The following is a 113,832-nucleotide window of genomic DNA, read 5'->3' as shown; positions in this document are numbered from 1 at the left end:
ATGTCATGGCGATGCAGTCTGCGGACTGCATCGGTTTTTTTGACTGCCCGTCGGGCGCGGATCGCATGTCATGTCGCACGAACGGAAGCCGATGTCGGTTGGTCGCCTGATAGACCGGCATAGGATCGCTTAGGGTTCGTTCCTATATTAGGAACGATCGACGCCGTCCCAGAAGCAAACCGGTCGGCTCGGTTCCATCATCGACGCAGGCGTGAAGGTGCTCGGCATCGGCTCCTCGTCAGATTCTAGGCAGGCAGTTCATGTTTCTTTCCGTCTTCGACGTATTCAAGATCGGTATCGGCCCGTCGAGCTCACATACGATGGGGCCGATGTCGGCGGCGAACAGGTTTCTCGATCTTATTCTTTCGGACGAATGGCCGCGGCCCTCCAACGCAGCTGTTGCCGCTATCCAGGTCAGCCTTCATGGTTCGCTGGCGCATACGGGAATCGGCCATGGATCGGGCAGGGCGGTTATTCTCGGCCTGATGGGCGAACGCCCCGATCTCGTGGATCCGGACAAGATGGACGAGGTAATCGAGGAGGTGGAGCGCACAGGGCGTATCACGCCGCCTGGACATCCTTCCTATGCATTCCAGCCTAAGGCGGATCTGGTTTTCGATAAGAAGATGGCGCTGCCTGGCCATGCCAACGGCATGTCCTTCTCCGCCTTCGACCGCGACGGCCGGCTGCTTCTGAAACGCATCTACTATTCGATCGGTGGCGGCTTCGTCGTTACTGATACGGAGCTCGGCGCGATGAGAGCTCAGAAGAACAAGACGGCCGGCGTCAAAGTGCCGTATCCCTTTGCCACCGCACAGCAGATGCTCGACATGGCCGCCCGTTCCGGAATGAGCATCGCTCAGATGAAACGGGCCAACGAAGAATGCAGCATGTCGAGGCAGGAGCTCGACAACGGGCTCGACCGCATTTGGGCGGCAATGAACAGTTGCATCGACCGCGGGCTCAGCCAGGACGGCATCATGCCGGGCGGGCTAAAGGTTCGCCGCCGCGCCAGGGCAATCCACGACAAGCTCCAGGAGGAGTGGCGTTCCAACAAGGTTAATCCTCTACTCGCCAACGATTGGCTGAGCGTCTATGCGATGGCGGTCAACGAGGAGAATGCCGCCGGTGGCCGGGTGGTGACGTCGCCTACGAACGGGGCGGCAGGTGTCGTCCCGGCGACGATCCGCTACTATCTTCATTTTCACGAGGATGCCGACCAGGACGGTATCCGCGACTATCTGCTGACTGCCGCGGCGGTTGGCGGTATCATAAAGCACAACGCCTCTATTTCCGGGGCGGAGGTCGGCTGTCAGGGCGAAGTTGGATCCGCGTCGGCGATGGCCGCCGCGGGCCTTGCAGCGGTGATGGGCGGAACGCCGGAGCAGATCGAGAATGCGGCCGAAATCGCCCTCGAACACCACCTTGGAATGACCTGCGATCCGGTCGCAGGCCTCGTCCAGGTGCCTTGCATCGAGCGTAACGCCCTTGGTGCCGTCAAGGCGGTCACGGCCGCCTCGCTCGCCCTTAAGGGCGATGGCAAGCATTTCGTGCCGCTCGATGCCTGTATCGAGACGATGCGCCAAACCGGCGTGGACATGAACGAAAAGTACAAGGAAACATCGACGGGCGGTCTCGCGGTCAACGTCGTGGAGTGTTAACGCGAATGCGGACCGAGAGCCGCGTAATTGTTTTCCTCCTCGCGCTGCTAATCCGGAGCCGGCGGGCTGTGGACGAAGCTGTCGGGGGCTTGACCGATACCGCTCGCCGGGTGTTCAGGATGTCCCATGGCTTTGAATCTCGTAAAGCTCTGTGTCGGCGCCGACTCGATCGAGGACCTGCGCGAATGGGTGGCTCGCAAGGCCCTGGCGGCGATCGCTGCCGGGCAGCAACCCCATTCCTTTCACACGACCCGAATGGTTCCGAAGCGCACGGAAGAGCTTCTCGCCGACGGCTCTCTTTATTGGGTGATCAAGGGCTACGTACAGGCCCGCCAGCCGCTGATAGGCGTCGAGACGTTCACTGATGGCGGCGGCATCGGCCGCTGCAATCTTATTCTAGGTCCGGAAGTCGTGGAGACGGAGCTGCAGCCGCGCCGGGCGTTTCAGGGCTGGCGTTATCTCGACGCGAAGGAAGCCCCTCGCGATCTTACCGCGCTCGCCGCCGATGGCAGCGAAATGCCCCTCGAACTGCGGCGCGAGCTTGCTGAACTCGGTCTGCTATAGCCGCGAAGACCTCCGCCCTTCCATGAAATCCTTACGCATTTACCGGAATGGGATCGGATCAGTGCAGGCGAATTCTCAAGGGGTGGCTGCGGCCGAGTGCTGTAACGTGCAGGTGGATGTCTGCCCGAGGCTGGGTCGAACGCCAGGCGCGTGCGCCGTGCGTGAGTAGCATTCCGACAAGGTCTCGTGTCTTTGCCTTGGACCGGTTCAGGCCGATGTCTGCGATGCGCATGGCTGCCTCGTGCAATGGATGCAGCCGAACTCGCGCGGGGTTTGCCTTCCTGTCCGGCACCATGGTGTCACCGGGGACGTTCTCGTTCACTGCCATGCTGACCTCGTTACGCTGTACAAATCCGAGGAGAGCAGCCGGAAAACACGCCGGCCGCCGTTAAAGTGCAGCGCGTCTTATCCGACGCGCTAAAGTGGCTGCTGCACGTTTGCCCTTTAACCGAGTTCGATAACGGAGAACATGCAGGATGGGTCCCTTACTGCTGGCTTGCCCAGCAGGCGAAGCCTTTCTTCTTCAATGCCTTGCATGCGTTGACAGCCTTGTCCTGATCATCGAATCCGCCGAAACGGGCGCGGTAGAGCTGAGCGCCGCCACTGCTGAACGCGACCGTGAAGGGGGTGGCGTTACGCAGCGCCTTTCCACCCTTTTCCTTGGCATTGTCGAGCAGCGTCATGGCCTGCGTCTTGTCAGGCGTGGCGCCGATCTGGATCACCCAGCCTTGCAGTTCGATATTCGCTTCGGTGTGGGCTTCAGCCATGGCCGGTGCCGTTTCCGCCGTTGCGACCGAGTTGGTGATCTGCGAGTCGACGCCGCCGGATTCCGGTTCCCGGCCGAGTCTGGCGCTCTGCGCGTCGAGCGTGTTCGGTGCGAGCACGGGATTGTCCGAAGCGCGCTTCGTCGATGCATAGGCCATTTCAACTCCGCCTGCGCTTTCGCTATCGTACCGGAAATCCGGGACAGGGCCCTTATTCGGCAGGGCGGCGGCGGCCGAAGCAACAGCCGTCGTGGCCGGCCGCACGTCCGCTTCGGCGACCACTGCTACAGGCTCGGCGGGAGCCTGGGCGATAAGGTTGCCGCCGCCGCGGCGCGATGCGGCGGGCATGTACTTGGCTACCAGCTTGCGCATCTGGGCGTCGCGCGAACCGCCGGAGGTGCCGCCCATGACAACCGCGACGATGCTGCGTCCGCCGAGTTGGGCGGAGGTCACCAGATTGAACCCGGAAGCGCGCGTATACCCGGTCTTGATGCCGTCCACTCCCCGGACATTACCAAGGAGCCGGTTATGATTGCCGATCGTCTGCTTGCCGAAACGGAAGCTTCGCGTCGAGAAATAATCGTAATACTGCGGGAAGTGCTGCCGCAATGCGATGCCGAGGCGGGCCTGGTCGCGTGCAGTCGTGCGCTGTTCGGAATTGGGCAGGCCGTGGGCGTTGCGATAAGTCGTGCGCGTCATTCCCAACGCGCGGGCCTTGTTGGTCATCATCCGGGCGAAGCGCTGTTCCGAGCCGCCGAGGAGTTCAGCAAGGGCAGTTGCCGAATCGTTGGCCGAGCGCGTCACCAGAGAGAGAATAGCCTGTTCGACGGTGATCGACCGGCCGGCGCGTACCCCGAGCTTCGACGGCGGCTCCGCCGAAGCTTTCTTTGAAAATGGTACGGGCGTGCTCTTGTTGATCCGACCCGCTTCAAGCGCCTCGAATGTCAGATACAGCGTCATCATCTTCGTAAGCGAGGCGGGGTAGCGCAATTGATCCGCGTCTTCGCCGTAGAGAACCTTGCCGGTCTTCGCGTCAACTACGATGCCGGCATATTTCGAATTGGCGAGAGCGGGCGCTGAAAGGGTCAGCACGACAATCAGGCCGGCGAGGAAAATCCGCCCGACAACTTCTGAAATGGCGCCATACGGGCGTTTCGCGAGACTGGGAATAACGGATTGAGACACTGTATTGCTCTTCATTGTCATAATCAGGGGTGTCGTCCGGACGCCGTCTCCGGATACGACTTGTCCCGAGACAGTATCGGGATAGCGTTACCAATCGGTTTATGATGAATGATTGGTTTTCTCGCACGGGTCGTTTTGTTCAGGATCGGCACCTGCAGCCCATCAGATCAAGATGATTGCGGCAGCCTCGGCCTGAACCCGTGCATACTCCCCCTCATCCCGCTCTAGCCGGCGCATTGGCTGCATCATGACTCTTCGTCAAAATCACGGCAGCAGATGCGCGGTGATGTAGGATTCTATCGAATTTTCGATGGCATGCCATTGCGGCAGCAACCTGCTGGAGAAACGATAGAGAACGGTGAGATCCTTGCCCAGATGCACGTCGCGCTGACAATCCGCACTGGTCGAAGCAGCAGGGAGTTCGGGCAGGACGCAGCGCAGCACATAGGGACGGCGTCCGGCCCTTTCGGCCGTGAAGAAGACTTCGCCGGCATAGCTGGAATCTGGTTTTGCTTCGTATTTGGTCAGACCCCCGGAGGCTGCGACCGGCGTGTCCTGCAGGATATGGCGATAGACGGGGTCGAAGCGCCCTGACATGTCGCGCGACATGGTACTCTGTGCGATCTGCAGAAAGATCAGGCTTTCCGGCCTGCTGACATCGTCGAACAATGATCGGGTTTCTTTGCTGTAGCCCTCGAGACCTGGCCAGGTCAGATAAAGATCCACGCGCTCGGCGATGCGGGTGGTGCGCTGGCTTTCGAGCCTAATGACGTTTGCCGGCAGGCGGAGATGGTCCTGACCGATGAAGATGTCGTAGATCTCGCGGCTTGACGTGTGACCGGCCTGAGCAAGGTATCGGCCGAACCAGCGCCCCGAGAGTGAAAGCGTTCAGTGCGGCGAAGATCGCGACCACCGCAACCGCTTTATAGGCGAAACGGGAGGGCAGGAGCGGCAGGAGTTCCGGCTCGGGATTGCAGGGGCGGTTCATGACAGCGCCGTCATCTGATACCTGAAGAGGGGCGCGCTCTCTTCGGCAGAGCCAGTTTGCTCGATGATCCGCCCCGGGGAGTTCACTTCGTCCCGAGTCTCGCTCAACTTGGTTAACATCGTGTGAAGCATGGCGGTGTTCGCCGCCCGATCATGCGGGCCGAAGATCAGACGCGCACCATGGCCGCCGCTGCGCGGGCGTTAATTTGCGCTGACACTACCAACCGCGATAGCGCGTCCGTCTTGCAGCTTGACCCAGCGGCCGGCATGCTCCGAGGACTGCCGTTTGAGGTAGGTATATTCCGTATCCGACCACAGCAAAACCTTGCTACGCATGTTGTCGAGAATGAAATCCCCGCGGTCGGTCCGGACCGTCAGGACCGCGTGGCCATCGCCATTCGGCTGCAGGACGACGGTGATCAGGAGATCGGCAGGCGAGAAGCCGCTTTCGATCAGCTTGCGGCGTTTCAAGAGGACGTAATCCTCGCAGTCGCCCACGGCATCCGGATAGGACCAGATTTCCTCGACGCCGTGAAGTTCCATATCGGTCATCGGAACGACGGCCTGGTTCACCTCGTAATTGACTTCGAGGATCTTTCTCCAGCCTTCGCGCGTCAGCACGGCCGGACCGTGATCGGCGCCGATGGCCGCGCATTCGGAAGGAGCGGTCTTGCAGAATTCGTAATGCCCAATTGGCGGGTTGGTCGCGCCGCTGACCGTCATGTTCACCGGTACCGCGAAGGCCGGCGCGGCCATAAGGCCGGTGGCGATGGCTGCGGCGGCGATTGCCATGGTGATGATTGTGCGCATGTTTGTCTCCCCGTTCTGGTTCGACATTGGCACAGAGTTTTTTACCGGCGGCGAAGATCGGAAGTAAAATCAAGAACAAACTTGAATAAGATAAGAATAAAACTCGATGATAAATGTAATAAAATTCGACTCAAATTTTATCGAATGTTGTGGGCCCACGCCGTCGATGGGCACTAGCGCCAGGTAAGCCACTGAAAATGTTTGGTGAAAACGGAGATTTTACGCCCGCTGCAACCGCGAGGACGCCCGCCTCCATGAAGATGCGGTAAATTCAGGATCTGATCTCGCGTCGAGGGGGATTAATACTGTGCGGCTGGAAGCGTAACGTCCGGTTTACCAGAATGCACATCGGCGGCGGGCAGAAGATTATCGGCCCCGTCGCGGGCTCAGAAGCGCGAGGGTGACTTGCGCAAACTGTTACGCATGTTCCTGACAGTGGTAACGGTCTTGACCCGGAACCCTCGCGGCATTCGAGCAAATTTCCGTGGAGCGTTTCACAAGAACTCGGTCAGTGCCTCGCGGGACTGTATCCCGGAAAACTCGATGGCAACGCCTTCCTGGAAATGCCGGACGATCCTGCCCTTCATATTGCCGAGCTTGACCGGCGCTCCGATGGCAGGCCGGATGTCGACGTCGACCGCCGCACCGGAGAGCGAGAGGTCGATGATCCGACAGCTGTACCTCTCGCCGCTATCGACAGAGAGTTCCGTCAAGACCTTGCGTGGCGCGAGCCGATCATGGCGCCGGTCCTCCGGCAGGCCGAGTTCGTGCTTGTTGGCGATCCAGGTAAGCTGTGCTGCAAGCTTTTCGCGTTTGCGCTCCGTGGCGTTGAGCTGGATCACGAACGCATCGTCCGAAACGCGTGAGACCGTGCCTTCGAGGCGGCCCACATGATCGACATAGGCGATGATGCGCTCCCCGCCGCGCGGGCGCGCGGGGGAGGTGAAGAGAACGTCGCCCGGCGACATCTCCACGGCGGTGCAGGCGTATTCCTCATGGCTGGCAAGCATCAGTCGCCCCGAAAGATTGACCGCGACGCGCTGAAACGCGCTTTCCTGATATGCTTTCTGGGCGCTGCTTTGCGCATGCTGGGAGGAGAACATGGCCACTCTGCGATGGATATATTTTTGTAGGCGAAAGTATAGAACGTGGCGGTTAATAGAACGTTGGCCATTCACTGCACCAGCGACGGCTCAATTCCGTCTTCCGCCCTCGAATACCGGAAGGTGTTGCGCCCTACGGATCGGAGAACGGTGTGTGTCAAGGCGGATCACTGTGTTACCCGCTCGGGTGAGCATTTCCGGCACTTCGGAGTTTTCCTGAACTTGCTCCAGCATGAGGTGCTGCAATGGCATCATGTGCAGCCACATCGGACCGGACAGCGGCGACAGCGCGCCGAGTACACGGTCGCCCTTGCCGTCGCGAGAGGCGAGGGGCGTCATCAGTATTTCCAGGTCCAGCCAATCCCCGGCTGCGGTGGCGCCGGACGCGGCGAGGACTATCGGAGTGCAGGATTCGATGGCCTGCCGGGCGATCCGGCCAATGTCTTCCTGTTGATCGCCGCGCCACAAGGAGGAGAATTGCCGATGGCGAAGTTCATTGCCAAACAGACTGCAGATGTTGGTGCCCGCGAGGCGAAAATAAATGCCGCCGGCCGGCTCTGTCTGCAGGATGAAGACGTTCGGCAGAAGGGACCGTATATCCCCCGGCTGTATCTCATCACGGCGCGGGAGATCGCGGTTGCCCCGGACGTCGTTCCAATATTGGAACAGCTCCACTGTCGTTCTGCTGCGCATGTTTCCGTTCGTCCCTGTTGCCGTCCGGCCGTGCCAAATCGGGACGGCTGGCGATCTCTCGCGTGATCCTGGAGGGTATGGAGCGAATTCCGTGCCAGGGCAGAATTAAGGTTAATGGCTGCTTTCGATTGCCTTCGCGGGCGGCGGCTGCCATTCATAAGTCAGCACTTCATGAAGATTGTCTTCAGCACATCGACTGACGCGTCGCGGAACGGCGCGCGACGCCGTTCAGTTTTCGCTGGACGGCCTTTTTCTGTTTGCTTATCCCTTGGCGCGCTAGAGCGGGAAGAAGGAAACGGTACGCGTTATCCGACCGCGCCCGCCCAAGCAATCAGAATCGGTCACGCTCATGAGTCAGGTCGTCCCGATCTAGAATCATCGTGAACCATGCGGGCGTTCGCTGCCGCCTCAGAACACCCACAGCGACCGGAGCGAAGAGGGCAGCCATGCAACAGGATCAGGCGGCAACATCACCGGATACCGATGGCGAAGGTGCTGCAAGCCGCGGCCGCGAACCCGCCTTCAATCTCCCGCGGGGACTGACAGCTATCCTCTTGTTTCTGGCCTTGGTTCACTTTTTGAGAACCTATGTTCTGCCGGCCGAACTCGACCGCGAGGTGATTCTCAATTTCGCCTTCTTACCGGTGCGCTACACGCTTCCGCTCGGCGAGCAGGGACTGGTTTGGCTGTGGACGCCAGTGAGCTATTCCTTTCTGCACGGCAGTTGGGAGCATCTGATCTTCAATATATTCTGGATGATCGCGTTCGGCGCGCCGGTGGTGAGGCGGATAGGCATTGGCCGACTGGCTGTGTTCTGGTGCCTGTCGGCAGCCGCCGCCGTCGGATTGCACGTTATATTCCACTGGGGAGAGATGGCCGTGGTGATCGGGGCTTCGGGAGTCGTTTCGGGTCTGATGGGGGCGGCGGCGCGATTTGTATTTTCTCCGAGCGGTCGCATCAGCCGCCAGTTTGCCCATCTCAATAGGCGGCTTTCGTTTGCCGAGACGCTCACCAACCGGTCCGCGCTCGTCTTCACCGGCATCTGGTTCCTGACCAACTTTCTGGTGGGTTTTGGCATCTTGTCGATCGGAGGTGCGGGAAGCGTAGCCTGGGAGGCGCATATTGGCGGGTTTCTTTTCGGTTTCCTGCTGTTCGCCTTCTTCGATCCGCGCGGCTAAAGCCTCTCCCGTCTAAATGGCCCTCTGCAGAAGCCTTGATTTCCTGAGGTCGCTGGAGCACCATTCATAACGGCCGCCGAATAAGAGGCGGCCGCGGAAAGGGCCGGGTGCCGGCGTAGCTTTGTGCTGAGGAGCGCGGAAGGCTGCGTTGGCGCCGGACTGGACAGGGTTTCCTGCGGCCATCTGCACTGTCACGCGGTCTTCCTTCCACCGGGGAAAGTGCAGCGACCGACATGGCCGGACCCTCGTCCCGTCGGTCCGATTTAGTCGCAACGGGAGATGTGCGCATGTCAGTGAAAGCGATTCTCAACGAAAAAGGTCACGACGTCATCACGGTTACGGAACAGGTGACGGTTCAACAGGCCGCGACTTTGCTGCATGAAAATCATATTGGTGCCGTTGTCGTCGTCGATCCCGAGGACCAGATCGTCGGCATCATGACGGAGCGCGATATCGTTGCCTCGATTGCCAGATATGGCGCGAGCTGTCTCGATAAGCCGGTTTCGTCCGTCATGTGGCAGAACGTCTATTGCTGCCGCGAGGAGATGTCGGTCGACACCCTGATGGAGATGATGAGCAAACTTCGTGCGCGTCATCTTCCTGTGGAGCGGGAGGGCCGCTTGGCAGGCATTATCTCGATCGGAGACGTGGTCAAGTATCACATACGGGCGATCGAGAACGAGGCCGAACAGATCAAGGCCTATATCTCCGGTTGAGCCGAATTTGGGGCCAGCGCTTTTTGGAATGTTGGCCTCGACCCCCTCAACGCAGCAGCGTTTCCTGCATGCGCCTGATCTCGGAGAGTTTGACCTTGGCTTCCTGATAACCTCGATCGATCGCTTCGCCTGCGCGATGGAATTCGGAAAGTCCGATATCGTTGAGCTTCGGGTGGAGAGACAGATCCGGCGGATCACCTGCCAGCCGGGCGCGCGAAATACGATCCTGAATGATGTTGAAGGCTTGGACCATGACGCTGGTCATGCCGAGCCGTGCTGAAAAGCGGTTAACCTCCGTCGCGGGCACGTCCGGCGATTCGACACCGGCGTTGTGCTTGACCACGGCGGAGCGCCCGTAAACGTCATAGTTCAGATTGACGGCAACGACGTGCAATTGCTCATGCGCGCGGCAGACTGAAACGGGAACGGGATTGACGAGAGCGCCGTCGATTAGGGTTCGGCCGTTGGCTTTGACGGGTTCGAAAATCCCGGGCAATGCGTAGGATGCCCTGATGGCCGTGATGAGGGAGCCTTTCTCGATCCACACCTCATGGCCGCTGTAAACTTCAGTGGCGACGGCGACGAAGGGCCGATCGAGATCCTCGATGTTGAGGTTCTGCAGATGCTCCTGCATGCGCTTGGTAAGCCGCAGGCCACCGAACAGGCCACCGCCGCCGATGGCGAAATCGAGCAAGCCGGCAATGCGGCGCACGGTAAGGGAGCGGGCGAACATTTCCAATTCATCGAGCTTGCCCGCCAGATAGCAGCCGCCGACGAGCGCACCGATTGAGGTGCCGGCAATCATTCCGACTTCGATGCCCTCTTCGTCGAGGGCCTTCAGTACGCCGATATGGGCCCACCCCCGCGCAGCGCCGCCACCGAGTGCCAGAGCAATTTTAGGCTTTACGGACTGGGAAATCGGTGGTGCTGGAGGAGTGGTCGTGACCGACGAGCCGTTTGCGCCGGAAAGATCGGCAATCTGACTGTTACGCGTAAATGTCCAGTTCAGCATCCGGCACCTCCGACACCGCCGAATAGTTCAATTTCTACATGCGCCCAGCAGAAAGGCTCTGCCAAGTCCGGCTGACGCATGATCCCCCAACCGACCCGATTCGGCCACCGAAACATGCCGGTGCCGCCCTTGCGAACGGCCGTTGAAAGACTGGCACCGCGATCGAGATATAACACCGAACCGGTCGCGAATGCGGCCGGTCCGATAAACATTGGATACAGCCTGCAACACATTTTGGCTTCCCGCCGTTCCCGCGGGAACCACTTACATGATTAATGATTAGGCGCCTTTTTGGTTGCCAAAAGATGAATATATCACGCGGGCGAACCAGGAAAACGCAGATGCTCAGCTTTCGGCGTAGACCTGCTTCAGATCGAAGTGTCTTTCGTCGTCGGTGATCACCAATTTTGCCTGCCCTTCGTCGACGCCGACCGTTCGGTAAAAACAGGAGCGGCGTCCCGTATGGCAGGTGGCATCGTGGCCGGCGACCGAGACCTTCAGCCAGATGGCATCCTGATCGCAATCGGTTCGAATCTCACGGACGGCCTGCACGTTGCCCGAGCTCTCGCCCTTTTTCCATAGCCGGCGGCGTGAGCGACTGTAGTAATGCGCCACTCCGGTCTCGAGCGTCAGGGCCAGAGCCTCCGCATTCATGTGCGCGACCATCAGCAACGCGCCATCGCCTGCATCGGTCACGACGGCCGTGATAAGGCCCTTCTCGTCGAAACGCGGGGTGAAGGCCGGACCGGTTTCCAGGTCGGACTTGTTCTGCGGGGGGGAAGCGAAAGTGAGGGTCATCATCTAAGCTCCGCTAGGGCGCGTCGCACTTCTTGATCGGATGTGCAACGGCGCCGTAGCACCTGTGTGGCTGCGTGCGTTCCAAGCTGGGGAACATGCGTTGACGGCGCTTATTTGAAACCCCGAAGCATCGTCATGAAACGGACCTGTTCAGCCGGTTCGCTCTTGAACTCACCAGTGAAGGTCGTCGTCATCGTCGTGGCGCCCTGCTTCTTGATGCCGCGCATGGCCATGCACAAATGCTCGGCTTCGATCATCACCGCCACGCCCCGGGGCACGAGGGTCTCATCGATGGCCCTGGCGATCTGCGCCGTCATTGCCTCCTGCGTCTGCAGGCGGCGGGCGTAAATATCGACGACACGGGCGATTTTGGAAAGGCCGAGCACGCGACCGTTCGGCAGGTAGGCGATATGGGCCTTGCCGATAATCGGCACCATATGGTGCTCGCAATGCGAATAGAACGGGATGTCCTTTTCGAGCACGATATCATCGTAGCCGGAGACTTCCTCGAAGGTTCGGCCGAGCACGTCTTCCGCCGCGAGATCGTAGCCGCCGAAAATTTCCCGATATGCCTTGGCGACACGCGCGGGCGTGTCCTTCAAGCCTTCTCGTGCCGGATCTTCGCCCGCCCAGCGCAACAATACACGAACGGCTTCTTCGGCTTCCTTTTGCGTCGGACGACCGCTTGTATCGTCGAGCACAGGAAAATTCTTTACTATGGCGTCCATATGGCCCCTTTAAGCAATACGAAATTGCTGACGTTTTATCTTTCGGACAACTCGCCATTGGCCATACGCCTAACCCTGCAGGCTTGGGTTCCGTTGGCGGGTTCCGGGGCTTTCGGGTCTTGGCTTAGCAGTGCACTGGACCGTCCGGCACGGTTTCCCAAACAACAGGCGACACTTGATCCCCTTGCGGAACTGTCACCCCAACACGACATAGCATATAGTATGGGGCCATATGGATAAAAGAGCTCGAATGCGCCACGCCGTGCTTTTTTCCCGCCCCCTGGAGAAAATCATGCGCAGAATGGCCAAAACCACGAAAAATCAACCGGATTCCTAAATGATCGACGACATTTACAACAGCAGGATCCTCGAATTCGCAGGCAACGTCCCGCGCATCGGAATGTTGCCGGAGGCCGACGCCGAAGCAGCGGCGCACTCCAAGCTTTGCGGCTCTAAGGTGAGGATATGGCTGAAGATGGATGGCGACGTCGTCACCGATTTCGCCCATGACGTCAAGGCTTGCGCGCTCGGTCAAGCATCGTCTTCCATTATGGCCCGGCATGTCGTCGGCGCCCGTGCGGACGAGATTCGCAAGGCCCGCGAGGACATGCTTGCCATGCTGAAGGCCGACGGGGAAGGTCCCTCAGGCCGTTTCGAGGACATGCGTTTCTTGATGCCGGTCAAGGACTATAAGGCACGCCATGCCTCAACGATGCTGACTTTCGATGCCGTCGTCGATGCCATCTGCCAGATCGAGGCAAAGCGCCTCGCTAGCGCCGTCTGAGCCATGTGTCCGCGATCCGATCATGCTGTGACCCGTCGCGAAATGCGCACCGCACAGAGCCGGAACTGGTCCGGACCGTTCCGCAAGACGCCAGGGCGGCTCGTGGGCATGGCCCTGATTCGCGCCTATCAACTCACGCTGTCGAGTTTGATCGGCAATTCCTGCCGGCATCTGCCGACCTGTTCCGAATACGGCTTCGAGGCAATCGCCCGATATGGCCTCTGGGCCGGTGGATGGCTGACGTTGTTCCGGGCGGTCCGTTGCGGACCCGGCGGAACGCATGGGTTCGATCCGGTGCCGGAAACGCTCGCGGCTCGCCAGCACTGGTTTACGCCCTGGCGCTACTGGCAACCGCGCAGAAAGGACGCGTGAGCCCGTGACCATTCCGATGGAGTACCGGCAGGCATCTGCGGATTTCGACCGCTTCATGCTGAATGCGCGCGACATTGCGGCCCTTCAAACAACCAACCAGGCCTATACGATGGTGCAGGCGGTGTTTTACGCTTTCCGGTGCCGCCTGGAGGTTACAGACGCCCTGCTTTTCGCCGAGGTGCTGCCGCCGGTCCTTCGCGCGATCTTCGTTGCCGAATGGAACCTGCAGGAACCGGCGGCACCTTTCGCCGAGCGCCGCGCTATGACCCGGGAGGTACAGGCTTTCCGCGGCGATCATAACGTCTCCCCTGACACGGCGATCACGGATGTGGCCGCCGCGCTACGACGCAATGTCGACGAAGCAATGCTGGACCGTGTCCTGGCGCGGCTACCCGCAGGTGCAGTCGATTTCTGGCGGGCTTGAAGCGCATGCGGACCTACATTGCCTTGCTTCACAGCATCGTTCTTGGCGAGGGCCGTCGCGTTGTGATGTCCGACTTGAAGGAGGTGGCCGAAGGCCTCGGCTACAAAAGGCCGCGCACGCTTGTTGCCACGGGCAATCTCCTGTTCGAAGCTCCCGTCAAACCGCTGGTCGAGATCGAAACCGAACTCGAGAGGGCTTTTGAAAAGGCCTTCGGTCGTCACGTCGACATCATCCTCCGTTTCGCCGAGGATTGGGTGAGGCTTGCGGATGGCAACCCGTTTCTTCCGGAAAGCGAAAAGGACCCGTCAAACGTGCATGTGCGGGTCATGCGCTCTCCTCTCGAAATCGAGGTGCAGGGAAAACTGGTCGGCTATTGCTCCAGAGGCGAGCGCGTGGCAATCGTCGGCGGCGATCTCTGGATCGATTTTGCGGGCAGGGCGAGCGGCTCGAAATTGCTCGGTGCGCTGACGACCAGACGGCTGGGCATCGGGACGTTGCGCAACTGGAATACGGTCAGAGGCCTGCGCAGAATGGCCGGCGGCTGAGCGGCCTGCGCCTTTACTCCAACGTGAAAAACCTTTATCAGGCCCGCGTCAATTCACCGGCCAGCATCCGGCAAACCATACCACCCGCATTCGTTGGCGGGACTGGATAGGAGATCATGATGTCGCATTCCGTTTCCCTTACATTCCCCGATGGCTCCGTGCGAGAATTCGCCCCCGGCACGACCGGCCGCGATGTTGCGGAATCGATCTCGAAGTCGCTCGCCAAAAAGTCCGTCGCGATCGCCATCGACGGCGAGCTGCGTGACCTCTCGGATCCCGTGACGGAAGGCAGGATTGAGATCGTGACGCGCGAGGACAAGCGCGCGCTAGAGCTCATCCGCCACGACGCGGCCCATGTCATGGCGGAAGCCGTCCAGGAGTTGTGGCCGGGAACGCAGGTGACCATTGGCCCGGTCATCGACAATGGTTTCTATTACGACTTCGCAAAGAACGAGCCCTTCACGCCCGACGACCTGCCGGTCATCGAGAAGAGGATGAGGGAGATCATCGCGCGCAACAAGCCTTTCACCAAGGAAGTCTGGTCGCGCGACAAGGCCAAGGAGGTCTTTGCCGTCAAGGGCGAGAGTTACAAGGTTGAACTCGTCGACGCTATCCCCGAAGGCCAGGACCTGAAGATTTATTACCAGGGCGACTGGTTCGATCTCTGCCGGGGGCCACATATGGCTTCGACGGGCCAGATCGGCACCGCCTTCAAATTGATGAAGGTCGCCGGCGCCTACTGGCGTGGCGACAGCAACAATCCGATGCTGACGCGCATCTACGGCACCGCCTGGCACACGCAGGAGGAGCTCGATCAGTATCTGCACGTGCTGGCCGAGGCCGAAAAGCGCGACCATCGCCGGCTCGGCCGCGAGATGGACCTGTTCCATTTCCAGGAGGAAGGACCGGGCGTGGTCTTCTGGCACGGAAAGGGCTGGCGCATCTTCCAGAGCCTCGTCGCCTATATGCGCCGCCGCCTCGAAGGCGATTATCAGGAGGTCAACGCTCCGCAGGTGCTCGACAAGTCTCTCTGGGAGACCTCCGGCCACTGGGGATGGTATCGTGACAACATGTTCAAGGTGACTGTCGCCGGGGACGATACGGATGACGATCGCGTCTTCGCGCTGAAGCCGATGAATTGCCCCGGGCACATCCAGATCTTCAAGCATGGCTTGAAGTCTTACCGGGAACTACCTGTAAGGCTGGCAGAATTCGGTGCCGTCCATCGCTACGAGTCATCAGGTGCGCTGCACGGCCTGATGCGCGTGCGCGGCTTCACCCAGGACGACGCGCACATCTTCTGCACCGATGAGCAGATGGCGGCCGAATGCCTGAAGATCAACGATCTTATCCTCTCCGTCTATGAGGACTTCGGCTTCAAGGAGATCGTCGTGAAGCTGTCGACGCGGCCGGAAAAGCGTGTGGGCTCCGATGAACTGTGGGACCGCGCCGAGGCGGTGATGACGGAGGTCTTGAAGACGATCGAGGCGCAGTCCGAGGGCCGCATCAAGACCGGCATCCTGCCGGGCGAGGGTGCGTTCTACGGTCCGAAATTCGAATATACGCTGAAGGACGCAATCGGCCGCGAATGGCAGTGCGGAACGACGCAGGTCGATTTCAATCTGCCGGAGCGCTTCGGCGCCTTCTACATCGACAGCGAATCCGAGAAGCGTCAGCCGGTCATGATCCATCGCGCCATTTGCGGGTCGATGGAGCGTTTCCTCGGCATCCTGCTCGAGAATTTTGCGGGCCATATGCCGCTGTGGATCTCGCCTCTGCAGGTGGTGGTCGCAACGATCACCTCGGAAGCGGATGATTATGGCCGCGAAGTGGCCGAACGCTTGCGGGACGCCGGCCTGACGGTCGAGACCGATTTCCGAAACGAGAAGATCAACTACAAGGTCCGCGAACACTCGGTAACAAAGGTTCCGGTGATCGTCGTCTGCGGCAAGCGGGAAGCAGAGGAACGTTCCGTCAACATCCGTCGCCTGGGCTCCCAGGCGCAGACGGCTATGTCGCTCGACGAGGCAGTTGCTTCGCTCTCCGCCGAAGCCACGGCGCCGGACCTCAAGCGCAAGGCGGAGCGGACCGCCCGCGCCTGACGCGCTTGCCTCTACGCCTGCCAGTCCATTCTCCCGCGTGCGGAGAGAAGGGCCTGGCAGGCGTTCACTCGATCGCCTTCTCAGGCAATGGCTGCATCAGAAGCGTGCGGCAGTTTCCGTCAGTCCTGTGCGTTGGCGGCGTGATCGGCTTCGCCGCTGCCGTCGAGCAGCACTTCGACATCCGTGTTGACGCCAGCCTGCACTGCAAAATCGCGCTGGTAGATCTTGTCCTTGTTGCGGGCAACCGCGGTATAACCGCCCTCGGCCAGGACAAGCGTCGGGAAGGCACCGACACTCTCGCTGACGACGTCGCCCGAGGAGGTCAGGATTGACCAGGCAGTGTCCGCAATGGCTTCGCCGCCGGCTTCCGAAACGAGCTTCAGGGTCAGCTTCGCGGCGCGGTGCTGGATCGTCGCTTCGGTCAGTTTGCCGGCTTCGATCTGGATATCGGCACGGATGACGGCATTCACCGCGCCGTAATTCGACACGACGTGATAGGTGCCGGCATTGAGACGGACCAGGGTACCGGGCTTCACGTCGGCGACCACAAGGCCGCGTTCGCCATCCTCCTTCACGTCGGAGGAGAAGATCGAAAAACTGAGTTCGTTCGGCGGGATACGAACGTCGCTGCCGGAGACGGCGTTCAGCATGACTCCCCCGGCATCGAGGACGAGGACCTGCTTGTCAGCCGGGCCATCTTCCGGCACACGGATCTTGCGGGTCGCCCCAGCCCTGCCAAAGGCGACATTGACGAAATATTCGCCGGGCACGAGATTGAAGGCGGTTGAACCGCCTTCGGATGTGGCGAGCAGCGGCAGCTTGCCGTCGCTGCCGGGAATGGGGCTGAAAACGCGCCAGGTGAGACCCGACTGAACCGGCTCTCCCTGATCCGTCAGAAGCGCCTCGAGTTTTACGTCCTTCAGTTCGCCGCCCTGTATCGGATCTGTGATGAGCGGACTGAAACCGGTGAGCTTCGGCATCTTGTGCGTGCCGGAGACGGATGGGAAGCTCTTGAAGGCGTCAGTCGGGTCCTCGGCAAGCGCGCGCCCCGCACCCACCCCGGCGAGAGAGATCGCCAGAACGGTCTTCAGGAAAATACGCGGGCGGAGATGCATGAGAGCAGTTGACTTCTTGACTGTGCGACTCCACTTGGGACGCCGGTATGGCATTTTCGTGGCCGTCGGTCCGGCCGCAAATTAGTGGAATTCGCTCAACATGAAAACCGAAATAAAGCTTGTCGATTATCTTGCATGCCGCAGATCCATTCCAGCCTTCCAGATGGGCGAGCCGGGACCGGGCAGGGCAGAGGTCGAGGAGATGCTGAAGCTGGCGTCACGCGTCCCCGATCACGGCAAACTGGCTCCGTGGCGCTTCATCGTCTATCGGGGCGAGGAAAGGGCGCGCATCAGCGCCGAACTGAAGAAAATGGCCCTTGCCGCCAAGCCGGACATGCCGGACGAGATGATCAAGGTCGAGGAGACCCGGCTTACGCGCGCACCCGTCGTCGTCGCCGTGGTCAGCAAGGCGGCGCCGCATTTCAAGATCCCCGAATGGGAGCAGCAGATGTCGGCCGGAGCCGTTTGCCTCAATCTGCTGATGGCCGCGAATGCCCTTGGCTTTGCTTCGAACTGGCTGACGGAATGGTATGCCTTCGATGAGCGGGCCTACCCGCTTCTCGGCGTGGCACCGGGGGAGAGGATCGCAGGCTTCATTCACATCGGTACGGCCATGGTACCGCCGACGGAGCGGCCCCGGCCCGAACTCGAGGAAATCGTCACCTGGGTCGGAAAGGGGGATGATTGATGTTCTATGATACGGCCGGTAACGGGCACGGCCTGCCGCACGATCCCTTCAAGGCGATCGTGTCGCCGAGACCTATCGGCTGGATCGGCACGCGCAGGGCAGACGGGGCGCTGAACCTTGCTCCCTATTCCTTCTTCAACGCCATCAGCGACCGGCCGAAGCTGGTGATGTTCGCCTCGAGCGGCTACAAGGACTCGGTTCGAAACATCGAGGCGACAGGGGAATTCACCGCGAGCTTCGCGAGCCGAAACCTGAGTGAGGCGGTCAATCTCACCTCGGTTGCTGCCCCGCACGGTGAAAGCGAGTTCGAGATCGCAGGACTGACGCCGGTCGACGGAACGCTCGTCAAGGCACCCTATGTGGGCGAGGCATTCGCCGCACTCGAATGCCGGATGACAGACATCTTCCGCCCCAAAGGCGTCGATGGCCTCGTGTCCGACAGCTATGTCGTCATCGGCGCGGTCGTCGGCATTCATATCCGGGAGGAGGCCATTCGTGACGGGCGATTTGATATGGCGGCCGTCAAGCCGCTCGCCCGTCTTGGCTATATGGACTATTGCGACGGCGGCGACGTCTTCGAAATGATGCGTCCGGTTCGCTGACCCTAAAGAAGTTCGATCTGCTGCGGCGACTGGAGGGCTATGCTCGAGAAGCCGTTGTCCACGCTGTTTTGCCAAAGTCGGCGCAAAGCGGCCTCGTCGGCGTCGGCGGCCAGCATATCGTAAGCCGCAAGGCCGGCCTCTCGAGCCCTTAAAACCGCAGCAGCACGACCGGCTCGAACGACGGCGGGCACATCGCCCGTTGCGGTCACGGGCCTGCAGCCGCAAGCTTCGGCGAGGACCGTTGCATCGAACACCAATGCCGAAAGGCGCGGCGAAACACCTGCCAGAGAATGCGGCGACAAGACGCTTTCCGGCGTCGTCGCGTATTCGGCAAGAATCACCGTACGTCCATGAGGCTTTCCTGTCGCCGCCTCCGCGACCTTGAGCAATACGTCGAGCTTCTCAACGTCTGCCGGCCCGCGGCATCCGGCCCGGACGACACCGTCGAAGCCGTTGCCGATCAAGGTTACAAGGTCGTCTTCACCGGGCTCGCTCTCCATTCCTACTCGGGCGAGCAACAGGCAGCGCGTATCGGTTCGAGGCAGATCCGAACGCGTCAGATGCGTTGTGCTGCCGTCCATCTCCGCTACGACCGCTTCAACGGAGCCCAGGATTTCCGACGAAGGCAAGGGTTGGCCAGCCTTCAGATAGAGGAGAGGCAGGGTGGTTTGTGAGTCGTTAACAGGCATGGTGAACCAATCTTAAACCTTTGACCGATAGTCTCGGAACAACGGGGCTGTTCGGTGACGAGTGGGGCATAGGTGATCATACAAGCATTTCTTTGCTGGGTGGAGACGGCAAAAGCCGGGGATCGCGCCAGCGCTGCCAGTGCGCTTGGCCGCGCCTATGCCAAGGCCGGGACGAACGGCGTCGATCCACAGGCAGTCGAGATGGCGATGACCTTTCTCCTCGACGACCCTTCCCCCAAAGTACGCCTTTCTCTGGTCGAGGCGCTGGCCGATTGCCCAACCGCACCGCGCGCGATCATCAAGGCGCTTGCGCAGGACCAGCCGGAAATCGCCTACATCGCCATTTCGCGTTCCCCTGTTCTGAATGACGACGATCTTGTCTACATGTCGGCGAACGGCGACGCGGAGATGCGGGCGCTGATCGCGTCCCGCGCCACGGTCTCGCGCGCGCTTGCGGCGGCAATCGCTGAAATCGGCGGCGAGGAAGAGGTGCTTATTCTGCTGGAAAATCCAGGTGCCGGGCTTTCGCCCGGGTCGCTGCGGAGAATTGCGGACCGTCTCGGGGATTGCGTGGTCACTCGTGGCCTGTTGCTCGAACGCGATGACCTGCCGAGTGACGTTCGCCAAAGCCTTGCGGAGAAAGTAGCCACTGCGCTTGCGGCTTCGGGCTTGGTGCGATCCGCTATCGGCCAGGAACGGGCGCGGCGTGTAGCGCAGGAATCTTGCGACGCGGCGGCGCTGGCGCTTTCTTCGGATGCGTCGAAGGAGGAACTGCAGCGGCTGGTTGCCCGTCTCCGCAACGCCGGCCGGTTGACGCCGGCCTTGCTGCTGACGGCGCTCTGCAGCGGCCGGACGGAGCTCTTTTCTGCGGCAATCGTCGACCTGTCAGGAGTCCCGGAAAAGCGCGTTCGGGCGATCCTTTCGGGCGGGCGGTTCCATTCAGTCAGGGCCCTTCTTGAAAGTGCGGGATTGGGCCGTGACGTGAGCGGCGTCTTTTCGGAGGCCGTGTTGTTCTGTCAAAGCGAGGCAGATCCGGACCGTGACGGGGTTTCCCCCTCAGTCGCAGCGAGACTTTCCGATCGCCTTCGCGATTGCAGCCTCGATGCATTGCACGCCGTTGCCGAACTTGCAGAGCGGCTGGCTTTCGCCGAGCAGCGGCAGAGGGCGCGCAACTATGCATCGCGGTTCTCCCGCCAGGCCGCCTGATGGCCTGGACCGGCTCAGTTGCCGAACCGGCGCGCGACCCAGGAATAGCCGTTCTCCACATAGTGGACCGGCGCGGTAACGATCGCCTTCAGTTTTTCCCGGTCAGGAACTGCGCCTGATATCAACGCCAGAGCGCGGCGCGGCAAGGTTGGCTCTTCGCCCTGCGTCGGCGTTATGTTTTGCGGCATATCCGGCTGCATGGGAAGCGTGGCATTCACTTCCGGCACCGGCTCCGTTGCTGCGGTCACGGCCGGGCCTGAGCTTTCGCAGACGGCCACCACGACCGGGTAGTTCCTCTCGGAAAACCGCGGCAGTTCTCTCTGCGATTCCGTATCGCACTGCGCAATCGACGGCCAGTCGCCGTTCACGGTGGCGATGTAATGGCATTGGCTGACGTCGTCGTCGCAGCCGAGAATGGTCATGACGATCAAGGCGGCTTTCATGGTCGAGTCGTCCGTTCAAATGTCGCTGGGTTCTTTATGGCCGCCCGATTCGGTTCGATGAAGGCCAAATGCCGCGACGCGCCAAACAAATTGTTTCTCCTGGTTAAGGCGCTTGATTGCGGCACGTTCGATGCACTGCGCATTTTGACGTATTGGTCCGGGAAATATTCGGCTTTAGTTTGCGGACGTAACGCACGGAGAGATTGAATGCCGACCGTAACAATTGCAGAGGAGCCGCCGCGCCAGCTGGCCGTTCTCCGCCTGCTTGAAATGTCCGATGCCTATGCGTCATCGCTCTATCCCGCCGAAAGCAACCACCTGGTCGATCTCTCTCAACTGGAACTGTCGACCGTATCTTTTTTCGTTGCCCGGCGTGACGACCACATCGTCGGCTGCTGCGCCCTCGTCGAAGCTGGCGACGGCACGGCGGAAATCAAGCGGATGTTCGTGGACCCGGAGGCGAGGGGATTGAAAGCCGGCAGGCTGCTTCTCTCCGCGCTGGAGGGGAAGGCGGAAAAGCTTGGCCTCACGGCGATCCGCCTCGAGACCGGCATCTACCAGCCGGAGGCGATCGGTTTGTACAAGGCATCCGGATATGTCGAGAGGGCGCCGTTCGGCAGCTATCAACCGGACCCGCTCAGTCTGTTCATGGAGAAGCGGGTGGCGCAGACGGTTCGAAGTTGATTCGGCAGGTTGCCCCTCATCCGCCCTGCCGCGGGCCTTCTTCCGGCAAGCGGGGCGAAGGGAGTTCCGGCGCGATATCAGGTTCCCTCGCGCGTGCGGGGAGAGCGGCCGTCATAGGGTCTCAAATATCGAGATTTTCCGCGAAGACGGCACGCTCCTGGATGAAACGGAAGCGGGCCTCGGCTTTCGTTCCCATCAGGCTGTCGACCGCATCACGGGTGCCCTCGAAATCCACATCATCGATTTCGACCTTGAGGAGCGTCCGCTTGGCCGGATCCATGGTGGTTTCCTTGAGCTGCGCGGGCAGCATCTCGCCGAGACCTTTGAATCGTCCGATTTCGACCTTGCCGCGGCCGCTGAACTCCGTCTGCATCAGCTCTTCGCGATGCGCGTCGTCGCGGGCATAGAGCGTCTTCGAGCCCTGGCTCAGCCGGTAGAGCGGCGGCACGGCGAGAAAGAGATGGCCGCCGCGGATGAGCTCCGGCATTTCCTGGTAGAAGAAGGTGATCAGGAGCGAAGCGATATGCGCGCCGTCGACATCGGCGTCTGTCATGATGACGATGCGCTCGTAGCGCAGGTCCTCTTCGCGATATTTCGAACGGGTCCCGCAGCCGAGGGCCTGGATGAGATCGCCGATCTGCTGGTTCGCACCGAGCTTCTCGCGGCCGGCACTGGCGACGTTGAGGATCTTGCCGCGCAGCGGCAGGATCGCCTGGTTGGCGCGGTTGCGAGCCTGTTTGGCCGAGCCGCCGGCCGAGTCGCCTTCGACGATGAAGAGTTCGGCGCCCTCCGCCGTGTTCTGCGCACAATCGGCGAGCTTGCCCGGCAGACGCAGCTTGCGCACGGCCGTCTTGCGGCTGACTTCTTTTTCCTTGCGCCGGCGAACGCGCTCCTCGGCTCGCTCCACCACCCAGTCGAGAAGTTTTGCCGCTTCCGCCGGGTTGTCAGCGAGATAGTGGTCGAAGGGGTCGCGAAGCGCGTTTTCGACTATGCGCTGCGCTTCCACCGTCGCAAGCCTGTCTTTCGTCTGACCGACGAATTCCGGTTCGCGAATGAAGACGGAGAGCATGCCCGCCGCGGAAATCATCACGTCGTCGGTGGTGACGATCGCAGCGCGCTTGTTCTGCGTGAGCTCGGCATAGTTCTTGAGCCCCTTCGTCAGCGCGATGCGAAGACCCGCTTCGTGCGTCCCTCCTTCGGGCGTCGGGATCGTATTGCAGTAGGAATGGATCTGCTGGTCGCCGCCATACCAGGTGACGGCCCATTCGAGCGAGCCGTGGCCGTTGGATTTTTCCGACTTGCCCGCGAAAATCTCGCGCGTAACCGTGAATTCCTTTCCGAGCGTAGCGGCGAGATAATCCTTGAGGCCGCCGGGGAAGTGGAAAACGGCCCTGTCCGGAATCTCTGAACCCTCCGGCAGGAGCGACGGGTCGCAGGACCAGCGGATTTCGACGCCGCCGAAGAGATAGGCCTTCGACCGGGCCATACGGAAAAGCCGAGCCGGCTCGAAGCGGGCATGCGGACCGAAGATCTGCGGATCCGGGTGGAAGCGGACCCTGGTGCCGCGGCGATTGTGCACGTCGCCGAGGTCTTCGAGACCTCCTTGCGCGACGCCTCGGGAGAAGCGTTGGCGATAAAGACGCCGATTGCGTGCGACCTCGACTTCGAGGTCATCGGACAATGCGTTGACGACCGAAACACCGACACCGTGCAGTCCACCGGAGGTCTCGTAGGCCTTACCGTCGAACTTGCCGCCGGCATGCAGCACCGTCATCACTACTTCGAGCGTGGACTTGCCGGGAAATTTGGGGTGGTTTTCGACCGGTATGCCGCGGCCGTTATCGGTGACCGTCAGGAAACCGTCCGCATCCAGGTTCACGTCGATGAAGTTCGCATGTCCCGCGACCGCCTCGTCCATCGAGTTGTCGATGACCTCGGCAAACAGGTGATGCAGGGCCTTTTCGTCCGTTCCGCCGATATACATGCCCGGACGCCGCCGTACCGGCTCCAGTCCTTCCAGCACCTCGATCGCCGAGGCGTCGTAGTCGCTGCCGTCGCTTGTCCTCGGGGCAGGGCGCGGCGCCTCGTTACCGGCGGCTGCGGCCGCGGGTTTGCGTGGCGCGGCATCCGCCGGCTTCGGCTGTTGGGGCATGGCGGAAAATAGGTCGCTGCTGTCGTCCATGAAGCGTTCAGATCGTTCCTGTCCAAATATCGGCTAGGCCATAGCAAGACCGCGGCGCGGCCGCCATCCTTTGTCATGCGAATCACCGGAATTTTGCCAGAGTCTCGCTCCAAGAGCGAACAAAAGGTGAATTAAGATGCCCGCGAGGTAGAAATACCCTTTGATGAGCCGGATTTTCCACGTCAGTGTTGCTTGGCAGAGGTGCCGGTGGCAAGGCATGCGCCGAACGAGGGAGCCGATCGGGTGATTATGTCCACAATTCATTTCGCAATCCGGGGTCTGATCGGAGCGTTTGTCCTGGCGGGTATGGTCGCTTCGGCGAGAGCCGAGCCTCTCAAACCCTACAAGGATGCACTGTTCGGTCATGCCAGACTGCTTCAGGAGGCGGACGGCGGTGATTTTCGCGTTGTCGACTATCAGGAGCTACGCGATATCAACCAACGCGACCAGATAGCCGAGCGGCGGGTAAAGCGCGCCTATTTGTCGCTCGGCGTCAGGAGCGTTCAGGTGAACGAGACGCTCGATCTCGGCGGGCGCAGGCTGGACGTCGCCCGCGTCGGCCCCGATCGCGGCGCTGCCTTCACCGTGCTTTTCATTCATGGACGCGGCGGCGACCGTCGCCTTGGCGCCAACGACTTCTCCTTCGGCGGAAATTTCAATCGGCTCAAAAATCTTGCCGTCGCCAATGGCGGCACCTACTACGCGCCGAGCATCCGATCGTTCGACGCTGCGGGCGTCGCGGATATTTCGGCACTGATCCGTTTCGCCGCCGAGCGCTCCGGCGGGCGGCCGGTGGTGCTTTCCTGTGCCTCCATGGGAAGCTTCATCTGTTGGGGGATCGCGCGCGAAGAGGCCGCCGTCTTGAACCTCGACGGGATGATGGTCATGGGCGGTCCCGCCGATCCCGGCTTCAACAAGAGCGCCGCCTACCGCGCGCGGCTGCCGATGTTCTTCAGCCATGGGAGCCGCGACAGCGTCTATCCGGCCAAGTCACAGATTGCCTTTTACCGCAGCCTCAGATCGAAGGACTATCCCACCCGTTTCGTTCTGTTCGAAACAGGTTCGCATGGAACTCCGATCAGAATGACGGATTGGCGAGAGGCACTGAATTGGTTCCTTGACCGCTGACGGCGCGGTCGATGGAGGAGTTGAGGCGGCAATGAGAATGGACGACTTCGAAAGCGCGGCGCGTTCTGGAAGGCGGCCTCGGCCGTCCATTTCCCCCGATGATTACGAGGACGCGACAGGCTCCGTCGCACCCATGGCCTTTCTTCCCGTCGGCAATGGGTTGAGCCTTGGCGACGTTTGCCGCAACGAAGGCGGGACGCCTATCGATAGCAGAAAGCTCAACCGGACCCTGACTTTCGATTCGGGGAGCGGCGCCATCCGCTGCGAGGCCGGCGTCAGTCTTGCCGAGCTTCTCGCCCGCGCAGCCCCGCATCGCTTCTTTCTCCCCGTGACGCCCGCAACCGGCCTCGTCACCGTCGGCGGCGCCGTGGCCAACGACATACACGGTGGCAATCATCATGCGCGCGGCTCCTTCGGCAATCACGTCCGGCGCCTGACCTTGCTCCGGTCGAGCGGTGAGCGGCTGGTCTGTACGCCGGAGGAGAACGCAGAACTCTTCGCCGCCACGATCGGCGGATTGGGATTGACCGGGTTGATCCTCGATGTCGAGCTCCGGTTGATGAAAGTGCCTTCGCCGCATGTCCAGCGGCATGTGCTTCGCTTCGACAGCCTCGAGCAATATTTCGCTCTGGCGGAGCGGGCCGCGGAAGAGCACGAATATTGCGTAGCCTGGCTCGATCAGCTGGCGACGGGCCGGCGCGCGGGCAGGGGCGTGCTTTTCGCGGCTGATCACGCCGACGGCGCTTGTGAGCTTCCTGACGTTTTGAAAAGGCCGAAGCTCGCCGTTCCCGTTTCACCACCCTTCAGCCTATTCAACAGGCTGACGCTCAGAGCCTTGAACGAATACCGCTTCCGCAAAGCGGGCACTGGCGAGACCGTTTCGACCGAGGACTGGCCGTCCTATTTCCATCGCCTCGATGCGGTTGGCGGGTGGGGCCGGCTCTACGGCCGGCGTGGCTTTTGCCAGCATCACAGCGTTTATCCCGCCGCGACGGCGCCGGAGACCACGGCGCGATTGTTGGAAGCAGCACGGCGGGCCGGTCATGCTTCCGTGCGCACAACGCTGCAGCGTTTCGGAGACATCGCCTCCCGTGGGCTTCTTTCATTTGCGCGGCCGGGCTTCACCCTGATTCTGGATTTCGCGAACCAGGGAAGAGCGACCGTCAAGCTGCTCGACACTCTCGATGAGATCGTCATTTCGGCCGGTGGCGCCGTGAATCCGTGCCAGGATTTCCGCATGAGCCGAGCCGTCTTCGAAGCGTCCTTCCCCTCTTGGAAAAGACTGGAGGCGCTGCGCGATCCGGCGATCGTCTCGGACTTCTGGCGACGCACCGCACTCGCCACCGGAACGACCTGATCTTGCGCCCGCATCCCGGAAAGCTGCGCGCGATCTACCGTTTCTGCCCCCTAATGTTCATGTTGAATTCCACGACGTTGGAGTAAATCGGCGTCCCGACCGTCATGCCGTAGGGCGAGCGGCGAACGCTTCCGCGGATGGTGAAGGAAATCGAGCGCCTGTTCCAATCGGTGAGCGCCACGGCAAAGCGCTCCTTGCGGCTCTTGCCCCGGACGGTGAGGGTGCCTTCGATCGTTGCGGTATCCGGGCCCGTCTGACTGACGGCGGTGGAGCGGAAGGTCACGGTCCTGTAATTGACCGCATCGAACACGGCGCTGGAGCGCAGGAAGTCTTCGATGCGACCCTCGGTGGAATTCACGCTCTCAGGATAGAGCGTGAATTCCACGGAGGATTCGCCGATATCGTCGCCATCGATCCGGAACGTTCCCGAGAATTTGGTGAAACTGCCGGCGATGCCGCCGCTGCCACCCACTTGTCCGACGCTGAACCGGACAGTGGAAGAACTGGCGATGCGGTAGGTTCCGGCAGCATCCACGAGCGCCGGTGCTTTCGCGCCGAGGGCCGGCGTTCCCGCAAGAGCGAAGAGCGCGACGAGCGCGCGCGGCAATGCCGCTCCCATGGGCCTGCGTAAGGAAGTCATCTTCGTTTCCTCTCGACAAGGGTGTCGTCCTTTTCGGGTGCGCTGATCGTGCTGTCAGGGCGTGGCGCGGAACCGGAGCGAAGCATACGGACCAGCACTTCGTCGCGCCCTAGGAAATGGTGGTAGATGGCCGCCGCCGCGTGAACAGCGACGAGGGCAAGGGTCGCATAGGCAAGCGTGGCGTGGGCCAGGGCGAAAAATGCCTCCGAAGTCTCCGATCTCGGAAGCGGCAGATGCGGAATTACGATCAGGTTGAAAAAGAAGCTCGGGATTGCCAGCGTGGAGGCGGATGCGACTGCCCAGCCGGCAAGCGGCACGAGAAGTGCGAGCGCGATGAGCGACAGATGCGCTGCCCGGGACGCCATCTGCTCCATCGGACCGAGGGTCGGCGGGGGCGCCGGACTCCGCTCCACGAGCCACCGGAGGGCCTGAAGTGCAGCCAGCCCCAAAGCAATGAAACCGAAGGATTTGTGCCATTGATAGAGGGAAAACTGCAAAGCCGGGTCGATCTCGGTGCGCCGCATGACCAACCCCGTGAGGAGGAGGCCAAGGATCAGAACCGCAATCGTCCAGTGAAGGACGATCGTCACGGTTCCAAACCGATCCTTGCTGTTGCGCAGCATGGCAGACTCCGGCGCCCCGGCGCATTCATCAACTTCTCGGTTGACGTTCTCCGGATAAGACGCCGGCAGCTGCGGTTTTATTCGCTTCCATCCGACGATTTCGTCGCTGCACGCCTAGCGCTGCGCCGCCGAGGCCGGAATAATCCGATCAGGTGCTTTTTTTTACGCGAGCGATTTGCTACGCCGCTTGCCAAGACGAAGTGACCTGATCTGGAGGAGTTCTCATGACGCCCGATATCCGCCCGCTCGTCGCCGGCAATTGGAAGATGAATGGAACGCGTGCGTCCCTGGACCAGATCAAGGCAATCGCCGAGGGCGTGAAAGGCGGTCTTTCCGCGAGGGTGGACGCCCTTATCTGCCCGCCGGCAACCTTGCTCTACGTCGCGACGGCGCTTTGCGACGACAGCCCGTTGTTGATCGGCGCGCAGGACTGCCATCAGAAACCGTCGGGAGCCCATACCGGCGAAGTCTCTGCCGAAATGATCGCGGATTGCTTCGGGACCCACGTGATCGTCGGCCATTCAGAGCGGCGCAGCGATCATGGGGAGGGAGACGCCCTGGTTTGCGCCAAGACCGAAGCCGCGCACGGCGCCGGTCTGGTCGCCATCGTATGCATCGGCGAGACGGAAGGGGAGCGCAAGGAGGGCCGGACGCTCGATATTCTGAAGCGCCAGCTCGCCGGAAGCCTCCCGGATCAGGCGACGGCCGAAAACACGGTAATCGCATATGAGCCCGTCTGGGCGATCGGCACCGGTCTCACGCCCACTGCATCCGACGTCGAGGAGGCCCATGCCTTCATGCGCCGCGAACTCGTGGCGCGCTTCGGCGCGGAAGGCAGCAAGATGCGGATTCTCTATGGAGGGTCCGTCAAACCCTCGAATGCCAGGGAACTCATGGGGGTCACCAATGTCGACGGCGCCCTGATCGGCGGCGCGAGCTTGAAAGCGGATGATTTCCTCGCCATCTACAGGGCCTATGAAGAATTGACCGCCTGATTGCCGCGGGACTTGGAATAGCTGGCGGCTTGGTATAAAGAGGCGCCAAATTTGACGCGGCTCCACGATGAGGCCGGCGTCGTTCGATTCGTATGCCCCGCAGAGGGCAGGACTGGAAGCTGATGCAGACCATACTACTCGTCATCTATCTCATGGTGGTCGTCGCCCTGATCGGCGTCGTTCTGATTCAGCGTTCCGAAGGCGGCGGTCTCGGGATCGGCGGCGGCTCGGGGTTCATGTCCGCGCGCGGCACGGCCAACGCGCTCACCCGAACGACGGCGGTTCTGGCGTTCCTTTTCTTCGCCCTGGCGCTCGCGATGGGCATTCTGTCCCGCTACGAGCCGCAGGCCACCGATATTCTCGACCGGATTCCGGGGACGAGTTCGAGCGGCGGCGTCTTGGACTCGCTCGGTGGCGGTCAGCCGGCGCCGGCCGGCGGAAATACCGAGGCTCCGGGTCCCGCAAACGGGGCCAACAACGCCGCTCCGGCAGGTGGTGCTCCGGCGCCCCAGGCACCGGCAGGTGCCGCGCCGGCAGCCCCGGCCAGCGGCACCAACGGCAATACGGGATCGCAAGTCCCGAGCGGCCAGTAACGCTGCAAACGAAAAGATCTCCCGGCGGATGGCTTCATCCGCCGGTTTTATTTTGTGTGAAATCTGCCATTCCGCACGGAAAATTCTAAAAAAGGAATTTTTCGGTGGCGGAATCGTTTGTGAAAAGGTATCCGGTGACTCCCATGGCGCGATATGTATTCATCACTGGCGGCGTGGTCTCCTCCCTCGGAAAAGGCATCGCTGCGGCTGCTCTCGGAGCATTGCTGCAGGCGCGTGGCTACCGCGTGAGGCTGCGCAAACTCGATCCCTATCTGAACGTCGATCCGGGTACTATGAGCCCGACCCAGCACGGGGAGGTGTTCGTCACCGACGACGGGGCGGAAACGGACCTGGATCTCGGGCATTACGAGCGCTTCACGGGCCGCTCGGCGACGAAGACCGACAACATCACCACGGGCCGGATCTATAAGAACATCATCGACAAGGAGCGGCGCGGCGACTATCTGGGCGCGACGGTCCAGGTGATTCCGCACGTCACGAACGAAATCAAGAACTTCGTCACCGAAGGCAATGAGGATTACGACTTCGTCATTTGCGAGATCGGCGGCACCGTCGGCGACATCGAGGCGATGCCGTTCATGGAAGCGATCCGCCAGCTCGGTAACGACCTGCCGCGCGGCACCGCCGTTTATGTGCACCTGACGCTGATGCCTTATATCCCGGCGGCGGGCGAACTGAAGACCAAGCCGACCCAGCATTCGGTCAAGGAACTGCAGGCGCTCGGTATTCACCCGGATATCCTGCTCGTGCGGGCCGACCGAGAAATCCCGGAAGCGGAGCGCCGCAAGCTGTCGCTCTTCTGCAATGTCCGCCAGTCCGCCGTCATCCAGGCGCTCGACGTCGCTTCTATCTACGACGTGCCGATCGCCTATCACAAGGAAGGGCTCGACAACGAGGTGCTTGCCGCTTTCGGCATCGAGCCGGCGCCGAAGCCGCGCATGGAGGCGTGGGAAGATGTTGCACATCGTATCCGCACGCCGGAAGGCGAGGTCACGATTGCAATCGTCGGCAAGTATACCGGTCTCAAGGACGCCTATAAATCGCTGATCGAGGCGCTTTACCATGGCGGCATCGCCAACCGGGTCAAGGTCAAGCTCGAGTGGATCGAGTCGGAGGTCTTCGAAAAGGAGGACCCGGCACCCTATCTGGAAAAAGTCCACGGCATTCTCGTTCCCGGCGGGTTCGGCGAACGCGGTTCGGAGGGCAAGATCAATGCGGCGCGTTTCGCCCGCGAGCGCAAGGTGCCCTATTTCGGCATCTGCTTCGGCATGCAGATGGCGGTCGTCGAAGCGGCGCGCAACCTCGCCGGTATCGAAAAGGCATCTTCTACGGAATTCGGCCCGACCAAGGAACCGGTCGTCGGCCTGATGACCGAGTGGGTGAAGGGCAATGAACTCGAGAAGCGTTCCGCCGCGGGCGATCTCGGCGGCACGATGCGCCTCGGCGCCTATCGAGCGGCCCTGAAGCCTGAAACCAAGATCGCCGGTATCTATGGCTCGCCGGATATTTCCGAGCGTCACCGCCACCGCTACGAAGTGAATGTCGATTACAAGGACCGGCTGGAATCCTGCGGCCTCGTCTTTTCGGGCATGTCGCCGGACGGCGTTCTGCCGGAGACGGTCGAGTATCCCGACCATCCCTGGTTCATCGGCGTCCAGTACCATCCGGAACTGAAGTCGCGCCCGCTCGATCCCCACCCGCTCTTTGCGAGTTTCATCGAGGCAGCACTCGAACAGTCGCGGCTCGTTTAGAGCTGCCGTCGACGGCGGGGCGGGGCGGGCTCCCTGCCACGACGACGGCCGGCGACGCCCATCGGCCGGAGCCCGCTTGCAATCGGCGGGCAAAAGTTGCAAACAGCGGCAAATCGGTCATCAGGGAAACCGCCATGAGCCAAACCAAGCGAACCGCCCGCCCGCTCGATCATCTCGTGCTGCCGGTGGGCGATCTCGCGCGGACAAGGCAGCGTCTTGCGGATCTCGGCTTCATCGTTGCCGATGAAGCGCGCCATCCCTTCGGCACGGCAAATGCCTGCGTCTTCTTCTCGGACGGTACCTATCTGGAGCCGCTCGCCGTCGCTTTGCGGGAGGAATGCGAGGCAGCGGCGCTCGACGGCAACACTTTCGTCGCACGTGACCAGGCGTTCCGGTTCCGGCGCGGGCAGGAGGGTCTGTCCGCCGTGGTGCTCGGGACTCCGGACGCGGCCGAAGATCACATCCGTTTCCGCGCTCGCGGTATCTCCGGCGGTGAAATGCTTGAATTCTCCCGGCCAATGCGCCTGCCGGACGGGCGCGAAGCGCTCGGTTCCTTCAGGCTTGCTTTTGCAGCGGACCTGCGCTCCCCGGATCTTTTTCTTTTTACTTGCCAGCGCCTGCGTGCTCTGCCGGTCGACAGCAGCGCGCTTCACCACCACGAGAACGGCGTGCTGGGCATCGCCGAGGTCGTTCTTTCGGAACAGAACCCGACGGATTTCCAGTATCTGCTGCAGGAAGCGGTGGACGAGCGCGAGGTGTCGGCCCATTCATTCGGCATGGACATTCAGGCAGGCAGCGCCAAGATTACAGTATTGACGCCGGCAGGTGTCGAGGCATTCTTCGGTCACGCGGTCGAGGGTGCGGAACGGGGCTTGCGCGGGCGTGCCGTGGTTTTCCGTGTGGGCGATCTGGAAGCCACACGCGCGCTTTTCGCGCAGAATGATATCGAATTCGCAGAGATGGGCGGACGCCTCATCGTTCCGGAAGCGCCGGGGCAGGGTGTAACTTTCGCCTTTGGAGTATGAAGATGGAAACCAATTCGAGAGTGGTCGTCGGCGAAGGTGCCGGCCAGGTGGTGTTCTCGCAGAAGGAGCGGCTGACGCTTATCGCCGGACCCTGCCAGATGGAAAGCCGCGAACACGCCTTCACGATTGCGGGAAAGCTTGTCGAGCTCTGTAGATCGCTCGGGATCGGCCTCGTCTACAAGTCCTCTTTCGACAAGGCGAACCGCACGTCCCTCTCCGGAAAGCGCGGCATCGGGCTCGACAATGCGATGGAAGTCTTTGCCGACCTCAAGCGTGAATTCGGCTTCCCGGTCCTGACCGATATCCATACGGAAGAGCAATGCGCGCTGGTCGCCGAGACGGTGGACATCCTGCAGATCCCCGCCTTTCTGTCGCGCCAGACTGACCTTCTCGTCGCTGCCGCGAAGACGGGGCGCGCGATCAACGTCAAGAAGGGCCAGTTTCTCGCCCCCTGGGACATGAAGAACGTGCTCGCCAAATTTACGCAGAGTGGCAATCCCAATGTGCTCCTCTGCGAACGCGGCGCCTCCTTCGGCTATAATACGCTGGTCTCCGACATGCGCTCGCTGCCGATCATGGCGGCACTCGGCGCTCCCGTGGTCTTCGATGCGACGCATTCCGTGCAGCAGCCAGGCGGCCAGGGCGGTTCTTCCGGTGGCCAGCGCGAGTTCGTCGAAACGCTGGCGCGTGCGGCGGTGGCCGTCGGCGTCGCCGGGGTCTTCGTTGAGACCCACGAGGATCCCGACAACGCTCCCTCGGACGGTCCGAACATGGTGCCGCTGAAGGACATGCCGCGGCTGCTGGAGAAACTGCTTGCCTTTGACGCGATCGCCAAAGGGTGAGCGCGGACCGCGCCGCGTGTGAATTTTTCATGATGCGGGCCGGCGCCATTGTAATTTCGAGGCCGTGAATTAAGACAGGCCGACCATCATCATCGTCCACAAGGAAGAGATCATGACTGCAATCATCGACATCATCGGCCGAGAGATCCTCGACAGCCGCGGCAACCCGACCGTCGAGGTCGATGTCCATCTCGAGGACGGCAGTTTCGGTCGCGCGGCGGTTCCCTCGGGCGCCTCGACCGGTGCTCATGAAGCGGTCGAACTGCGCGATGGCGGCACGCGCTATCTCGGCAAGGGCGTAGAGCGCGCCGTCGATGCGGTGAACGGCGAGATCTTCGAAGCGATCGGCGGCCTCGACGCTGAAAACCAGATCCAGATCGACAGAACCATGTTCGAGCTCGACGGCACCCCGAACAAGTCGCGCCTTGGCGCCAACGCCATTCTGGGCGTTTCCCTCGCCGTGGCGAAGGCCGCTGCGGAAGCCGCCGGGCTGCCGCTCTACCGCTATGTCGGCGGACCGAACGCGCATCTGCTTCCGGTGCCGATGATGAACATCATCAATGGCGGTGCGCATGCCGACAATCCGATCGACTTTCAGGAATTCATGATCATGCCGGTCGGAGCCGAAACCCTGAAGGACGCCGTCCGCATGGGATCGGAAGTCTTCCACACGCTGAAGAAGCAGCTTGCGGCGGATGGCCACAACACCAATGTCGGTGACGAAGGCGGCTTCGCGCCCGGCCTCGCCTCAGCGCCGGCGGCTCTCGACTTCATCATGAAGTCGATCGAGAAGGCCGGCTACAGGCCCGGCGAAGACATGTATGTCGCTCTCGACTGCGCTTCGACGGAATTCTTCAAGGACGGCAAATACGTCCTCGAGGGTGAAGGCCGCACGCTGGAGCCGGGCGCCATGGCCGAATACCTGGCGGAGCTTGCCGGCAAATATCCGATCGTCTCGATCGAAGACGGCATGGCCGAAGATGATTGGGACGGCTGGAAAGCCCTGACGGACCTCATCGGCAACAAGTGCCAGCTCGTCGGCGACGACCTGTTCGTGACCAATTCCGCGCGTCTGCGCGACGGCATCAAGATGGGCGTTGCCAACTCGATCCTCGTCAAGGTCAATCAGATCGGTTCGCTTTCGGAAACGCTCGACGCGGTCGAGACCGCGCACAAGGCGCGCTATACGGCCGTCATGTCGCACCGCTCCGGCGAAACCGAGGATTCGACGATTGCCGATCTCGCGGTCGCGACCAATTGCGGCCAGATCAAAACCGGTTCGCTCGCTCGCTCCGACCGGCTTGCCAAGTACAACCAGCTGATCCGTATCGAAGAGCAGCTCGGCCCGCAGGCGCAATATGCCGGCCGGTCGATCCTGCGCGGCTGATCGTTTAACAGGCGGGGGGCGAAATCGCCCCTCGTCCGCCTCGCAACATCTGTTCCCCGCAAGCGCAGGGGGCAAGCGACGCTTCGGCATCGGCTCCGCCGTTTTGCCAGCACCGTGCCAGACAAAGCTCGATCGAGCAATTTTGAATGAACGGGGCAGGTTCTCCGGTCCCCGAATAGCGGACGTATAATCAGCGTTTCATGCAACTGTCCAGCAGGCAGCGATCTGGAGGGTGCATGCATGGATGTTCGGAAGTTTATTGGGCTATAATTGGTGGCCGTTGTGAGTGGCTGCGGTACCTCTGAAATGGTGATCTCGAGGTCTTGCGTGATTTCGAGGAGTACAGTCGTGCAGACTGTTGCCGTTCGCGGCAATGATGAGTGTGGGGCGCCCGAGACTTCCGGCTCAACGCGGAGGCAGGCGCGGATTGCCAAAACCTCGAATTCCGATCACAGGACGGATGTGGCTGCCTCTACGGATCATGATGGCCGCAACGGCACGAGAACCAGTAGCAGCACCCAATCCGACACCGACGGTTTCTCGCAGACGGACACCGGCAACTCCTCGCCGACGAACACGAACACGAACAACAACGACCACTCCGAAACCTCTACCGAAGCACCCCCACAGCCCCCACCGGCCTAACGGCACGCGACCGCCGGCTGAAGCGGGACATCGCGCGGCTTGCGGAACTGGCGAACGGCCTCGGGGTCTATCGTTTCCGCTATCTGTGGAGCGACGACGTCTTTGTCGGTGTCGTAGTTCAGGAAGCGCTTGGGGTGAGGCCCGAGGCCGTCGTGACAGGGCAGGACGGCTTTATACGCGTGATCTATAGGAGACCGGCAGCGAAATGCTGTCCCCGGGACAGTGGTTCTCACGTCTTGCGACTGGTGCTTCGTCAACGCATGCGTTGCGCCCGGACGGTAGATCGCTTGCGGTTGGCCATCGCTTGACCGCTCGTTCGAGCACACGGGCATAGGACAGTTCTACGAAAAAATGCGCAGGAACTATGCGGGCAGCCGGTGTTCGTAGGCGTTCACTTGAGCCACTTCACTATCGGAGCACGGATCACCAATGCGCCTAGCGGTTCTCTCGGCCGTAAGGCGAAGCGTGTCACCCGTAGGCAGGAGCTTATTCTCGTATAAGCAGTGACTTGTGCAACCTCCACAAGTCGATTCGCGGGAATCTCACGCACGATTGGAGAATGCATGCATATTGGGAAATACTTCGGCCTTTCGGCCGCTTTCATAGTGGGTGGCTGTGCAACGTCGGAAACCATGGTCCTGAAGCCGTACAGGCTGGAAAATGGTGTGGTTCTGCAGGACGTGGTCACTGTCGGTGGCAACGGCAAGGGTACGGCGCCGGTGGTGACGGCGGTGAAGACCTTTGAGCTTGCTGGAAATAAGACCCGGCTGGTTCATAGCGCCTCGGGCTCCGAAGGCAGCATGGGATCTGCGGTCGCGCGCGCAGTTGCTAGCGGTGTTGCTGCCGGCGTGCCTGCGGCGGTTGCTCAGGTCATCGCGAACCGGGCGGACGGGGAGAGGATTACGGTCAGCAACAGCAACAGCAGCAGCCCGGTCAATACCAATACGAACACTCCGACCAACACCAACAACCCGACCAACACCAACACCAACAACCCGACCAACACCAACACTAATAATCCGACCAACACCAACACCAATACCAGCATGCCCACCAACACGAACACGAACACGAACACCAACGACAACGCCCCGGAACCTGACGCTAACGAGGCAAGCGACCGCCGGCTGAAGCGGGACATCGCGCGGCTTGCGGAACTGGCGAACGGCCTCGGCGTCTATCGTTTCCGCTATCTGTGGAGCGACGAGGTCTTTGTCGGTGTCATGGCTCAGGAAGTGCTCGAGGTGATGCCTGAAGCTGTCGTGATCGGATCGGACGGCTATATGCGTGTGAACTATACGAAGCTCGGCATCGAAATGCTGTCCCTGGAGCAATGGACGTCACGGCTGGTGGCCGGTGTTCCATCCAGCCGTGCATTGCGTATGGACCATCGGTCGCTTGCACTTGCCTCTCGGTAACGATTGCCATGACCGGGCAAAGTGCACGTGCCTTGTCTGATCCGAAAGTCATCCTCCGGCTCGGACGGCCCCATGCCGAGGATGACGAGTGGAAGAGTGCGCCGCGCCGCTCGCTTAGAGAATTTCCGCCTTTCTCCGAACCACGGAAACTCTCTAATCCTTTGTCTTGCCGCAATTCCGGACAGAAAACCGGTGCGCACTTTTCCCGGATTTGCTCTAAGCGCCTCTCCATGGCCCCGCATCTTCTCTGCGGAGGCTTCCGCATTTCTCGAGACGCATGGTCAACGGTCGGTTAATCAATCGACTGTAACCTCGGCCTTCGTACAGCGTATGGGGCGGATGCGGGAAAGCATGTACGGAGTCTTCCCGCGTCCCCTTCGAGAGGGAAATTCGGCCACGCTCAGGATCCAGGCGCTCATGCCCTGCATCCCGTGTGGTCCAGGGCATGAGCGATGTGGACACGGCATCACAAGAAGCGAAGACTCGGGCGATTGGTGGTGCCGTTGCTGGCGGTCGCTTTCCTTTCCTATTTCGGTTATCATTCGATCCATGGCGGCTACGGTCTGGAGGCTACGAAGGAATTCGATCGTCAAATCGCCGGGCGCCAGGCGCGACTGGAGGATCTCACACAGCAGCGAAAGACTCTCGAAAAGGAAGTGGAGCTTATGAGCGACGGTTCGTTGGAGAGAGACATGCTCGATGAGAAGGCACGGCTCGCGCTCAACATGTCGCGCAGCGACGAGATCGTCATCTTCCACCATCCTGCGCATTAACCGGAAATAGGTTAAACTAAAAAACAATAATCGTTTCAGTGGCTTGGTGCGAATAATAGCCATGCAAATATGGCATTGCTGCCGCGCTTTTCTTTCCCTATGGTAGCGATCAAAGGCTAACCATTGGGAGGAACGAATGGCTCCGCGAAAAACCGCGTCCGTTTCCAGCCGCAAAACCGCTGCCAAGCCGGTCAAGAAAGATTTTGCCGGCGGCACGATCGCCGAGTTCTCCAAGGAAGACGATCTCAAGGCTTACCGCGAAATGCTGTTGATCCGGCGTTTCGAGGAAAAGGCCGGCCAGCTTTATGGCATGGGGTTCATCGGCGGTTTCTGTCACCTCTATATCGGCCAGGAAGCCGTCGTCGTCGGCATGCAGCTTGCCTTGAAAGAGGGCGATCAGGTCATCACCGGCTATCGTGACCACGGCCACATGCTCGCCTGCGGCATGAGTGCGCGCGGCGTGATGGCGGAGCTCACCGGTCGCCGTGGCGGCCTTTCCAAGGGGAAGGGCGGCTCGATGCATATGTTCTCCAAGGAAAAACACTTCTATGGCGGTCACGGCATCGTCGGTGCGCAGGTTTCGCTCGGCACCGGCCTTGCCTTCGCCAACAGATATCGCGGCAACGACAATGTCAGCCTCGCCTATTTCGGCGACGGTGCGGCCAATCAGGGCCAGGTCTATGAGAGCTTCAACATGGCCGCTCTCTGGAAATTGCCGGTGATCTACATCGTCGAAAACAACCGCTATGCCATGGGTACCTCCGTGTCGCGTGCCTCGGCGCAGACCGACTTCTCCCAGCGCGGCGCATCCTTCGGCATTCCGGGCTATCAGGTGGACGGCATGGATGTCCGCGCCGTCAAGGCCGCAGCCGACGAGGCGGTGGAGCATTGCCGTTCCGGCAAGGGGCCGATCATCCTTGAGATGCTGACCTACCGCTACCGCGGCCATTCGATGTCCGATCCGGCGAAGTATCGCTCGAAGGACGAAGTACAGAAGATGCGTTCGGAGCATGATCCGATCGAGCAGGTGAAGGCCCGCCTCATGGATAAAGGCTGGGCCACCGAGGATGAGCTGAAGCAGATCGACAAGGAGGTTCGCGACATCGTCGCGGACAGTGCCGATTTCGCCCAGTCTGATCCGGAGCCGGATGTTTCCGAGCTCTACACCGATATCCTGCTTTGATCCGGGGAGGGATAAATATGCCTGTAGAAATCCTGATGCCTGCCCTTTCCCCGACCATGGAGGAAGGCACGCTCTCCAAGTGGCTGAAGAATGAGGGAGACAAGGTCTCCTCCGGCGACGTCATCGCCGAAATCGAAACCGACAAGGCGACCATGGAAGTGGAAGCCGTTGACGAGGGGACGATCGGCAAACTGCTGATCGCGGCCGGCACCGAAGGCGTGAAGGTGAACACGCCGATCGCCGTATTGCTGCAGGACGGCGAAGCCGCAAGCGACATCGATACCGCGAAGGCCGAGGCGCCGAAAGCGGAAGCTCCGAAAGCCGAAGCGCCGAAGCAGGGCGATCCTGAAGCGCCTGCCGCTTCTGCAGCGCCCGTTGCGGCGCAGCCCAGGGCGGACGTTCCTTCCGATCCGGCAATTCCGGCCGGAACCGAGATGGTGACGATGACCGTCCGCGAAGCGCTTCGCGATGCGATGGCCGAAGAAATGCGCGCCAATGACGATGTCTTCGTCATGGGCGAAGAGGTCGCCGAATACCAGGGCGCCTACAAGATCACGCAGGGCCTTTTGCAGGAATTCGGAGCCCGCCGCGTCGTCGACACGCCGATTACGGAACATGGCTTTGCCGGCGTCGGCGTCGGTGCTGCGATGACGGGTCTGCGCCCGATCGTCGAATTCATGACCTTCAACTTCGCCATGCAGGCGATTGATCAGATCATCAATTCGGCCGCAAAGACGCTGTATATGTCCGGCGGCCAGATGGGTGCACCGATCGTCTTCCGCGGCCCGAGCGGCGCTGCCGCGCGCGTCGCCGCGCAGCACTCGCAGTGCTACGCCGCCTGGTATAGCCATATTCCGGGGCTGAAGGTGGTGATGCCCTATACGGCCGCGGATGCCAAGGGCCTGCTCAAGGCCGCGATCCGGGATCCGAATCCGATTATCTTCCTCGAAAACGAAATCCTTTACGGTCAGTCCTTCGATGTTCCGAAGCTCGACGATTTCGTGCTGCCGATCGGCAAGGCCCGCATCCATCGCGCCGGCAAGGACGCGACGCTCGTCTCCTTCGGCATCGGCATGACCTATGCGATCAAGGCCGCGGCGGAACTGGAGGCGCAGGGGATCGATGTGGAGATCATCGATCTTCGCACCATCCGTCCGATGGACCTGCCGACCGTCATCGAATCGGTCAAGAAGACCGGCCGCCTCGTCACGGTCGAAGAGGGCTATCCGCAGTCTTCCGTCGGCACCGAAATCGCAACCCGGGTGATGCAGCAGGCCTTCGACTATCTCGACGCACCGGTGCTGACGATCGCCGGCAAGGACGTGCCGATGCCCTATGCGGCCAATCTTGAAAAGCTCGCATTGCCGAGCGTCGCCGAAGTCGTCGAGGCGGTGAAAGCCGTCTGCTACAAATAAAAGGGGGCCGTTCGATGCCAATCAACATCACCATGCCGGCCCTCTCTCCGACGATGGAAGAAGGCAATCTCGCCAAGTGGCTGGTCAAGGAAGGCGATAAGGTCAAATCCGGCGACGTGATCGCCGAGATCGAGACCGACAAGGCGACGATGGAAGTGGAAGCCGTCGATGAGGGCACGGTCGCCAAAATCGTCGTTCCCGCCGGAACCGAAGGCGTCAAGGTCAATGCGTTGATCGCGGTTCTCGCCGCTGATGGCGAGGACGTTGCCACCGCTGCCAAGGGTGGCAACGGGGCGGCGGGAGAAGCCGCCGCAACGAAGCCGCAGGAAACGGCGGAAGCAGCACCCGCCGCGGCAAAGGCGCCCGCGGAAGCAAAGGCACCCGCCGAAGCGAACGCCCCGCAGGCGGACGCACCGGCACCGCAAGCAGCCTCGCCCACACCGGCCGCAGGCGACGGGAAGCGGATCTTTTCTTCGCCGCTGGCGCGCCGCCTCGCCAGGGAGGCGGGTATCGACCTGTCGGCAATCGCCGGGTCCGGGCCGCATGGCCGCGTCATCAAGAAGGATGTCGAGGCCGCCGCTTCCGGCGGTGCCGCCAAGACCGCCGCTGCTCCGGCAGCAGCTCCGGCCCCGTCGGCGCCTGCCAAGGGCATGTCGGAAGATGCGGTGTTGAAGCTCTTCGAGCCAGGCTCCTACGAGCTCGTGCCGCATGACGGCATGCGCAAGACGATCGCCAAGCGCCTCGTCGAATCGAAGCAGACGATCCCGCATTTCTACGTCTCGGTCGATTGTGAACTCGACGCGTTGCTGGCACTGCGCGCCCAGCTGAATTCCGCAGCACCTGAAAAAGACGGTAAGTCGGTCTACAAGCTTTCCGTCAACGACATGGTGATCAAGGCGTTGGCCCTGGCGCTGCGTGACGTCCCGGATGCGAATGTCTCCTGGACGGATCAGAACATGGTCAAGCACAAGCACGCGGATGTCGGCGTTGCCGTCTCCATTCCCGGCGGCCTGATCACCCCCATCATCCGCCAGGCGGAATTGAAAAGCCTCTCGGCGATTTCCAACGAGATGAAGGACCTCGGCAAGCGGGCGAAAGAGCGCAAGCTCAAGCCGGAAGAATATCAGGGCGGCACCACGGCCGTCTCCAATATGGGCATGATGGGCGTCAAGAACTTCGCAGCAGTCGTCAATCCGCCGCACGCGACGATCCTCGCGGTCGGTGCCGGCGAGGAACGCGTCGTCGTCAAGAACAAGGAGACGGTCATCGCCAATGTGATGACCGTGACGCTTTCGACGGATCATCGCTGCGTGGACGGGGCATTGGGCGCCGAACTGCTCGCCGCCTTCAAGCGCTACATCGAAAGCCCGATGGGCATGCTCGTCTGATGCGATCCGGACCGGCCACGCGCCGGTCCGCCCTTTCTCCGACGGTACGGGTGGGCAGATGAAGACAGTCCTTTGCTACGGCGACAGTCTGACCTGGGGTTTTGATGCTGTTGGCTCCGGCCGGCACGCTCTGGAGGATCGCTGGCCGAGCGTCCTGCAGAAGGGGCTCGGTTCGGGTACTCATGTCATCGCCGAAGGGCTGAACGGGCGAACGACTGCCTATGACGACCATCTTGCCGATTGCGACCGGAACGGAGCGCGCGTCCTGCCGACAGTGCTGCACACGCACGCCCCGCTCGATCTGATCGTGATTATGCTCGGTTCGAACGACATGAAGCCGATCATCCACGGCACTGCCTTCGGCGCGGTGAAGGGCATCGAGCGGCTCGTCAATCTGGTCCGCAGGCACGACTGGCCGACGCCGGGTGAAGACGGGCCGGATATTCTCATCGTTTCGCCACCTCCGCTCTGCGAAACGGCCAACAGCGCATTCGCCGCCATGTTCGCCGGCGGGGTCGAGCAATCCGCAATGCTGGCGCCGCTCTATCGCGATCTCGCCGACGAGCTCGACTGCGGCTTTTTCGATGGCGGTTCGGTGGCCCGGACGTCGCCGATCGATGGTGTCCACCTCGACGCGGAAAACACGCGGGCGATCGGCCGGGGGTTGGAACCCGTCGTGCGGATGATGCTCGGGCTCTGACGATGACGGCTGGCGCGACCCTCAGGCCTGCGAAACGAAGCGAAGCGGCGGAACTTGCGATTCTCATCGATATCGCCTCGCATGGCTTTGCCTCGTGGCTCTGGTACGGCGGCGTCTTGAACAAATCCGCGGAAACCGCTTTGGAGCATGGCCGCAATCTTTTGCGTCGCGATGACGAGCCCGGTGCGTGGCAGGATGCGGTGGTGGCCGAAATCGGCGGGGAGATCGCCGGCCTGTCCGTATCCTACGGCATCGATGCATCGATCCTGACCCTCGAGCCGAAGCATCCGGTTCTTGCGCCATTGATCCACCTGCAGAGGCAGGTTGTCGGCCATTGGTTCATCGACAGCCTCGGCGTCTACCGCCACCATCGCGGCAAAGGCATGGGCCGGGCGCTGCTGCAGAACGAGATTTCCCGCGCTGGACAGGCGCCGGTGAGCCTGATCACCGAAAGCCACAATGAAACGGCACAGGCACTCTACAGGATGAACGGCTTCGAGGAAGTGGCGCGCGCCGCTGCGGTTCCACTCTTCGAAGACAGCAGGAAACACGACTGGGTGCTTTTCACCCGCAACGTCGCTTGACGCAAAGGTAGGAAAAACATGGCTGAGAATTACGACGTGATCGTTGTCGGTTCGGGTCCGGGCGGCTACGTTACCGCCATCCGCTCGGCACAACTTGGCTTGAAGACGGCGATCGTCGAGCGCGAACATCTCGGCGGCATCTGCCTCAATTGGGGCTGCATTCCGACCAAGGCGCTTCTACGTTCCGCCGAAATCCTCGACCATGCCAATCATGCCAAGAACTACGGCCTGACGCTCGAAGGCAAGATCACCGCCAACGTCAAGGATGTCGTCGCCCGGTCGCGGGCGGTCTCGGCACGCTTGAACGGCGGCGTCGCCTTCCTGATGAAGAAGAACAAGGTCGACGTGATCTGGGGCGAGGCGAAGCTGACGAAGCCCGGCGAAATCGTCGTAGGCAGCCCGTCCAGGCCGGCTGTCCAGCCGCAGAATCCGGTACCGAAGGGCGTCAAGGGCGAGGGCACCTATACCGCTAAACACATCATCCTCGCCACCGGCGCCCGCCCGCGGGCACTTCCCGGCATCGAGCCGGATGGGAAGCTGATCTGGACCTATTTCGAGGCGATGAAGCCGGCGGAATTTCCGAAATCGCTGCTCGTGATGGGCTCCGGTGCGATCGGGATCGAATTCGCGAGCTTCTACCGCTCGATGGGCGTCGACGTGACAGTGATCGAACTGCTGCCGCAGATCATGCCGGTCGAGGATGCGGAGATCTCAGCCTTCGCTCGCAAGCAGCTCGAAAAACGCGGCCTGAAGATCATCACCGACGCCAAGGTGACAAAGGTCGAGAAGGGCGCCAACGACGTTACCGCGCATGTCGAGACGAAGGACGGTAAGGTTACGCCGATGAAGGCCGAGCGCCTGATCTCCGCGGTAGGGGTGCAGGGCAACATCGAGAACCTCGGCCTCGAGGCTCTTGGCATCAAGACCGACCGGGGCTGCATCGTTACCGATGGCTACGGCAAAACCAATGTGCCCGGCATCTATGCGATCGGCGACGTTGCCGGCCCGCCGATGCTGGCGCACAAGGCAGAACACGAGGGCGTGATCTGCGTCGAGAAGATTGCAGGGGTCCCCGGCGTGCACGCACTCGACAAGGGCAAGATTCCGGGCTGCACCTATTGCGACCCCCAGGTCGCCTCCGTCGGCCTCACGGAGGCCAGGGCCAAGGAACTCGGCCGCGACGTTCGCGTCGGCCGCTACAGCTTCAACGCGAACGGCAAAGCGATCGCGCTCGGCGAGGACCAGGGCCTGATCAAGACGATCTTCGACAAGATGACCGGAGAATTGCTCGGCGCCCATATGGTGGGCGCCGAAGTCACCGAACTCATTCAGGGCTTCGTCGTCGCCATGAACCTGGAGACGACGGAAGAGGAGCTGATGCACACGGTGTTCCCGCACCCGACGCTTTCGGAGATGATGAAGGAAAGCGTGCTCGACGCCTACGGTCGGGTATTGAACGCCTGATGCCGTCGGCCGCCCGGAACATTTTGCGCTTTTCACGCATTGATTGTAGGATGCAGTTTCCACAAAGGGGAGAATCGAATGAGCTTGAATGGCGTGGGTATCCTGGCGGCGATCATTATCGGCGGGTTGGCCGGTTGGTTGGCGGAAAGATTTATGAAAAGCCAGATGGGGCTCTTCGCGAATATTATTCTCGGCATTATCGGTGCTGTAGTGCTGAATTTCATTCTGGCGGCTCTCGGCATGGCGTATACCGGCTGGATCGCCTATCTGATCATCGGGTTCATCGGCGCCTGCCTGCTGATCGCCGTGGCGCGGGCCGTTCGAAGGTAGGCACTGCCGGGAAAGCGTGCAGCGTTTTTCCATCCGAACGTGTGCAACAGAGACTTGTTTCCATTCGCTTACGGTCAGGCTGCCATGCAAATGGTGGCCTGACTTTTCATGTACGGCTGTTTATATAAGACGTTAGGTGTGGCTGGCCTGCGGCCTTGCCCGTCACGATGAAGGAATTCACATGGTAACGGTTTTCGACGCCGTCGCGGATCGGGCGCAGCGTGTCCGCCACCCGGAAAAGGCCCACCGGCCCGATACCGAAGTCCTGCGCAAGCCGGACTGGATCCGGGTGAAGGCTCCAACCTCTAAAGGGTATCAGGAGACCCGTTCGATCGTGAAGAGCCATAACCTCGTCACGGTCTGCGAGGAGGCCGGCTGCCCGAACATTGGCGAGTGCTGGGACAAGAAGCACGCGACCTTCATGATCATGGGCGAGATCTGCACGCGCGCCTGTGCCTTCTGCAACGTCGCGACCGGCAGGCCCAATGCCCTCGATCTGGACGAGCCCGTGAATGTCGCCAAGGCCGTCAAGCAGATGGGTCTTTCCCATGTCGTCATCACCTCCGTCGATCGAGACGATCTGGAGGATGGCGGCGCAGAGCATTTCGAGAGGGTCATCTTCGCAATCCGGGAAGCTTCGCCGCAGACCACGATCGAAATACTGACGCCGGATTTCCTGCGCAAGCCGGGCGCACTGGAGCGCGTCGTGGCCGCCAAGCCGGATGTATTCAATCACAACCTGGAGACGGTGCCCTCCAACTACCTGACCGTCAGGCCGGGCGCGCGGTATTTCCACTCAATCCGGCTGCTGCAGCGCGTCAAGGAGCTCGACCCGACCATGTTCACCAAGTCTGGCATCATGGTCGGCCTGGGCGAGGAACGCAACGAAGTGCTGCAGTTGATGGACGACCTGCGCACGGCGGACGTCGACTTCCTGACGATCGGCCAGTACCTGCAGCCGACCCGCAAGCACCACAAGGTCGAGAAATTCGTGACACCGGATGAGTTCAAGTCCTACGAAACGGTGGCCTACACCAAAGGCTTCCTGATGGTCTCCTCGAGCCCGCTGACCCGCTCGTCGCATCACGCCGGCGACGACTTCGCGCGGCTGAAGGCGGCACGGGAGAAGAAGCTGCTTGCTGCGGCGGAGTAGCTGGTTCCGCCCTCATGCGCCTGGCGGCACCTGCTCCCTGCAAGAGCGGGGCGTGGGGATTTGCAGCAACGCTCCACACTCCTTTGTTCGACAAGGTTCGCGACGACGCGTCACGCTCTGAAACGAAATGGCAACCTATCTGTCCAATATAGGCGAAACGTCGAGGATACTTTCCCGCGCCCGGCGTGTCCTCGTCATCGGCTGCTCGGGTAGCGGCAAGACGACCCTCGCACGCTGGCTTTCGGCACGATACGATCTGCCGTTCGTTTCTATGGATCAAGCATTCTTCTGGCTGCCCGGTTGGATTTCAAGGCCACGCGAAGAGCAGAGGGCTCTGATTGCAGAAAAACAGTAGAGCCGGAATGGATCATGGACGGAACCAATCCGTCGAGCTTCGACCTGCGGGTACCGCGCGCGGACCTGTTCATTTGGGTGCGCATGCCGCGCCATCTCTGCCTGTGGGGCGTGATGCGCCGGTGGATGAAGTGGCGCGGACAAGCCAGGCCGGAAATGACCGAGGGTTGCCCGGAGCGCGTGAGCTGGGAATTCTTCCGTTACATATGGACGTTCGAACGCAGGTTCGCGCCCAAAATAGCATCGGAGCTGCGGCGGTATCCCGTCCCGGTCCTTGAAATAACAAGCCGGGCACAAATGCGCCGCCTTCTTGATCTTCTTGCGCAGCAGCCTTAACTCAAAACCATGCCGCACTTCGAAACCAACCACGTCGTCAAGCACTCGGCCGAGCAGATGTTCAAACTCGTCGCCGATATCGAGCGCTATCCGGAATTCCTGCCGCTCTGCGAAGCGCTCAGCGTGCGGTCCCGCAAGGAGCGCGACGGCAAGGTGCTGCTGCTTGCGGATATGACCGTGGGCTACAAGGCGATCCGCGAAACATTCACGACGCAGGTACTCCTCAAAAGCGCCGAGCGAATAATCGACGTCAATTATATCGAAGGACCGTTCAAGTACCTCGATAACGTCTGGCGCTTCGAGCCCGTGAGTGAAAGCCAGTCGATCGTACATTTTTGCATCGATTACGAGTTCAAGAGCCGTCTGCTGGGCGCGCTCATGGGTTCGATGTTCGACCGCGCATTCCGGATGTTTTCTGAAGCATTCGAAAAGCGGGCGGACGTGATCTACGGCGCGTGAGCCAATTCAGCGACCAGATCAAGCGCCGTCCGCACGGTGGCAAGCCGAATTGCCTCCCGTCCAAGATCGCCATAGCGCATTTCTCGATGTCGCATCGCGCCGTCGCGGCCGGCCGCTGCGAGGTGAACGAGGCCGACCGGCTTTTCAGCGGAACCGCCGCTTGGCCCCGCGATACCCGTGACGGCAACAGCGAAATCGGCGGCGGAATTCGTCACCGTCCCGAGGGCCATCTCCACTGCCGTCTCGCGTGAGACGGCTCCGTGCGCGGCAAGAGTTTCGCCGGCCACCCCGAGCATTTCGATCTTCGCTTCGTTGGAATAGGTGACGAAGCCGCGGTCGATCACCGAGGACGAGCCTGCGACTTCGGTCAATGCACCGACAATCAACCCGCCGGTACAGGACTCCGCCGTGGCCAGCTTGAGCCCGCGGGCGGTGAAATCCCTGATGATGTGGCGCGCCTTCTGCTCGATGTCGGCCGGCCACATCACGCATCACCCCCTGATGCATACACGACCGTCGCCGTGGCGATTGCCGCAATGCCTTCGTTGCGGCCGACGAAGCCGAGTTTCTCGTTGGTGGTCGCCTTGACGGAGCAACGGTCGATCGCAATCGCGAGCATGGCCGACAGGCTTTCCCGCATCTGCTGACGGTGCGGACCGACCTTGGGCGCCTCGGCGATCAGCGATATATCCGCATGGGTGATAGTGCCGCCACGCTCGCGGACGATCCGTGCGGCATGTTCGAGGAAAATGTGCGAAGGCGCGCCCTTCCACCGCGGATCGGACGGCGGGAAGTGGTCGCCGATGTCGCCGGCGCCGCAGGTGGCAAGCAGGGCGTCCGTCAAGGCATGGAGCGCTACATCCGCGTCGGAATGACCCGAGAGCTTGCGATCATGGGGAATGAACACGCCGCAGAGCGTGACGCCGTCACCCTCGACGAGTTGATGCACGTCATATCCGTTTCCGGTACGCACATCAGGGATTGCCATGCGCGTCAGTTTCTCATCTGCCATCGACAGGTCCCTCCGGAGCGTCAACTTGAAGTTGTCCGGCGAGCCTTCCACCAGATGGACCGGAATACCGGCCCATTCGGCGATTGAGGCGTCGTCGGTAAAATCCGCTTGGCCGCTTGCCGCCGCTTGCCGGTGAGCGGAGAGGATCGCCTCGAGGCGGAAGCACTGCGGCGTCTGGGCGGCATGGAGATCGGTTCTCGGTACGGTTTCGGCGACGAGGCCGCCGGCTTGCGCGCGTTTCAGGGTGTCGGCGACCGCAACGGCCGGCAGGACCGCCCCCGCGCCGTTCCGCAGCGCCGCCCGACAGCGATCGAGAAGGGCATGGTCGAAGAACGGGCGCACTGCGTCGTGGATCATGACATGTTTTACCCCGGCGCCGGCGATCGCTTGCAGTCCGGCCAGAACCGACAGCTGGCGAGTCGCCCCGCCATGTACCACCGTAAGGTCCAGCATATGGCCCATCCGCTTGCGGGCAGACGCGAAGAGCTCTTCATCCTCGGGGTGAATCACGACGACGACAGGTCCCGTTCCGTCCCATGTCGCAAAAACGTCAAGCGTATGAGTGATAACCGGGCGATCGCCGACCGTGCGATATTGCTTCGGCCCCTCGCTCGACTGACCGGCGCGCTCGCCGCGGCCGGCCGCGACGACAATGACACCGCAGGAGAACTGTTCTTCGGCTTGCATCTTCTGTATGGAGTCCCGCTTCGCCAATAATCGCCGTCATGTACCGCGAAGGTCCCGCTATTGCCAGACATCAATGTATGTCGTGCAAAACTGAGTGGCCGACTGCATGGAAGCAGGATTAGAGGCGAACCGACGCGCCAAAAGGAATTTTGTCCCGCATGCCGAAAAAGCTTGGCAAGCGGAAGAACAATGTCTAAAAATAGTGCACGATTTCAAGGTGCCTGAAAGATATGCATTTGCCATCCACGGCTCTTTCATCTTCGTTTCTGATCGGGAATGTCCAAATCCGTAATCGCGTAGCGCTTGCGCCCATGTCCGGCGTGACGGATCTGCCCTTTCGCATGCTTGCCTGGCGCTTCGGCGCGGGCTTTGTCGTGACCGAGATGGTGGCGAGTCGCGAGCTGGTTGGCAATGCCGCCGAATCCTGGGCGCGGCTGAAGAATTCCGGCATCGATCCGCATATTGTCCAACTTGCCGGGCGTGAGGCGCATTGGATGGCCGAGGCGGCGAGGATCGTTGAGGCCAATGGTGCCGATATCATCGATATCAACATGGGCTGTCCCGCCAAGAAGGTTACCGGTGGCTATTCCGGATCTGCACTCATGCGCGACCCGGATCACGCGCTGTCTCTGATCGAGGCGACGGTGAAAGCAGCGACGGTTCCGGTAACGCTCAAGATGCGACTCGGTTGGGATGAGAATTCGATCAATGCGCCGCTGATTGCCCGCAGAGCCGAGGAAGCCGGCGTGAAGGCGATCACCATTCACGGGCGCACGCGCATGCAGTTCTACAACGGCAAGGCCGATTGGGATGCGATCCGCTCGGTCCGCGAGGTGACTTCGGTCCCGCTGATCGCCAATGGCGATGTTGATTCCGTTGCGGATGCGCATGAAATCCTGCGCCGCTCGGGTGCCGACGCCGTCATGGTCGGTCGATCTTGCCAGGGTCGGCCGTGGCATGCGGGCGTGCTCGCCGGCACGGCTGCCCATCCGGATGCGGCGGGCGTCGCACGCATATTTGCGGAGCATTACGAGACGCTCCTTGAATTCTACGGCGTGGAGGTCGGCCTTCGCACTGCCCGAAAGCATGCCGGCTGGTATCTCGATCGTTTCGCAACCGAGCTCCCCGTCTCGCAGAAGGCTGCGATCCTCACATCGACGGACACGGTTTTCGTGCGCGACGGCGTTGCGGCCGCCATTGCCCGCTCCGGCGATGTGGCGGCGAGGGAGGAGATTGCGGCATGACAGAGAAGGCACCGGCTGACGGCGCAAACGATCTTTCCATGGCCGTGCTGAACGCGATTCAGAATCCGGTCATCCTGGTGGATGAGAACGGCTTTGTCGCCTTTGCGAACTGGGAGGCGGAATCCTTCTTCGGTGCCAGCGCCAACCATCTTGCGCGGCATGACATCAGCGCGTTCATTCCCTTCGGCAGCCCGCTCCTGACGCTGATCGATCAGGTTCGCGAGCGGCGCGCTGCGGTGAACGAGTACCGGGTAGACCTCAGCTCTCCGCGCCTCGGGGCCGACAAGCTCGTCGATCTCTACGTGGCCCCGGTACTCTCGCAACCCGGATCGGTGGTGGTCGTCTTTCAAGAGCGGTCGATGGCGGACAAGATCGATCGCCAGCTGACACATCGGACGGCGGCGCGATCCGTCACGGGGCTTGCTTCGATGCTGGCGCACGAAATCAAAAACCCTCTTTCCGGCATTCGCGGCGCCGCGCAGCTCCTCGAAACCTCCGTCAACGACGAAGACAGGGCGCTCACAAGATTGATCTGTGACGAGACCGACCGCATCGTCTCGCTCGTGGACCGGATGGAGGTCTTCTCCGACGAGCGTCCCGTCGACCGCGTGCCCCTTAACATTCATGCGATACTCGACCACGTCAAGGCAATCGCGAAGGCCGGCTTTGCCCGGCGGATCAAGATCTCCGAACATTATGACCCGTCGCTTCCGCCCGTTTTCGCAAATCGCGACCAGCTGGTTCAGGTGTTCCTCAATCTGGTAAAGAATGCGGCCGAGGCGATCGGCGACAGGGCGGACGGCGAAATTCTGCTGACGACGGCCTATAGGCCGGGCATTCGCCTCTCGGTCGCCGGTACGCGCGAAAAAATCTCGCTCCCGCTGGAATTCTGCGTGCATGACAACGGGCCGGGTGTACCCGCCGATCTTCTGCCGCATCTTTTCGACCCTTTCATCACCACCAAGACGAACGGGTCCGGCCTCGGTCTCGCGCTTGTGGCGAAGATCATCGGCGGCCATGGCGGCATCGTCGAATGCGACAGCCAGCATAGCCGCACGATATTCCGCGTTCTGATGCCGGCGTCCAAGGGCCCAGCGGCAGATGACGAAACTCCGATGACAAAAGGAACCAATGGATGACGGGTGCAACGATCCTTGTCGCGGATGACGATGCAGCCATTCGCACCGTTCTGAATCAGGCGCTCAGCCGTGCCGGATACGATGTGCGCATCACCTCCAATGCCGCCACACTATGGCGCTGGATAGCCGCCGGCGACGGCGATCTGGTCGTGACCGATGTCGTGATGCCGGATGAGAACGCCTTCGATCTCCTGCCGCGGATCAAGAAAGCTCGGCCGGATCTGCCGGTGCTTGTGATGAGCGCTCAAAACACCTTCATGACGGCCATCAAGGCTTCGGAAAAGGGCGCCTATGACTATCTGCCGAAGCCGTTCGATCTGACGGAGCTGATCGGCATTATCGGCCGGGCGCTCGCCGAACCGAAGCGGCGGCCGTCGAAACTCGACGACGATTCCCAGGACGGCATGCCTCTCGTCGGACGCTCCGCCGCGATGCAGGAAATCTACCGCGTGCTTGCCCGGTTGATGCAGACGGACCTGACGCTGATGATCACCGGCGAGTCGGGAACCGGCAAGGAACTGGTTGCGCGGGCATTGCACGATTATGGCAAGCGGAGAAACGGTCCCTTCGTCGCCATCAATATGGCGGCGATTCCGCGCGATCTCATCGAGTCGGAACTGTTCGGTCACGAAAAGGGGGCTTTCACCGGCGCTCAAACCCGCTCCACCGGTCGTTTCGAGCAGGCCGAAGGGGGAACGCTCTTCCTCGATGAGATCGGCGACATGCCCATGGATGCGCAGACGCGTCTCCTGCGTGTGCTGCAGCAGGGCGAATACACGACCGTCGGCGGACGCACGCCGATTAGATCGGACGTCCGCATCGTCGCGGCAACCAACAAGGACCTGAAACAATCGATCAATCAGGGTCTTTTCCGCGAGGACCTCTACTATCGTCTGAACGTCGTGCCGCTTCGCCTGCCGCCGCTTCGGGACCGGGCCGAGGATATTCCGGATCTCGTCCGCCACTTCGTCCAGCAAGCCGAAAAAGAGGGCCTGGACGTCAAGCGCTTCGATCAGGAGGCGCTGGAGCTGATGAAAGCACATCCCTGGCCGGGCAATGTGCGCGAACTCGAAAACCTCATTCGCCGTTTGACGGCACTTTATCCACAGGACGTCATCACGCGCGAAATCATCGAAAACGAGCTGCGTTCGGAGATCCCGGACAGTCCGATCGAGAAAACCGCAGCCCGCTCCGGCTCGCTGTCGATCTCGCAGGCCGTGGAGGAGAACATGAGGCAGTATTTCGCGAGCTTTGGCGATGGTTTACCGCCCTCTGGTCTTTATGACCGCGTCCTCGCGGAGATGGAATATCCTCTGATTCTCGCGGCCTTGACGGCTACCCGCGGCAACCAGATCAAGGCGGCCGACCTGCTGGGTCTCAACCGCAATACGCTGCGCAAGAAGATCCGTGAACTCGGTGTCTCTGTCTATCGCAGCTCGCGTAGCGCTTGACTGAGATGCAACACCGTTGCATTTTCGCCACAATGCGTTGCTTGAACCGCGCATAGCGCCGATTCGCCGGCGGTCGGTCGCAGCCGATCGTGCGGAAACCGGCGCGGCGGGCGTTTCCGCATCCGATGGGGTGCGGCGCCGCAGGTTCGATATCTCGGTCCGGAACGCAGGCATGTGCCGGTGTCGTCGGTACGCCGGTTTGGGGAAGCACTTTTCATGGTGGATGGAATGGCCTTGCCATTGGGCACGGAGGACGGAGTCACTGCTGCCCAGGACAGGCGAGCCTCATTCGCCTTGCCGGGGCTCATGCTTGCCACCGGTGCCCTGGTCTGCGCCACCTTGTCGCTGCTCGTTCTTCTTGGCCTGACCCCGGTCCGGCCTGAGAGAAACATCGTTATCGCCTGTGCCGGCGTCAACGGCCTGTTCGTCGTGGGGCTGATCTATCTCATCGCCCGCGAGATATTCAGGCTGCTCAGGGCACGCAGCAAAGGCAGGGCCGCCGCGCGCCTGCATGTCCGCATCGTCGCACTCTTTTCGATCGTCGCGATCACGCCGGCCATCCTCGTCGCCATCTTCGCCAGCATCACTCTCGATGTGGGCCTCGACCGCTGGTTCTCGCTGCGTACGCAGGCGATCGTCCGTTCCTCGCTGAACGTCGCCCAGGCCTATGTCCTTGAGAATGCCAGTTACCTGCAGGGCCAGACGGTCTCGATGGCCAACGATCTGGAGCGCAATCGTCAGCTCTACAGCCTCGACCGCACAGGCTTCGTCGAGCTGATGACGCGGCAGGCGAGGGGCAGAGGCATGCTTGGCGCTTTCCTCGTGCGCGCTGACGGCAGCGCCATACTTCAGGCCAATATCTCGACCGACCGTCCGCTGCCTGCGATCCCGCAGGACGCGCTGAAAAGCACTGTCTCGGGTCAACCGACCCTCATTCCTCCCGGCGTGACCAATCTGGTGGGAGCGGTCATTCCGCTGGAGAACATCCCCGGTACCTATCTCTACACCGTCCGCAACGTCGATCCCGAAGTCATGCGGTCGATGCGGCTGATGGAAGAGAACACTGCGGAATACAAGACCTTGGAGGCCGGGCGCACTTCCCTTCAGATCGCCTTCGGCGTCCTTTACATCGGCTTCGCCCTGATCGTGCTGCTGGCGGCGATCTGGACCGCCATCGCGGTCGCCGACCGCATCGTGCGTCCGATCCGCCAGTTGATCGGCGCGGCTGACAGCGTCGCTTCCGGCAATCTCGACGTCGTCGTACCCGTGCGCGCGGTCGACGGCGACGTCGGCAATCTGTCGCGCACGTTCAACAAGATGGTGAGCGAAATCCGGACGCAGCAGGATCAAATTCTCGTAGCGAAGGACGAGGTCGACCAGCGCCGCCGGTTTATCGAGGCCGTGCTTTCCGGCGTGACGGCGGCAGTCATCGGCGTCGGCAGGGATCGTCGCATCACCATTTTCAATCCGTCTTCGGAAGGGGTGCTCAGGAAAGCGGCGCCGGGGCTGATCGGCGCGCGGCTAAGTGATGTGGCCCCGGAAATCGAAGCGGTGCTCGTGGAGGCGGAGAGCCGCTACCGCAACGACTACCGCAAGCAGATCAACATCATGCGCGGCGGGACCGAGCGTACGATGAATGTTCAGGTGACGCAGGAAGAAGGTGATGAGTCGCATGGTTCCTATGTGATCACCATCGACGACATCACCGATCTGGTCATTGCGCAGCGCTCCACCGCCTGGGCGGATGTCGCTCGCCGCATCGCGCACGAGATCAAGAACCCCCTGACGCCGATTCAGCTTTCCGCCGAGCGGCTGAAGCGCCGCTACGGCAAACAGATCAATCAGGACGACAGAGCGGTTTTCGACCAGTGTACCGAAACGATCGTGCGCCAGGTCGAGGATATCGGCCGGATGGTCGATGAGTTCTCCGCCTTTGCGCGCATGCCCAAGCCGACGAAGGAAGAGTCCGATCTGCGGGCCATCCTCAAGGACGCCGTATTCCTGCGCGAGATGGGCAACAATCACATCGCCTTCATCCGGGATTTCGGCGACGAACCGCTCGAGGGCCAGTTCGACGGCCGCATGCTGGGCCAGGCATTTGGTAACCTGGTCAAGAACGCCGTGGAATCGATCGAAGCCGTCCCCGCGGGGTCGTCGCGAGGTGCGCCGACGGTGGTCATTCGATCCCGTCGCGATGATGCGACCGGCCGTTTCGTGGTCGACGTCGTCGACAACGGCAAGGGGCTTCCGACCGAGAACCGGCACCGGATTCTCGAGCCTTACATGACCATGCGGGAGAAGGGCACCGGTCTCGGCCTCGCTATCGTCAAGAAAATCATCGAGGACCACGGCGGGCAACTGGAGCTGCACGACGCACCGTCGGATTTCGACGGCGGCGCCGGGGCGATGATCCGGGTGATCCTGCCGCCTGCCGGCGAGACCGGCGGTGAACATAATTTGAAGGATAAGGGTAATTTCAATGGCGGCTGATATTCTGGTTGTAGATGACGAGGAGGACATTCGCGAGATCGTCTCGGGAATCCTCTCTGACGAAGGCCATGAGACGCGCACCGCCTTCGACAGCGAGAGTGCGCTTGCGGCGATCAACGACCGCCTGCCGCGTCTGATCTTCCTCGACATCTGGATGCAGGGGAGCAAGCTCGACGGACTGGCGCTCCTGGACGAGATCAAGAGCCGCCACCCCGATTTGCCGGTGGTGATGATTTCAGGCCACGGCAACATCGAAACGGCCGTTTCGGCGATCAAGCGCGGCGCCTATGACTTCATCGAGAAACCGTTCAAGGCCGACCGGCTGATCCTTATCGCCGAGCGCGCGCTCGAAAATTCCAAGCTCAAGCGCGAAAACTTCGAATTGAAGAGGAAGTCGGGCGATCCGGTGGAACTCATCGGAACCTCCGTCGCGGTCTCGCAGCTGCGCCAGATGATCGAGAAGGTGGCGCCGACCAATAGCCGCATCATGATTCAGGGACCGTCCGGCTCCGGCAAGGAACTCGTTGCGCGGATGATTCATCGCAAATCCGCACGCGCCAACGGTCCTTTTGTCGCCCTCAATGCGGCTGCGATCACGCCGGACAAAATGGAGATCGCGCTGTTCGGCACCGAGGGTACGACCGGACAACCGCGCCGGACCGGAGCGCTCGAGGAAGCTCATGGCGGTATTCTTTACCTCGATGAAGTCGGCGAAATGCCACGCGAGACGCAGAACAAGATCCTGCGCGTCCTCGTCGATCAGCAGTTCGAGCGGGTAGGCGGGTCCAAGCGCGTCAAGGTCGATGTCCGCATCATCTCCTCGACCGCCTACAATCTCGAGAACATGATCGCCGAGGGCCTGTTCCGCGAGGATCTCTACCACCGGCTCGCCGTTATTCCGGTGCGCGTTCCTGCTCTTGCGGAGCGCCGCGAGGATATTCCTTTCCTGGTCGACATGTTCATGCGCCAGGTCAGCGAGCAGGCCGGCATCCGACCCCGCAAGATAGGCGAGGATGCGCTCGCCGTACTGCAGGCGCATGACTGGCCCGGCAATATCCGGCAGTTGCGCAACAATATCGAGCGCCTGATGATCCTGGCGCGTAGCGACGGTCCGGACACGCCGATCACCGCCGACATGCTGCCGAACGAGGTTGGAGACACCCTGCCGAAGATTTCGGCGCAAAGCGATCAGCACATCATGACCCTGCCGCTGAGGGAGGCGCGCGAGATGTTCGAGCGCGACTATCTGATCGCCCAGATCAACCGCTTCGGCGGCAACATCTCGCGCACAGCCGAATTCGTCGGCATGGAACGCTCCGCTCTTCATCGCAAGCTGAAGTCGCTCGGCGTGTGATTATCCCGGTCGTGAATTCAATTTTCGGGCCAGCCGCAGAACCGGCCAGACATAAGGAACAGCCATGAAGGTGATCATATGCGGGGCAGGTCAGGTCGGCTACGGGATCGCCGAGCGGCTGTCGCGCGAGAATAACGACGTTTCGGTGATCGATACGTCCGCCGCGCTGATTGCCTCTATAACCGAGGCGCTGGACGTGCGCGGTTACGTCGGTCACGGGGCACATCCGGACGTGTTGGCAAAGGCTGGGGCCGACCAGGCCGATATGTTGATCGCTGTGACACTTTATGACGAAGTCAACATCGTCGCATGCGAAGTGGCGCATGCGATCTTCAACGTTCCGACCAAGGTCGCCCGCATCCGCGCGCAGAGCTATCTTGCGCCGGAATATTCCGATCTCTTTTCGCGCGAGAACGTTCCGATCGACGTCACGATCTCTCCGGAGATAGAGGTAGGGCGGCTTGTGCTTCGCCGCATTTCCTTTCCGGGCGCGACCGACGTGGTGCGCTTCGCGGATGACCGGATCGCGATGGTTGCGATCGAGTGCATGGAAGATTGCCCCGTCGTCGACACGCCTTTGCAGCAGCTCAGCGAGCTCTTCCCCGATCTCCACGCGACGGTCACCGGTATCTTCCGGGACGGCGAACTGATCGTCCCGCATTCGTCCGACCAGTTGAAGACCGGCGATCTGGCCTATGTCGTCTGCGACCGGGACCATGCCCGTCGCACGCTGGCGCTCTTCGGGCACGAAGAACAGGAGGCGCGGCGCATCATCATCCTGGGCGCCGGTAACATCGGCTATTTCGTCGCCCGGATGATCGAAGAGCAGCAGCCGCGCATGCGGGTGAAGCTCATCGAGAACGATCGCGATCGCGCGGTGCTTGTCGCCGACAAGCTCAACAACACGGTCGTCCTCCACGGCTCGGCGATGGACCAGCGGATTCTGGCGCAAGCGGATGTCCAGGAGGCGGATCTGGTCGTCGCGCTGACGAACAACGACCAGATCAACATCCTCGGCAGCATGCTTGCAAGGAAGCAGGGTGCGAAATCGGCCCTGGTGCTGATCAATGAGCCGGCCTATCAGGACTTCGCCGGCGCCGCCGGCGTCGACGCGTATATCAATCCGCGCGCAGTCACCATATCGCGCGTGTTGCAGCATGTCCGAAAGGGTCGTATCCGGTCGGTCTACGCGGTTCAGAACGGTATGGCGGAGGTCATCGAGGCCGAAGCGCTCGAAACCTCTCCCTTGGTCGGCAAGGCGCTGCGCGAACTCGAATTGCCCGACGGTATACGCATCGGCGCGCTTTATCGCGACAAGGCCTATGTTCGTCCCGATGGCGACACGCGGATCAAGGCCAAGGATCGCGTGGTACTGCTGGCGGCCGCCGAGACCGTCCGTCATGTCGAACAGCTCTTCCGCGTCAGCATTCAATATTTCTGAGGGACTCAGCCATGCCGAGAATCGCCTATGTCAACGGCACTTATGTCCGGCACGCCGAGGCCGCCATTCACGTCGAGGATCGGGGCTATCAGTTTGCCGACGGTGTCTACGAGGTCTGCGAGGTCCGGCACCGGTTCATCATCGACTTGAATCGGCATCTCGATCGCCTCGGGCGATCGCTGCATGAGCTTGCGATAGGCTGGCCGATGAGTCGCGCGGCGCTGGTTCATGTCATAAGGGAGGTGCTGCGCCGAAACAGGGTCCGCAACGGTCTCTTCTATCTCCAGGTGACCCGCGGCGTCGCGCGACGGGACCATGTGTTCCCCGCGGCCGACACCCCGCCGTCGATCGTCGTAACCGCCAAGCGAACGGATCCGGGGGCGATCGCCCGCAAAAACACCGAGGGCATATCGGCGATAACCGTGCCGGAGAACCGGTGGGACCGGGTCGATATCAAGAGCATCGGCCTCCTGCCGAATGTGCTTGCCCGCCAGCAGGCGAAGGAAGCGGGCGCGCAGGAGGCGATCTTCGTCGACGCGGACGGCATGGTCAAAGAGGGCGCGGCCACGAACGTATGGATCGTGGATCGTGAAGGGACACTGCGTACGCGTCCGGCGGAAAGCGGCATTTTGCGCGGCATTACCCGTACCACGCTCATGGACGTCGCCGGGCCGCTGGGTCTGACGGTGGAGGAGAGCGCTTTCTCCGTGGAGGAAATGCTCGCGGCGCGGGAGGTCTTCATCACCGCCGCTACCAGCATCTGCTTTCCTGTCATTTCCGTCGACGGAAAGACGATCGGGAACGGTCATCCAGGAAGCATAGCACAGAATATTCGCGAGGCCTTTTTCGACATTGCGGAAAAGACGTCGATTTGATACCAAACCTCTCGGAGGTGTCGGGGTTCGTTCGTGGCACCTTAAAAAATTGACAAAATGCACCGGTGAAAGAACGCCGGCAAATAAGAAAGAAGCGGCGCGATGGCGGAACGTTCTCAAAACTTGCAGGATCTATTTCTCAACACGGTCCGCAAGCAAAAGATTTCTTTGACCATTTTCCTCATCAATGGCGTGAAGCTGACGGGTGTCGTAACATCGTTTGACAATTTCTGTGTACTGCTTCGCCGCGACGGCCATTCTCAGCTCGTCTACAAGCACGCCATCTCGACGATCATGCCGGGCCAGCCGCTGCAGATGTTCGAGAATGAGGAAGCTGCCTCCTGACGGGACGTGAGGAACATTACCAAGCGTGATTCAAAATCGTCGTCGATTATCCCGGAGCTTGAGCGGCTCCGTGATGACTCGCGTGCCGTGGTCGTCGTCCCGGTCCTGAAAAAGGCCGGGAGGGTCTCTGCCGACATAGTGGCGCAGAGCGCCACGCGGTCGGATCAAAGCCGCCTGGAGGAGGCGACCGGCCTGGCACTCGCCATCGATCTCGAAGTGGTTCACGGCATGGTCGTGCCCGTCGCCCAGCCGAAGCCCGGCACTCTGCTCGGAACGGGCAAGATCGAGGAGATCGGTCACGTTCTGAGCGACAAGGATGCGGGGCTCGTGATCGTCGATCACCCGTTGACGCCAGTCCAGCAGCGCAATCTCGAGAAGGAGTGGAACGCCAAGGTCATCGACCGGACCGGCCTCATTCTTGAAATCTTCGGTCGCCGCGCCTCCACCAGGGAAGGCACGCTGCAGGTGGATCTCGCCCATCTCAACTACCAGAAGGGCCGCCTCGTTCGCAGCTGGACGCACCTTGAGCGGCAGCGCGGCGGTGCGGGATTCATGGGCGGTCCCGGTGAAACGCAGATCGAGGCCGACCGCCGCCTGCTGCAAGAGAGGATCGTCAAGCTCGAACGCGAGTTGGAGCAGGTGCGGCGCACGCGTCAGCTTCACCGCTCGAAGCGCAAGAAGGTGCCGCATCCGATCGTCGCGCTCGTCGGCTATACGAATGCTGGAAAATCCACGCTCTTCAACCGGATGACCGGCGCCGGCGTTCTTGCCGAGGATATGCTCTTCGCAACGCTGGATCCGACGCTCAGGCGGCTGAAGCTGCCGCATGGGCGCATGGTCATCCTTTCCGATACCGTCGGCTTCATTTCCGACCTGCCGACGCACCTGGTTGCCGCTTTCCGGGCGACATTGGAAGAGGTGCTCGAGGCCGACCTGATACTGCATGTACGCGACCTGTCCGATCCCGATAATCAGGCACAGGCGAGCGACGTGCTGCGCATCCTCTCCGATCTCGGCATCGACGAGAAGGAGGGCGCCGAGCGCATTGTCGAGGTCTGGAACAAGATCGACAAGGTTGAGCCGGAGGTGCGCGAGGTTCTGGTGAAGAAGGCGGCAAGCGTCGACAACACAGTCGCCGTTTCCGCCATGACCGGCGAAGGTGTCGGGGAGCTTCTCACCGAAATCGGTCGACGCCTGTCAGGAGTCATGACCGAATGCACCATCGTTCTTGGGCTCGACCAGCTGCAGTTTCTGCCTTGGGTCTACCAGCACGCTATCGTCGATGCACGCGAAGATCTCGAGGATGGACGTGTGAGTCTGGACCTGCGCCTGACCGAAGGCGAGGCGGTCGAACTCGAACGCCGGCTGGGCAACGGCCCGAAGGCTGTCGAAGAGGACTGGTAGCGGGTAAGAGCGCGCCGCGTTCCTCTTGTTCGACGCAGAAGAGTCTTTCAACCCAAGAACTTGCGCCGCGGTGGGAGCAGCGGAGAACGCGGCTCGCTTACCTCAGCTGCCTTTCGATAGCCTTCGCCGCCTGCCAGAGTTCTTCCATACGCTCCAGCGATGCGGCGTCGAGCGTTTCGCCTCCGGCTTCCAGCTCCTTCTCTATATGGCCGAAGCGTCGCCGGAATTTGGTATTCGTCCCGCGCAGCGCCATTTCAGGGTCGGTGCCTACATGGCGGCCGATATTGACGAGCGCGAAAATCAGATCGCCGAGTTCGTCCGCGACCTTGCCCTGATCGCCGGATTTCAACGCCTGCCGCAGTTCGGCTATTTCCTCTTCGACCTTGTCGAGGATCGGCTCGGGCTCGGACCAGTCGAAGCCGACTTTTGCCGCCCTCTCCTGAAGCTTCAGCGCCTCCACCAGAGCCGGAAAGCTGCGTTGGATCGATCCGAGATGACCCGCCTGTTCTTCCTCTTGCGGCAAGCCGCGCCGTAACCGGCGCTGCCGGCGGTCGGCCTTTTCGGCCTGCTTGATCTCTTCCCATTGCAGCTTTACCGCCTCGGCGGTGTCCGCATAGGAGCGGGCGAAAACATGCGGATGGCGGCGGATCATCTTGCGCGTTATGGCCTCGACCACGTCTCCAAAGGAAAATTCTCCGGCCTCTTCGGCCATGCGCGCGTGAAAGACCACCTGCAGTAAGAGGTCGCCGAGCTCATCGCAGAGGTCGTCCATATCGTGACGCTCGATCGCGTCCGCGACCTCATAGGCCTCTTCGATCGTATAAGGCCGGATCGTCTCGAATGTCTGGACAATGTCCCAGGGGCAACCTTTCTCCGGGTGGCGGAGGGCGGCCATGATGTCGAGCAGGCTTTGAATGTCTCGGGAGGCTTCCATGGTTCAATTCAGCGGTATCGCGTTGCGGTCTTTGCTCGCCTGATAGCTATCCGAAAGGCGATCATAACGCGCCCGGATCCGGGCGTCCTGTTCGGTGAGCCGCTTGCGCATTTCGGGATCCGCCTCCTGCATCAGTGCCGCGATTGAGGCCGATTTCCAAAATGCATTCTCCTGAGCGTAGCCACCGGGCTCAAGGCGGAAGACCTCCTTCAAAATCTTCAGATCATGCGGGATTGCAAAGCTGTCGCGCGAATCCTCGTGGCTGAAGAAATAGTAGAAATTGTCGAACCCGGCCCAGGTGATCGCCGAGAGACACATGGAGCAGGGTTCATGCGTCGACAGAAAGATCAGCTCGCGCGTGTCGGGCCTCTCCGCCATCTCATAGAAGCGCTTCAGCGTGTGCACCTCGCCATGCCAGAGCGGATTCTCAGTCTCATTGTTCGTCTCCGCCAGCACCAGCGAAAGATCCGACTTGCGCAAGATCGCCGCTCCGAACACCTTGTTGCCGCCGGCCACGCCCTTTTCGGTGAGCTGTAAAATATCCTGCTCGATGACGGTCAGGAGGCGTTCTGCCAGGTCGTACTGTTTCATGTCTCGGTCTCCCGCTTCGAGCGGGCATTTAACGGAGGTCGGCCGGTTGGCGCAATGCCCGAAACGGCGGCGGTTCAGGCCCCCGGAGATATTTGCTCAAAAAGAATGGCTGTCGAGCAAAACAATACGTGGGCGGAAAAGCATTGAAATTTCTGTTCCTTCATTTGTTGCCGGCCATAGGGGATATTCGCCGCAGCCTGCAAAAGGAGCCGACCCTTCGTTATGCCGCAGAAACTATCCGTCTTTCCGGCCTTCTTTCGCGTCGCGCAGAAAAGCGTGGCGGTGTTCGGCAATGGGGACGAGGCCTTCGCCAAGGTGCGGCTGCTGCTGAGTACCGAGGCGCGCATCGTCGCCTATGCGGATCAGCCCGAGGCGGCTTTCGAAGCGTTCCTGAATGCCAACGGTATCGATACCATCCGCAAGCCTTTTGATGCTCGCCAGGTCGAGGGCGCCGTTCTCGTCTTCGCGGCAACGGGCGATGCGGCTTTCGACAGGATCATCGTGGCCGCGGCGCGGGAACGGAAAATCCCCGCAAATGCCGTCGACCAGCCGGACTACTGCGATTTTCTGACGCCCGCACTCGTCAACCGCGCGCCTGTGGCCGTTGCGATCGGCACGGAAGGGGCGGGGCCGGTTCTGGCGCAGATGATTCGCGCGCAGATCGATCAGTTGCTCTCGCCGTCGCTGGGCATCGTTGCTTCATTGGCGGCAAGCTATCGCGACGCCGTCGATCGCCTCGTTCCGCGCGGTGTCGCACGCCGAGTCTTCTGGCGGCGCTTCTTCTCCGGTCCGGTGGCCGATCACGTCGCACTTGGCGATCTTGCATCCGCACGCCGCGAGGCCTCGAAGCTTCTGGATGCGGCCGGTGGCGTACGCGGTCATGTCTGGCTCGTCGGCGCCGGTCCCGGTGCGGAAGACCTACTGACGCTCAGAGCCCAGCGCGTTATGATGGAAGCGGACGCGATCGTCTATGATGCGCTGGTGCCGCAGGCGATCGTCGACATGGGCCGCCGCGACGCCGAGCGGCTGTCGGTCGGCAAGCGCAAGGGCTGCCACACCAAGTCGCAGGATGAGATCAATCATTTGCTGGTGAGGCTCGCCGGCGAGGGCAAGCGTGTCGTTCGGCTGAAATCGGGGGATCCTCTCGTTTACGGTCGGGCCGGTGAGGAAATGGCGGCGATGCGCGAGGCGGGCATCAGCTACGAGGTGGTGCCGGGGATCACGTCCGCCTTTGCTGCGGCCGCCGATTTCGAGTTGCCGCTGACACTGCGCGGCGTGGCGTCGTCACTGGTTTTCACGACCGGGCACGACTTGACCGGCAGCGTCCTTCCCGATTGGGCGCGGCTGGCGGTTTCCGGCGCGACGATCGCGGTCTATATGGGGCGCACTGTTGCGGCGTCCGTCGCTTCGCGACTCATGCAGGCGGGCCTGCCGCAGGACACGACCGTCGCGGTCATCGAAAATGCGAGCCGCGCCGAGCGACGCCTACTTCACGGAACCTTGCGTGATCTCCCTGACCTCGAGACCCGCACGGAACTGGACGGGCCGGTCATGGTGATCATCGGCGAAGCGGTCGCGGGCGCGAATTTCGAACGGTCCGAGCCGCTGGCGGCGGCCCGGGGCAATGGCAGCGGTGCCGTCGAGGCTTCGGCGAAACGCGAAACGATTTGGAATTGAGGACGAAGCGATGGTGGAAAAGGTTCTGACGGCAAATCGTCTGGCGGATGGCATATCCGTCTGGCTTGACGCCTCCGGCAATTGGGTGGAGTCGCTTCAGGATGCCTTCGTCGCTCGGCACGCCGAGGCGGTTGCTGCGCTTGAAGCGACAGGCAAGCGCTCTTTCGATGAAAACAAGGTCGTGGATGTCAATGTAATCGACGTCGAGGAAGTGGACGGGACGCTACGGCCGCTGCGCATGCGCGAACGCATACGCGCCGAGGGACCATCGATTCCCTACGCTCCGGGATATAATGGGCTTGCGGGCCCGAAAAACGTTGCTGCCTGAGGACCTGAGAAGCCATGTATCGTTACGACGAATTCGACCACACCTTCGTTTCCGCACGCGTCGAGCAGTTTCGCGACCAGGTCCAGCGGCGGCTGTCCGGCGAACTCGCTGAGGATGCGTTCAAGCCGCTGCGCCTGATGAACGGCGTCTATCTGCAGCTCCATGCCTACATGCTCCGCGTCGCAATTCCCTATGGGACCTTGTCGAGCCGACAGATGCGGATGCTCGCCCATATCGCCCGCAAATATGACCGCGGCTACGGACATTTCACCACCCGGCAGAACATTCAGTACAACTGGCCGCGCCTTTCGGATACGCCTGATATCCTCCAGGAACTGGCAAGCGTCGAAATGCATGCGCTGCAGACATCCGGCAATTGCATTCGCAACGTCACGGCGGACCATTTCGCCGGTGCGGCCGCCGACGAAGTTGCCGACCCGCGTCCCTATGCGGAAATCCTCAGGCAGTGGTCGAGCGTCCATCCGGAATTCTCCTTCCTGCCGCGCAAGTTCAAGATCGCGGTCACGGGCGCCGAGCGCGACCGTGCCGCCATCCAGGTGCATGACATCGGCCTTCACCTGAAAAAGGATGAGAACGGCAGGCTCGGTTTCGTCGTCTATGTCGGCGGCGGGCAGGGCCGCACTCCGATGATCGCCAAGAAGATCCGCGACTTCCTTCCGGAAGAGGACCTGCTATCCTACACGACCGCGATCATGCGCGTTTACAATCTCCATGGCCGCCGTGACAACAAGTACAAGGCGCGCATCAAGATTCTGGTTCATGAAACGGGTGCCGAGGAACTGGCGCGCCAGGTGGAGGCAGAGTTCGCCAATCTGAAGGACACGGAACTGAAGCTGCCGGATTCGGATATCCAGGCGATTGCCGCCTATTTCGCCCCTGCAACGTTGCCGAACCGGCCGGAAGGCTGGGGCAACCTCGCCCGCTGGAAGAAGGCCGATCCGGAGTTTGCCCGTTGGGTGCACCAGAACGTCCAGCCGCACAAGCATCCCGATTACGGCATGGTGACGATCTCGCTGAAGCCGATCGGCGGCATTCCGGGGGACGCCAGCGACGAGCAGATGGATATTGTCGCAGAAATCGCCGAGGAATATGCGTTCGACGAGATCCGCGTCAGCCATGAGCAGAATCTGATCCTTCCGCATGTGGCGCTTGCCGATCTGGAGCCGGTCTACAGAGCCCTGGTCGCTGCCGGCCTCGCCACCGCCAATGCAGGTCTGATAACCGATATCATTGCCTGTCCCGGGCTCGATTATTGCGCGCTCGCCAATGCGCGTTCGATTCCGGTCGCGCAGGAGATTTCGAACCGTTTCGGTTCGGCGGAGCGGCAGGCTGAAATCGGCGAACTGAAGATCAAGATTTCCGGCTGCATCAATGCCTGCGGGCATCATCACGTCGGCCATATCGGTCTTCTGGGTGTGGAGAAGAAGGGCGAGGAGCTTTACCAGATCACGCTCGGCGGTTCCGGCGACGAACACACCTCGATCGGCGAGATCATCGGTCGCGGCTTCGAGCCGGAAAAGGTCACCGACGCGGTCGAGAGGATCGTCGACACCTATCTCGGGCTGCGCCGGGACAAGTCGGAAACGTTTCTCGAAGCCTACCGTCGTGTGGGGCCGCAGCCATTCAAGGATGCGCTCTATGGCGGCGGTGCCCAGGCAGCCGCGTGACTTAAGGATAACAAGAGATGACGAAAATCTGGAATGAAGCCGGCTTCGTGAGCGACGATCCCTGGGTCATCGAGAGCGAAGACACCAAGGCCGGATCGAACGAGAAGGCGATCCTGAGCCTCGATGGCTTCCTGTCAGCAATTTCTGAAAGCGATGCCTCGGACCTTGGCGTTCTGATCAATCCCGCTGATGATGTGATGCGGCTTGGCCCTTGCCTGGATCGGATCGCCCTGGTGGCCGTGGCATTTCCCGCTTTCAGTGACGGGCGTTCCTTCAGCCACGCTTCGCTGCTGCGCTCGCGCCTTGGCTACGAAGGTGAGCTTCGCGCAGTCGGCGATGTGCTGATCGATCAGATCCCGCTGATGCTGCGCTGCGGCGTCGACAGTTTCGCCGTAACCAACGCCACGGCGATCAAGCGGCTTTCGGAGGGGCGGCTGCCGGGGATCTCCACCCACTACCAGCCGGCCGCGAAGCCCTCCGCCAACATCAATTCCTACAGCTGGCGCCGCGTCTCCTGAAGATGTGGGCCGCGACAGTGTGAAGCAAGCCGAAATCCTCGAAAGCGGGTATATTTGGAAGGCAATTCCTTCCAATCGGGCGTGGGTTGGAATATCCGCTTGTAGTTGATAGACAGCGTCACCATTTACAGGACTGTGGTCACGATGAATGCTCCGGCAAAAAAAGAAGATTTCGCGGTACAGGCTCCGGCAGGTGTCTTCGTTGAAACGGTGACGAGCGTCGAACATTACACCGACCGGCTCTTCCGCTTCCGCATGACACGCCCGAAGGAGTTCCGTTTCCGTTCGGGCGAATTTGCGATGATCGGCCTGATGGTTGGCGACAAGCCGATTTATCGTGCCTACTCGATCGCGAGCCCGGCTTGGGACGAGGAATTGGAGTTCTTCTCGATCAAGGTGCCCGATGGGCCGCTGACGTCGCATCTGCAGGGAATCAAGCCCGGCGACCAGGTGCTGATGCGCAAGAAGCCGACGGGCACACTGGTGCTGGACGCGCTCGTGCCCGGACGCAGGCTCTATATGTTCTCGACCGGCACAGGTATTGCGCCCTTTGCGAGCCTGATCCGCGACCCGGAAACTTTCGAGAAGTTCGAAGAGGTCATCCTCACCCATACGTGCCGCGACGTGGCGGAGCTGAAATACGGCTTCGATCTTGTCGACGAAATCCGCAATCACGAGTTCCTGAACGAGGTCGTCGGCAATAAGCTCCGGCACTATGCGACGGTGACGCGTGAGGATTATTCTTACAAAGGCCGGATTACCGACCTGATGAACAACGGCAAGTTCTTCGCCGACCTCGGCCTGCAGCCGCTCGATCCCGTGATCGACCGCGGCATGATCTGCGGTTCGACGGCCATGCTGAAGGACACCAAGGAGATCCTCGAAGCCGCTGGCCTGACGGAAGGTGCCAACAACAAGCCGGCCGAGTTCGTCATCGAACGCGCATTCGTTGGCTGATCCTCGGGGCGCCGAGGCGATAGGTCCATCTAGAAGTATCTCACGCCGATTTGCGGCCGCCCCTCAGCACCTTCTCCCCGTTCTGACGGGAAGAAGGTGTTGAGGGGCGCCGCTTTCGAGACGTCACAGGATCAAACGTGATCAGTGCAGTATTTGGCTGAGGAACAGCTTGGTCCGCTCATGCTGCGGATTGTCGAAGAACTCAGCCGGCGAGTTCTGCTCGACGATCTGGCCCTGGTCCATGAAGATCACGCGGTTGGCGACCTGTCGCGCGAAGCCCATTTCATGTGTCACGCAGATCATGGTCATGCCTTCTTCGGCGAGGCTGACCATGGTGTCGAGCACTTCCTTGACCATTTCAGGGTCGAGTGCAGAGGTCGGCTCGTCGAAAAGAAGGATTTTCGGTCGCATGCAAAGTGAGCGGGCAATGGCGACTCGCTGCTGCTGGCCGCCCGAAAGCTGACCCGGATATTTTTTGGCCTGCTCCGGAATCTTTACGCGCTCCAGGAAGTGCATCGCGACTTCCTCGGCTTCCTTCTTCGGCATCTTGCGCACCCAGATCGGCGCCAGTGTGCAGTTTTCCAGGATCGTGAGATGCGGGAAGAGGTTGAAGTGCTGGAAGACCATGCCGACTTCCCGGCGCACTTCGTCGATCTTCTTCAGGTCGTTGGTGAGTTCGATCCCGTCGACGACGATTTTACCCTTCTGATGCTCTTCGAGCCGGTTGATGCAACGAATCATCGTCGACTTTCCGGATCCGGAAGGGCCGGCGACAACGATGCGCTCGCCGCTCATGACCCTGAGATTGATGTCGCGAAGCACATGGAAATCACCGTACCATTTGTTCATGTTGGTAATTTCGATCGCGACATCCGTCGCCGATGGAGCCATTTTCGTTGTAGTGGCGGTATTTGCCATTTTCTTGTTCCCCTTTTTACCGCTGGCTTCTGTCGAGCAGGCGTTCCATGAAGCCTGAATAGCGCGACATGCCGAAGCAGAAAAGCCAAAAGACGAAGCCCGCGAAGATCAGGCCGGTCAGCGGCGTGACGGCGCTTGCCCAGTTGGTGTCGCTGAAGTTCAGGCGAACGATGCCGAGCAGGTCGAACATGCCGATAATCGATACGAGCGATGTGTCTTTGAAGAGGCCTATGAACGTATTGACGATGCCGGGGATAACCAGCTTGAGTGCCTGCGGCAGGACGATGAAGCCCATTTTCTGCCAATAGCTGAGGCCCAGTGAATCGGCGCCTTCATACTGGCCTTTCGGGATGGCCTGCAAGCCACCGCGCACCACTTCCGCCATATAGGCGGAGGCGAAGAGCGACACGCCTATCAGGGCCCGCAGGAACTTGTCGAAGGTGACGCCCTGCGGCAGGAAAAGCGGCAGCATCACGCTTGCCATGAAAAGCACGGTGATCAGCGGAACGCCGCGGATGACCTCGATGAAGGCCGTGCAGAGCATTTTTATGACCGGCATGTTCGACCGGCGTCCGAGCGCCAGCAGAATGCCGAGCGGCAGCGAAACGGCTATTCCGACGAAGGACAGTACCAGGGTGACCATCAGGCCGCCCCAGAGCGGCGTTTCGACATAGGTAAGGCCGAACCAGCCGCCGGGGAGCAGGATCGCCGCGAGGACGGGCAGGGCGCCCAGCAGTAGAAGCGCGTTCAGTCCCTTGTATGGGATCCTGGGTATCAGCATAGGCACGAGGAGCAGGACGAAAAGAATGCCGACCAGCGCAGGACGCCAGCGCTCGTCGAGCGGATAGCGGCCGAAAAGGAACTGGGCGAATTTCGCATTGACGAACGCCCAGCATGCGCCGCTCCAGCCTTCCGGCTGCGAACCGCCCTGCGACAGCGTTGCGCAAACGCCCCGGCCACCGCCGCTCCAGGCGGCATCGATGAAGAGCCATTGGATTGCGGGGGGCACCAGCCACGCCAGGATAAGCAGGCTGATGATCGTCAGAACGCTGTCCTTCGGCGTGGCGAAGAGATTTCGCCGCAGCCAGGAGGCAGCACCTCTTTCAAGCGAAGGGGCTGGCGAGGCTTCGATCATCGAAGCACGAACGAAAGTTGCTTGTTGCGTGCTCATGATATCACCTCTCCACCAGCGCCATGCGGGCGTTGTACCAGTTCATGAACAGCGACGTCGCGAGGCTCAGGCTGAGATAGACGATGAGCCAGATGCTTACGACCTCGATCGATTGTCCGGTCTGGTTGAGAATGGTGCCGCCGACGGCCACGAGGTCGGCATAGCCGATTGCGACCGCCAGGGAGGAGTTCTTGGTGAGGTTAAGATATTGGCTGGTCAGCGGCGGAATGATGATGCGCATCGCCTGCGGCACGACCACCAGGCGGGTCGTCAGCGATGGGCGTATGCCAAGTGCATGTGCCGCCTCCGTCTGTCCTTTTGAGACACCGCGGATACCCGCCCTGACGATCTCGGCGATGAAGGCTGCCGTATAGAATGAGAGCGCCAGGAACAGCGACATGAATTCCGGTCCGACGACCGAACCGCCGGTAAGGTTGAACTTGCCTGCCACCGGAACGTCGAAGCCGATCGGCGCACCGGTTACGAGGAATGTGATCAGCGGCAGACCGATGATCAATCCAAGAACGGTCCACAGGACGGGAAGCCGCTCGCCGGTCGCCAACTGCCGTTGGCGCGCGTAGCGGGTAAAGAACACGCTTGCAGCTATTGCGATGATAAACGCGAGGAGCGTGTATTCGGCACCCTCTCCGGCAACCGGCCTTGGAAAGGCGACACCGCGATTGCTCAGAAAGATATCGAAGGGCAGGGCAAGTGCATCTCGTGCCTGCGGCAATATCGACAGCACCCCGCTATACCAGAAGAATATGACGAGCAGCGGCGGGATGTTGCGGAACACCTCCACATAGGCCAGCGAGAGCTTGGCAATGATCCAGTTGTGCGAAAGGCGTCCGATACCGACGAGGAAGCCGATGATTGTCGCGGTGATGATACCGGTGATCGCGACGAGCAATGTGTTGATGAAGCCGACCAGCAAAGCGCGGCCATAGGTGGAATCGCTGGTGAATGAAATCAGCGACTGCCCGACGTCGAAACCGGCGCGACTCCTCAGAAAGTCATAGCCGGACGCGATATTCGCGCGCCTGAGATTGTCGACAGTGTTATCGACGATCCAGTAGATGAGCGCTGCGAGAATGATGATGGTGATTGCCTGATAGAATATCCCGCGCACCTGAGGATCATTGATGATCGATCCTGAGGATTTGCTTCGTTCAGGCACGTTGGTGACGCCAATGGCCATGCAATGCCTCTTCCCCTTATGCACCCTTCTCGGGTGTCCCCTTTATCGGGTTCTTCGCCCGGGGGAACGGCGACGCCGCCCCCGGGCATATTGGCCGGTTTAGCGGACCGGCGGGGCGTATTGCAGACCGCCCTTGTTCCAGAGGGCGTTGAGGCCTCGCTCGATCTTCAGCGGGCTGCCGGCGCCGATGTTGCGATCGAACACTTCGCCGTAATTGCCGACCGCCTTGACGATGTTGACGGCCCATTCGTTGGTCAGGCCGAGGTCGGTGCCGATCTTGCTGTCGGCTTCGACGCCCAGAAAGCGCTGAACATCAGGGTTCGCCGACTTCTTCATTTCTTCGACATTGGCCTGGGTGACGCCGAATTCTTCGGCCTGGACCAGGGCGTAATGGACCCAACTGACGATGTCGAACCACTGATCGTCGCCTTGTCGGACTGCAGGTGCGAGAGGCTCTTTCGAGATAATCTCCGGCAGCACGATGTGATCGTCGGGCTTAGAGAGCGTGAGGCGCAGCGAATAAAGGCCGGACTGGTCGGTTGTATAGACGTCGCAGCGGCCGGCGTCGTAGGCAGCATTCACTTCTTCCAGCTTTTCGAAGACGACCGGATTGTACTGCAGATTGTTCGCCTTGAAGTAGTCGGCGAGGTTGAGTTCGGTCGTGGTGCCTGTCTGTACGCAGACGGCAGCGCCCGAAAGTTCGAGGGCAGACTTCACATCGAGTTCCTTGCGAACCATGAAGCCTTGACCGTCATAATAGTTGACCGGACGGAAATTGAAGCCGAGAGCCGTGTCACGGTTGATCGACCAGGTCGTATTGCGTGCGAGCACGTCGACTTCGCCGGACTGGAGAGCCGGAAAGCGTTCCTTCGCCGACAGCGGCGTGTACTTCACCTTGGTTGCGTCGCCGAAGACAGCAGCGGCAATCGCCTTGCAGTAGTCGACGTCGAAACCGCTCCAATCGCCCGAAGCGTTAGGGGCCGCGAAACCGGCGAGACCCGTATTCACGCCGCATTGGACGAATCCCTTTGCCTTCACGTCGTCAAGTGTCGCGGCCGATGCCGCATATGAGCCTACCCCCATGACAGCGGCGCTTACGAGAGCTGTCAGAATTGTTCTTGCCATTTTTTTGAACCTTTTCGGTTGTCGTTTGGTCCCGTCTGCACAGTCGCGCGTTTTCGCGCGTGCAGCCTCAGCCACCCTCCTGGCGTGAGTACAATCTATCTCATGCTCAAAACATGGAAGGGTCAAGAGAGGTCTCCGAATTTACGAATTTCGATGTGAAAAACGTGAAACTCGCCAGAAGTTTAGGCGGTTTGGCGCTGGAATTGCCGGTCATGAACAAAAAACCGCCAGTTGGCCTCCTTCCGGACCACGAGGCTCGCCACTTGAATTTTTCCTTGACCCGGCCGGTATCCCGTCCGATGAGTCGGCAGCGGAATTCAACAGCGGATGTTTCAATGGCAGACAAGACGAACGCGCGAGCGGAGCAGGGCATCAATACCCGTCTCGCACACACCGGCAATAACCCTTCCGACTATCACGGCTTCGTCAATCCACCGGTGGTACACGCTTCCACCGTGCTCTTCCCGAATGCGAGGACGATGGAGACGCGGTCTCAGAAATATACCTATGGCACGCGCGGCACGCCGACCACCGACGCGCTTTGTGAGGCGATCAACGAACTGGAGGGCGCGGCCGGGACGATCCTCGTTCCCTCGGGCCTCGCAGCGGTCACTGTGCCTTTCCTCGCCTATCTCTCCTCGGGCGACCATGTCCTTATCGTCGATTCGGTCTATTTTCCCACCCGCCACTTCTGCGACACTATGCTCACAAGGCTCGGCGTTACCGTTGAATATTATGACCCGTCCATCGGGGCGGGCATAGAGAATCTGATCAGGCCGAACACGCGGCTGGTGCATACCGAAGCGCCGGGCTCGAATACGTTCGAGATGCAGGATATACCGGCGATTGCCGCCGCCGCGCACCGGCATGGCTGCATCGTGACCATGGACAACACCTGGGCGACGCCCGTCTATTTCCGGCCGCTCGATTACGGCGTCGACGTTTCGATCCACGCGGCGACCAAATATCCCTCGGGTCACTCGGACGTTCTGCTTGGAACCGTATCGGCCAACGCGGCCCATTGGCCGGCACTGAGCGAGGCGATGGTGACACTGGGTGTCTGCGTTTCGCCGGACGACAGCTATCAGATCCTGCGCGGCCTGCGCACAATGGGCGTCCGCCTGGAGCGACACCAGGCAAGCGCGCTTGCGATTGCCGAATGGCTCGAGGGCCGCGAGGAGGTGGCGCGGGTGCTTCATCCGGCACTGCCGAGCTTTCCGGGCCATGAGTTGTGGAAGCGCGATTTCGGCGGCGCAAGCGGAATATTCTCCTTCGTGCTCAAGGCCGATCCCGAAAACGGCAAGGCAAAGGCGCATGCCTTCCTGGACGCGCTCTCGATCTTCGGACTCGGCTACTCCTGGGGCGGATTCGAGAGCCTCGCCGTTCACGTGAACCTCTCCGATCGCAAGGTCGCCAAGGCGCCTCAGGAGGGGCCGGTCATCCGGCTGCAGATCGGGCTCGAAGACGTGCCGGACATCCGCCGGGATGTTGAAGCCGGTCTCGCTGCCGCAAATGCGCTCTGACGCCGAATGACGCGGTGGGGAAGGCGATGAGGCGCCTCCCCATCACTTTTGCGCGCCATAGCCGAAAAGCCAGTCGAAATCCGCGGCAAGTGCTTCCGGTTTCCTGGAGGCGAGAATGAAATCGCGCGCGATGCGTACTGGACCCGCGGCGTGATAGGCAAAGCTGTTGAAGGCGGCGCGCTTGCGGACGCGGCCGATCCGCGCCCGGCGTGCCTCTTCATAGCGCGAGAAGGCGGAGGGAGTATCCGGGCTGTCCGCGATGCGGATGGCGAGCTCCCAGGCGTCCTCGATGGCCATGGCCGCGCCCTGGGCCGCAAACGGCGTCATGGCATGGGCGGCATCGCCGATGAGGATGGTGTCGCGCCGATTGTGCCAGGCTCCATCGGCCACCGTGCAGAGCGGCCAGCAGGTCGCCGGCGCGGCGTGGTCGAGCAGCGAGCGAAGGTCGGGATGCCAATCCCCGAAAGCCCTTTCGAACGCGCGCCGGCGATCGGCGGTTTCCCGCCCCGCCCACGTTTCCCCAGATGCATTTCCAGCAACGATCGCAACGAGGTTGAAGCCGTCGATCTTTCGGATTGGATAGGCAACCAGATGGGCCCTCGGCGCGAGGAAGGCCGTAACTCGGTCATGCGGCAGGCAGGCAGGCGCCCGGGTACGTGGCAGCGTGAAGCGCCAGGCAATATTGCCCGAAAAGCGGGAGCTGCCTGCGCCTGGAATCGAGGTGCGGATCCGCGACCAGATCCCGTCGGCGCCGATGATTGCGGCCGGTGTTTGCTTGATCGCCTCGAAAATGGCTGCTTGCGGATCGTCGCCGATGCGGCTTCCCAGATGAAGGCGGCAAAGCGGTTCCGCCCGGACGGCGTCCAGGAGGATCGCCTGCAAGCTGGCGCGATGCAGGACGGCGTAGGGTGCGCCCCAGCGCGCGCGGGCATGCGCGCCGGCAGGCACGCTTGCAAGCTGCCGCAGCGAGCGGCCGTCGGCAAGCGAGATCTCCCCCGGTTCGCTCCAGACGCTTTCGAGAGCGGGCAGCAAGCCAAGTTCGATGAGGATGCGCGATGCATTCGGCGAAAGCTGAAGCCCGGCTCCGACTTCGTCCAGCGCGTCGGCCTGCTCGAAGATGTCGGTCCGGTAACCCCGCCGGGCGAGGCAAAGCGCGGTCGTCAGCCCGGCGATGCCGGCGCCGACGATCGCAACCCGCTCAGCCTTTTGCATGAACGCCGCGCCGTCGCCTGTGCCGGGTCAAGCGGCTTTGGTGGAGAAAAGGCAACCCGGCGGGATGGTTTCCGTTGCCTTTAGAGAGGGATTGTAACGGTAGAGCGTCGAGCAGTAGGAACAGACCTTCTCGTTTTCGTCGCCCATGTCGACGAAGATGTGAGGATGATCGAACGGGACGGAAGCGCCCGTGCACATGAATTCCTTGACGCCGATCTCAATGACCCGGTGCCCGCCGTCGTTCTGGAAATGGGGGATGCTGTGGCCGGCCATGTCGTACTCCGATATATGCAGTCTGAGATGTTGTTTTGGGGTGTCGAATTTGCTGGCACCATAGTGAGCTTTGGAGAAAATGTGTAGCAGCAACATGCTGCCCCCTGTGGTTTTTGGGTTTTCTGCAGTTGCCTCAGCAACTAACCTCCTTGCCAATGAACCAATACCAGGAAGACGAGATGGACTTGAATCCTCCGCTATTTTCCCGCTTCGTGCATGACGGACTGGAAATCGCCTATTTCGACGAGGGCGACCCGTCGGGCGATCCGATTCTGCTCATTCACGGCTTTGCTTCGAGCGCCAATGTGAACTGGGTATTTCCGGGCTGGCTCAAGACGCTTGGGGACGCCGGATACCGGGTCATCGCGCTGGACAATCGCGGACACGGGCAAAGCAGCAAGCCGCATGACCCCTCGCTCTATCACCCGCATCAGATGGCCGGGGATGCGGCAGCGCTTCTGGTGCATCTCGGGATCGGCGAAGCGCATGTCATGGGATATTCGATGGGCGCGCGGATCTCTGCCTTCCTGGCCCTGCAACACCCGGCCAGGGTTCGTTCGCTGGTGTTCGGTGGTCTCGGAATAGGCATGATCACCGGCGTGGGAGAGTGGGATCCAATTGCCGACGCGCTGCTTGCACCTTCGTTGGAGGATGTGACGCACGAGCGCGGCCGGACGTTTCGCGCCTTTGCAGACCAGACGAAAAGCGATCGTCAGGCGCTCGCCGCCTGCATATCGACGTCGCGTGATCTGCTTAGCGCCGAAGAGGTCGGCCGCATAGACGTGCCGGTGCTGATCGGCGTCGGGACAAAGGACGACATCGCCGGATCGGCCCAGGAGCTTGCCGCGCTGATGCAGCATGCCCTGGCACTCGACATTCCCGGGCGCGATCACATGCTTGCGGTGGGTGACCGCGTGTTCAAGAAGGCCGTGCTGGAATTCCTTGCCGAGGTCGGGCGCGCCTAAATATCGATAATTTCAGGACGCAATTTACCCGACTTGGATCAACTCCGAGCCACTACCGGGAGGTGAAATCGGGTCAGCCCATTTATGTCGGCCCGGAATTGGCCTATATATGCCGGCAACGAACCGGCCACGGACCGGCCGGCCCAAGATGCCCCGCCGAGGGACCACCCAGGAAGGAGCGCGACCATGGTCGCCAAAACAGAACTTCGTCACACGGAATCGCTCGACGCGATCGACCCGATCTGGGACAGCCTGCGTGAAGAGGCGCGTCTTGCCGCCGAGCGCGACCCGATGCTTGCCGCCTTTCTTTATTCCACGGTGGTCAATCAGCATTCCCTGGAAGACTGTGTTATCTACCGGATCTGCGAGAGGCTGGACCATCCCGATCTCCAGGCAAGCCTCCTGCATCAAACCTTTGCCGAAATGCTGGACGACTGGCCCGAATGGGGCGCCATCCTGCGCGTCGATATCCAGGCGGTCTACGATCGCGATCCCGCCTGCACGCGCTTCGTGGAGCCCGTGCTCTATTTCAAGGGCTTCCATGCCATACAGACGCACCGTCTGGCGCACTGGCTGTGGAATCGTGGTCGGCGAGACTTTGCGCTCTATCTCCAGAGCCGCTCCTCCAGCGTCTTCCAGACCGACATCAATCCGGCCGCCCGCATTGGGCGCGGCATCTTCCTCGACCATGCGACGGGCCTCGTCGTCGGCGAGACCGCAATCATCGGCGACAATGTTTCGATCTTGCACGGCGTGACGCTTGGCGGCACCGGCAAGGAAGGCAGCGACCGCCATCCGAAGATCGGCAACGGCGTGCTGATCGGTGCCGGAGCCAAGATTCTCGGCAATATCCATATCGGCCATTGCTCGCGCGTGGCTGCCGGCTCAGTCGTGCTGAAAGCCGTTCCTCCGAAATCAACGGTTGCCGGGGTGCCGGCGAAGGTCGTCGGCGAGGCTGGCTGTTCCGAGCCGTCGCGTCAGATGGACCAGATCCTGGCGTCGTTCGATATCTGAGCGACCCCAGGTTACGGGAAAAATTGTCGCGGCGTTTCAAGAGGTTCGGAAAGTGGTGCACCTCTCCGCCTGGGCTCGGTGCTGAAACGGGTTTACACCTGCCAACGGCCCGTGTCACAAGCGCGGCAAATTAAACGGCTACGGAGAATAGTTTTGAAGCCCGAAGAAATCCGCAAGCTTGAGGCCTATCTTAAGCGCACGTTCAATCAGTCCATGGTTGTCAAGGCTCGCCCGAAGAAGGACGAATCCGCCGAAGTCTATCTCGGCGACGAATTTCTCGGTGTGGTCTTCCGCGACGAGGAGGACGGCGAGCTCTCCTACAATTTCTCGATGGCGATCCTCGACATCGACCTCTGAGAGCGGGCTCGTTCAGACCACTTGCCACAGTGGAGGCGAAGCGCGCGGCGCCGTCATCATTGCCCTGAAAAAACCGGCCCTGAGCAATCAGGCCGGTTTTTTCGCTATAAGATCAAAATTCCGAAGTCATCGTGGTTTTCATCGCTGTGAAAGCTGTCTTTGTTGCGGCGCACACTGAACTTGACTTTTTGTGCGGTGCACATAGACTGAATTGCGTTCCAGCCGAGCCGTCACAAGGAGACACCCGATGTTTAACTTCGACGATGCGAACAAAAAGAGCAAGGAAGCCCTCGACGTGGCCGTGAAGAGCTATTCCGCCATGACCAAAGGCTTTCAGGCTATTGCGACCGAGGCGGCCGACTATTCGAAGAAATCCTTCGAGGACGGCGTTGCTCATCTCGAAAGGCTTACCAGTGCCAGAAGCCTTGAAGCAGCATTTGAACTTCAGACGAATTTCCTGAAGACAAGCTACGAAGGTTTCTTCACCGAAGCGACGAAGATCGGTGAGATGTATGCCGACCTGGCCAAGGACGCCTACAAGCCTTATGAGGCCCCGGTTGCCAAGGCGACCGCTGCGGTCAAGACGGCGGCCGCCGCCTGACGATCAGGTTCATCACCTTTGCAGAGGGCCGGTCGCGGATGCCGCGGCCGGCCTTCGTCTATTCGGAGCTACGTATCATCGATCCCTCCGCGCAGCGTGAAACATGCCGCTGCCGAAGAAGAAATTTGATCAATCTTGTGTTTCACCGTGCGAATATGATTGCAGTGCGTCGGTTCGGTCTTAAAATCCAGGAACGAACTATTAGATAAGGGCGAGTACGTCGTGGCCAAAAGCATAAGGATCCGCGGCCGTCAAAGGAATGAACAAGAATGATCGCCATGCCGGTCCGGATGCAGCAGGGAAGCGATGGAAACGGAGGCGGCCCGAATCGTGGCACGTCCGTCATCACGCGCACCAAGCCGAAGACCAAGAAGCCGAGTTTGTATCGCGTTCTGCTTTTGAATGACGATTACACGCCAATGGAATTCGTCATTCACATCCTCGAACGCTTCTTTCAGAAGAACCGGGAAGAGGCGACCACCATAATGCTACATGTCCACAACCACGGCGTTGGAGAATGCGGCGTCTTCACCTACGAGGTCGCCGAAACCAAGGTGACGCAGGTGATGGATTTCGCCAGGCAGCATCAACACCCGTTGCAATGCGTCATGGAAAAGAAATGAGGAACTAACGTGCCAACATTTTCGCCCAGCCTCGAAAAGGCGCTGCATCAGGCACTGACTTTTGCCAACGAGCGCCATCATGAATATGCGACGCTCGAGCACCTGCTGCTGGCATTGATCGACGATGCCGATGCGGCGGCTGTGATGGGCGCGTGCAATGTCAATCTGGATACGCTTCGTAAGACCGTGACCGATTATGTCGACAATGAATTGTCGAACCTGGTCACCGGTTATGATGAAGATTCCAAGCCGACGGCCGGTTTTCAGCGCGTAATCCAGCGCGCCGTCATCCATGTGCAGTCGTCCGGCCGCGAGGAGGTGACGGGCGCCAACGTGCTCGTGGCGATCTTCGCCGAGCGCGAGAGTCATGCTGCCTATTTCCTGCAGGAGCAGGAAATGACGCGTTACGACGCCGTCAATTTCATTTCGCACGGTATCGGCAAGCGGCCGGGCAGTTCCGAGGCGCGGCCGGTGCGCGGGGCTGAAGACCAGGACTCCGAGCAGAAGGCATCGCGCGAGAGCGAGGAAACCGGTCCGAAGAAACAGCAGGATGCGCTCACCGCCTATTGCGTGAACCTCAACGAAAAGGCGAAGTCCGGCAAGATCGATCCGTTGATCGGGCGTCATGCGGAGGTCAACCGGACGATTCAGGTCCTTTGCCGCAGGTCCAAGAACAACCCGCTCTATGTGGGCGATCCGGGCGTGGGCAAGACGGCGATCGCCGAAGGTCTCGCCAAGCGCATCATAGAAAAGAAAGTGCCAGAGGCGCTGCAGGACGCCACGATTTTCGCGCTCGACATGGGGACGCTGCTCGCCGGCACGCGCTACCGCGGCGACTTCGAGGAACGGTTGAAGCAGGTAGTCAAGGAGCTCGAAGACTATCCCGGCGCGGTGCTTTTCATCGATGAGATCCATACGGTTATCGGAGCCGGCGCCACATCCGGCGGCGCCATGGATGCGTCGAACCTCCTGAAGCCCGCGCTTTCTTCCGGCGCGATCCGCTGCATCGGCTCGACGACCTACAAGGAGTACCGCCAGTTCTTCGAAAAAGACCGGGCGCTTGTTCGCCGTTTCCAGAAGATCGACGTTAACGAGCCGACAATTGCAGACGCAATCGAGATCATGAAGGGTTTGAAGCCCTATTTCGAGGACTACCACCGGCTGAAATACACCAACGATGCCATAAAGGCGGCGGTGGAGCTTTCCGCACGCTACATCAACGACCGGAAACTCCCGGATAAGGCGATCGATGTCATCGACGAGTCCGGTGCCGCGCAGATGCTTCTGCCCGTCAGCAAGCGCCGCAAGCTGATCACGGAGAGGGAGATCGAGGCGACGATCGCGACAATGGCGCGCATCCCGCCCAAGACGGTCTCCAAGGACGACGAGGCGGTGCTCGCCAATCTGGAGCAAGAACTGCGGTCCGTCGTATATGGCCAGGATCTGGCGATCGAGGCGCTGGCCTCGTCGATCAAGCTGGCACGGGCGGGTCTCAGAGAGCCGAACAAGCCTATCGGCTGCTACGTCTTCTCCGGCCCGACAGGTGTCGGCAAGACGGAAGTGGCAAAGCAACTCGCCACCTCGCTCGGCGTCGAGCTGCTGCGCTTCGACATGTCGGAGTACATGGAACGCCACACGGTTTCCCGACTGATCGGCGCACCTCCGGGCTATGTCGGCTTCGATCAGGGCGGGCTCCTGACCGATGGCGTCGACCAGCATCCGCACTGCGTGCTGCTTCTGGACGAGATCGAAAAGGCGCATCCGGACTTATTCAACATCCTCCTGCAGGTGATGGACCACGGTTCATTGACCGACCACAACGGCAAGAAGATCGATTTCCGGAACGTCATCCTTATCATGACGACCAATGCGGGCGCGTCCGATATGGCTCGGGCGGCAATCGGCTTCGGTTCTTCCAAGCGGACCGGCGAGGACGTGGAGGCACTGAATCGTCTCTTCACGCCGGAATTCCGCAACCGCCTGGACGCGGTCATTCCGTTCAATTCCCTGCCGACTCCGGTCATCCACAAGGTGGTTCAGAAGTTCGTCATGCAGCTCGAGACGCAGCTTGCCGAGCGCAACGTCACCTTCGATCTCGCGCCCGATGCGATCGCCTGGCTTGCCGAGAGGGGTTATGATGAGAAGATGGGTGCGCGGCCGCTGTCGCGCGTCATCCAGGAAAACATCAAGAAGCCTCTCGCGGACGAAATTCTGTTCGGCAAGCTCAAGAAGGGCGGCGTCGTCAAAGTGACGATCGGTACGAAGGAAGACGGTGCGAAAGGGCTCATGCTCGAAGCTGTGCCGGAAACCGCTCCGATCAAGCCCAAAGCCGAGGTCTCGCGGCCGGCCGGCAAGGGCGCGAAACCCAAGAAGGCAAGCGAAAAGGAGAGCGTGGCCGCGGCCGGAGAGGGTGCCAAAGCCAAGTCGAAGAAGACGACGGCCAAATCCGCGAACAAGAGCGGTGGCGGTTCCGATACCGCTCCTCTCAGGGGACGTACGGTTCCGAAGGTGCCGCGAAAGAAATAGCGCGATCGAGATTGCGTGTGACTGTGCCGGGCGAGTTGCCCGGCACTTTCTTGTGAGCGGGGAGCGTCGTTCTCGTGAATTCCGTAGACCCAATCGAAGATGAGCGTTCCTCGCTTGTCTGGTTTCTGGCCGGTGCCCGAGGGATTTTCAGCCTTCCGGCCATAATCCTCATGCTTTCCTTCGTGGGCTTCTGCTCGCTTACGGTTCAGGCAGGCATCCCGCCGGGACAGGTCGTGTTCATGACCGGCATCGTCTGGGCCCTGCCGGCAAAGGTCATTCTGGTGAGTTCGATCCTCAGCGACGCCAGTCTCGCTACGGCCTTCCTGGCCGTGACCCTTTCTTCGGTACGCCTGATGCCTATGGTTGCCGCGCTCGTTCCGGAACTTCGCACGCCGAAAACGCCGACATGGCTGCTTCTCGTGCTTTCGCATTTCATCGCCATCACAGCCTGGGTCTTCGCCATGGAGCGCGTGCAGGACGTTCCGCGTCAGCACCGTACGACGTTCTTCGCCGGCTTTGGCATCACTCTCGTTGCCGCCAATATGGCGCTGGTCGGGATAGTCTACCGGCTTGTCGCCGATTTCCCGCCTGTAGTCGCCGGCTGTCTCTTCTTTCTGACGCCGGTCTATTTCCTCGCCTCCATCTGGAATTCCGCGCGCCATCCGGTCGTTTACGCCGCCCTCGCCTTAGGGCTTGTTGCCGGGCCGCTCTGCTACTGGATCGCACCGGAGTTCGACATTTTGCTCGCCGGCCTAGGCGGCGGCACGATTGCCTGGGCGGGCGAGCGCCTCTGGCGCTCGAAACGGGAGAAGAGCGCGTGAACTGGATGGACGGATGGTGGGCCTACGCGTTCATCGCGATCGCAGGCTGGCTCGCGACCGATATCTGGCGATGGCTCGGGGTACTCGCGGGAAATCGGCTTCGCGACGATTCGGAGGCATTGAACTGGGTGAGGGCGGTGGCGACGGCGCTGGTCGCAGCGGTCATCGCCAAGCTCATCCTTTACCCGACAGGCGTTCTTGCGCAATCGCCGCTTTGGCTCCGGCTCGGCGCCGTCGCAGTGGGCGCGATCGCTTTTTTCCTCGCCCGCCAGAAGCCCGCTGTCGGCATCGCGACGGCAGTCGCTGCCTTGGCCGTCGGCCTCTGGTGGCTGGGGTTCTAAGAGATTAAATCATCGTAGAAAAGAAAAGACACAACCGTCTGATTATATGCATCGTTCTGATTTTTGGTCAGAGGTGCCGGCGTATCTTCTCGGCATTGGCAGCGAGAATGTCGCCATCTTCCATCTTGCCGGAATGCGGCCTCAGCGCAATGCCCTCCCGCCTGGGGATCACGTGGAAATGCAGATGGAAGACGGATTGTCCGGCCGGTGCCTCGTTGAATTGCATGATCGTGATGCCGTCCGCATCGAAGGCGGCCTTGGCGGCAACGGCAATCTTCCGGACGGTGACGATCAGGCTGGCGAGGATAGCCGGCTCGACATCGAGGATGTTGCGTGACGGTGCCTTCGGCAGCACCAGAACGTGGCCTTCGGCCTGCGGCATCACATCCATGAACGCAACCGTGGCCTCATCCTCATAGACGCGATGCGAGGGAATTTCGCCGCGCAGTATCTTGGCGAAGATGTTGTTGGTGTCATAGGCGCTCATGTCATTTCCTCTTGCCTGGCGCGCGACGGCGAAGCCTCGCCGCTTCAATTGTCCTGATGCTCACCCTTGCGGAAAGGTCCGTGCTCCGCAAGAAACTCGCCGGTTTCTTCCACATCCCGGCGCTCGCGTTCCAGATAATCGGCAACGGCGCGTGCAAGTCCCGGATGGCTGATGAAATGCGCGGAATGCGTCGTCACGGGCATGTAACCCCGTGCAAGCTTGTGCTCTCCCTGAGCGCCGGCCTCGACGCGTTTCAGTCCCTTGGCGATCGCATAATCGATGGCCTGATGGTAGCAGATTTCGAAATGCAGGAAGGGGTGGTCCTCGATGCAGCCCCAGTGTCGGCCATAAAGCGCATCGCCGCCAATAAAATTTATCGCGCCCGCGACGTATCGCCCGCCGCGCTTGGCCATGACCAGCAATATGTCGTCGGCCATTCTCTCGCCGATCAGGGAGTAGAACGCGCGCGTCAGATAGGGTCTGCCCCATTTGCGTCCGCCGGTGTCCATGTAGAAGGCAAAGAACTGGTCCCAGATCTCTTCCGTCAGATCCCTGCCGGTCAGCCAGTCGATGGTTATGCCGTTTTCGACGGCCGCTCGGCGCTCTTTTTTCAATGCCTTGCGCTTTCGCGAGGCGAGCGTGCCGATAAAGTCGCCGTGCGATCCATAGCCCTCATTGAAGAAATGGAACTGCTGGTCCACCCGATGCAGAAACCCCGCTTGCTCCAGGGTGGCAATTTCGTCCCCGGGGACGAAGGTCACATGGGCTGAGGATAGATGGTGCCGGCGTGTAAGTTCCTTGAGCCCGGCCGCCAGCGCTGTGCGAACCATCTGCTGATCGCACCCCTCGGCCGCAAGCAGCCGCGGGCCCGTCGCCGGCGTGAAGGGAATGGAACATTGGAGTTTCGGATAATAGCGGCCGCCGGCCCGCTCGAAGGCATCCGCCCATCCATGGTCGAAAACATACTCGCCCTGGCTGTGGCTCTTGATGTAGCAGGCAAGGCCTCCGCGCAGGGAACCGTCCGCTTCCTCGATCAGCAGATGCTGACCGAGCCAGCCCGTTTCGGCTGTTGCCGATCCCGATTCCTCCAGCGCCGAAAGGTAGGCATGCGAAACGAAGGGATTATAGGGCGCGCCGGCTTGCCCCTTCGAGGCGCCGGCAAGCCTGCTCCAGCTTGCCGGCGATATCGAGGTGAACGAATGTTCTATGCGGATGTTGATCGCCTCTGTCATGCGCCTATGAAATCATGGTCTCCCGCGGATCGAAGCCCTCGAAGGTCATCTGATCGGCATTGGCGAAGGTATGCTCCTGGGCCTGTTTGTCCCGTACCGTCCAGGTGATGATCGTGCGGCCAAGCGCACGCTCCTTCTCCGTAAAGGGATTGGGAAGATGGCCATAATGGTAGGAGATGAAATCGAGCCCAAGATGCATTGCCTCCTCGTGCACGAAGAAGGTCTCGGGCCTGGAGCCTTCGGCCGTGAGGCCGAGTGGATAAGGCGCGTCGAGCTCTTTCAGGTCCCTGAGCAGCCAATGGTCGAAGCTCATCAGCGCGACGTGACCTTCATAGCCTTCCAGCGTGTCGAGCACTGCGGCGGCAAAGCCCTCGTCGTCACCCGTTCGCCCCTTGAGCTCGATGATGAGCGGAACACGGCCGGCGACGAGGCGCAGCATCTGCGTGAGCGTCGGGACCTTGTCGCTGGTGCCGCCGACGGACAGAAGCCCGAGTTCGGCGGATGTCTTTGCCCTCACGTCGCCGGCGATCCCGCATAGCCGCCGCAGGTCGTGGTCGTGGAAGACGACAGGGATGCTGTCTGCTGCGAATTGAAGGTCGCACTCGATCGCGAAACCCGCTTCGGCCGCGCGGGAGAAGGCCGAAAGCGTGTTCTCCCAAACCTCGCGGTTCATGTCGTGGAAGCCGCGATGGGCGATCGGCTGGGCCTTGAGCCAGGAAAGGTCCCTCATTGGATGTCCTTGGTCATGCGATTTCGAGTATGGCGTCGATCTCGACGGCCGCATTGAAGGGCAGGGACGCCATACCGACGGCAGCCCGGGCGTGCCTGCCGGCCTCGCCGAGCACATTGGCGAGCAGATTGGACGCTCCGTTGATCACGAGGTGCTGTTCGACGAAATCCGGAACGGACGCGACGAAGCCGTTGATCTTGACCAGGCGGCGGATGCGGCCGAGATCGCCGTCAAGAGCCGCTTTGGCCTGGGCCAGAATGTTGATCGCGCAGAGTTCGGCCGCCTTTTGCGCAGTCTCGACATCGACGTCCTTGCCGACATGGCCGACTACGGCGACCTTGCCGCTCTCCATTGGCAACTGGCCGGATATATACAGCATCGACCCGGAGAAGACGTAGGGCACGTAATTTGCGACAGGCGCAACAGCCTGCGGAAGGACGATGCCGAGTTCGGTGAGGCGGGTCTCGATCTCTGCGGACATGTAAGGCTCCGTTGTTGTCTTTTGTGCTAAAATCCGGCATGCAAAGCAGATCGTGACAGGCGTGGACCAGAACCGACCTGCCTTGTTTCTGCCGAAAGCTTGTTTATCGCATTGGCGGCGAGTCCAACAGGAGGAAACCGATGTTTCGTAAAGGCTTCGGTCTTGTCACTCTGGGAAGTGTCTGTGTCGTCGTCATGACGGCGGGCGCCGCACAGGCCAGTGCGCTCGTTCCCCATCGCGCGGTCTACGATCTGGAATTGAAGGACGCCTCCGAGCGCTCCGGCATCTCCGGAATGTATGGGCGCATGGTCTATGAGTTCAACGGCTCCGCCTGCGAGGGCTACACCGTCAGCTTCCGCTTCGTCACCCAGGTCGATACGGGCGACGAAGTTCGCCTTACCGATCAGCAGACCACCACCTACGAGGACATGAAGAACGGAAATTTCCGTTTCCTCACCCGATCATTCACCGATGAGAAGCTGGACAAGGAAGTACGCGGCAGCGCGCATGACGAAAAATCGGGCGTCAAAGTCGAACTGACCGCGCCCGACAAGCGTCAGGTGGCACTTGCGGCAAGCCGTTTTCCGACCGAGCATATGCTGGAGGTGATCGAACGGGCAAAAAAGGGGGAGACGTTTTTCGAGGCGCGCATCTTCGATGGTTCCGATTCCGGCGACAAGACGCTGATTACGTCGACCTTCGTCGGCAAGCCGCGCAAACCGGCGCCCGGCGACGTTGATGTCGGCAAGGCCGGCAAGCTCGGGGAAGAGAGCTATTGGCCCGTGACGATCGCCTATTTCACCGACGAAGCGAGCGGTGATGCCCTGCCTGTATATCGCATGTCCTTCAAACTCTATGAAAACGGCGTGACGCGCGACCTTACCATGGATTACGGAGACTTCGCCCTGAGTGGCAAACTCGCCGAGCTCGAGGTCTTCGACACCGCAGAGTGCAAGTAAACGCCGGCGAACGCGCGAGGCTGCGAACCTAGGTGGCGGCTCCGGGATCGGTAAATTTGTGTTCCAGGGCTGACGCCATGTTGTGGACGGATAGTGGGGTGACGCCGGTCAGCATGGCAACTTAAGTGCGGCCTCGCGGCCGCCGTTGATCCGACCCGTCTCAGCTTCGGGGTGGCATTTGCAGGGGGTGCTCATTCTGGTCGCGCTCGAATTGTATCGGGCACCTATCGATCATGAATATCTTATAGCTTTCGAAATGGCCATAACCGTGCAGCATGCCGCGTGAGCCTTCACCAACGCCGACAATCAATTCTCCCGAGAACCAATCAGCCGGAATGCGAAGCCTTCCGTCATCTATGCTCCACGACGCCACATAGCCGCGCCAGCAGCTCGTGACTCCCTTGCGAGAGCTTGGCTCTATCGATGGAATGTGCCTTCAAGCCGACGGGCCAAAGAGTGATAGCCTTTGTGACCCCAGCCTCAGGAAACCTGCCGCCATCCGGAGCCGACGCATGAACCCTCTGCGATCGCAAATTGACATCTTCCGATTTATTTTCTAAAGTTTAGAAAATAAATATGAGACGAAGGGGAACGACTACAGGTGGGTCTGCATCACGGCCAGGTTCTGCGCATTCTGCGCGACGAGGGCCCCAACTCGAGAGCTATCCTCGCGCGCCGGAGCAAATTGTCCGCGACGACTCTGACTCATGTCACGGCGCAGCTTCTCGCGGACGGTTCTGTTGTCGAGGAGGAACCTGGGGCTAGTGGTGGGCTCGGCCGACCCGCCTTGGCGATCCGACTCTTGCCCGATGCTCATCATGTCGCCGGCGTGCATATCGGCGCCGGGCTCGTGCAGTTAACGGTCACAAATCTCCTGGGCTCGCCAAAGGCCGCAGCTTCATTCGAGTACGGCCTTCCGAACACATCGCCAGAAGCCTTGACCACCCGGATCGCCGACGAAATTGAAAGGCTGAAGGCCGTCAGCGGCGTCGAAGATCTGCTCGGCGTCGGAGTGGGCGTGCCGGGGCCGGTCGATGCCGGCCAACGATCCATCCTGGCGTCGATCAATACCGGTTGGCGCAATCTGCCGCTGGCCGGCATGCTGGAACGGCGAACGGGCCTTTCCGTGGTGCTTGAGCATAACGTAAGTGCAATGGCAGTTGCCGAAGCGCGCTTTGGGCTCGGGCGCAATGTTGCGGCGGTGCTGTTCGTCTATCTGCGCTCTGGTCTCGGGGCAGGGCTGGTCGTCGATGGAATGCCGTTCCGACCAGGCGGACATGGTGCGGTCGAACTCGGTCACATCCAGATATCGCAAGACGGGCCGCTGTGCAGTTGCGGCAACCATGGCTGCCTTGAGAGCTATGTGAACGAGCGCGTTCTGATGCGCTCTCTTGGGTCGGAGGGGTCCGCACCGGCCGATCTGCTGATGCAGTTGGAACGCACGGCATCCTGGAAACCGACACTGGCGCGCCTGACTGACTCACTCGCCATCGCGATCAGTCTCCTGACGCCCGATCTGATCGTCTTCGGCGGCCATCTCGGCGACGCGCCGGATAGCCTTTTCTCGCACCTGCGGGAACACCTGCCGCCACGCGTCATGCCGCACATGCGCGAGATACTGCGCCTTGAGCGGACCAGCTTTGGGTCGCAGTCGGGCCCGATCGGCGGTGCTGCGGTCGCCTTGGATCACTTTTTCTATTCAGGAGCCCGCCTTTGAGTACCCTGACGACAAAAGACGAGGATATCGCTGCGAAGCGGCTTTCATCGGCAAACCTGGCTCCCATTGCCTTGAACTTGATCGCTTTCACGTTGGCCATCGGATTTTGGTGGGGTATCACAGCGGCCAAGCTGGTCGTTCTTCCCGGACCGGCCGAGGTCTTCCAGCGCGCAATAGAGCTGATCGCAAGTGGGCAGCTGCCGCTGGACATCGCCTCCAGTCTCCGCCGTGTGCTGACCGGCTTTCTGCTTGGCGTAGCAGCGGCCATCCCCGTCGGTTTCCTGATGGGCTGGTATGGCCCCGTCCGCGCACTGATCGAGCCTTACATCCAGTTCTTCCGTATGGTCCCGCCCTTGGCGATCATTCCGCTCGCTATCGTAACCATGGGTATCGACGAAGCGCCGAAGGTCTTCGTCATCTTTCTCGCCTCGTTTCTCTCTTGTGTCGTGGCCACGTATCAGGGCGTCATCAGCGTGGACCGCACGCTGATCAGTGCGGCGCGCGTGCTCGGTGCCAATGACGGAGTTCTTTTTCATCGCGTGATCATCCCGGCTTCAATACCCTTCATTCTGGTCGGCGTCCGGATCGGGCTCGGCTCGGCCTGGGCAACGGTCGTCGCAGCCGAACTCATCGCCGCGCAATCCGGTCTTGGTTTCCGGATGCAACAGGCCCAGCTCTATTACGATCTTCCCACCATCTTCGTCAGTCTCGTCACCATCGGCATTCTCGGCCTCCTCATGGACCGCATTGTTCAGGCGACGGAGCGGCGTCTAACCCGTTGGCAGGAGCGTGCCCGATGATCGAGAAACCTGTTCAGGACGCGGACTCTGGCCCGAAGATTTCGTTTCAGAACGTGACTCGCCGGTTCGGCGAGGGCGAGGCCTCGTTCCTCGCGCTTGACCGGCTGAACCTCGACGTCGGCGACGGCGAATTCGTCACCGTGGTGGGGCCATCCGGTTGCGGCAAATCGACAGCAATGAACATTGCAGCCGGCCTGACCGACGTGTCGGATGGCCGCGTCTTGGTCGATGGCAAGCCGGTCGACGGGCCGGGGCCCGAGCGCGGTGTGATCTTTCAGCAGTATGCGCTTTTCCCCTGGTTGACGGTTCGCCAGAATGTCGAGTTCGGCCTGCGCATCAAGCGTATGCCGGCAGCCGAGCGCAGGCGGATCGCCGATCACTTCATCAGCCTCGTGGGGTTGAAGGATTTTGCCGATGCTTTGCCCAAGACGCTGTCCGGCGGCATGAAGCAACGTTGCGCCATAGCGCGTGCCTATGCGGTCAATCCGACGATCCTCCTCATGGACGAACCGTTCGGTGCGCTGGATGCATTGACCCGCGTCAACATGCAGGACCAGTTGCTCGATACCTGGAATCGCGAGCGAAGGACGGTGATCTTCATCACCCACGATGTCGATGAGGCGGTCTATCTTGCGAACCGCGTAATAGTAATGGCTGCGCGGCCGGGCCGCTTGCACAAGATAATCCCCGTAAACCTGCCATATCCGCGCACGGAGGAAATGCGGTTGTCGCCTGAATTCGCGGAAATCCGCAATCAGGTTTGGCACGCCGTCTATCACCAGAATACCCGGACAAACTAAGCTCACGATGAGGAGGAATACCGTGACTTTTACCCGACGCAGTTTTCTTGGTGCTGCCGCTGCCGGAGCGCTCGCAACCCCGATGCTGGGTGTCGCCACGCGACGCGGTTACGCTCAGGTCAAGCCCGTAAGAATAGGTTACATCGCCGACTATTTCGGCACGAGCCTAACGGCCATCGCCACCGACCAGAACTTGTGGGCCAAACATGGCCTCGAGCCCGACTTGAAGGTGTTCACCAACGGCCCGATCCAGATCCAGGCGTTGGGCGCGGGCAGCCTCGATTTCGGCTATGTCGGTCCCGGTGCCCTTTGGCTTCCGGCCATGGGCAAGGCCAAACTCGTCGCGATCAATGCGCTCGGCCTGTCCGACCGTGTGATTGCGCAGAAAGGCATCAACTCGGTGGCGGATCTGAAGGGGAAAAAGGTCGGCGTTCCGGAGGGCACGTCAGGTGACATGCTTTTGCGTCTAGGGCTCGCCAAGGCCGGCATGTCGATTTCCGACATAGAAGTGGTCAAAATGGACCCATCGACCGTTGTTGCGGCCTTTGCGTCGAAGCAGATCGATGGCGCCGGCATCTGGTATCCCCTGGTTGGCATTATCAGAAAGACCGTCCCGGATCTGGTTGAAGTCGCCAAGAGCGACGAATTCTATCCGGAAAATTCGTTCCCGTCGGCCTTCGTCGCCCGAAATGAGGTGATCACCGACGACATCGACATGGCCGGAAAGTTCGTCGCCACGATGAAGGAGGCCAACGACTATCGCGCTGCCGACGTGCCGCGCTCGGTCGAAATCACCGCCAAATTCCTCGGCGTGCCGATAGAACCGCTTCAAGTCGAAAGCGAGAACGGCAAGTTTTTGACTTCGGAGGAGCTTGCCGCCGCCAGCAAGGATGGCACGGTGGCCGGCTGGCTGAAGGGACTCAATGACCAGTTCGTTGCTTTCGGCAAGATGCAGGACCCGCTCGACCCGGAGGATTATTATCTCGCCGACCTTTACGCGGGCAATTAGTCAAAGGCCAACACGCCGGCGGGTAACCTCGCCGGCATTTTCCATCGAGACTGAAAATGACCAAGCAGCCAAATATTCTGTTCATAATGTCGGACGACCATGCCGCCCGGGCGATATCGGCTTACGGCTCGGGCCTGAACAGCACGCCCAACATCGACCGCATCGCCAATGAGGGGATGCGGCTCGATCGGTGTTATGTCACCAATTCGATCTGCACGCCCAGCCGCGCCGCTATTTTGACCGGTACCTATAACCATGTGAACATGGTCACCACGCTCGACACCCATATCGATAATCGGCTCCCAAACGTCGCCAAGCACTTGCGCGCCGGTGGTTATCAGACGGCGATCTTCGGCAAGTGGCATCTGGGCGAGGGAAAGGCGCACGAGCCTTCGGGTTTCGATGAATGGTCCGTGGTTCCCGGCCAGGGTGAGTATTTCGATCCGGTGATGATCGACCCGAGCGGCTCCCGCATGGAGAAGGGCTACGCCACCGACATCATCACCGACAAATGCCTCGATTTTCTCAGCAGGCGCGATATCGGAAGACCCTTCTTCCTGATGTGCCATCACAAGGCCCCACATCGGAGCTTCGAGCCGCATCCACGCTACAAACAACTTTATGCAGACGGGAATCTGCCGGTTCCGGAAACATTTTCCGACGACTATTCCAACCGCGCCGCCGCTGCCGCCGCCGCGAAAATGCGCGTCCGCTCCGACATGACGTATAAGGACCTCGGTCTCGTCCAGCCCGAAGGCGGCGAGGAGACTGGCGAACTGCTCCTGCCGGGCTGGACGCAGCGCAAGGTCCCCGATATCGCGGAAGGTGGATCGTTGCGTCTAATCGACGGGGCGACAGGTGAGAACTACCTCTTCACCGATCCGCAGAAGCTGGCTCTTTTCAAATATCAGCGCTACATGATGCGTTATCTGCAGACCATCGCCGCCGTGGACGACAATGTCGGCCGATTGCTCGACTATCTCGACGCGGAAGGACTGCGCGGCGACACCATCGTCATCTACACGTCCGACCAGGGCTTCTTTCTCGGCGAACACGGCTGGTTCGACAAGCGCTTCATGTACGAAGAATCAATGCAGATGCCTTTCCTGATCCGCTATCCGCAAGGCATCGAGGCCGGCGTGCAGGCCAGCCACATCGCGACCAATGTCGACTTTGCGCCGACCTTTCTCGATTATGCCGGCTTGCAGATCCCCAGTTACATGCAGGGACGGAGCATGCGCCCGATTTTCGACCGAACGGCAGATGACGGCGACACGGGCCTCGCCTATCACAGATATTGGATGCACAAGGACGAGTTCCACAACGCGTTCGCGCATTACGGCGTTCGTGACGCGCGCTATAAGCTCATCTATTGGTATAACGATCCGCTCGGGCAACTCGGCGCCTTTTCCGGTGTTGAACCTCCGGAGTGGGAGCTGTTCGATTGTGAGAAGGACCCATTCGAACTTCATAACCGCGCGAACGACCCGGCCTATTCGGAAATTTTCGAAGAATTGCTTGCCAAGCTCGATGCGCGCATGGCCGAGATCGGCGATACTCCGGAGCATAGGAGCGCTGAGGTGCTGGCTGGTCTGCGAAGCAGGGGTCTGAGCCTCGACATGCAATCGGATCAAGCGAACGACAGGCGGTGGGCAATAGCTGCCCCTTAAAGTGTGTTGACGAGTATGTGGCTCTGAAAAAGCGACATGATGGCTTGATTTCTCGGGCGGTTGCCGGTATGGGGCAGCCATTCCACACGTGAGGCATGGGATTGTCCGGGAGAAATCCGGATCGTTCCGCCGGTGGGCGCATCATGAATGCGTTCGACGCCTTGCGGAGGTTCAACCGGAAAAGGAGACAAAGGCATGGCATTGCCTGATTTCACTATGCGCCAGCTTCTCGAGGCCGGCGTGCACTTCGGTCACCAGACGCACCGCTGGAACCCGAAGATGAAGCCGTACATCTTCGGCGATCGTAACAACGTTCACATCATCGATCTCGCTCAGACCGTACCGATGCTGTCGCGCGCCCTGCAGGTTGTCAGCGACACCGTCGCCAGCGGCGGCCGCGTGCTTTTCGTCGGTACCAAGCGCCAGGCTTCCGAGATCATCGCGGATGCTGCGAAGCGTTCGGCGCAGTACTACGTTAATGCCCGCTGGCTCGGCGGCATGATGACGAACTGGAAGACGATTTCCAACTCGATCCAGCGCCTGCGCAAGCTCGATGAAATCCTTGCTTCGGAAGCTTCCGGTTTCACGAAGAAAGAGCGTCTGAACCTCGAGCGCGAGCGCGAGAAGCTCAACCGTGCGCTCGGCGGTATCCGCGACATGGGCGGAACGCCGGACCTGATGTTCATCATCGACACCAACAAGGAATCGATCGCGATCGAAGAAGCCAAGCGCCTTGGCATTCCGGTTGTTGCCGTCATCGACTCCAATTGCGATCCGGACCAGATCGACTATCCGATCCCGGGCAATGACGACGCATCGCGCGCAGTCGCACTCTACTGCGATCTGATCGCACGCGCCGCCATCGACGGCATTGCACGCCAGCAGGGCGCGTCCGGCCGTGATCTCGGCGCGTCGGAAGAGGTTCCGGTCGAGCCGGCCCTCGAGGAAGCGTCCGAAGCCTGATCGGCCCGACTGGCAGACGAACGCTGCCATACATGAAATATCGGGGCGAGGCCGTTTGTGATGTCGAATCTGAACGGCCTTGTTCTTTATCAGCCGGAATGGCCCGGCGCGATCGCGCGCAGGGAGCGCGCGAACATCGCTAAAGTGGCTTCATAACGATGTCACACATAAGGGCCATTTCCTGCCAAACCTTCTGGCACTGCGCCAATCCCGGTCGGCGCGCCAGCAACAGATAAAGAGGCACAAGATGACTGTTACCGCCGCAATGGTGAAGGAGCTGCGCGAAAAGACCGGCGCAGGCATGATGGACTGCAAGAAGGCGCTTGCCGAAACCAATGGCGACATGGAAGCCGCCATCGACTGGCTGCGCGCCAAGGGCATCGCCAAGGCTGACAAGAAGTCCGGCCGCACTGCCGCAGAAGGCCTCATCGGCATTGCCAGCGCAGGCGCCAAGGCCGTCGTCGTCGAAATCAACTCCGAAACCGACTTCGTTGCCCGCAACGATGCCTTCCAGGAGCTCGTCCGCGGCGTCGCCAATGTTGCGCTCGGTACGGACGGCAGCGTCGCAGCGGTCTCAAAGGCGACCTATCCGGCCACCGGCAAGTCCGTCGAAGATACGATCAAGGATGCTATCGCCACCATCGGCGAGAACATGACGCTGCGCCGCTCGGCAATGCTCGAGGTCGAGGACGGCGTCGTCGCGACCTATGTGCACAATGCCGCAGGCGAGGGTATCGGCAAGCTCGGCGTGCTCGTTGCGTTGAAGTCCTCCGGCGACAAGGAAGCCCTGAACGCGATCGGCCGCCAGGTTGCAATGCACGTGGCCGCGACCAACCCGCTCGCCGTCCGTTCGAGCGAAATCGACCCTGCGGTCGCCGAACGCGAGCGCAACGTGTTCATCGAGCAGTCGCGCGCTTCCGGCAAGCCGGACAATATCATCGAGAAGATGGTCGATGGCCGCATGCGCAAGTTCTTCGAGGAAGTTGCCCTTCTCTCGCAGGCTTTCGTCATGAATCCTGATCAGACGGTGGAAGCGGCGATCAAGGAAGCGGAAAAATCCGTTGGTGCGCCCATCGAAGTCGCTGGCATTGCCCGTTTGCTGCTCGGCGAAGGTGTCGAAAAGGAAGAAAGCGATTTCGCGGCTGAAGTGGCAGCTGCCGCGAAGGGTTGATTTCTTCACATCGAACAGGAAAACGTGGGGGCATCGCGTGACAACGCGGTGCCCTTCGTGTATCCGGCTCCAGTCGATGCGTAGGACCCGCCGGAGCGGTTGATACCACGCAGCGGAGTTTTTCCTTTACGCCGCTGTGCGCCACATGCTGCGCAGGCGAGCCGGTCTACTTCAGGAGTGACGATGTCGGCACAACCAATCTACAAGCGCGTTCTTCTCAAAGCCTCCGGCGAAGCGCTGATGGGAAGCCAGGGATTTGGCATCGATGTTGCCGTTGCCGATCGAATCGCTTCCGACATCGCGCAAGCCAGGGCCATGGGGGTCGAAGTCGGCGTCGTCGTCGGCGGTGGCAACATATTTCGCGGCGTCGCTGTCGCTTCCAAGGGCGGCGATCGCGTGACGGGCGACCACATGGGGATGCTGGCGACGGTCATCAACGCGCTTGCTCTGGCGACGTCGCTGCGCAAGCTCGACATCGACACCGTCGTCCTGTCGGCAATCGCGATGCCGGAGATCTGCGAGAGTTTTTCGCAGCGCGCGACGCTCTACCATCTTTCGCTCGGTCGCGTTGTGATTTTCGCTGGTGGCACAGGCAATCCGTTCTTCACGACGGATTCGGCAGCCGCGCTCCGCGCGGCGGAAATGGGCGCCGAGGCGATTTTCAAGGGGACACAGGTCGACGGCATCTATTCCGCCGATCCGAAGAAGGATCCTTCCGCCACCCGCTTCGATCGCCTGACGCACAGCGAAGTTCTCGAGAAAGGCCTCGCGGTAATGGATGTTGCCGCTGTGGCACTTGCGCGGGAAAATGCCATTCCGATCGTCGTCTTCTCGATCCATGAGAAAGACGGCTTCACGGAGATATTGACGGGTGGCGGTCGTGCCACCATCGTGACCGATAGTTGACTAGCTGCTGGGGGCCCGCAAGGCCGCTGAAAATTACGGGAGTCTCGAACCATGAGTGAAGGTGTGGATCTGAAGGAACTCAAGCGTCGCATGGACGGCGCGATTTCCGCTTTCAAGCACGACATCGCATCTCTTCGGACCGGTCGCGCTTCGGCGAACGTTCTCGATCCGGTGACCGTCGAAGCCTACGGTTCGCGCATGCCGCTGAACCAGGTGGCAAACATCACCGTTCCGGAAGCGCGGATGCTTTCGGTTTCGGTCTGGGACAAGTCCATGGTCGGCGCCGTGGAGCGGGCGATACGCGAGTCAAATCTCGGGCTCAACCCGATCGTCGACGGGCAGAACCTGCGCATTCCGCTGCCCGAGTTGAACGAGGAGCGCCGCAAGTCTCTGGTCAAGGTCGCACACGACTACGCCGAGAAAAGCAAGGTCGCCGTTCGCCACGTTCGCCGTGACGGTATGGACGATCTGAAAAAAGCTGAAAAGGACGGCGAAATCGGCCAGGACGAGAGCCGTGCTCAGTCCGAGCGTGTCCAAAAAATGACCGATGACGTGATTTCCGAAATCGACCGCTTGCTCGCGGACAAGGAAAAGGAAATCATGCAGGTCTGACCTGCGGATAGGTGAGTCTTATTGTCCGGACAGCCCATGCAAGAATTCAATCCCGCAAACGTGCCGGCGCACGTCGCCATCATCATGGACGGCAACGGTCGCTGGGCGAATGCGCGCGGACTGCCGCGCACCATGGGGCACCGCAAGGGCGTCGAGGCGGTCCGTGGCGCGGTGAAGACGGCTGCTGAGTTAGGCATCCGATATCTGACGCTGTTCGCTTTCTCGTCGGAGAACTGGAACAGGCCCGAAAACGAAGTCAGCGATCTCATGGGCCTGCTCAAGGCTTTCATCCGCCGGGACCTCGCCGATCTCCACCGTGAGAATGTCCGCATACGGGTCATCGGAGACCGCTCGAATCTGAGCGGAGATATCCTGCCGCTGCTCATCGAAGCGGAGGAGACGACGATCGCCAATAGCGGCATCACGGTCATCATTGCATTCAATTACGGCGCCAGGGACGAGCTGGCGAGGGCCATGCGCCATCTGGCGGAACACGTCGCCGCCGGTCGTCTCCGGCCGGATGAGATCACCCCCGAAAGAATCTCGGCAACGATCGACACGGCGGGGGTTCCGGATCCCGATCTCATAATCCGGACGAGCGGCGAGGAGCGCCTCTCCAACTTTCTCCTGTGGCAGGGCGCCTACTCCGAATTGCTGTTCATTCCGGAACTCTGGCCGGATTTCACGCGCGAGACGTTTCTCGCGGCGATCGAACAATATGCCTGCCGAGAGCGCCGTTTCGGTGGTTTGGCGCAACCGACTCTGGCGGTCGGCTCCTGATGCAGGCGGAACTCAAACTTCGCATCGCTTCAGGCGTAGTTCTCGCTGCGGCGGTTCTTGCTGCGACCTGGGTCGGCGACTTCGCATTCCGACTCCTCTCCGTCGCGATCGGTCTCCTCGTCTACTATGAGTGGTCCACCATCACAAAGCTGCCGGAGCAGGATTTTCAGGGCAATGCCCTTGGCTGGCTGGCGCAGGTGGTGATCGCGGGGCTCGTTCTTTTCGATTATATGCATGTCAGCCTTCCTGGCCTTGCCATATGCGTGCTCGCGACATCGCTTTGGGTACTGACAAAGGGCACCAGCTGGTGGCTGCCGGGAGGGATCGTCTATGCGGGCCTGACGAGCATTTCGCTCGCGGCGATCCGTGGGGCGGATTATCTCGGGCTGACGGCGATGCTGTTCGTGTTCGCCGTCGTATGGGCCACGGATATTTTCGCCTACTTCACCGGACGCGCGATCGGCGGACCCAAGCTGGCTCCGGCTATCTCCCCGGGCAAGACCTGGTCGGGCGCAATCGGCGGGGCGATTTTCGGCGTTTTTGCGGGTGTTGCCGTTTTCATGGCTCATTTTTCACTCGAGGATTTGCGCATTCCGGTCATCGCGCTGGTCCTGTCCGTCGCAAGTCAGACAGGTGACCTTTTCGAGTCCTTCGTCAAGCGCCGCTTCGGCGTCAAGGACTCGAGCAGGCTGATCCCGGGCCATGGTGGTGTCATGGACCGGGTCGACGGATTGATATTCGCCTGCATTGCCGCGCTGGGTCTGGTACTTGGACAACTTCTGGTGGCGGGCGGCCGCGAGGTCGGATTCGGCTCGGTTCTGCTGGGTCTTTGAAGGCGAAAGGTGTAGTCCTTATATCGAGCGCGAAACGGGACTATCATGTGGCCATGCGAACGATGGCTGCGCGACCTCTACCTTGCAAATTGAACAGGCGGACGTGGCAGCGGACGCGTTAGGAATGACTATGAGCCTTCTGCTTGACAATCTTCAGTACACGATCCCCACGTTCCTGTTCCTCCTGACGTTGCTGGTCTTCGTTCACGAGATGGGACACTACCTGGTGGGCCGCTGGTCGGGCATTCGCATCCTGGCCTTTTCCGTTGGCTTCGGACCCGAACTCTTCGGCTGGACCGACCGTCACGGCACCCGCTGGAAATTCTGTGCGATCCCGCTCGGCGGCTATGTGAAGTTCTTCGGCGACGAAGACGCCGCGAGCACGCCCGACTACCGGCGGCTCGAAACGATCGCGCCGGAAGAGCGTGGCCGGACATTCCTGGGCGCAAAGCTCTGGAAGCGCGCGGCGACTGTCGCGGCCGGGCCGATCGCGAACTTTCTTCTGGCAATTGCGATCTTCGCCGTCCTCTTTTCCATTTACGGCCGTGCCGTCGCCGATCCCGTCGTCGCTTTCGTCGCGCCGGGCAGTGCCGCGGAAAAGGCAGGGGTCCTGCCCGGAGACAGGCTGTTGTCGATCGACGGAGAGCCGATCGCTACCTTTGACGACGTGCGCCGATATGTGAGCGTCCGCCCCGAACTGCCGATCACCGTTCGAATCGAGCGCGAGGGCGCTGCGATCGACGTGCCGATGGTGCCGCAGCGCACCGAATCCGTCGATCCCCTTGGCAATAAAATGGAAGAGGGCAAGATCGGCATCGGCACGAACCAGGAGGCCGGCAATTTCCGGGTCGAGACCTACGGACCTGTGGAGGCCGTGGGACAAGGGGCACTGCAGAGCTGGCGAATCGTAACCGGCACGCTCGACTATCTCTCGAATCTCTTTGTCGGCCGCATGAGCGCCGACCAGGTCGGCGGACCGATTCGTATCGCGCAGATGTCCGGCCAGATGGCGAAGCTCGGCATTGCCGAGGTGCTGAATTTCGCGGCCGTGCTTTCGGTTTCCATTGGATTGCTTAATCTCATGCCCGTGCCGGTGCTTGATGGCGGCCACCTGATGTTCTATGCCGTCGAAGCGTTGCGCGGCAGGCCGGTGGGTCCCGCCGCCCAGGATCTCGCATTTCGCATCGGCTTTGCCATGGTGCTCATGCTGACGGTTTTTGCGGCCTGGAACGATATCAACTGGCTCTTCGGATAGGAGCGGAGCCTTGGGTGGGAGCGGAATAGTTAAGGATTCGGGGAGCAAGTGAGTTTCGCCGGGCTGCTCAGTAACAGTTTGTTTACGATAATAAGACGCCGTAGTGGCTGTTAAGCCACGGTTGCAATTGAAGTAAACAGAAATTAACGAGCTGACTTGCTTGTATGGGAAAAGCGGTTAAAACGGCAACCGTGACCGGAGTCGGCACGAAATTGCCGCGGGACGTTGGGAAAAGGTAAGATTTTGACATGAAAGCTGGTTCAAGGTTTTTGAACGCGGTGTCGGCGTTTGCGCTGTCAGCAAGCATGGTCGCCACGGGTACCGGGGTTGGGCTTGTTGCCAGCACCTCAGTCGCGCAGGCCGCGGTCATCAATCGTGTTGAGGTGCGCGGTGCGACGCGGGTCAGCGCGGAAACCGTTCGCGCGAACATCACCATCGTACCCGGCAAGAGCTTCAGCAATGCCGACATCGACGCATCCGTGAAGCGCCTCTATGCGACCGGCTATTTCTCCGATGTCAGCATTACGGTTTCCGGAGGATCGCTTGTCGTCTCCGTCAGTGAGAACCAGCTCGTCAATCAGGTCGTCTTCAACGGCAACCGCAAGATCAAGGACGATAAGCTCCAGGGTATCGTCCGGACCCAGCCGCTCGGCCCCTATAGCGAAGCTACCGTCGAAACCGACATTCAGGCTATCCGGGACGCTTATTCGGCCATCGGCCGCAGCGATGTAACGGTGACGACCCAGGTCGTTCCGATTGCCGAAGGGCGCGTCAATCTTGCCTTCGTCATCAACGAAGGCGAGCGCACGAAGATCACCCAGATCAATTTCGTAGGTAACGAGGCCTATAGCGACGGCCGCCTGCAGTCGGTAATCGCGACCAAGGAATCGGGCATCTTCTCGTTCCTTACGCGCAAGGACGTCTACAATCCGGACAAGCTGCGGGCCGACGAGGAATTGCTGCGCCAGTTCTACTACAATCGCGGCTTCGCGGATTTCCAGGTCGTCTCGTCCGAGGCTGCGCTCAACGAGGCAACCAACGAATACACGGTCACGATTACGGTCGAGGAAGGTCCTCGCTATGACTTCGGTCCGGTCAATATCGAATCGACTGTTGAAGGCGTCGATGCCGAAGAGTTGAGGGGACTTGTTCAGAGCCACGAAGGCTCGGTGTATAAGGCCAAGGACATTCAGAGCACGATGAGCGAGATTTCGAAGCGCGTCGCGTCGGAGGGCTATCCCTTTGCCCGCGTCACGCCGCGCGGCAACCGCGATCTCGCCAATCACACGATTGCCGTCGATTATCTCGTGGATCAGGGCGAGCGGGCCTATGTCGAGCGCATCGAGATACGCGGCAACACGCGCACGCGTGATTACGTCATCCGGCGCGAATTCGATGTCGGCGAGGGCGACGCCTTCAACCAGGAAATGGTCGCGCGCGCCAAGCGTCGCCTGGAAGCGCTCGGCTATTTCTCGTCGGTGAACATTTCGACGACGCCCGGCAGTGCAGCTGACCGTGTCATCATCGTCGTCGATGTGCAGGATCAGTCGACCGGTTCGTTCGGCATCGGCGCCGGCTATTCCGCCGGCGACGGCGGCGGCTTCCTCGTTGAGGCTTCGATCGAGGAGAAGAACTTCCTTGGTCGCGGCCAGTATATCCGACTTGCCGCCGGTAAGGGCGAAGACAGCCAGACCTACAATGTTTCGTTCACCGAGCCCTATTTCCTCGGCTATCGCCTCGCGGCGGGCTTCGATCTCTTCAAGAACGAAAACGACTTCGACGACGACAATTACAGCTACAATGATCAGGGCTTCAGCCTGCGCGTGACGGCGCCGATCACTGAAAACCTTTCGACAACGCTGCGTTACAACTATACGGAGCTGGAATATTTCGGCGACACGGACGAACTCTCGTCGCCTTATGACCGTGTCGTGGACGGTGGCACCTGGACACGTTCGTCCATCTCGCAGTCGATCACCTACAACACGCTGGACGATGCGCAGCTGCCGCATGAGGGCATTCTCGCCTCGGTGACGCAGGAATTTGCCGGCCTCGGCGGCACGTCGGACTTCTACAAGCTGACCGGTAAGGCCAAATGGTACTACACGCTGCACGACGAGGCCGACATTATCGGATCGCTCGCCGGTAGCGCCGGCCACCTGTTCAAAACATCCGGTACGCTGGAGGTTTTCGATCAGTTCCAGCTGGGCAGCAACGATATTCGCGGCTTCGAGCGCAACGGCGTAGGCCCGCGTGTCAACAATGGCGACGCTTTGGGCGGCACGACCTATTTCACGGCATCTGCGGAAGCGACGTTCCCGCTGCCGGGTCTTCCGCGTGACAGCGGCTTCCGCGGCGCGCTCTTTGTCGACGCAGGCACCCTCTATGACAACGATCTGGAGCTGACCGGTCCGGGTGAATCAGTCCGCGGGAACGACGCCTCGCTGCGTGCCTCCGTGGGTGTCAGCTTGATCTGGGCTTCGCCCTTCGGTCCGTTGCGTGTCGACTACGCGGTGCCGGTTGCAAAGGAAGACTTCGACGAAATTCAGAACTTCAAGTTCGGAATCAACTCGTCGTTCTGATAAGAGCAGTCCAGAACTGCCAGAAAATCGTTCTGGAGTGTCCATGGAAAAGAATTGGTTTTTCCCGCCCCATGACGGGATTCGTTTGGGCGACCTTGCGGATCAGATTGGGGCGGAATTGCTGGATGCTACCGCCGCCGACCGCGCAGTGCGTGCGGTCGCGCCGGTCTATCGCGCCAAGGCCGGCGACGTCTGTTACATGCTGTCGCGCAAAAGCCGCGAGGAATTGCAGACCTGCAGCGCCACTGCGATCATCTGCGACAAGGCGATATCGTCGCTCGTTCCCGATACCATTCCCGTATTATTGACCGCGAAGCCGCATACCGCCTTTGCGCTTGCAGGCACCTTGCTTCATGAAAGGGCCATGCGGCCATCCTATAATACGAGTGAGAGAGGCGTATCTCCGGGAGCCTTCGTCGATTCCACGGCGCGCCTGGAGGCAGGCGTAGAGGTCGAGCCGATGGCGGTGATCGGTGCCGGCGCTGAAATCGGAAGCGGCACGCGAATCGCTGCGGGCGCCATGATAGGACCCGGTGTGCGGATCGGCCGCGATTGCACCATCTCCGCGGGTGTGAGCATTCTTTGCGCGCTGATCGGCAACAACGTCATCATTCACCCTGGAACGCGCGTCGGCCAGGACGGGTTCGGCTATGCGCCTGGTCCGACGGGCGGGATGATCAAAATCGTCCAGGTCGGACGGGTGATCATACAGGATCACGTTGAGATCGGTGCCAACACGACGATCGATCGTGGCACCATGGACGACACGGTGATCGGCGAGGGGACGAAGATCGACAATCTCGTGCAGATCGGCCACAACGTGCGCATTGGCCGCTATTGCGGCATCGTCAGTCAGGTCGGCATTGCCGGCAGCGCCCAGATCGGCGACGGAGTGATGATCGGCGGAGGCGTCGGGGTCAACGGGCATACCAGCATCGGAAGTGGTGCGCAGATCGCAGCAATGAGTGGCGTGGCAAGCGATGTGCCGGCCGGCGAACGCTACGGCGGTATTCCGGCGCGGCCGATGCGCGACTTTCTCCGCGATGTCGCTGAAATGGCGCTGAGGTCGAGCGAGAGGCAGAAGAAGAAGGGTGGCAAGGATGAATGAAGCTGCAACGGTCCTCGGAACCGCGGACATACAGGAAATCCTGAAGCTTCTTCCCCATCGTTATCCCTTCTTGCTCGTGGATCGCATCATCGAGATCGATAGCGACAATTCGGCCATCGGGATCAAGAACGTGACGGCCAATGAGCCGCATTTCACGGGCCACTTCCCCGAGAAGCCGATCATGCCGGGCGTCCTTTTGATCGAAGGCATGGCGCAGACGGCCGGCGCGATCTGTGCCCGCAAGACGGGGGGCGGAAGCAATCTCGTATATTTCATGACGATCGACAACGCCCGCTTCCGCAAGCCCGTCGTACCGGGAGACCGGGTAGAATTTCATGTCGTAAAGCAAAAGCAGCGCGGCAATATCTGGAAGTTTCACTGTGATGCAAAAGTTGACGGGCAACTCGTCGCCGAAGCTGATATCGGCGCGATGATTGTCAGCAAGGAAGACGTCTGAGAATGATAGCATCAAGTGCGAAGATCCATCCGTCCTCGGCGATCGAGGGCGGGGCGGTAATCGGCGAAAACGTTAAGATCGGCCCGTTCTGCCATATCGGGCCGAATGTCGTTCTTGCCGATGAAGTCGAAATTCTGAGCCACGTCACAGTCATCGGCCGTACCACCGTCGGCAAGGGGACGAAGATCTTTCCGGGAGCGGTTATCGGCGGCGATTCGCAGAGCATGCACCATAGCGCATTGAATACCACGCTGGTGATCGGCGAGAACTGTACCATCCGCGAAGGCGTGACCATGAATACGGGCACGGTGGAGCATGGCGGTGCAACGATTGTCGGCGATAACAATCTTTTCCTTGCCTACTCGCACGTAGCGCATGATTGCCGCCTCGGAAACAATATCATCCTCTCCAACAATGTCATGCTTGCGGGGCACGTCACCGTTGCGGACCGCGCCATCCTCGGCGGCGGTTCGGCAGTTCACCAGTTCACCCGTATCGGCCGGCAGGCCTTCATCGGCGGGCTGTCCGCGGTGAGCTATGACGTTATTCCCTACGGGATGCTCAACGGCAATCCCGGGCTCTTGAGCGGCCTCAACGTCGTCGGGATGACTCGCGCAGGGTTCGATCGTTCGACGATTCATCGGGTTCGGCGGTGCTACAAGCAGATTTTCGAGGGGGATGGCTCGATCCGTGCAAACGCAGCCGCAATCCGCGACGAGTATCTCGATTGCGCACCGGCTCTAGAGATCCTGGACTTTATCGCCGCCGAGAGCGACCGCGCGCTGTCGTCGCCGAATCGCGGCGCCAAAGGCTGATGTCGGTGGCGATTCATCGCCTGCCGCAGTCAAAAGGCAGGCTCGCCATCATTGCCGGTGCCGGTGCACTTCCCCATCATGTCGCCGAGGCGGCACGCCGTCAGGGGGAAAACCCGTTCATAATTGCGCTGTCGCGGGAGGCCGATGCCGATTGGACCGGCTTCGACCATACGGTTTGCGCAATCGGGGACTTTGCCGCAATCAGCCACACCTTCGAGGCCGAGAAGATCGATCGAGTGGTCCTTTCGGGTGCAGTGCGACGGCGTCCGGAGTGGCGCGATATTCGTCCTACATTGAAGACGCTGGCCAAGGTGCCGCGCGTTTTCCGCACCCTGATGTCCGGTGGTGACGATGCGGTCCTGCGCATGGTGATCGAGCTGATCGAGGCGAGCGGCGCACATGTGATCGGTGCGCACGAAGTCGTTCCTGGGCTTCTTGCGGATGTCGGTCCGCTTGGCAGGCACGCACCCACGGACGAGGACCAGCGCGACATCCGGGCAGGCATTGCCGCGGCAAATGCACTGGGTGCGCTCGACGTCGGCCAGGGTGCCGTCGCCGTCGGCGGCAGGGTTGTGGCGCTTGAAGGCGCGGAAGGAACGGACGCCATGTTGGCGAGAGTTTCCGACCTCAGGAAAGACGGGCGAATATCCGTCCGCCGCCGCGGTGTTCTCGTGAAGCTCTGCAAACCGCAACAGGACGAGCGGGCGGACCTGCCTTCGATCGGTCCGTCAACCGTTGCAGAAGCGCATGCAGCCGGCCTCGCGGGCATTGCCATCGAGGCGGGGCGCGCGCTGGTTCTGGAGCGGACACGCCTTGTGGAGGCGGCCGACAGGAGCGGTATGTTTGTACTGGGTATCGAGCGCAATCTCCGCAGGGAGCGGGAATGACCGATAGAGCCTACAGGCTGGCGGTCATCGCCGGCGAAGTTTCCGGCGACCTGCTCGGCGCCGACCTCGTGCGGGCCCTGCGCGATCGGGCGGACGGTACCGTCGAACTCGTTGGTATCGGCGGCGAGGCACTCGAGGCCGAAGGGCTTCGGCCGTTGTTCGACTATTCCGAACTCTCGATCATGGGCTTCTCGCAGGTCCTGGCAAATCTTCCCAAGCTCCTGGCGCGGATTCGACAGACCGCGAGCGCGATCACCGCTGCGCGGCCGGATGCTCTGGTTATAATCGACAGCCCCGATTTCACTCACCGAGTGGCGCAGCGCGTCCGCGCCGCACTGCCGGACTTGCCGGTGATCGATTATGTCTGCCCGAGCGTCTGGGCATGGAAGCCGGAACGGGCGCCGCGCATGCGGGCTTATGTGGATCACGTGCTGGCGGTTCTGCCGTTCGAACCGGACGTGATGGTGAAACTCGGCGGCCCGCCGACCACCTATGTCGGTCACAGGCTGGCATTGGACAGCAACGTGCTTGCCGTACGGCAGCGCCAGCGGCTGAAGCAACAGGCGCAGGAACCGGGCGGGGCGAACGCCTGTCTCCTGTTACCCGGCTCACGCGGAAGCGAGATCAGCCGCCTGCTGCCTGTCTTTCGCGACACAGTCGAAGAACTCGCTGATCGGAACGAAGGCATCCGCTTCCTTCTGCCAACTGTGCCTCGGCAGGAAGAACGGGTGAGGGCGATGACGGCCTCCTGGAGGGTGCAACCCGCGATCAGTGTAACTTCGGAAAGGAAATGGGAGGCTTTCGCCGAAGCCGACGCGGCCATAGCCGCATCGGGTACGGTTATCCTCGAGCTGGCGCTCGCCGGCGTTCCCGTCGTCTCCACCTATTCTGCCGACTGGCTCGTAAGCCTCCTGCATTCCCGCATCCGGATCTGGACCGCAGCGCTTCCGAACCTGATCGCGGATTTTCCGGTCGTTCCGGAATATTTCAACAAGATGATACGGCCGGCCTCCCTGACGCGCTGGTTCGAGCGGCTTTCCTGTGACACGCCTCAACGACGCGCGATGCTCGACGGGTTCGCGCTCGTGCAGCAGCGAATGGAGACGGATCGTCCGCCAGGCGAAAAGGCGGCGGACATCGTTTTGACCTATATTCAAGCGGGGCGGAAGGGATCCTCGGGTCAAGCCAAAGGATGACGAGTGGTGGGGTAGCGCACGAGAACGGCACGGGGCGGTCCGTGCAGCCATCGGCTGGTGGTCCGCACTGCGAACGGCCGAGGCAATCATAGGTTTTGCGAACGTGCCGCGACGCCCCTCGCGTCATCCTCGGGTCAAGCCCGAGGATGACGGTTGGTGGGGCTTTTTGTTGCCTGCGTTCGCCGTTCAGCGCTTGGTGATCGGCACATAGTCGCGCAGCGGTGCGCCGACATAAAGCTGGCGCGGCCGGCCGATGCGCTGCTCCGGATCCTCGATCATTTCGTTCCACTGGGCAATCCAGCCGACCGTGCGGGCAAGCGCGAACAGCACCGTGAACATCGTGGTGGGGAAGCCCAGCGCCTTCAGCGTTATGCCGGAGTAGAAGTCGATATTCGGATAGAGCTTCTTCTCGACGAAGTACTCGTCAGTTAGCGCTATGCGCTCGAGTTCCATCGCGACTTCCAGAAGCGGATCGTCCTTGTGGCCGAGTTCGGCGAGAACCTCATGCGTCGTTTTCTGCATGATTTTCGCGCGCGGATCGTAGTTTTTGTAGACCCGGTGGCCGAAGCCCATGAGACGGAACGGGTCATTCTTGTCCTTGGCCTTGGCTATATATTCCGGGATGCGGTCGGCAGTACCGATTTCGGCGAGCATGTTCAGCGCAGCCTCGTTGGCGCCACCATGGGCCGGTCCCCAAAGGCAGGCGATGCCGGCGGCGATACAGGCGAAGGGGTTCGCACCCGACGAACCGGCGAGGCGCACGGTCGAAGTCGATGCGTTCTGCTCGTGGTCGGCATGCAGGATGAATATCCGGTCCATCGCGCGGGCGAGAACCGGGTTTACGACATAATCCTCGCAGGGCACGGCGAAACACATGCGCAGGAAGTTGGAGGCGTAATCGAGGTCGTTCTTCGGGTAAACGAAGGGCTGCCCGATATGGTATTTGTAGGCCATCGCCGCAATGGTGGGCATCTTGGCGATCATCCGGAGCGACGCGACCATTCGCTGGTGCGGATCCGTGATGTCCGTCGAGTCGTGATAGAAGGCGGAAAGCGCCCCGACGCAGCCGCACATGACCGCCATCGGATGGGCGTCGCGGCGGAAGCCGGTGAAAAACCGCGACATCTGTTCATGGACCATGGTGTGATGCGTGACGCGATAGTCGAAATCGGCCTTCTGCGCCTTGGTCGGCAGTTCGCCGTAGAGGAGCAGATAGCAGACTTCGAGAAAATCGCCGTGCTCCGCCAGTTGCTCGATCGGGAAACCGCGGTGAAGCAGGACGCCCTCGTCGCCGTCGATGTAAGTGATCTTGGACTCACACGAAGCCGTGGAGGTGAAGCCCGGATCGTAGGTGAACATCGTCGTCTGCTTGTAAAGCGAACCGATGTCCACAACGTCCGGACCTATCGATCCCGATCGCACCGGCAGATCCGCGGATTTACCGCCGAATGTTACTGTCGCGCTTTTCTCTGACATGGGACCCTCCGTGTTGTGGCATCGTGGCATAGCTCTGTGCCGCGAATTTGAGCGGTGCGAATTTGCTATATGATTTATTTTCGACTGCCAAGCAGTACCAAAGGCAAACTTGTGCGATGCGAAAACCACATATGGCAACGCAACAAACGCATGTTACGGCAATTCGTTCAGGGAGATCAATGATCGCTAAGCTGATAATGCGGGACCATTCTATCTGGTCTGCCTCATTTTTGAGCATTGACCTTCGAGTTGCAAGGTCGTCGCGTTGCCTGCATGATCGCTAAAGTTGCGGCGCGCGGAGCGGAAATGGCGGAGAGTCAGGTACGGATTGTCTTGCGCGACGACGAGCACAGCTCTCCGCCCCCCGCCGAAGGCACCGGGGTCGTCGCCGGCAAATTGGCGATCGCCTCCGCCGGCCGAGCGCCTGCCGACCGGCGTTCTGCAACCATTCGCAACAGGACTCGTTCCACCGCCGCCGCTGTCTCCCGCGGGATAAGTCGTGCGGCCGCCGAAGAGCAGGAATACGGCCACGGCTTCGTCCTGGTTCCGGTCGTGCTCGCGCTCGGATCCCTGGCATGGTTTGCGCTGCCCGAAACCGTCGGAACCGCTAAACTTGCAGCGCTGCTTTGCGTTTTCGGAATATCTGCGCTGCTTTGCCGAGGGAACCTCCGCCCCTGGCGGCCTCTGGCGGTCGCGCCGGCACTGTTTGCTGCCGGCATGCTGCTCGCCGCGGCCGAAACGGCCAGGCGCGACACCGTCATTCTCGACGCGCCCGTGACAACGACTGTTCGCGGGACGGTTTTGTCACGGGATCCGGACGACAGGGGACGCTGGCGCTATCTCGTGGAGATACAGGAAACATCGAACCCGCGGCTGCGCAGGGCACCGGAAAGGACAACGCTTCTGGCGCGGAGCCGCCACGAGCCTTTTGCCATCGGGGCGATCATCGAAGGCAAGGCCCGTTTGTCGCCGCCTTCGGGGCCTGCTCTGCCCGGTCTCAACGACTTCGCTTTCGGCGCCTATTTCAAAGGCTTGGGCGCGGTGGGGTTTTTCTATGGTGCGCCGCGGGCGTTGGCGGGCGCCGCGTCAGGCAGAGACATAGCAGAAACTTCGCTCGGGGAACGGGCGGCTGCATATCTGGCACCGGTCCGCGAGGCGATCGGCAACCGCATACGCTCGGCGATCGGTGGCGACACGGGTGCGATCGCTGCCGCGCTCGTGACCGGCGAGGAGCGCGCGATCAGCCGAGAGGCGGTCGAGACATTGCGTGCGGCCGGCCTCTCGCATGTCCTTGCGATCTCCGGGCTTAACATGGTGCTCGCCGCGGGTACCTTTCTGATTGGCGCCCGGACGCTGCTGAGCCTCATTCCCGGCCTGGCCGAAAGGCACTCCGCCAAGAAGATTGCCGCCGTCGGCGCTCTTCTCATGGTCTTCTTCTATATCCTGATTTCCGGTGGCGCCGTCTCGGCAGTCAGATCCTGGATAATGATTTCGATCATGCTCGTCGCAGTGCTGTTCGACCGCGTTTCGATCAGCCTGCGCAACGTCGCGCTCGCCGCATTGATCATTCTCGCCTGGACGCCGTCGGCGGCAGCCGGACCCGGATTTCAAATGTCCTTTGCGGCGACGCTTGCCCTTGTGGCGGGCTATGCCCGCTGGCGCGACCAGAGGAGAAAGCATCGAGAGAGCTCGGGCAGCCGGCCGGGCATGGGCGCCGTATCCAGCCTCGCTGTAGGCACCGTTGCCACTTCCCTCATTGGCGGAATGGCGACCGCTGTCTACGCGGCTGCCCATTTCAACCGGCTTCCCGCCTACGGGCTGGTCGCAAATGTTCTCACGACCCCTCTGACCAGCGTACTCATTATGCCTTTCGCGCTGTTCGCGATGCTGCTCATGCCATTTGGGCTCGAACATTATCCGCTCGTGATCATGGGGCAGGGGCTGGATTGGATGATGGCGGTCGCGCGATATGTCGCCGCGCTCGATGGCGAGTGGACGACCGGGCGCATGGCCGATGGGCCCTTCTTTCTCATCGCCCTCGGCGGCACGCTGCTTTGCGTGTTGAGAACGCGATTGGCTCTTGGAGGCGCTGGGCTCGTCGCGTTGGGTGTATGCGTGATTGCTCTCGATCCGCGGGAGGAGCGCCCGTCGATCGTAATATCCGAGGACGCTCAACTGGTCGGCCTCGTCACCGCTGATGCGATCGCGACCAATCGGAGCCGTCCGCCGGAGTTCATCTTCTCGCAATGGCGGCGGGCGCTTGCCGTCTCAGAGCATGCAGTGCCGCTCGATCTCCCTGTGTACGCGGGAAGCGACGTCGACACGGCAGCTTTGCTGGCTTCCGCCAAAGTGGGCGTTTTTACGTGCCGGAAAGGCACCGGGTGCGTCGGTCGTAGCCGGGAAGGTTGGACAGTAGCGATTGTCGAAAAGGCCGAATTGGTGCCCCTCTTGTGCGGTCACGCCGATTTGGTCGTCGTTGCCAGCCGCCGGCCTGTGGCAGCCTGCCCGCCCGGCGCATCGCTGATCATAAGCACCAGGACGTTGCGACGCACGGGGTCCGTTGAAATTCATGCCGTGCCGGAGCAGGCGGGATCACCGCGCATGCAGGTCGTCGGCTCGTTCTCCTCCACGGAAAGACCCTGGCAGCGTCATCGCCGCTATGACTGGCGGGCCGGCAGTTTCGTGCCTGAGGGGTCACCGCTTTGAGGCCGCGCGATCAACATCGCCCCATCTGCTGCCATATTCTTGATTATTGTACTCCACAATCTTGTCATTCCTCCATCGTTTGTCGTAAAGAGCGTTGCGAAGGCGTTCCGCCGGCAAGCTGGGCGGGACGCGAGCGGATGCGGCTTGCATGCCGCGCCCACCAGATTGTTGAAGAGTTGATTGCAGGCCCGTGACGCCCGGGCGGATGCGGAAAAGAGGAACGAGATGTCTGATCGGGTCCGGTCGAAATTGAACCTGTTGCTGACCGCAATGCTCACTGTCTTTCTTTTCGGTCCGGTTGGTGCCGGGCTTGCGCAGACCGCACAACAGCCCAATTCCGTTTCGGTCGACGCCCAGCCTGCGGCGCCGGACGTGTCGGGCGCCGATGGACCGCTCCTGCAGGCGGGCGAGTCGGTCGAGGCAGCGACGGACGGCGCAACGGCGGAGGGAGCGAACCCGGTGCTTCCGCACGATCTCTCGCCGGTTGGAATGTTTCTTGCCGCCGATATCGTCGTTAAAGCGGTGATGATCGCTCTTGCGCTTGCATCCGTCGCAACCTGGGCGATCTTCATCGTCAAGACGCTGGAACTCGCCTATGCCAAGTCGCGTCTCAAGCGCGCCGTAGCAAATCTCGTTTCGGCAAATGGCCTGGCCGAGGTTCATTCCAAGCTCGAGCGCCGCTCCGGCGTCGCCGGAAACATGGTCACTGCGGCGATCGACGAAATGACACGCTCCGAGGCCGTTCTGGATCTTACGCCGTCAGCCGGGGTGAAGGAACGCGTCTCTTCGCTGCTTACGCGTATAGAGGTTCGCGCCGGCAAGAGGATGAGCGCCGGTACCGGGATTTTGGCCTCCATCGGGTCCGTCGGACCGTTCGTTGGCCTCTTCGGTACCGTCTGGGGTATCATGAATTCCTTCATAGGCATCAGCAAGGCGCAGACAACCAACCTCGCCATTGTTGCGCCGGGTATTGCAGAGGCGCTGCTGGCGACGGCAATAGGACTCGTCGCGGCGATACCTGCGGTGGTGATCTACAATTACTTCGCCCGGTCGGTCGGGGGCTACAAGCTCATCCTTGCGGATGCGGGAGCAGCCGTTGAGAGGTTGGTAAGCCGCGATCTGGATCATCGTCACGCCCGCAAAGCGTCGCGCCGCCAGGACAGCTTCACCCACGGCCCAGACGCTATCGCCAGAATCGGATAAGCAAGGGATGGCAGGAAAAACATCCGAAGGCAGCGGCGATCTCGACGAGAACAGCGAGATCAACGTTACCCCTTTCATCGACGTCATGCTCGTGCTCCTCATCATCTTCATGGTGGCTGCGCCGCTGGCGACCGTCGACATGAAGGTCGATCTGCCGCAATCGGTGGCAAAACCCGCGCCGCGTGACGACAAACCGGTCTTCGTCACCCTGAAGGCCGATCTCACGCTTGCCGTCGGCAATGAAGAGGCCCCTCGCGAGGCCTTTGTGTCGGAGTTGAACCGGACAACCGGCGGCAATACGGAGACGCGCGTGCTCCTGCGCGCCGATCGGCTGGTCGACTATGGAGAACTGATGACGGTGATGAACCTCATTCAGAATGCCGGCTACGCCAAGATCGCACTCGTCGGTCTGGAAGCAGCGCCCGCCCGCTAGGCAACCTCCTTATGCTCTGCACCGCCATGCCGACACACGACTGACGGACGCCTTTTTGCGTGCGCAGATATGCAGTCGCTTGAAACCGGACGTGCGGCGATCTATGAGCTTTGTGCACGTGCACAGGCTGCGAAGCGGTCCTGAGCATATGCGCAAAGACAACAAACTGAAGCGTGTCGCATGATTTCGATTGATGCGACACGCTTCAGGCAACAGAGTGGCAGCAGCCCGACGCCAGATCGAACGCTATTCCAAGGCGCCGCGCCCATTCCGACACGAGGCAATATCATGAACTTCGAAGCAGCCCGCATCAAGATGGTGGACAACCAGATCCGGACCACGGATGTGACGTCGCATTCAGTCCTGTCCGCCTTCCTGTCGGTGCCGCGCGAGGAGTTCGTTCCAGCCAAGATGCGGGAACTGGCCTATATCGACACCGACGTCGAACTCGTGGGCGGGGTGCAGCCGCGTTACCTGATGGAGCCATCGCCGCTGGCGAAGCTGCTTCAGCTCGCAGAAATTTCGAAATCCGACCTGGTCCTCGAGATTGGCTGCGGCACTGGCTACGCTTCGGCATTGCTTTCGCTTCTCGCCGGTTCCGTCGTGGCCCTGGAGAGCGACGAAGCCCTCGCTGCGACGGCCACGGCAACGCTGTCGCGTCTCGGTTATGACAACGTCGCCGTCGTGAGTGGCGATCTGACCAAAGGCTATGCGGCGGAAGCACCCTATGATGTAATCTTCGTCAACGGTGCAGTGGAAATCATACCGGCCGAACTGTTCGAGCAGCTTCGCGACGGTGGACGCCTCGTGACGGTGGAAGGTTTTGGTAACGCTTCCCGTGCAAAACTTTATGCGCGCGAATCGGGCATGACATCGGAGCGAGCTGACTTCAATACGGCCGTGAAACCGCTTCCCGGTTTCCTTCTCGAGCGTAGTTTTGTTTTTTGATGGGCCTCTTATTGAGGTAGCTCAACATATGAGTGTTGACGCTGAAACTGCAATGTTGCCGAACGGCAACGTATTATTTGTTTCTTTTTGAAATGGCCGTGTAGAGGGTCGGTGCGCAGTTGTCGTAGGACCGAATCCGGAGTTCAAAAGAGCTTGGAAGCGGTGATTTGCCCGCCATGGGTGGCGCGGAGCTTCACCGTAAGGTTTGTGCAGGCCGCCGAAAGGCGATTGGCCTGCTGAAATGCGGGGGTGGCAAATGCTGCCTCGGTTGATCGGAGGGAAGATGGTGTCGATTGTCCGCAAAGCAGCCTTGTGGGCGGCTGTCTCGACCAGTGTGCTGCTCGCGCCCCATGCCGTTCTCGCGGAGACGATTTTCGGGGCGATGGCCAAGGCCTATGCGAACAACCCGGATCTCAATGCCGCTCGCGCCGGGTTGCGGGCTACGGATGAAGGGGTTCCGATCGCGAAGTCAGGCTTTCGGCCGCAGATTTCCGCATCCGCGACGGGAACCCTGACGCGGCTCGACCAGGAAAAAAGTCGGGCGCAAGACCTTCATGCCGGGCAGGTAGGCATCTCCATCACGCAGATGATCTTCGATGGATTTCAGACGCTGAACAATGTCCGCGCCGCCGAAGCGGAGGTTTTTTCGAGTCGCGAAACGCTGAAGGCCAATGAGATTCAGATCCTGCTTTCGGCCGCGCAATCCTATGCTAACATCGCACGCGACCAGCAGATCGTTTCCATCCGCCGGCAGAACCTGGCCTTCCTCAGGGAGCAGCTGAACGCAGCGCAGGCCCGCCTCGATGTGGGCGAGGGCACGCGGACCGATGTGAGCCAGGCGCAGGCGGAACTCGCCAACGCTCAGTCGCTGCTCGTCGCTGCCGTCGCGCAGCTGAAGCAGAGCGAGGCGGTTTATGTGCAGATCGTCGGCGCGGCGCCGACCGGCATCAGGCAGCCGGGGCCTGCGACCAAGGCCATGCCAAGGTCGCTCGACCAGGCCGTTGCGACCGGGCTGCGCGAAAACCCGCAAATCCTGGCGGCTCAATATGCCGTCGATTCGGCCGGCTATCAGGTCAAGTCCGCCGAAGGCACGATGTTGCCCGGCGTCGTCCTCCAGGGCGCCGTAACGCGCAACACCGGAAATGCCGGTCAGGGGCTTGATGACACGACCGCGAGTGTCACGGCCCGGCTCGAAGTTCCGATTTATCAGGGCGGTGCGGAATATGGTCAGATTCGCCAAGCCAAGGAAATACTCGGACAGCAGCGGATCCTCGTCGACTCTGCACGCGCTTCGGTGCAGCAGACCGTCGTCTCGGCCCATGCGCAGCTCGAATCCGCGCTCGCCAGAATCCGAGCCAGCAGGTCGCAGATCTCCGCCGCGAACCTGGCGCTGGAGGGCGTGATCGAAGAACGCAAGGTCGGCCAGCGCACGACACTGGATGTGCTCGATGCACAGCAGGACGTTCTGGATGCGCAGGAGTCGCTGGCCGGGGCGCAGCGTGATGCCGTGGTTGCCAGTTATGCCCTGCTCGCCGCAATGGGGCACCTCACCGTCAGGAGTCAGGGCCTCCAGGTGGCTGAATACCGGGCCGAGGAACACTACGAGGCCGTCAAGGACAAGTGGTTCGGACTGCGTACCGTCGACGGACGCTAGATTACGATGGTTTAGGCCGGTACGGCCTGAAATCATGAACATGACGCACGACGCCGCGTGGCCGATAAGGGACCGCGGCGTTTCGCGTTACGGCGCAGTCGCCATGGCCTCTGCCGAAAAAAACAAATCTGTGCAAGAATTTACGGAGCTGATTCGCGGCGTTTGTTTCGCCGGCGAACTCACTTAAGGTTTGTTCGAATCGGCACACGGAAGGCTTTTCCGTGTTCGTCCGCAGCAAACGGGGATTGAAATGGCGCAGCTCAACGTCGCACGCGAACCTTCGATGGATGAGATTCTGGCATCCATTCGCAAGATCATCGAGAGTAACGAGCCTGGGCCGACCGGAACCTCCATGCGGCAGAGTTTCGAGGACGACGGCGGCGATGATGCCGATCATTCGATCGATTCCGAGACAGAAGCGAACGATTTCGGTTCCATTGAAGATCGATTTTCCGCCGTGGGGTCGTCACAATCGGTGGCCGAAACCCGTACCGGCTCATCACTGTCCTCGACTGCGCCGCTTTCGCTTGCAGATGTTGCGGCAAGGGTGAGGGCGGCGT

General features: G+C 60.9%; 110 protein-coding genes and 2 pseudogenes (1 of these 112 cut by a window edge). 82 read left to right on the top strand and 30 right to left on the bottom strand.

The features are described 5' to 3' along the window. Positions 1-260: 260 nt before the first annotated feature. Both FB009_RS16420 and FB009_RS16415 read left to right on the top strand, forming a co-directional pair. Positions 261-1,661: an L-serine ammonia-lyase gene (locus tag FB009_RS16420; protein ID WP_011975214.1), complete on the top strand. Its 1,401-nt coding sequence runs from the start codon at positions 261-263 to the stop codon at positions 1,659-1,661. 126 nt (positions 1,662-1,787) lie between these two features. Beyond that, complete coding sequence (locus FB009_RS16415; RefSeq protein ID WP_011975215.1) at positions 1,788-2,225, top strand: DUF1489 family protein; 438 nt, start codon at positions 1,788-1,790, stop codon at positions 2,223-2,225. Positions 2,226-2,283: 58 nt separating this feature from the next. On the opposite strand, the gene FB009_RS16410 is transcribed toward FB009_RS16415, so the two are convergent. The 6 genes and pseudogenes from FB009_RS16410 to FB009_RS16385 form a co-directional block, all read right to left on the bottom strand. Beyond that, a complete protein-coding gene (locus tag FB009_RS16410; protein ID WP_011975216.1) occupies positions 2,284-2,553 on the bottom strand; it encodes a hypothetical protein in 270 nt (89 codons plus the stop codon). A 157-nt stretch (positions 2,554-2,710) separates the two neighbouring features. Next, positions 2,711-4,195, bottom strand: coding sequence for a D-alanyl-D-alanine carboxypeptidase (locus tag FB009_RS16405; RefSeq protein ID WP_011975217.1), 1,485 nt, complete (start codon positions 4,193-4,195; stop codon positions 2,711-2,713). A 243-nt stretch (positions 4,196-4,438) separates the two neighbouring features. Further along, positions 4,439-5,162, bottom strand: a pseudogene (locus FB009_RS16400) (hypothetical protein). Positions 5,163-5,362: 200 nt separating this feature from the next. After that, entirely contained in the window at positions 5,363-5,971 is a 609-nt protein-coding gene (locus tag FB009_RS16395; RefSeq protein WP_102045311.1) for a transglutaminase-like cysteine peptidase, read from the bottom strand. A gap of 494 nt (positions 5,972-6,465) precedes the next feature. Then, positions 6,466-7,074, bottom strand: coding sequence for a PilZ domain-containing protein (locus FB009_RS16390; RefSeq protein ID WP_011975220.1), 609 nt, complete (start codon positions 7,072-7,074; stop codon positions 6,466-6,468). Positions 7,075-7,164: 90 nt separating this feature from the next. Continuing rightward, positions 7,165-7,767: a PAS domain-containing protein gene (locus tag FB009_RS16385; protein ID WP_011975221.1), complete on the bottom strand. Its 603-nt coding sequence runs from the start codon at positions 7,765-7,767 to the stop codon at positions 7,165-7,167. 446 nt (positions 7,768-8,213) lie between these two features. Here FB009_RS16385 and FB009_RS16375 point away from each other — a divergent pair, with 446 nt between their 5' ends. Together FB009_RS16375 and FB009_RS16370 are read left to right on the top strand one after the other, a co-directional pair. Further along, on the top strand, positions 8,214-8,945 hold the full coding sequence (locus FB009_RS16375; RefSeq protein WP_011975222.1) for a rhomboid family intramembrane serine protease: 732 nt from the start codon (positions 8,214-8,216) through the stop codon (positions 8,943-8,945). Between the two features lie 287 nt (positions 8,946-9,232). Further along, complete coding sequence (locus tag FB009_RS16370; protein ID WP_011975223.1) at positions 9,233-9,661, top strand: CBS domain-containing protein; 429 nt, start codon at positions 9,233-9,235, stop codon at positions 9,659-9,661. A gap of 46 nt (positions 9,662-9,707) precedes the next feature. On the opposite strand, the gene FB009_RS16365 is transcribed toward FB009_RS16370, so the two are convergent. From FB009_RS16365 to folE, 3 genes are all read right to left on the bottom strand, one after another. Next, entirely contained in the window at positions 9,708-10,673 is a 966-nt protein-coding gene (locus tag FB009_RS16365; RefSeq protein ID WP_011975224.1) for a patatin-like phospholipase family protein, read from the bottom strand. Positions 10,674-11,018: 345 nt separating this feature from the next. After that, positions 11,019-11,471 (bottom strand): phosphoribosyl-AMP cyclohydrolase, encoded by a 453-nt coding sequence (hisI, locus tag FB009_RS16355; protein ID WP_028054089.1) that lies wholly within the window; start codon positions 11,469-11,471, stop codon positions 11,019-11,021. Positions 11,472-11,581: 110 nt separating this feature from the next. After that, positions 11,582-12,199 carry a GTP cyclohydrolase I FolE gene (folE, locus tag FB009_RS16350; RefSeq protein WP_011975226.1) on the bottom strand — a complete coding sequence of 206 codons (618 nt, stop codon included), beginning with the start codon at positions 12,197-12,199 and terminating at the stop codon, positions 11,582-11,584. A gap of 337 nt (positions 12,200-12,536) precedes the next feature. Here folE and FB009_RS16345 point away from each other — a divergent pair, with 337 nt between their 5' ends. The 5 genes from FB009_RS16345 (at position 12,537) to thrS (ending at position 16,426) form a co-directional block, all read left to right on the top strand. After that, on the top strand, positions 12,537-12,983 hold the full coding sequence (locus FB009_RS16345; RefSeq protein WP_011975227.1) for an iron-sulfur cluster assembly scaffold protein: 447 nt from the start codon (positions 12,537-12,539) through the stop codon (positions 12,981-12,983). Positions 12,984-12,986: 3 nt separating this feature from the next. After that, a complete protein-coding gene (yidD, locus tag FB009_RS16340) occupies positions 12,987-13,355 on the top strand; it encodes a membrane protein insertion efficiency factor YidD (RefSeq protein ID WP_018011114.1) in 369 nt (122 codons plus the stop codon). 16 nt (positions 13,356-13,371) lie between these two features. After that, on the top strand, positions 13,372-13,779 hold the full coding sequence (locus FB009_RS16335) for a DUF2267 domain-containing protein (protein WP_011975229.1): 408 nt from the start codon (positions 13,372-13,374) through the stop codon (positions 13,777-13,779). Positions 13,780-13,784: 5 nt separating this feature from the next. Continuing rightward, positions 13,785-14,324: a DUF1697 domain-containing protein gene (locus tag FB009_RS16330; RefSeq protein WP_011975230.1), complete on the top strand. Its 540-nt coding sequence runs from the start codon at positions 13,785-13,787 to the stop codon at positions 14,322-14,324. A gap of 119 nt (positions 14,325-14,443) precedes the next feature. Further along, positions 14,444-16,426 (top strand): threonine--tRNA ligase, encoded by a 1,983-nt coding sequence (thrS, locus tag FB009_RS16325; protein ID WP_145161681.1) that lies wholly within the window; start codon positions 14,444-14,446, stop codon positions 16,424-16,426. Between the two features lie 119 nt (positions 16,427-16,545). Here thrS and FB009_RS16320 read toward each other — a convergent pair whose 3' ends face one another. After that, entirely contained in the window at positions 16,546-17,541 is a 996-nt protein-coding gene (locus FB009_RS16320) for a hypothetical protein (RefSeq protein ID WP_024312197.1), read from the bottom strand. A 100-nt stretch (positions 17,542-17,641) separates the two neighbouring features. Here FB009_RS16320 and FB009_RS16315 point away from each other — a divergent pair, with 100 nt between their 5' ends. Both FB009_RS16315 and FB009_RS16310 read left to right on the top strand, forming a co-directional pair. Then, on the top strand, positions 17,642-18,229 hold the full coding sequence (locus FB009_RS16315; RefSeq protein WP_018011119.1) for a nitroreductase family protein: 588 nt from the start codon (positions 17,642-17,644) through the stop codon (positions 18,227-18,229). After that, positions 18,229-18,831, top strand: coding sequence for a flavin reductase family protein (locus FB009_RS16310; protein ID WP_011975234.1), 603 nt, complete (start codon positions 18,229-18,231; stop codon positions 18,829-18,831). The genes FB009_RS16315 and FB009_RS16310 overlap by 1 nt, the downstream gene beginning before the upstream one ends. Before the next feature lie 2 nt (positions 18,832-18,833). Here the strand turns inward: FB009_RS16310 and FB009_RS16305 are convergent, their stop codons facing one another. Next, entirely contained in the window at positions 18,834-19,520 is a 687-nt protein-coding gene (locus FB009_RS16305) for an aldolase/citrate lyase family protein (RefSeq protein WP_011975235.1), read from the bottom strand. A gap of 72 nt (positions 19,521-19,592) precedes the next feature. On the opposite strand from FB009_RS16305, the gene FB009_RS16300 reads away from it, so the two are divergent. Next, on the top strand, positions 19,593-20,726 hold the full coding sequence (locus tag FB009_RS16300) for a DUF2336 domain-containing protein (protein ID WP_011975236.1): 1,134 nt from the start codon (positions 19,593-19,595) through the stop codon (positions 20,724-20,726). Between the two features lie 14 nt (positions 20,727-20,740). On the opposite strand, the gene FB009_RS16295 is transcribed toward FB009_RS16300, so the two are convergent. Then, on the bottom strand, positions 20,741-21,169 hold the full coding sequence (locus FB009_RS16295) for a hypothetical protein (RefSeq protein WP_011975237.1): 429 nt from the start codon (positions 21,167-21,169) through the stop codon (positions 20,741-20,743). Between the two features lie 207 nt (positions 21,170-21,376). On the opposite strand from FB009_RS16295, the gene FB009_RS16290 reads away from it, so the two are divergent. Continuing rightward, positions 21,377-21,853 carry a GNAT family N-acetyltransferase gene (locus tag FB009_RS16290; protein ID WP_011975238.1) on the top strand — a complete coding sequence of 159 codons (477 nt, stop codon included), beginning with the start codon at positions 21,377-21,379 and terminating at the stop codon, positions 21,851-21,853. Between the two features lie 121 nt (positions 21,854-21,974). Here the strand turns inward: FB009_RS16290 and parE are convergent, their stop codons facing one another. Then, positions 21,975-24,035 (bottom strand): DNA topoisomerase IV subunit B, encoded by a 2,061-nt coding sequence (gene parE / locus FB009_RS16285; protein WP_011975239.1) that lies wholly within the window; start codon positions 24,033-24,035, stop codon positions 21,975-21,977. A 192-nt stretch (positions 24,036-24,227) separates the two neighbouring features. Between parE and FB009_RS16280 the strand changes: the two genes are divergently transcribed. Both FB009_RS16280 and FB009_RS16275 read left to right on the top strand, forming a co-directional pair. Further along, complete coding sequence (locus tag FB009_RS16280) at positions 24,228-25,163, top strand: alpha/beta hydrolase (RefSeq protein WP_018011123.1); 936 nt, start codon at positions 24,228-24,230, stop codon at positions 25,161-25,163. Positions 25,164-25,194: 31 nt separating this feature from the next. Continuing rightward, positions 25,195-26,520 carry an FAD-binding oxidoreductase gene (locus FB009_RS16275; RefSeq protein WP_011975241.1) on the top strand — a complete coding sequence of 442 codons (1,326 nt, stop codon included), beginning with the start codon at positions 25,195-25,197 and terminating at the stop codon, positions 26,518-26,520. 34 nt (positions 26,521-26,554) lie between these two features. Here FB009_RS16275 and FB009_RS16270 read toward each other — a convergent pair whose 3' ends face one another. Both FB009_RS16270 and FB009_RS16265 read right to left on the bottom strand, forming a co-directional pair. Then, the gene (locus tag FB009_RS16270) at positions 26,555-27,160 is read right to left on the bottom strand and encodes a YceI family protein (RefSeq protein ID WP_011975242.1); all 606 of its coding nucleotides are present in this window, start codon (positions 27,158-27,160) and stop codon (positions 26,555-26,557) included. Continuing rightward, on the bottom strand, positions 27,157-27,783 hold the full coding sequence (locus FB009_RS16265) for a cytochrome b (protein WP_011975243.1): 627 nt from the start codon (positions 27,781-27,783) through the stop codon (positions 27,157-27,159). The genes FB009_RS16270 and FB009_RS16265 overlap by 4 nt, the downstream gene beginning before the upstream one ends. A gap of 224 nt (positions 27,784-28,007) precedes the next feature. On the opposite strand from FB009_RS16265, the gene tpiA reads away from it, so the two are divergent. From tpiA to FB009_RS16175, 19 genes and pseudogenes are all read left to right on the top strand, one after another. Further along, entirely contained in the window at positions 28,008-28,778 is a 771-nt protein-coding gene (tpiA, locus tag FB009_RS16260) for a triose-phosphate isomerase (protein ID WP_011975244.1), read from the top strand. Positions 28,779-28,900: 122 nt separating this feature from the next. Continuing rightward, positions 28,901-29,371, top strand: coding sequence for a preprotein translocase subunit SecG (gene secG, locus FB009_RS16255; RefSeq protein WP_011975245.1), 471 nt, complete (start codon positions 28,901-28,903; stop codon positions 29,369-29,371). Positions 29,372-29,505: 134 nt separating this feature from the next. After that, positions 29,506-31,143, top strand: a complete 1,638-nt coding sequence (locus FB009_RS16250) for a CTP synthase (protein WP_162142250.1) — start codon at positions 29,506-29,508, stop codon at positions 31,141-31,143. A 134-nt stretch (positions 31,144-31,277) separates the two neighbouring features. Beyond that, a complete protein-coding gene (locus FB009_RS16245; protein ID WP_011975247.1) occupies positions 31,278-32,168 on the top strand; it encodes a VOC family protein in 891 nt (296 codons plus the stop codon). Between the two features lie 2 nt (positions 32,169-32,170). Then, entirely contained in the window at positions 32,171-33,010 is an 840-nt protein-coding gene (gene kdsA / locus FB009_RS16240; protein WP_011975248.1) for a 3-deoxy-8-phosphooctulonate synthase, read from the top strand. Positions 33,011-33,122: 112 nt separating this feature from the next. Beyond that, a complete protein-coding gene (gene eno / locus FB009_RS16235; protein ID WP_011975249.1) occupies positions 33,123-34,397 on the top strand; it encodes a phosphopyruvate hydratase in 1,275 nt (424 codons plus the stop codon). A 521-nt stretch (positions 34,398-34,918) separates the two neighbouring features. Then, positions 34,919-35,350 carry a tail fiber domain-containing protein gene (locus FB009_RS33915; RefSeq protein WP_408021737.1) on the top strand — a complete coding sequence of 144 codons (432 nt, stop codon included), beginning with the start codon at positions 34,919-34,921 and terminating at the stop codon, positions 35,348-35,350. A gap of 255 nt (positions 35,351-35,605) precedes the next feature. Then, complete coding sequence (locus FB009_RS33000) at positions 35,606-36,460, top strand: tail fiber domain-containing protein (protein WP_011975250.1); 855 nt, start codon at positions 35,606-35,608, stop codon at positions 36,458-36,460. A 452-nt stretch (positions 36,461-36,912) separates the two neighbouring features. Further along, positions 36,913-37,233: an FtsB family cell division protein gene (locus FB009_RS16225; RefSeq protein WP_011975251.1), complete on the top strand. Its 321-nt coding sequence runs from the start codon at positions 36,913-36,915 to the stop codon at positions 37,231-37,233. Positions 37,234-37,369: 136 nt separating this feature from the next. Then, entirely contained in the window at positions 37,370-38,416 is a 1,047-nt protein-coding gene (gene pdhA / locus FB009_RS16220; RefSeq protein ID WP_011975252.1) for a pyruvate dehydrogenase (acetyl-transferring) E1 component subunit alpha, read from the top strand. 17 nt (positions 38,417-38,433) lie between these two features. Further along, positions 38,434-39,831, top strand: coding sequence for a pyruvate dehydrogenase complex E1 component subunit beta (locus FB009_RS16215; RefSeq protein WP_011975253.1), 1,398 nt, complete (start codon positions 38,434-38,436; stop codon positions 39,829-39,831). Between the two features lie 14 nt (positions 39,832-39,845). After that, on the top strand, positions 39,846-41,219 hold the full coding sequence (locus FB009_RS16210) for a pyruvate dehydrogenase complex dihydrolipoamide acetyltransferase (protein ID WP_024312194.1): 1,374 nt from the start codon (positions 39,846-39,848) through the stop codon (positions 41,217-41,219). 58 nt (positions 41,220-41,277) lie between these two features. After that, the gene (locus tag FB009_RS16205) at positions 41,278-41,919 is read left to right on the top strand and encodes an SGNH/GDSL hydrolase family protein (RefSeq protein WP_011975255.1); all 642 of its coding nucleotides are present in this window, start codon (positions 41,278-41,280) and stop codon (positions 41,917-41,919) included. 2 nt (positions 41,920-41,921) lie between these two features. Then, complete coding sequence (locus FB009_RS16200; protein ID WP_011975256.1) at positions 41,922-42,503, top strand: GNAT family N-acetyltransferase; 582 nt, start codon at positions 41,922-41,924, stop codon at positions 42,501-42,503. Between the two features lie 18 nt (positions 42,504-42,521). Further along, entirely contained in the window at positions 42,522-43,967 is a 1,446-nt protein-coding gene (gene lpdA / locus FB009_RS16195) for a dihydrolipoyl dehydrogenase (RefSeq protein WP_011975257.1), read from the top strand. A 78-nt stretch (positions 43,968-44,045) separates the two neighbouring features. Next, complete coding sequence (locus FB009_RS16190) at positions 44,046-44,297, top strand: GlsB/YeaQ/YmgE family stress response membrane protein (RefSeq protein ID WP_011975258.1); 252 nt, start codon at positions 44,046-44,048, stop codon at positions 44,295-44,297. A 181-nt stretch (positions 44,298-44,478) separates the two neighbouring features. Beyond that, positions 44,479-45,450: a lipoyl synthase gene (gene lipA, locus FB009_RS16185; RefSeq protein ID WP_011975259.1), complete on the top strand. Its 972-nt coding sequence runs from the start codon at positions 44,479-44,481 to the stop codon at positions 45,448-45,450. 127 nt (positions 45,451-45,577) lie between these two features. Then, positions 45,578-46,140, top strand: a pseudogene (locus tag FB009_RS16180) (AAA family ATPase). Between the two features lie 9 nt (positions 46,141-46,149). Continuing rightward, a complete protein-coding gene (locus tag FB009_RS16175) occupies positions 46,150-46,599 on the top strand; it encodes a type II toxin-antitoxin system RatA family toxin (RefSeq protein ID WP_011975260.1) in 450 nt (149 codons plus the stop codon). Here FB009_RS16175 and FB009_RS16170 read toward each other — a convergent pair. Continuing rightward, positions 46,587-47,084 carry a CinA family protein gene (locus FB009_RS16170; protein ID WP_011975261.1) on the bottom strand — a complete coding sequence of 166 codons (498 nt, stop codon included), beginning with the start codon at positions 47,082-47,084 and terminating at the stop codon, positions 46,587-46,589. The two genes, FB009_RS16175 and FB009_RS16170, sit on opposite strands and share 13 nt — an antisense overlap. After that, on the bottom strand, positions 47,084-48,298 hold the full coding sequence (locus FB009_RS16165) for a bifunctional 2-C-methyl-D-erythritol 4-phosphate cytidylyltransferase/2-C-methyl-D-erythritol 2,4-cyclodiphosphate synthase (RefSeq protein WP_011975262.1): 1,215 nt from the start codon (positions 48,296-48,298) through the stop codon (positions 47,084-47,086). The genes FB009_RS16170 and FB009_RS16165 overlap by 1 nt, the downstream gene beginning before the upstream one ends. Before the next feature lie 230 nt (positions 48,299-48,528). Between FB009_RS16165 and dusB the strand changes: the two genes are divergently transcribed. The 9 genes from dusB (at position 48,529) to hflX (ending at position 60,041) form a co-directional block, all read left to right on the top strand. After that, positions 48,529-49,542, top strand: a complete 1,014-nt coding sequence (gene dusB, locus FB009_RS16160) for a tRNA dihydrouridine synthase DusB (RefSeq protein ID WP_011975263.1) — start codon at positions 48,529-48,531, stop codon at positions 49,540-49,542. Further along, entirely contained in the window at positions 49,539-50,681 is a 1,143-nt protein-coding gene (locus FB009_RS16155; protein ID WP_011975264.1) for a two-component system sensor histidine kinase NtrB, read from the top strand. Before dusB ends, FB009_RS16155 begins: the two co-directional genes overlap by 4 nt. Then, entirely contained in the window at positions 50,678-52,132 is a 1,455-nt protein-coding gene (gene ntrC, locus FB009_RS16150) for a nitrogen regulation protein NR(I) (protein WP_011975265.1), read from the top strand. Before FB009_RS16155 ends, ntrC begins: the two co-directional genes overlap by 4 nt. A gap of 174 nt (positions 52,133-52,306) precedes the next feature. Beyond that, complete coding sequence (gene ntrY / locus FB009_RS16145; RefSeq protein WP_024312193.1) at positions 52,307-54,622, top strand: two-component system sensor histidine kinase NtrY; 2,316 nt, start codon at positions 52,307-52,309, stop codon at positions 54,620-54,622. Then, the gene (ntrX, locus tag FB009_RS16140; RefSeq protein WP_011975267.1) at positions 54,612-55,976 is read left to right on the top strand and encodes a two-component system response regulator NtrX; all 1,365 of its coding nucleotides are present in this window, start codon (positions 54,612-54,614) and stop codon (positions 55,974-55,976) included. Before ntrY ends, ntrX begins: the two co-directional genes overlap by 11 nt. Positions 55,977-56,040: 64 nt before the next feature. Beyond that, positions 56,041-57,417 carry a Trk system potassium transporter TrkA gene (gene trkA, locus FB009_RS16135; protein WP_011975268.1) on the top strand — a complete coding sequence of 459 codons (1,377 nt, stop codon included), beginning with the start codon at positions 56,041-56,043 and terminating at the stop codon, positions 57,415-57,417. An 11-nt stretch (positions 57,418-57,428) separates the two neighbouring features. Beyond that, positions 57,429-58,292, top strand: coding sequence for a D-amino-acid transaminase (locus FB009_RS16130; protein WP_011975269.1), 864 nt, complete (start codon positions 57,429-57,431; stop codon positions 58,290-58,292). A 102-nt stretch (positions 58,293-58,394) separates the two neighbouring features. Then, positions 58,395-58,637: an RNA chaperone Hfq gene (gene hfq, locus FB009_RS16125; protein WP_003535434.1), complete on the top strand. Its 243-nt coding sequence runs from the start codon at positions 58,395-58,397 to the stop codon at positions 58,635-58,637. A gap of 6 nt (positions 58,638-58,643) precedes the next feature. Then, positions 58,644-60,041: a GTPase HflX gene (gene hflX, locus FB009_RS16120; RefSeq protein WP_011975270.1), complete on the top strand. Its 1,398-nt coding sequence runs from the start codon at positions 58,644-58,646 to the stop codon at positions 60,039-60,041. Positions 60,042-60,138: 97 nt separating this feature from the next. On the opposite strand, the gene mazG is transcribed toward hflX, so the two are convergent. Continuing rightward, entirely contained in the window at positions 60,139-60,975 is an 837-nt protein-coding gene (mazG, locus tag FB009_RS16115) for a nucleoside triphosphate pyrophosphohydrolase (RefSeq protein ID WP_011975271.1), read from the bottom strand. Between the two features lie 3 nt (positions 60,976-60,978). Beyond that, the gene (locus FB009_RS16110) at positions 60,979-61,566 is read right to left on the bottom strand and encodes a deaminase (RefSeq protein ID WP_011975272.1); all 588 of its coding nucleotides are present in this window, start codon (positions 61,564-61,566) and stop codon (positions 60,979-60,981) included. A gap of 222 nt (positions 61,567-61,788) precedes the next feature. Between FB009_RS16110 and cysG the strand changes: the two genes are divergently transcribed. The 5 genes from cysG (at position 61,789) to FB009_RS16085 (ending at position 66,734) form a co-directional block, all read left to right on the top strand. Further along, positions 61,789-63,243 (top strand): siroheme synthase CysG, encoded by a 1,455-nt coding sequence (gene cysG, locus FB009_RS16105; protein ID WP_011975273.1) that lies wholly within the window; start codon positions 61,789-61,791, stop codon positions 63,241-63,243. A 10-nt stretch (positions 63,244-63,253) separates the two neighbouring features. Next, a complete protein-coding gene (locus FB009_RS16100) occupies positions 63,254-63,571 on the top strand; it encodes a DUF2849 domain-containing protein (RefSeq protein ID WP_011975274.1) in 318 nt (105 codons plus the stop codon). A gap of 14 nt (positions 63,572-63,585) precedes the next feature. Continuing rightward, complete coding sequence (locus FB009_RS16095) at positions 63,586-65,259, top strand: nitrite/sulfite reductase (protein WP_011975275.1); 1,674 nt, start codon at positions 63,586-63,588, stop codon at positions 65,257-65,259. 17 nt (positions 65,260-65,276) lie between these two features. Then, a complete protein-coding gene (locus tag FB009_RS16090; RefSeq protein WP_011975276.1) occupies positions 65,277-65,777 on the top strand; it encodes a DUF934 domain-containing protein in 501 nt (166 codons plus the stop codon). 144 nt (positions 65,778-65,921) lie between these two features. After that, entirely contained in the window at positions 65,922-66,734 is an 813-nt protein-coding gene (locus FB009_RS16085; RefSeq protein ID WP_011975277.1) for a ferredoxin--NADP reductase, read from the top strand. 141 nt (positions 66,735-66,875) lie between these two features. On the opposite strand, the gene FB009_RS16080 is transcribed toward FB009_RS16085, so the two are convergent. The 4 genes from FB009_RS16080 to FB009_RS16065 form a co-directional block, all read right to left on the bottom strand. After that, a complete protein-coding gene (locus FB009_RS16080) occupies positions 66,876-67,652 on the bottom strand; it encodes an amino acid ABC transporter ATP-binding protein (protein WP_011971063.1) in 777 nt (258 codons plus the stop codon). Positions 67,653-67,668: 16 nt separating this feature from the next. Further along, entirely contained in the window at positions 67,669-68,823 is a 1,155-nt protein-coding gene (locus FB009_RS16075) for an amino acid ABC transporter permease (protein ID WP_011975278.1), read from the bottom strand. 4 nt (positions 68,824-68,827) lie between these two features. Continuing rightward, positions 68,828-70,021 carry an amino acid ABC transporter permease gene (locus FB009_RS16070; protein WP_011971065.1) on the bottom strand — a complete coding sequence of 398 codons (1,194 nt, stop codon included), beginning with the start codon at positions 70,019-70,021 and terminating at the stop codon, positions 68,828-68,830. Between the two features lie 99 nt (positions 70,022-70,120). Continuing rightward, entirely contained in the window at positions 70,121-71,146 is a 1,026-nt protein-coding gene (locus FB009_RS16065; protein WP_011975279.1) for an amino acid ABC transporter substrate-binding protein, read from the bottom strand. Positions 71,147-71,481: 335 nt separating this feature from the next. Here FB009_RS16065 and FB009_RS16060 point away from each other — a divergent pair, with 335 nt between their 5' ends. Then, on the top strand, positions 71,482-72,669 hold the full coding sequence (locus FB009_RS16060) for a cystathionine beta-lyase (RefSeq protein WP_024312602.1): 1,188 nt from the start codon (positions 71,482-71,484) through the stop codon (positions 72,667-72,669). A gap of 42 nt (positions 72,670-72,711) precedes the next feature. Here FB009_RS16060 and FB009_RS16055 read toward each other — a convergent pair whose 3' ends face one another. Next, complete coding sequence (locus FB009_RS16055; protein ID WP_024324634.1) at positions 72,712-73,881, bottom strand: FAD-dependent oxidoreductase; 1,170 nt, start codon at positions 73,879-73,881, stop codon at positions 72,712-72,714. 27 nt (positions 73,882-73,908) lie between these two features. Next, positions 73,909-74,154: a zinc-finger domain-containing protein gene (locus FB009_RS16050; RefSeq protein WP_011975282.1), complete on the bottom strand. Its 246-nt coding sequence runs from the start codon at positions 74,152-74,154 to the stop codon at positions 73,909-73,911. Positions 74,155-74,333: 179 nt separating this feature from the next. Between FB009_RS16050 and FB009_RS16045 the strand changes: the two genes are divergently transcribed. From FB009_RS16045 to FB009_RS16010, 8 genes are all read left to right on the top strand, one after another. Beyond that, entirely contained in the window at positions 74,334-75,119 is a 786-nt protein-coding gene (locus tag FB009_RS16045; protein WP_011975283.1) for an alpha/beta fold hydrolase, read from the top strand. Between the two features lie 186 nt (positions 75,120-75,305). Continuing rightward, complete coding sequence (gene cysE, locus FB009_RS16040; protein WP_011975284.1) at positions 75,306-76,133, top strand: serine O-acetyltransferase; 828 nt, start codon at positions 75,306-75,308, stop codon at positions 76,131-76,133. Between the two features lie 153 nt (positions 76,134-76,286). After that, a complete protein-coding gene (locus FB009_RS16035; RefSeq protein ID WP_003535016.1) occupies positions 76,287-76,490 on the top strand; it encodes a DUF3126 family protein in 204 nt (67 codons plus the stop codon). A 247-nt stretch (positions 76,491-76,737) separates the two neighbouring features. Further along, a complete protein-coding gene (phaP2, locus tag FB009_RS16030) occupies positions 76,738-77,091 on the top strand; it encodes a phasin PhaP2 (protein ID WP_011975285.1) in 354 nt (117 codons plus the stop codon). A gap of 269 nt (positions 77,092-77,360) precedes the next feature. Continuing rightward, a complete protein-coding gene (gene clpS / locus FB009_RS16025) occupies positions 77,361-77,714 on the top strand; it encodes an ATP-dependent Clp protease adapter ClpS (protein WP_018010077.1) in 354 nt (117 codons plus the stop codon). Between the two features lie 9 nt (positions 77,715-77,723). After that, positions 77,724-80,240 carry an ATP-dependent Clp protease ATP-binding subunit ClpA gene (clpA, locus tag FB009_RS16020; protein WP_011975287.1) on the top strand — a complete coding sequence of 839 codons (2,517 nt, stop codon included), beginning with the start codon at positions 77,724-77,726 and terminating at the stop codon, positions 80,238-80,240. Positions 80,241-80,314: 74 nt separating this feature from the next. After that, positions 80,315-81,061: an AzlC family ABC transporter permease gene (locus tag FB009_RS16015; RefSeq protein ID WP_102045313.1), complete on the top strand. Its 747-nt coding sequence runs from the start codon at positions 80,315-80,317 to the stop codon at positions 81,059-81,061. A gap of 5 nt (positions 81,062-81,066) precedes the next feature. Continuing rightward, on the top strand, positions 81,067-81,402 hold the full coding sequence (locus FB009_RS16010) for an AzlD domain-containing protein (RefSeq protein ID WP_011975289.1): 336 nt from the start codon (positions 81,067-81,069) through the stop codon (positions 81,400-81,402). A 67-nt stretch (positions 81,403-81,469) separates the two neighbouring features. On the opposite strand, the gene FB009_RS16005 is transcribed toward FB009_RS16010, so the two are convergent. From FB009_RS16005 to FB009_RS15990, 4 genes are read right to left on the bottom strand one after another with little or no spacing between them, the layout of a single operon-like run. Next, on the bottom strand, positions 81,470-81,889 hold the full coding sequence (locus FB009_RS16005) for an HIT family protein (protein WP_011975290.1): 420 nt from the start codon (positions 81,887-81,889) through the stop codon (positions 81,470-81,472). A gap of 44 nt (positions 81,890-81,933) precedes the next feature. Next, positions 81,934-83,121, bottom strand: a complete 1,188-nt coding sequence (locus FB009_RS16000; protein WP_011975291.1) for a GNAT family N-acetyltransferase — start codon at positions 83,119-83,121, stop codon at positions 81,934-81,936. A 4-nt stretch (positions 83,122-83,125) separates the two neighbouring features. Next, a complete protein-coding gene (locus FB009_RS15995; RefSeq protein ID WP_011975292.1) occupies positions 83,126-83,851 on the bottom strand; it encodes a glycerophosphodiester phosphodiesterase in 726 nt (241 codons plus the stop codon). Positions 83,852-83,864: 13 nt separating this feature from the next. Continuing rightward, complete coding sequence (locus tag FB009_RS15990) at positions 83,865-84,332, bottom strand: RidA family protein (protein ID WP_011975293.1); 468 nt, start codon at positions 84,330-84,332, stop codon at positions 83,865-83,867. 140 nt (positions 84,333-84,472) lie between these two features. Here FB009_RS15990 and FB009_RS15985 point away from each other — a divergent pair, with 140 nt between their 5' ends. The 19 genes from FB009_RS15985 to lpxB all read left to right on the top strand — a co-directional run bounded on the left by FB009_RS15985 (position 84,473) and on the right by lpxB (position 104,852). After that, positions 84,473-85,291: a cell envelope integrity EipB family protein gene (locus FB009_RS15985; protein WP_011975294.1), complete on the top strand. Its 819-nt coding sequence runs from the start codon at positions 84,473-84,475 to the stop codon at positions 85,289-85,291. Between the two features lie 601 nt (positions 85,292-85,892). Continuing rightward, on the top strand, positions 85,893-87,008 hold the full coding sequence (locus tag FB009_RS15975) for an ROK family transcriptional regulator (RefSeq protein ID WP_011975296.1): 1,116 nt from the start codon (positions 85,893-85,895) through the stop codon (positions 87,006-87,008). A gap of 56 nt (positions 87,009-87,064) precedes the next feature. Further along, entirely contained in the window at positions 87,065-87,808 is a 744-nt protein-coding gene (locus tag FB009_RS15970; RefSeq protein ID WP_375714202.1) for an ABC transporter permease, read from the top strand. After that, positions 87,805-88,608: an ABC transporter ATP-binding protein gene (locus FB009_RS15965; protein ID WP_011975298.1), complete on the top strand. Its 804-nt coding sequence runs from the start codon at positions 87,805-87,807 to the stop codon at positions 88,606-88,608. Before FB009_RS15970 ends, FB009_RS15965 begins: the two co-directional genes overlap by 4 nt. Before the next feature lie 82 nt (positions 88,609-88,690). Next, the gene (locus FB009_RS15960; RefSeq protein WP_234705079.1) at positions 88,691-89,617 is read left to right on the top strand and encodes an aliphatic sulfonate ABC transporter substrate-binding protein; all 927 of its coding nucleotides are present in this window, start codon (positions 88,691-88,693) and stop codon (positions 89,615-89,617) included. 56 nt (positions 89,618-89,673) lie between these two features. Next, entirely contained in the window at positions 89,674-91,287 is a 1,614-nt protein-coding gene (locus FB009_RS15955; protein WP_011975300.1) for a sulfatase family protein, read from the top strand. A gap of 195 nt (positions 91,288-91,482) precedes the next feature. Next, entirely contained in the window at positions 91,483-92,250 is a 768-nt protein-coding gene (rpsB, locus tag FB009_RS15945; protein ID WP_011975301.1) for a 30S ribosomal protein S2, read from the top strand. 247 nt (positions 92,251-92,497) lie between these two features. Next, on the top strand, positions 92,498-93,421 hold the full coding sequence (tsf, locus tag FB009_RS15940) for a translation elongation factor Ts (RefSeq protein WP_011975302.1): 924 nt from the start codon (positions 92,498-92,500) through the stop codon (positions 93,419-93,421). 183 nt (positions 93,422-93,604) lie between these two features. After that, entirely contained in the window at positions 93,605-94,327 is a 723-nt protein-coding gene (gene pyrH, locus FB009_RS15935) for a UMP kinase (RefSeq protein WP_011975303.1), read from the top strand. 51 nt (positions 94,328-94,378) lie between these two features. Then, complete coding sequence (frr, locus tag FB009_RS15930; RefSeq protein ID WP_011975304.1) at positions 94,379-94,939, top strand: ribosome recycling factor; 561 nt, start codon at positions 94,379-94,381, stop codon at positions 94,937-94,939. Between the two features lie 36 nt (positions 94,940-94,975). Beyond that, positions 94,976-95,719: an isoprenyl transferase gene (locus FB009_RS15925; RefSeq protein ID WP_028054093.1), complete on the top strand. Its 744-nt coding sequence runs from the start codon at positions 94,976-94,978 to the stop codon at positions 95,717-95,719. Then, entirely contained in the window at positions 95,719-96,552 is an 834-nt protein-coding gene (locus FB009_RS15920; RefSeq protein ID WP_145161677.1) for a phosphatidate cytidylyltransferase, read from the top strand. The genes FB009_RS15925 and FB009_RS15920 overlap by 1 nt, the downstream gene beginning before the upstream one ends. Before the next feature lie 130 nt (positions 96,553-96,682). Next, positions 96,683-97,807, top strand: coding sequence for an RIP metalloprotease RseP (rseP, locus tag FB009_RS15915; protein WP_011975307.1), 1,125 nt, complete (start codon positions 96,683-96,685; stop codon positions 97,805-97,807). Between the two features lie 248 nt (positions 97,808-98,055). Continuing rightward, entirely contained in the window at positions 98,056-100,389 is a 2,334-nt protein-coding gene (bamA, locus tag FB009_RS15910) for an outer membrane protein assembly factor BamA (protein WP_011975308.1), read from the top strand. 43 nt (positions 100,390-100,432) lie between these two features. Then, positions 100,433-101,497: a UDP-3-O-(3-hydroxymyristoyl)glucosamine N-acyltransferase gene (gene lpxD / locus FB009_RS15905; protein ID WP_102045314.1), complete on the top strand. Its 1,065-nt coding sequence runs from the start codon at positions 100,433-100,435 to the stop codon at positions 101,495-101,497. Further along, positions 101,490-101,954, top strand: a complete 465-nt coding sequence (fabZ, locus tag FB009_RS15900) for a 3-hydroxyacyl-ACP dehydratase FabZ (protein WP_011975310.1) — start codon at positions 101,490-101,492, stop codon at positions 101,952-101,954. Before lpxD ends, fabZ begins: the two co-directional genes overlap by 8 nt. Then, positions 101,951-102,769: an acyl-ACP--UDP-N-acetylglucosamine O-acyltransferase gene (gene lpxA / locus FB009_RS15895; RefSeq protein ID WP_162142244.1), complete on the top strand. Its 819-nt coding sequence runs from the start codon at positions 101,951-101,953 to the stop codon at positions 102,767-102,769. The genes fabZ and lpxA overlap by 4 nt, the downstream gene beginning before the upstream one ends. Further along, positions 102,769-103,656, top strand: coding sequence for an LpxI family protein (locus FB009_RS15890; protein ID WP_011975312.1), 888 nt, complete (start codon positions 102,769-102,771; stop codon positions 103,654-103,656). The genes lpxA and FB009_RS15890 overlap by 1 nt, the downstream gene beginning before the upstream one ends. Continuing rightward, positions 103,653-104,852, top strand: coding sequence for a lipid-A-disaccharide synthase (lpxB, locus tag FB009_RS15885; RefSeq protein ID WP_011975313.1), 1,200 nt, complete (start codon positions 103,653-103,655; stop codon positions 104,850-104,852). Before FB009_RS15890 ends, lpxB begins: the two co-directional genes overlap by 4 nt. Positions 104,853-105,038: 186 nt before the next feature. Here lpxB and gltA read toward each other — a convergent pair whose 3' ends face one another. After that, a complete protein-coding gene (gltA, locus tag FB009_RS15880; RefSeq protein ID WP_011975314.1) occupies positions 105,039-106,328 on the bottom strand; it encodes a citrate synthase in 1,290 nt (429 codons plus the stop codon). 306 nt (positions 106,329-106,634) lie between these two features. Here gltA and FB009_RS15875 point away from each other — a divergent pair, with 306 nt between their 5' ends. The 6 genes from FB009_RS15875 to FB009_RS15850 all read left to right on the top strand — a co-directional run. After that, positions 106,635-109,034, top strand: coding sequence for a ComEC/Rec2 family competence protein (locus FB009_RS15875; protein WP_028054094.1), 2,400 nt, complete (start codon positions 106,635-106,637; stop codon positions 109,032-109,034). A 225-nt stretch (positions 109,035-109,259) separates the two neighbouring features. After that, entirely contained in the window at positions 109,260-110,237 is a 978-nt protein-coding gene (gene exbB, locus FB009_RS15870) for a tonB-system energizer ExbB (protein WP_011975316.1), read from the top strand. Positions 110,238-110,244: 7 nt separating this feature from the next. Beyond that, positions 110,245-110,670, top strand: a complete 426-nt coding sequence (exbD, locus tag FB009_RS15865) for a TonB system transport protein ExbD (RefSeq protein WP_011975317.1) — start codon at positions 110,245-110,247, stop codon at positions 110,668-110,670. A 288-nt stretch (positions 110,671-110,958) separates the two neighbouring features. Next, positions 110,959-111,618, top strand: a complete 660-nt coding sequence (locus tag FB009_RS15860) for a protein-L-isoaspartate O-methyltransferase family protein (RefSeq protein ID WP_011975318.1) — start codon at positions 110,959-110,961, stop codon at positions 111,616-111,618. A 283-nt stretch (positions 111,619-111,901) separates the two neighbouring features. Beyond that, positions 111,902-113,272, top strand: a complete 1,371-nt coding sequence (tolC, locus tag FB009_RS15855; RefSeq protein WP_011975319.1) for an outer membrane channel protein TolC — start codon at positions 111,902-111,904, stop codon at positions 113,270-113,272. A gap of 250 nt (positions 113,273-113,522) precedes the next feature. Continuing rightward, positions 113,523-113,832, top strand: partial view of a PopZ family protein gene (locus tag FB009_RS15850; RefSeq protein WP_011975320.1) — the start only. The gene runs 473 nt beyond the window's last position; the window shows 310 of its 783 coding nt (coding positions 1-310); the start codon lies at positions 113,523-113,525; the stop codon falls past the right edge of the window.

It is taken from the genome of Sinorhizobium medicae, from assembly GCF_007827695.1.
GTDB lineage: Bacteria > Pseudomonadota > Alphaproteobacteria > Rhizobiales > Rhizobiaceae > Sinorhizobium > Sinorhizobium medicae.
This window is presented reverse-complemented; position numbering and strand designations above follow the sequence as displayed.

Excerpts from the sequence above, each read along its gene's own strand:
- FB009_RS15920 (WP_145161677.1), top strand. The coding sequence starts at position 95,719 with ATGCAGGCGGAACTCAAACTTCGCATCGCTTCAGGCGTAGTTCTCGCT.
- rseP (WP_011975307.1), top strand. The coding sequence starts at position 96,683 with ATGAGCCTTCTGCTTGACAATCTTCAGTACACGATCCCCACGTTCCTG.
- FB009_RS16080 (WP_011971063.1), bottom strand. The coding sequence starts at position 67,652 with ATGGCAAATACCGCCACTACAACGAAAATGGCTCCATCGGCGACGGAT.
- mazG (WP_011975271.1), bottom strand. The coding sequence starts at position 60,975 with ATGGAAGCCTCCCGAGACATTCAAAGCCTGCTCGACATCATGGCCGCC.
- FB009_RS16090 (WP_011975276.1), top strand. The coding sequence starts at position 65,277 with ATGACGAAAATCTGGAATGAAGCCGGCTTCGTGAGCGACGATCCCTGG.
- FB009_RS16275 (WP_011975241.1), top strand. The coding sequence starts at position 25,195 with ATGAGAATGGACGACTTCGAAAGCGCGGCGCGTTCTGGAAGGCGGCCT.
- FB009_RS16295 (WP_011975237.1), bottom strand. The coding sequence starts at position 21,169 with ATGAAAGCCGCCTTGATCGTCATGACCATTCTCGGCTGCGACGACGAC.
- trkA (WP_011975268.1), top strand. The coding sequence starts at position 56,041 with ATGAAGGTGATCATATGCGGGGCAGGTCAGGTCGGCTACGGGATCGCC.
- FB009_RS16410 (WP_011975216.1), bottom strand. The coding sequence starts at position 2,553 with ATGGCAGTGAACGAGAACGTCCCCGGTGACACCATGGTGCCGGACAGG.
- FB009_RS16345 (WP_011975227.1), top strand. The coding sequence starts at position 12,537 with ATGATCGACGACATTTACAACAGCAGGATCCTCGAATTCGCAGGCAAC.
- FB009_RS16065 (WP_011975279.1), bottom strand. The coding sequence starts at position 71,146 with ATGGCAAGAACAATTCTGACAGCTCTCGTAAGCGCCGCTGTCATGGGG.
- bamA (WP_011975308.1), top strand. The coding sequence starts at position 98,056 with ATGAAAGCTGGTTCAAGGTTTTTGAACGCGGTGTCGGCGTTTGCGCTG.
- phaP2 (WP_011975285.1), top strand. The coding sequence starts at position 76,738 with ATGTTTAACTTCGACGATGCGAACAAAAAGAGCAAGGAAGCCCTCGAC.
- FB009_RS16310 (WP_011975234.1), top strand. The coding sequence starts at position 18,229 with ATGTTCTATGATACGGCCGGTAACGGGCACGGCCTGCCGCACGATCCC.
- FB009_RS16070 (WP_011971065.1), bottom strand. The coding sequence starts at position 70,021 with ATGGCCATTGGCGTCACCAACGTGCCTGAACGAAGCAAATCCTCAGGA.
- FB009_RS16060 (WP_024312602.1), top strand. The coding sequence starts at position 71,482 with ATGGCAGACAAGACGAACGCGCGAGCGGAGCAGGGCATCAATACCCGT.
- thrS (WP_145161681.1), top strand. The coding sequence starts at position 14,444 with ATGTCGCATTCCGTTTCCCTTACATTCCCCGATGGCTCCGTGCGAGAA.
- FB009_RS15990 (WP_011975293.1), bottom strand. The coding sequence starts at position 84,332 with ATGTCCGCAGAGATCGAGACCCGCCTCACCGAACTCGGCATCGTCCTT.
- FB009_RS16270 (WP_011975242.1), bottom strand. The coding sequence starts at position 27,160 with ATGACTTCCTTACGCAGGCCCATGGGAGCGGCATTGCCGCGCGCGCTC.
- ntrC (WP_011975265.1), top strand. The coding sequence starts at position 50,678 with ATGACGGGTGCAACGATCCTTGTCGCGGATGACGATGCAGCCATTCGC.
- FB009_RS16155 (WP_011975264.1), top strand. The coding sequence starts at position 49,539 with ATGACAGAGAAGGCACCGGCTGACGGCGCAAACGATCTTTCCATGGCC.
- FB009_RS15955 (WP_011975300.1), top strand. The coding sequence starts at position 89,674 with ATGACCAAGCAGCCAAATATTCTGTTCATAATGTCGGACGACCATGCC.
- lipA (WP_011975259.1), top strand. The coding sequence starts at position 44,479 with ATGGTAACGGTTTTCGACGCCGTCGCGGATCGGGCGCAGCGTGTCCGC.
- yidD (WP_018011114.1), top strand. The coding sequence starts at position 12,987 with ATGTGTCCGCGATCCGATCATGCTGTGACCCGTCGCGAAATGCGCACC.
- FB009_RS16075 (WP_011975278.1), bottom strand. The coding sequence starts at position 68,823 with ATGAGCACGCAACAAGCAACTTTCGTTCGTGCTTCGATGATCGAAGCC.
- FB009_RS16130 (WP_011975269.1), top strand. The coding sequence starts at position 57,429 with ATGCCGAGAATCGCCTATGTCAACGGCACTTATGTCCGGCACGCCGAG.
- FB009_RS16175 (WP_011975260.1), top strand. The coding sequence starts at position 46,150 with ATGCCGCACTTCGAAACCAACCACGTCGTCAAGCACTCGGCCGAGCAG.
- hisI (WP_028054089.1), bottom strand. The coding sequence starts at position 11,471 with ATGACCCTCACTTTCGCTTCCCCCCCGCAGAACAAGTCCGACCTGGAA.
- exbD (WP_011975317.1), top strand. The coding sequence starts at position 110,245 with ATGGCAGGAAAAACATCCGAAGGCAGCGGCGATCTCGACGAGAACAGC.
- FB009_RS16200 (WP_011975256.1), top strand. The coding sequence starts at position 41,922 with ATGACGGCTGGCGCGACCCTCAGGCCTGCGAAACGAAGCGAAGCGGCG.
- FB009_RS16415 (WP_011975215.1), top strand. The coding sequence starts at position 1,788 with ATGGCTTTGAATCTCGTAAAGCTCTGTGTCGGCGCCGACTCGATCGAG.
- FB009_RS16420 (WP_011975214.1), top strand. The coding sequence starts at position 261 with ATGTTTCTTTCCGTCTTCGACGTATTCAAGATCGGTATCGGCCCGTCG.
- kdsA (WP_011975248.1), top strand. The coding sequence starts at position 32,171 with ATGGAAACCAATTCGAGAGTGGTCGTCGGCGAAGGTGCCGGCCAGGTG.
- tolC (WP_011975319.1), top strand. The coding sequence starts at position 111,902 with ATGGTGTCGATTGTCCGCAAAGCAGCCTTGTGGGCGGCTGTCTCGACC.
- FB009_RS15875 (WP_028054094.1), top strand. The coding sequence starts at position 106,635 with ATGGCGGAGAGTCAGGTACGGATTGTCTTGCGCGACGACGAGCACAGC.
- FB009_RS16390 (WP_011975220.1), bottom strand. The coding sequence starts at position 7,074 with ATGTTCTCCTCCCAGCATGCGCAAAGCAGCGCCCAGAAAGCATATCAG.
- FB009_RS16000 (WP_011975291.1), bottom strand. The coding sequence starts at position 83,121 with ATGACAGAGGCGATCAACATCCGCATAGAACATTCGTTCACCTCGATA.
- FB009_RS16210 (WP_024312194.1), top strand. The coding sequence starts at position 39,846 with ATGCCAATCAACATCACCATGCCGGCCCTCTCTCCGACGATGGAAGAA.
- FB009_RS16170 (WP_011975261.1), bottom strand. The coding sequence starts at position 47,084 with ATGTGGCCGGCCGACATCGAGCAGAAGGCGCGCCACATCATCAGGGAT.
- FB009_RS16265 (WP_011975243.1), bottom strand. The coding sequence starts at position 27,783 with ATGCTGCGCAACAGCAAGGATCGGTTTGGAACCGTGACGATCGTCCTT.
- FB009_RS16395 (WP_102045311.1), bottom strand. The coding sequence starts at position 5,971 with ATGCGCACAATCATCACCATGGCAATCGCCGCCGCAGCCATCGCCACC.
- FB009_RS16205 (WP_011975255.1), top strand. The coding sequence starts at position 41,278 with ATGAAGACAGTCCTTTGCTACGGCGACAGTCTGACCTGGGGTTTTGAT.
- clpS (WP_018010077.1), top strand. The coding sequence starts at position 77,361 with ATGATCGCCATGCCGGTCCGGATGCAGCAGGGAAGCGATGGAAACGGA.
- FB009_RS15995 (WP_011975292.1), bottom strand. The coding sequence starts at position 83,851 with ATGAGGGACCTTTCCTGGCTCAAGGCCCAGCCGATCGCCCATCGCGGC.
- ntrX (WP_011975267.1), top strand. The coding sequence starts at position 54,612 with ATGGCGGCTGATATTCTGGTTGTAGATGACGAGGAGGACATTCGCGAG.
- FB009_RS16215 (WP_011975253.1), top strand. The coding sequence starts at position 38,434 with ATGCCTGTAGAAATCCTGATGCCTGCCCTTTCCCCGACCATGGAGGAA.
- FB009_RS16305 (WP_011975235.1), bottom strand. The coding sequence starts at position 19,520 with ATGCCTGTTAACGACTCACAAACCACCCTGCCTCTCCTCTATCTGAAG.
- dusB (WP_011975263.1), top strand. The coding sequence starts at position 48,529 with ATGCATTTGCCATCCACGGCTCTTTCATCTTCGTTTCTGATCGGGAAT.
- FB009_RS16335 (WP_011975229.1), top strand. The coding sequence starts at position 13,372 with ATGGAGTACCGGCAGGCATCTGCGGATTTCGACCGCTTCATGCTGAAT.
- FB009_RS15985 (WP_011975294.1), top strand. The coding sequence starts at position 84,473 with ATGTTTCGTAAAGGCTTCGGTCTTGTCACTCTGGGAAGTGTCTGTGTC.
- FB009_RS16190 (WP_011975258.1), top strand. The coding sequence starts at position 44,046 with ATGAGCTTGAATGGCGTGGGTATCCTGGCGGCGATCATTATCGGCGGG.
- folE (WP_011975226.1), bottom strand. The coding sequence starts at position 12,199 with ATGGACGCCATAGTAAAGAATTTTCCTGTGCTCGACGATACAAGCGGT.
- cysG (WP_011975273.1), top strand. The coding sequence starts at position 61,789 with ATGCCGCAGAAACTATCCGTCTTTCCGGCCTTCTTTCGCGTCGCGCAG.
- pdhA (WP_011975252.1), top strand. The coding sequence starts at position 37,370 with ATGGCTCCGCGAAAAACCGCGTCCGTTTCCAGCCGCAAAACCGCTGCC.
- FB009_RS15960 (WP_234705079.1), top strand. The coding sequence starts at position 88,691 with ATGCTGGGTGTCGCCACGCGACGCGGTTACGCTCAGGTCAAGCCCGTA.
- FB009_RS16365 (WP_011975224.1), bottom strand. The coding sequence starts at position 10,673 with ATGCTGAACTGGACATTTACGCGTAACAGTCAGATTGCCGATCTTTCC.
- parE (WP_011975239.1), bottom strand. The coding sequence starts at position 24,035 with ATGGACGACAGCAGCGACCTATTTTCCGCCATGCCCCAACAGCCGAAG.
- pyrH (WP_011975303.1), top strand. The coding sequence starts at position 93,605 with ATGTCGGCACAACCAATCTACAAGCGCGTTCTTCTCAAAGCCTCCGGC.
- cysE (WP_011975284.1), top strand. The coding sequence starts at position 75,306 with ATGGTCGCCAAAACAGAACTTCGTCACACGGAATCGCTCGACGCGATC.
- secG (WP_011975245.1), top strand. The coding sequence starts at position 28,901 with ATGCAGACCATACTACTCGTCATCTATCTCATGGTGGTCGTCGCCCTG.
- FB009_RS16385 (WP_011975221.1), bottom strand. The coding sequence starts at position 7,767 with ATGCGCAGCAGAACGACAGTGGAGCTGTTCCAATATTGGAACGACGTC.
- FB009_RS16045 (WP_011975283.1), top strand. The coding sequence starts at position 74,334 with ATGGACTTGAATCCTCCGCTATTTTCCCGCTTCGTGCATGACGGACTG.
- FB009_RS16405 (WP_011975217.1), bottom strand. The coding sequence starts at position 4,195 with ATGACAATGAAGAGCAATACAGTGTCTCAATCCGTTATTCCCAGTCTC.
- FB009_RS16375 (WP_011975222.1), top strand. The coding sequence starts at position 8,214 with ATGCAACAGGATCAGGCGGCAACATCACCGGATACCGATGGCGAAGGT.
- FB009_RS16050 (WP_011975282.1), bottom strand. The coding sequence starts at position 74,154 with ATGGCCGGCCACAGCATCCCCCATTTCCAGAACGACGGCGGGCACCGG.
- exbB (WP_011975316.1), top strand. The coding sequence starts at position 109,260 with ATGTCTGATCGGGTCCGGTCGAAATTGAACCTGTTGCTGACCGCAATG.
- FB009_RS16110 (WP_011975272.1), bottom strand. The coding sequence starts at position 61,566 with ATGAAACAGTACGACCTGGCAGAACGCCTCCTGACCGTCATCGAGCAG.
- FB009_RS16100 (WP_011975274.1), top strand. The coding sequence starts at position 63,254 with ATGGTGGAAAAGGTTCTGACGGCAAATCGTCTGGCGGATGGCATATCC.
- FB009_RS16225 (WP_011975251.1), top strand. The coding sequence starts at position 36,913 with ATGTGGACACGGCATCACAAGAAGCGAAGACTCGGGCGATTGGTGGTG.
- FB009_RS16315 (WP_018011119.1), top strand. The coding sequence starts at position 17,642 with ATGAAAACCGAAATAAAGCTTGTCGATTATCTTGCATGCCGCAGATCC.
- FB009_RS15925 (WP_028054093.1), top strand. The coding sequence starts at position 94,976 with ATGCAAGAATTCAATCCCGCAAACGTGCCGGCGCACGTCGCCATCATC.
- gltA (WP_011975314.1), bottom strand. The coding sequence starts at position 106,328 with ATGTCAGAGAAAAGCGCGACAGTAACATTCGGCGGTAAATCCGCGGAT.
- FB009_RS33000 (WP_011975250.1), top strand. The coding sequence starts at position 35,606 with ATGCATATTGGGAAATACTTCGGCCTTTCGGCCGCTTTCATAGTGGGT.
- FB009_RS16245 (WP_011975247.1), top strand. The coding sequence starts at position 31,278 with ATGAGCCAAACCAAGCGAACCGCCCGCCCGCTCGATCATCTCGTGCTG.
- FB009_RS16095 (WP_011975275.1), top strand. The coding sequence starts at position 63,586 with ATGTATCGTTACGACGAATTCGACCACACCTTCGTTTCCGCACGCGTC.
- FB009_RS16005 (WP_011975290.1), bottom strand. The coding sequence starts at position 81,889 with ATGAGCGCCTATGACACCAACAACATCTTCGCCAAGATACTGCGCGGC.
- FB009_RS16320 (WP_024312197.1), bottom strand. The coding sequence starts at position 17,541 with ATGCATCTCCGCCCGCGTATTTTCCTGAAGACCGTTCTGGCGATCTCT.
- FB009_RS16290 (WP_011975238.1), top strand. The coding sequence starts at position 21,377 with ATGCCGACCGTAACAATTGCAGAGGAGCCGCCGCGCCAGCTGGCCGTT.
- FB009_RS16055 (WP_024324634.1), bottom strand. The coding sequence starts at position 73,881 with ATGCAAAAGGCTGAGCGGGTTGCGATCGTCGGCGCCGGCATCGCCGGG.
- FB009_RS16165 (WP_011975262.1), bottom strand. The coding sequence starts at position 48,298 with ATGCAAGCCGAAGAACAGTTCTCCTGCGGTGTCATTGTCGTCGCGGCC.
- lpxB (WP_011975313.1), top strand. The coding sequence starts at position 103,653 with ATGACCGATAGAGCCTACAGGCTGGCGGTCATCGCCGGCGAAGTTTCC.
- lpdA (WP_011975257.1), top strand. The coding sequence starts at position 42,522 with ATGGCTGAGAATTACGACGTGATCGTTGTCGGTTCGGGTCCGGGCGGC.
- rpsB (WP_011975301.1), top strand. The coding sequence starts at position 91,483 with ATGGCATTGCCTGATTTCACTATGCGCCAGCTTCTCGAGGCCGGCGTG.
- FB009_RS15860 (WP_011975318.1), top strand. The coding sequence starts at position 110,959 with ATGAACTTCGAAGCAGCCCGCATCAAGATGGTGGACAACCAGATCCGG.
- fabZ (WP_011975310.1), top strand. The coding sequence starts at position 101,490 with ATGAATGAAGCTGCAACGGTCCTCGGAACCGCGGACATACAGGAAATC.
- eno (WP_011975249.1), top strand. The coding sequence starts at position 33,123 with ATGACTGCAATCATCGACATCATCGGCCGAGAGATCCTCGACAGCCGC.
- FB009_RS15965 (WP_011975298.1), top strand. The coding sequence starts at position 87,805 with ATGATCGAGAAACCTGTTCAGGACGCGGACTCTGGCCCGAAGATTTCG.
- hfq (WP_003535434.1), top strand. The coding sequence starts at position 58,395 with ATGGCGGAACGTTCTCAAAACTTGCAGGATCTATTTCTCAACACGGTC.
- tpiA (WP_011975244.1), top strand. The coding sequence starts at position 28,008 with ATGACGCCCGATATCCGCCCGCTCGTCGCCGGCAATTGGAAGATGAAT.
- FB009_RS16085 (WP_011975277.1), top strand. The coding sequence starts at position 65,922 with ATGAATGCTCCGGCAAAAAAAGAAGATTTCGCGGTACAGGCTCCGGCA.
- tsf (WP_011975302.1), top strand. The coding sequence starts at position 92,498 with ATGACTGTTACCGCCGCAATGGTGAAGGAGCTGCGCGAAAAGACCGGC.
- FB009_RS16010 (WP_011975289.1), top strand. The coding sequence starts at position 81,067 with ATGGACGGATGGTGGGCCTACGCGTTCATCGCGATCGCAGGCTGGCTC.
- FB009_RS16370 (WP_011975223.1), top strand. The coding sequence starts at position 9,233 with ATGTCAGTGAAAGCGATTCTCAACGAAAAAGGTCACGACGTCATCACG.
- lpxD (WP_102045314.1), top strand. The coding sequence starts at position 100,433 with ATGGAAAAGAATTGGTTTTTCCCGCCCCATGACGGGATTCGTTTGGGC.
- frr (WP_011975304.1), top strand. The coding sequence starts at position 94,379 with ATGAGTGAAGGTGTGGATCTGAAGGAACTCAAGCGTCGCATGGACGGC.
- FB009_RS16330 (WP_011975230.1), top strand. The coding sequence starts at position 13,785 with ATGCGGACCTACATTGCCTTGCTTCACAGCATCGTTCTTGGCGAGGGC.
- FB009_RS15890 (WP_011975312.1), top strand. The coding sequence starts at position 102,769 with ATGTCGGTGGCGATTCATCGCCTGCCGCAGTCAAAAGGCAGGCTCGCC.